Origin of the sequence: Caballeronia sp. LjRoot34 (assembly GCF_964253815.1) — a bacterium.
Classification (GTDB): domain Bacteria; phylum Pseudomonadota; class Gammaproteobacteria; order Burkholderiales; family Burkholderiaceae; genus Caballeronia.
In genome coordinates, this window is sequence record NZ_CAXUSB020000003.1 from 57,237 (window position 1) to 170,918 (window position 113,682).

Consider the following 113,682-nt stretch of genomic DNA (forward strand, 5'->3'; position numbering starts at 1 on the left):
ACGGGTCCAATCGGCTCTTTCGTTACCATCTGCCGCACGCCCGGGGCGCGTGCCGGAATGATCCGGCCGAACGCACGGCGGGACTCCTCCGCGAACCAGTCGAGATAGTCCGCCGCGGAAGTCACCTCCATCGTGGCCTCCTGCAAGGTTTTGCCGTTTTCCCGGGTGATCGATTCCGCGATGCTCGCGGCGCGCTCACGCATGAGTTGCGCAGACTTGCGCAACACTGCGCCGCGAGCGAGTGCCGAAACCCGGCGCCATTTTTCAAATCCCGCTACCGCTACCTCGGCCGCTTCATCGAGGTCCTGATCCTGAGCGACGTGGAACTCGCCTTCAACCTGTTCGGTTGCCGGGTTGACGATCCTGGCCGTCTCCCCATTGCTCGAGTTTCGCCATTTGCCATTGATCAAGAGTTGCAAGGTGAACATGTTCATCATCCTGGAAGTGAGCGGTGCGACCGTTGAATAAGACGAGAGATAACTGACTGCGCCAACTATAGCTTGCAGTCGCGCAGCGATTGCGCCGGGTGAAATCCGAACAGAGATGACACCTGTTCATTAATATCTTGAGATCCTCTCTTCACCTGCATTCCGACATCAGGAGGCCTGTCCGATCGGAATGCCTCCACGTATTACCCTTCCGAAATCCGAACAGTCATGCCTGCGAGTCAGCAATGACGAAGGCCACGGGTTCGCTCCCTTGGCCCGGACGGCTGGCATCTCCTTAGCCGGCATGCCTTTGCAAAAAATCGCCGCGACCGCAGCGGCCGGAAATCCCGCTGAAAGGCGGACTTATTGGCACCGGCAAAAGTGCCGTACCTGCTGTTTTCACAAATTGACATGCCTTGAACCCGCACGTAAAGTCGGCTGCAATTCCACCAGCAAAAAAAGCTGTGCATTGCTGCGGCTAGCGAAGCGATCGCCGCAGCTTCCATAGTGTTATAACGCGGGTCAAATGCGCGCACCGAGTGCGGCCAATGAATGTGGCCAATGAGTGCGACCACATCAATACAAAGGATATCTAATTGGAAAATTCATGCTTTCTCTGGCATACGCATTCCGACGCGAATGCCTCGCTCATGCAGCGGGCCACGACCTTGCCTGACCGGACAATGACGATGCGGCATGGATCACGAATTACACGGTCCCCATACAATGTCCATATCGCCTACGGGCTTCGACAAGGCCATCCTCGCCAAAGCGTTAACGCTCGGACGCTTCGTCACTTGCCCCTTCCGGCGGCAACAATTTCGCCGTCAACCAACTGGAAATCATGATGTCGTTTCGTCGGGGTTGGATCGCTGTATTCTTGTTTACGCTCGCGATGATCAACTACATGGATCGCGTTGCTCTGTCGATGGCCGCCACTCCGTTGGCCAAGGAATTCCATCTGTCTTCAATTGCCATGGGGTACCTCTTTTCTTCCTTCATCTGGAGCTACGCCCTGTTGCTCCTGCCGATGGGAATCATGATCGACCGTTTCGGTGCGAAGCGGATGGCGGCTTGGGGGGTATTTGTCTGGTCTCTCGCGACTGCGTTGACAGGCCTGTCCACCAGCATTGTCACCCTCTTCGCTTCACGGCTGATCATGGGAGCGGGAGAATCGACGAGCAACCCGATCGGGGCGAAGGTGATACGTCAGTGGATCCCGGTGAAGGAGCGCGGCATCATGACATCGCTCTTCACCGGCGGCTCGTATTCCGGGCCGGCCTTCTGCTCGATCATGCTCGGCTCATTGATCGCTCTGTATGGATGGCGGGCCTCGTTCATCGTCGCCAGCGGCATCGGTTTCGTATGGCTTGCGGCATGGCTCGTGTTCTTCGATTTGCCCGAAAAGGTACGATGGCTCAAGGCGGACGAACGTGCAAAGATACTGGATGAGCAGCGCCCGAGAACTGTCGTAACCGGCGAAACGGAAATGGCGAGTTTCCGGTCGCTACTGCGTACCCGAACGCTCTGGGGACTGGCGATTGCGCAAGGATGCAATGCGTACACGCAATATCTGCTCTTGACCTGGCTGCCGAGCTATCTTCAGGCAACCCGTCACATGAGTATCCTAAAGACAGGTGCGTTCTCGGCTGTGCCTTACGGTACGGCGGTGGTTGGCTGCATCCTGATCGGCACCCTGAGCGATCGTTATCTCAAGAAAAGCGGGGTAAATTCCGGTCGCCGCAGAAATGCCGTCGCCTTGGCGTTAATCGCCGGCATGGCGATTTTTGCTGTGCCATTCACATCGAGCATCAGCGCACTGCTGCTGATCTTCTGCGTTACGCTGACCGGCAACGCGTCTACTTCCGCCCTGAACTACGCGTTGTTGAACGACCTTCTTCCCAACCCGGGCGATGTTGGGAAAGCCACGGCATTCATAGTACTGGGAGGCAATGTCTTCGGTCTGGTGGCACCCATTGCCACGGGCTATGTCATTGCAATGACGGGCAGCTATGACTGGGCGTTCGGAATAGCCGGATTTCTCCTCCTGGTTGGCGCGGTCGTTACATTGACCATGACCCGTCAGCCAATGACGGCGAGTGCAGGACGGGTTTGTACGCCACATGTTGCTTGATTTTCGCGAGCAGCCCGTTCGTTCAACGCAAGACGAGCACCAATAATGACGCTCCCGTAGAGTGAACGGGCTTCGAGAGTCGACCCATAACATTGCATCTCGCCAAAATGCCGTGAGAACCCATGACAACATACGTCGATAGAAGCCGATACCTTACCCTTGATGAAGGATTCAACCTGGGGCGCCCGCAGGTGCCTGCTCATATCTTCAGCCGGGAGCGCGACGAGGCACTCCTCGAGCATGACGATTCGGTACGTATTCCTTGCGATATGAAGTCGGTCATCGGCGGTGACGTAGAAGCAACGGCCCCGCTTTTGCTTGCTTCCTACGTCAGGTTGAAACCGGGAACACCGCTCGTGCTGACGAGCGGCGCGACATCCGAGATCTTTTACGTCATCCAGGGCGCAGGCGTAACGACCTGGGGTGATGAGCAGATACGCTGGCAAAGCGGCGACGTTTTTCTACTGCCTGGCGGGGGCGAGGAGACGCATTGGGCGGAGGGCAAAGCGAATGCCGTCTTATGGCAATGCACTAACGAACCGCAACTCGCCTACGAAGGCGCCCTTCCGCCGCCGATCGACAAATCCCATATCCGGCCTACGCATTACCCCCAAGCGGCCATGCATCGGGCGTTGGCCGACGCAAAAAAGCTTGAAATGAAAAATGGCATGAAATCGATGGCGATCATGCTTGCGTCGGAGTCGTCGAAGTATGGAACTATCACGCCAAGTTTGACGTTGGCGTTGAATTCGGTCGCTGCCGGGACCTCCCAGATTCCACATAGACACAACTCAGTTGCGATCTCGCTCGTATTGGAAGGAGAGTCCTGTTATTCGATTGTCAACGGTAATACGGTGCATTGGTCCAGGTTTGCCACCTTCGTCACGCCAGGCGGTGCATCGCACTCTCACCACAACGAATCTCCCGGGAATGCTTTACTGCTTATCGTGCAGGACGGGGGGTTTTATTACCATTGCCGTACGATGGGATTCGCCATAGTCGACACACCAACGCCTTCATGAGTTGTCGGCGTCCTTGGAACCCGAACGGAAATGTGTATGGGCCAATTCCCTAGTTGACGACCATCTCCACATGCAGGCGTTGACGTATTTCGAGAATACGTCGGGGATCATCAAGCATTTTTCCGACAGCGAGATAGAAGCAATATAGCTCGGCACTGGGTGCCTGCCGAAGCGAGTCGAGAATGTCCATGCTTAGAGGTGTTTTAACGGGCGAGCGGCAAGAGCTCATGCACGCGATTGACGGAATAAGACGGCAATTGCTCAAGCGTTCGCTTGAGCCACGCGTAGGGCTCGATCCACGCAACGCCGCATTCCGACAAGTTCCGAAACCCGTAATCCTGCGGCGAAACGAACCGTGAGGTTCGACTCGCCCGAAGCGTGGGTTGACCCGCCGCTTCAAGCCAGGCTTCCCAGTCGCGTGGACGGTTTTCGCTCGTTAGCCAGGTCTCAGTAACAAACTGCTCAGTGGTCCTCATGCCCGAACGGCGGAGTAGGGACGGACTCGCAATCACGATATTTGATTCTCGAAACAACGGTCACGACTGAAATTGGCCGCCGTTCGGTACATCCCGCCGTATTGCAACATCGAAGCTTCCACTGAATGCAGGCTCCGATGCGTTTAAGCCGAGTATGACGGGTATTTTATATTTTACTAAGGAGGCTATCATCCAGAGAAAGGCCGCCGTCACGGACTAGGCAGACGGTCAGATGTTCGGGAACGGCGCAGGTGAGTGACAGGCAAAAGCCGGCCTGAAGGAGGCGTGGAACTGACGCGCTCAAATCGACGACAATCGCACCTCCGCAGACTCGCCCGCTCTAACAACATCTCAACCGGCATACGCCAGGGGCCGCCTTTAAATCCACTGGTCGTTCTCGACAGTACGCTCGCCCTTCGCGCCATCGCCCGTGTTCACCACGCCTCTCGGCTCAATCAGCAGCATCTTCACTTCTGCGTTGGCACGGGGCCTATGCTCGATGCCCTTCGGCACCACGGCCATCTGACCGGCGCGCAGGACGATCGTATCGTCGCCCGAAGGCCCCCCGCGAACGTCGATACGCAACTCGCCTTCGAGCACAACAAACGTTTCGTCGGTATCGGCATGCCGGTGCCACGGGAACTCGCCCTCGACCTTCACGACCTTGAACTGATAGTCGTTCATTTCAGCGACGACGCGCGGTTGCCAGTGCTCATTGATCTGCGCGATCTTGCCCGCCAGGTCGATGGTCTGACACTGGCCGCGCTCGGCGGGCGTGGTGGTGGGGTTCGAGGATTGGGACATTGTTCTCTCCGTTAAAGGGCCAATAAAGGGCCAATAAAGGGCCAATGCGTCGAGGATACGCATGCTCCTTGCGGCCGTATTGAACGATCGTGGGTGTTTTAGCCGCGCTGGACGCCACCGGCGACACGGAGCCAGCGCCCCGGCGTCAGTCCGAATGTGGTCGAGAAGTGTCGCGTCATGTGGCTCTGGTCCGCGAAACCCGCAGCCGCCGCGGCCTGAGCGAGCGAGGTGCCAGCGAGCAGCATGCGGCGCACCGCATCGAGGCGCCGCATCGTCAGATAACGGTAGGGGCTCGTGCCATAGAACGTGCGAAAGTCGTGCGAGAGGCTCCAGCGATCACGGCCCGTCGCCGCTTCGAGTTCGTCAAGCGTAACGACGCGCGCGCAGTTCGCGTGCAGATAGTCGCGTGCGCGCCGCGCCGCGAGGAAGTCGCCTTTCGAGCGTCGTACGGGCGTGCCGGCAACGGCGGCAAGCGCATGCGCCAGTTCGGCGAGCGCGTCGCTCTGTTCGAGCGGTTCGAGCGTATAACCCATGTGCAGCAGCAATCTCGCAGTGGCCACCGCAAGGCGCGGATCGGTCGTCACGCCACCCTCCAGGAACGGTAGCGCGCGTCCGCCGAGGACTTCCTGAAAGAGCGCCGGTTCAATGTAGATCATCCGGTACCGGAACCCTTCGTCGGTGCCCGCCTGACCGTCGTGAGCCTCATCGGGGTGCAGCACGATCGTGTTGCCGGGCAGGCTGTTTCGCTGGCTGCGCCGATAGCTGAAACTCTGGACGCCGGCGAGCGTGCGGCCAATCGCATAGGTATCGTGGCGATGCATGGCATACGCCTTGCCGTGAAACCACGCTTCGATGCGCTCGACACCTTCTATCGGCTCGGCACGCCGCACCCAGTCGGGACATGAGACGTGTGCTTGTCGGTTCATGATGTAAGGCCCTGGATGGCCTGAGGCTGCCTGAGGTGTCGCGCTGCGGCACGGGCGCTCAGGCGCGGTACGGTGCGCAGCCGCTACCCGAACTGGTTTAAGGTCGGACGCGCACAGCCCATACGCAGCAAGGGTCTGAGCGATGCCCTACTTGCTCAGACCTTCCATGAACTGGACGGTCTCATAGCCCTGCACGAGTTTTTCGAAGCCGCGCACGACATCTGCTTCCATCTCTATCACTCCCCTGTCACCCTGAAAATTTGAGCGAACGGCCGAATTGAACCGGTTGTTGAAGTAGTCGCTCACCTCCTTGATGCGCTCAGATGTTGCCGCATTGGTGTAGAGAACTGATTTCGGCGACGCAGCATCGTAGAACAGGTTGTGCTTCCACTTCGGGACAAACGTATCAGGTTTCGTCTCGGTGATAAGAAATGAACCCACCACCTGAAGCTTGCCCTTCATGCCTTTGGGGGTCACGAAAGTCCAAACTTTTCGAGGGAGCCGCTGCTTCAATTCTTCCAGCTTGTCACCCTCTGAACCCAGCGTTCCTACGCGCCCTTCTTTCATATCCGACGCGTAGTTCTTCCAATAATAAAAAATATCCACAACTACCCTACCTGTAGGTTGACGAGAGCTATCTTTTCTTCAAGTTCACGCGAGTTCACGCGAGTCCACGCGCTCGCCCGAAGTAATCCAAGGCCAAGGCGCAGATATGTCCACACCTGGCCGATGCCGCCAATCGTCGCGTTTTGCGTACGCCACCGCCTCGTGCGTCGCGGTCGAGTTCCGTGAGGAGGCATTTTCAGCCGTAGGGAAAATACGGCACGCCCTGACCGTTCGCAAAGCTGCCTTTTTGCGTGCTTGCCCTTCGATCGTTCATCACAAATCTTCACGGCACACTAGCCTGGAGCATGCGGCGCAAAGACGGGCTCAATCGTCGCCGGGTTTCGTCATACGCCTTCGACGAGAACAGCGCGATAGCGCGCCCCCTTGAAGCGATGCTGCGCGACGTCCTGATAAGCCGGACTGTCATACCACGCCCGGGCGGCGGCCGTGGACGGAAATTCCACGATCACGACGCCCTCCGGCGCGTCACCCTCGAGCACCTGCTGAGGTCCGTAGGCGGCAAGAACCTTGATCGGGTGACCTTTGAAGGTCTCCCCGACCTTGCTTTGATAGATGTCGAGTTCGCCCTGATCCTGCGTGCTTTCTCGTGTGAAGACAATATAAGTCGCCATGGCGTGCGCTCCTGCAGCGGTGAGAAGGTGCGCACGATGATGCCACGAAACCGCAGGCGCATCCGGTACGCTGTCCGCGCAGGTGTCGGGTCATCACGTGAACGGAGAACCACCCGATCCTCGTACGCGGGCATTTGCGGGGCGATGGTACCCGTAAAATCAGGTTTTTGCAGGGCGATGTACCGCCCGGGAAAGTGTCCGAACCATCCCGGTATCGAAGCGAAATGCGAAGGCCGACCATAACCTCGCCGCTGCGGAGGCGCCCGGATTATGAGTCACCGGCTGAAGCGATCGAACCGCTCTGCCGGTATCAGCAATGTCACCGATCACGGAATTCGGAACTGCTCACGCTGCTGACGCGTACTGTCCGTTTCCTGGGTTTTCCCACTCTATTTCAGTCCGAACCCGAGCGTCCGCAAGGCGCTCACGAGCCGATCACGCCCGGATAGCGCCTCTGGACCCCGCATGCGGCTTGAGGCCTGCGCGGTCCAGTCCAGTTCAGGCAACTGCTGCAGGCGCTGGAACGCGTTCATCGATGCATCATAGTCCGCCAGCGCTTCAACGGATTCCTGCTGATAGCGCTCCAGATGCATGATCACGCGCTGAGGCAAGCGCGGCTTGATGTCCGTCTTGACCGCGGGGTCCGGATAGCCGATGGTCAGCCCGAACACCGCAAACGCTTCGGGCGGCAACCCCAATTCCGCTGCAACGTCCTCCGGCTTGTTGCGCATGCCCCCGATATAGCAGCAGCCCAGGCCCAGCGATTCGAGCGCCACGACCGCATTTTGCGCCGCGAAAGCCGCATCGGCCACCGCGACAAGGAAAGCTTCGAGATAGTCGAGACCACCAGCATTCGTCCCGCCAGCATCGGAGATACGGCGCAGACGCGACAGGTCCGCGATAAAGACCAGCAGCAGGGGCGCCGCCGCCACGTGCTTCTGATTGCCCGCGCAAACGGAAAGGCGCTGCTTGCGGGCGGCGTCGCGCACGGCCACCACGCTCCACGCCTGCAGGTTCGACGAACTGGCCGCGGACTGTGCCGCAGCCAGGACCGTCTGAAGAACATCGGCCGGCAGTGGCTGGTCCGAATAGGCACGCACCGACCGGTGGCTCAGCAAGGTTTCGATCACATCGCTAACGGGCGTATCCGTCGTATTGGGCGTCGGCAACCACGAAGCGCCGTAGCGGTCGCGTAGCAGCGCATGCAGAGTTCCGGCGTCCGGTACGTCATCGCTCGTCGTAATGGGCTCAGTAATCGGCTCACTCATGTTCAGCCTTTTCTCGTCAAAAGTTCGGTGGTGGGAACAATCACAGCAGGCGACGATATCACCATCGCGCCACCGCAGCAGACGCAGCGCGCAGGTCTGCCCTCTTATGAATCAGGCTCGCGCTTGCGGGAACCGCTGCTAACAGCCCTTGGCGCTCGTCAGCCCGACGGGACAACCCAATGCCACCACAAGGGGCGGCTATTTCTGCGCGGTCAGCTTGTCCTGCGTGTTGGTTTCGAAGTCGGCGGCGTCATGGCGCTCATGCAATTGACTTGAAAGCTCCCCAAATACGCGGTTAACCATCCGTCCACGCCGCGCGGCCGGGCGTTCCCCGATCGCATCGGCCCAGCGCTGAACATGCTTGTAGTCCTGCACCGCCAGAAATTCGGCCGCCCCGTAGAGCCAGCCCTTTGCCAAGCCACCATACCAGGGCCAGACGGCCATGTCGGCGATGGTGTACTCACTGCCCGCCAGGTATTCGTTGACCGCGAGCTGCTTGTCGAGCACGTCGAGCTGACGCTTCGTTTCCATCGCGAACCGGTCGATCGCATATTCGATCTTCGTCGGGGCGTAGGCATAGAAATGGCCGAAGCCTCCACCCAGATAGGGTGCGCTTCCCATCTGCCAGAACAGCCATGACAGGCACTCGGCGCGCGCGCCGGCCTCGGTCGGCAGAAAAGCCCCGAATTTTTCGGCAAGGTATAGCAGAATCGCGCCGGACTCGAAGACCCGGATCGGCTTCGGGCCGCTGCGATCCAGCAGCGCGGGAATCTTGGAATTCGGATTCACCGCCACGAAGCCGCTACCGAACTGTTCACCCTCGCCGATCTTGATCAACCAGGCGTCGTACTCCGCGCCGCTGTGCCCGAGTGCCAACAGTTCCTCAAGCATCACCGTGACCTTCACGCCGTTCGGTGTTGCCAGCGAGTAGAGCTGGAGAGGATGGCGGCCAACGGGCAGGTCCTTGTCGTGCGTCGGCCCCGCGATCGGGCGGTTGATGTTCGCGAAGCGGCCGCCGCTATCCTTGTTCCAGGTCCAAACCTTCGGCGGCACGTAATCGGACGAATTGCTCATGCTCAATGCTCCTAGCGTCATGGGGATAGGTATCTCGATGCGAGATTAACAAATTGACGGGAAATGTGCCCGCCACGCCCTGCCGCCAGGGACATACGATCGCCAAAGGACCGATGAATTGCGCTCCCGGAACCCATCGGCCAACCACTGGCCGATTCTGCTCATCGGCAGCATAACTAGTGCCAGACATATCGATCTCGTTGGCGCTTGGGTCCTTACTGCGACAAAACCTCCTTTCCGCCCATGCGCCTTTTACCAGCGTTATTCAACGTGAGGAGGTGTTTCAAAAGAATGAAACGGCACGGGGCTAGGCAATGTCCACTCCAGACCTTCGGCACCGTCCCACGGCTTCGCGTCGGCCCGTACCTGCCCGGTCCCTCGGTAGGTAGGCAACGCTACCCAGAACAGGAAGTAGACCTGCAAAAGACCGAAACCGAACGCACCGATCGTCGCGATCTGGTTGAAGTCCGTGAACTGCGCGGGGTAGTCGGCATAGCGTCGCGGCATGCCGGCCAGTCCCAGAAAATGCATCGGAAAGAACGTGACGTTGAAGAAGATCATCGATCCCCAGAAATGAATCTTCCCGCGCAGTTCGTTATACATGTAGCCGGTCCATTTCGGCACCCAGTAGTACCAGCCGGCAAAGATACTAAAGAGCGAACCCGCCACCATCACATAGTGAAAGTGCGCAATGATGTAGTAGGTGCCATGCAAGGCCACATTCAACGGCGCCATGGCGAGCGTCACGCCGGTCAGTCCCCCTACGACAAACACAAAGATAAACCCCATCGCAAAGAGCATGGGCGTTTCGAAGGTGAGCGAACCGCGCCACATCGTTGCGATCCAGTTGAACACCTTCACGCCCGTCGGCACGGCGATGGTCATGGTTGCGTACATGAAGAACAGTTGGCCGGTCACGGGCATGCCGGTCACGAACATGTGATGCGCCCAGACCATGAAGGAGAGAATGCCGATGGATGATGTGGCATACACCATCGAGGCATAGCCGAACAACGGCTTGCGGGAGAACGCCGGAATCACTTGAGACACCATCCCGAAACCCGGCAGGATCATGACGTAGACCTCGGGGTGACCGAAGAACCAGAAAATGTGCTGGTACAGGACCGGATCGCCGCCGCCCGCCGCGTTGAAAAACGACGTGCCGAAGTGCCGGTCAAACAGCAGCATGGTCACCGCGCCAGCCAGCACGGGCATGATTGCGATCAGCAAAAATGCGGTAATGAGCCATGTCCACGCGAACATCGGCATCTTCATCAAGGTCATGCCGGGCGCGCGCATGTTGAGGATCGTTACGATGATATTGATCGCACCCATGATCGAGGACGCGCCGGCCAGATGAATTGCGAAGATGGACAGGTCCATCCCGGGTCCCATCTGCGTGGAAAGCGGCGCATACATGGTCCATCCTGCGGCTGGTGCGCCGCCGGGTACCCAGAACGAGCCGATCAACAACACGCTGGACACAGGCAGAAGCCAGAAGCTCAAATTGTTCATCCGGGCAAACGCCATGTCGGATGCCCCGATCTGCAGCGGAATCATCCAGTTGGCAAGACCGACGAAAGCGGGCATGACCGCCCCGAAGATCATGATGAGCCCATGCTCGGTCGACAACTGGTTGAAGAACTCCGGCCGCATGATCTGGAGGCCGGGCTCGAATAATTCCGCGCGAATCATCAGCGCCATCACGCCGCCGATCATCAGGTTGATGATCGAGAGCAGGAGATATAGCGTGCCAATGTCCTTGTGATTGGTCGCGAATAACCATCGACGCCAACCGACGGGAATATCGTGAGCGTCGTGGTGTTCAACAACGATATCGGAGGTCATATCACTCATTTTTATTCATGATCCAGAGTTGGCGAAACAATCGGGAGTGCTTTGAAAATAGACGCTGAACCCGACTATTCGTGTTGATTTGAATGTTGGCGCTAGTGACCAAGCAACGCTGCACAAGCGGCGAGCGTATCGCTGCCGGAAAGACGGCGAGAGAGTTCCAGGGGAATGACAAGGGACAAGCGCAACGTCGCATTCATCCATCCGATCCGGTGCGCGAGCCACTTCGCCGGGAGAGGATTCGTGTCGGCTTTGAACGTGAGCGTTGGCCCTTCCCCTGTTGTCGACGCAACCACGATCGCGCTCGTGCCCGCGTCCACATGCAGATCGATGAGCCGTTCGAGTGCGGGAAATCGATTTTCTCATCGGCGGTCATCGGCGTGAGCAACGCCACGATTGATCCCCGCAACAATGACGAGTCTGTCATGGCAATTGCTCCGCCCGCGTCATCTGATTCGATGCCTCGACGCGCTCCCACCGGATACAGCGTGCGAGACGCCGGATACCCTCGCCAATCTGCTCGACCGATGCACTGGCAAACGACAACCGCAAACGCGTGCGCTCGGGATGCCCGGCGTAAAACGGTGCGCCGGGCACGTAAGCCACGCCGTGCTCATCGATCGCGTTGCGCAGCATCGCCGTTGTGTCCACGAACGGAAGATCGGCCCAATAGAACATGCCGCCCTCGGGATGCATCGCGTTGAATGGCGTACCGCTCAGTTCCGCCTTGATCGCGCGCTGCATCGCGCGGGCCTGATTTTCATAGAAGCGCCGCATGCGGCTGAGCGAAGGCTCGAGCGACCCCGCATTCAGGTAGTGGAAGGCAACAAGTTGCGACAGAGTCGAGGCGTGGGTGTCGCCCAGTTGCTTCGCGACGACCACATGGCGCAAGAGTTCCGCTGGCGCTGAGAGCCATGCGAGCCGAAGCCCGGGCGCAAGTATTTTCGAAAAGCTCGCCAGATGAATCACCCACTGGCGCTCTTCTTCATTGGCCAACGCAAATAGCGACGGCGGAGGTGGTTCGTGGAAATAGAGCTCCCCGTATGCATCGTCTTCGACAATGAAAAAACGGTGAGTCTTCGCCAGCGCCAGCACTTGCTTGCGGCGCCGTAAAGACATCACGTAGCCCGTCGGATTGGCAAAGTTCGGAATCAGATACAGCAACTTCGGCCGATGCCGCACGAGCATCGCTTCCAATTCGTCCACCCTCACCCCTTCGTGATCGGTCAGCACGGGCAGCACGTCAGCGCCTTGAAACTGGAAGGTTTGCAGCGCACCGAGATAGGTCGGTGCCTCGACCACTACCCGGTCGCCGGGATCAACCAGCACGCGTGTAATCAGATCGATCGCCTGTTGAGACCCCGTCGTAATGAGAAGATCCGATGCGTCGAGCTTCATGCCCTTCGTCTTCGCCCGCTGGGCGATCAATTCCCTGAGCGGCTCATGACCTTCGCTTTTGCCATACTGAAACGCAGTCGCAAGCGATGAGATGAGTGCACGCTCGGTGGCGCCGCGCAGCCCGTTCAGATCGAGTGCAGCCGGGCTTGGGAAACCGCCGGCGAGCGAAATGACATCGGGTCTGGACAACAGCGAAAACAACTCGCGAATAGCCGATGGTCGAACGCGACGGGTCGCACTCGCATACGATGAAGTTTCGATAGTCAATTCGAGCTAGCTTCCAAGAACCGCGTACAAAATGATTGGGACCGCGGACAATCAGCCACAATGGCATCACGCGACGACGCTTTCCTTCTGATACGAAGCATAAGAAAATGGCAGGCATTGCCATAGCAGCAGATGACGATTTTTTAACGAAGCAGTTGGGTGGTGCAGGGACAAACGTAGGAACAAGCGCAGGAACAAACGCAGGGACATTGAGAGCCGATGAACAGATACGAAATACTGGCCAACGCAATGGCGGCTGAAATTCGCTCGGGCAGCATCGCGGTCGGCTCGCGCATGCCCTCGCTGCGCCAGATCATCGCGCAACACGGCGTGAGTCAATCCACGGTGTTTCGTGCGTACTACCTGCTTGAAGAATGGGGCCTGGTGCGCGCGCAGGAACGCTCCGGTTATTACGTGGCCCCCGGCGCGAGTGTCACCGCCGCACGAACGCCTCGTACGGCGGCCCTTGCCGAATCGCGCAAGGTCGACATCAGTGACCTGGTGTTTTCCGTGCTGGACGCGGCAAAAACGCCGGGCATCGTGCCGCTGGGTTCCGCCTTCCCTTCCCCTCTTCTTTTCCCGCTACCGCGTCTTGCGAAGTCGCTCGCACAAGCCTCGCGGCTGCTCAGCCCGTGGAGCACCGTGGTCGATTTGCCACCGGGCAATGAACACCTGCGCCGCCAGATCGCCATGCGTTACATGGGCATGGGTATATCGCAGCCCATCGAGGAGATCGTCATTACCAACGGTGCGCTGGAGGCATTGAACCTGTGCCTGATGGCGGTCACCCGGCCTGGCGACGTGGTCGCCGTCGAGTCTCCCGGTTTCTACGCCGCACTTCAGGCTATTGAACGGCTGGACTTGCGGGCCGTCGAAATCCCGGTCGATCCGGTGACCGGCCTCGATCTCGACGCACTCGCCGACGCCTTGAAGAAACATCCAATCCGCGCGTGCTGGTTCATGACGAACTTTCAAAACCCGACCGGGGTGACGCTCTCGCTTGAGAAGAAAAAGGCCCTCGTCGAATTGCTCGCGCAGCACGAAGTACCGTTGATCGAAGACGACGTCTACGGCGAGTTGCACTTTCAGCCCGAGTATCCGTTGCCGGCATTGGCGTTCGATAAACACGGACTCGTGATGCACTGCAGTTCGTTTTCGAAGACGCTCGCGCCGGGGTACAGAATCGGGTGGACATCGGCAGGACGATTCACCGACAAAGTGCAGCGGCTGAAATTGATGACGACGCTGTCGGCCAGCATTCCGGTACAGGCCGGTATGGCCGACTATCTTCAGCATGGGGGCTACGACAAGCACCTTCGAAAATTGCGCGCAGCATTGAGCCAGCAACTCGGTGAAATGGATAACGCTATCCGGCGCTGGCTACCCCACGGGGTACGCCGCACGCATCCGAGCGGCGGATATTTTCTCTGGCTCGAACTTCCCGAAGCGATCGACGCAATGGAGCTGCATCGCCTTGCAATCGAACAAGGCATCAGCCTTGCCCCGGGCCCGATCTTTTCTGCCACGCACGCATTCGAGCATTATGTGCGGCTTAACTTTGGTCATCCGTGGAGTCCCAGGATCGACGACGCTATTCGCGTACTGGGCGAGTTACTTGCGCGGCCGTCGGTGCGTGCCAAATTGTGAGGCTGCTCTAGCCGGCGGAAACCAGAAGTGGTCTGTTGTGGTCAAAAAAACTCAGTGCGCCACGGCTGTCGCAAGCCGTGCGAGACAGAACAGAATCGCACCAAAACCCCCAGCCAATCCGATTGCGACCACCGGTAGCAATGGCAGTTTTATCGCCGCTATATCGGCTTGATGCGACGCGCCTTTGCGGACGCCAAAAAAACTCCACAGTACGATTCTCAGCATTCTCAGAAAAGTCATGACTCACCTCCCGCGGTTGATCAACGGCAAAACATTTTCATTGATTCCATCATAGAGGGGTCGAGGCGCGTGAAACAGCAGCAGTTGGGCGAAGTTTTACGGCAGCAGTCAAATTAAGCCGATCTTTGAAATTCATTCCCGACGCGATCTGCTGCCCTGTATCCGGCGCCATCTGCTTCTTGTACCGGGCGCGTGACTCCCTTACCTTGAGGCACGGCCCTGGGTCCGGGCGATTTACGTAAAGGCCGGCTCATGAGCACCCCTGTTGCTCCTCGCGCGCTGCCATTTAAAAGCACTGAAAACAACAACGCGGCCCCATCGGCTTCAATCGACAGGGTCGCAAGATCGTCCTGACAATGTACCAATACACCGAATTCGACAGAACCTTCGTGCGCGGTCGAGCTGCGCAATTCCGCGACCAGATCGAGCGGTGGCAGACCGGCAAGCTGAGTGAAGATGATTTCCGTCCCCTGCGCCTGCAGAACGGTTGGTATGTGCAGCGCCATGCGCCGATGTTGCGCGTGGCCGTGCCGTACGGCGAATTATCAAGCGTCCAGCTTCGCGTGCTCGCCCGGGTAGCCCGTGAGTACGATGAACCCGAAGCGGAGGTATATCGGCTCGCATCAGAGGCGCAACGAAAGCTCGGCACCGTTCGTCTGCCCACCCACTACGCTCATTTCACCACGCGCACGAATGTCCAGTTCAACTGGATCCCGCTGTCAAAGGCGGCCGACGTGATGGACCTCCTGGCAAGCGTGGACATGCACGGCATCCAGACCAGCGGCAATTGCATCCGCAATATCTCTTGCGATGAACGGGCAGGCGTTGCACCCGATGAGGTCGCCGATCCCCGGCCCTTTGCGGAAATCATGCGCCAATGGACGACGCTGCACCCTGAATTCGCATTCCTGCCGCGCAAGTTCAAGATCGCCATTACCGGCGCGATCGAAGACCGTGCTGCCACGGACTGGCACGACGTAGGCCTCCATTTACTCCGCAACGATGCAGGGGAATTGGGCTTTCGTATTTCTGTCGGAGGCGGGATGGGCCGCACGCCTGTCATTGGAACCGTGCTGCGTGAGTTCCTGCCGTGGAACCAGATCATGAATTACATCGAGGCGGTCGTGCGCGTCTACAACCGGTATGGCCGCCGCGACAACAAATACAAGGCACGCATCAAGATTCTGGTGAAGGCCGAGGGCCAGCGTTATATCGATGATGTGGAGGAGGAATTTCGCCAGATCGTGGAACACGATGGCGGTCCGCATACCATCCCGCAAAGCGAATTAGACCGCGTAAGCGCGTCCTTTCTCCCACCGACACTGCCGGAGCAGTTCGTGGAACGTGGGCATGCCACATCCGGGGACGTCATTGATACGCTAAAGGAAAAAGCCGCGCAGCACCCGCTGTTTGAACGCTGGCTGCAGCGTAACGTCGCCCTGCATAAAGACCCGTCGATGCGCATCGTCACGCTCTCGTTCAAGCGGCTCCTTCAGGCGCCAGGCGACGCCTCGGCCGATCAGCTCGAACTGGTAGCGGGACTCTGCGATCGCTTTTCCGCAGGCGAAGCGCGGGTCACGCATACGCAGAACCTCGTGCTCCCGTGGGTCCATGTCGACGACCTGTTCGCGCTTTGGGAAGCAGCACGCAACGCGGGACTGGCAAGCGCGAATGTGCATCTGCTCACCGACATGATCGCCTGTCCCGGGGGCGACTTTTGCGCCTTGGCGAACGCACGCTCAATCCCGGTCGCCGAAGCAATCACCGAGCGTTATCAGGATCTCGACGAACTCAATGACATCGGCCCAATCGATCTTCATATCAGTGGCTGCATCAACTCGTGCGGTCATCATCATAGCGGCCATATCGGCATTCTCGGCGTCGATAAGGACGGCAAGGAATGGTATCAGGTCACGCTCGGCGGATCGGACGGCTCAGCCACGAGCGGTGCCGCGCAACCGGGCAAAGTGATCGGGCCGTCTTTTTCAGCGCCGGAAGTGCCCGAAGTCATCGAGTCGGTCCTGACGACCTACCTGGCCATCAGGCAAAGCGCCGGCATAAGGCAAGAGCACTTCATCGAGACGGTAAGGCGCGTTGGACTCGATCCCTTCAAGGCGGCCGCAAACAATGTGCGCACGAGCGGGGAGCGAGTCGCATGACGGATACCGCGCACATCGGGCTTCTTACAACGCTAGAGCATTCGCTGGACTCAGGCCAACGGGTTGTATTGCTCGCCAATGACGAAGATCCCCTGACGTTGAAGGACCAGCTTGACGGGGTTGGTCGTATCGAACTGCACTTCCCTCACTTCACCGACGGGCGTGCTTATAGCCAGGCGTATCTGCTTCGCCGCCGGCTCGGTTTCAAAGGTGATGTGAGAGCGACCGGTGATGTCCTGATCGACCAGCTCATTCAGATGGAACGCACGGGGTTCTCCAGCGCGGTATTGAAAGAAGGCGTGGATCCCGCCGACGCCCAGCGTCAATTCGAGCGGTTCCCTGCGTTCTACCAAAGTGATGTCTTGAATGAAACGACGGCGCTTCGTCGTAATGCTCAGGAAAACTAAAGCAAGCGAGGCGGCGCGATCAAACTGCAGTCGCGTTTCCTGCGTGATGCGCGCGGGCCGACCGTTTGCACGGACACGCCCGGTTCCTGCGCAATCTTCGTATTGGATTGGCTCTCATGAGCCAATCACGCAATGCTCGCCCGCATCACGTCTCGCTGTGCGGCTGTCTTCCGTCCTGTCAGTCATGGCAGTTCTTGTCTTTCCCTGGAAGTCGAGATGTCTGAGCATTCTGGCCACGGCAAGAGCCGGCATCGAATTGCCGGAGGGTGTTAGAGCCATTGCTTGAGGAGCGCCAAATCGACATTGCCGCCGGAGACAATGCATACGATCGGCCCGGGCAGCGTTACCTTGCCGGCATGTGCGAGCAACCCGGCAACCGCGGCGGCGCCCGCCGGTTCCGGCATTAGCTTGCAGCGTTGCATCAGTAACTTCATCGCATCGATGATCTGATCGTCCTCCACTAGCACGACGTCAGTAAAGCGCCGGCGCACCAGCTCGAAACAGGCTACGCCGGCACTCGGAGCCGCGAGGCCATCGGCTATCGTGCGCACCGTCGGCAGTCGGACCGCGCTGTCAGTCTTCAGGCTTTCGTACATCGCCGGCGCGCCCGTGGGTTCGACACCAACGAGGGCCGCATTGTGCTCAAGCGCCAGCGCCGCCTTCGCGAGACCGCCCGCCATCCCCCCGCCACCAATGCCAACGAAGATCCCGGCAACATCTGGAACAGCTTCGAAAATCTCGCAGCCGAGGGACGCGTGCCCGGTCATCAGCACGTCGTCATCATAAGACGAGATATAGCTCAACCCGCGCGCAGCGGCGACGTCAAGACAATGCTGGGCAGCTTCCTGCGGGGTGCCGTGCAGGATAACCTCTGCTCCGTATTCCCTGGTTGCATGCACCTTGGTCGGATTCGCCATCGCGGCCATCACGACAACCGTCCGGATGCCGAGGATCGACCCGGCATAAGCCAACCCTTGCGCCGCGTTGCCGGCGGAAAACGTAATGACACCCGCGGCGCGCTGCTCGTCCGACAGCGACATGAGCGCCCACAGCATGCCGCGCGGCTTGTACGATCCGGTCTTCTGGAAGAGTTCGGCCTTGAGGTAGATGTCGCGTCCCGCTAGCCGGGAAAGGGCCTGGGAACGCCATAGCGGCGTCTGGTGTATGTACGGGGCAATGGCCGTCCTTGCCTTCATAATCTCGTCAATCGAAAGCATGAAATGGTTCTCCTTGGTTAAGGTCAAGTTGCATCAAAATTCCATACGGACGCCGAGATTTCGTCTCCCCGCTTCCAGATACAAATGCCGCGCGCAGACCAGGTCCTGAACCGGGATGCCGAGCGACTTGTAGAGGGTGATCTCGTGATCCGCAAGCCTGCCTGATTTTCGGCCCAGCAGAACCTCGCCAATCTCGCCGGCGATGTGCTCGTGCGTGACGCGGCCGTCCTCTTGCGCCGCCAGAAATTCCCCGCCTTGCAGAATCGTGGAAGGCTTGTAGTCGACGAAAAAACGCGACATCGCGACCGCGTCGCTATCGATTTCCCGAGCCGCAGCGACACTGGAGCCGACCACGTTCAGATGCGCGCCCGGCGTGATCCACCGCCCTTCGAGAATGGGCTCGAGCGCGGCCGTCACGGTGCAGATCAGACTGGCGCCGTCTACTGCGGCCTTGACCGTGGAAACGACTTCGAACGATGCATCGACGAATTGCATTGCCTCACGCACGAACATCTCGGCCCGTTCACGCGAGCGACCCCAGACGCGTACCCGTCTGAGCGGCCTGACGATCGACATCGCCCGCAGATGCTGCAGCGCCTGCTCTCCGTAGCCGAGGATTGCAAGATCGTCCGCATCCGGCCGGGCCAGGAGACGGGTGGCAAGTCCACTCGCCGCCGCGGTACGGATCGCGGTCACTTCGCCCCCGTGCACGATCGCGACCGGCGCGCCGCTCTCGGTGTCGAACAGCAAAATCGCGCCCTGATGCGACTGCATTCCACGCGCTCCGTTCTCGGGATAGACAGCAGTCACTTTCGCCCCGAAGCAGTCCGGGTCCGATACGGCTCCCGGCATGAAGCCAAGGCAGCGCCCCCGGTCACCGGGCAGCGCAACGATCCAGCGCGGGGGCTGAATCGTCTGGCCCGCCGACGTCGCGCGCATCGCCTCCTCCATGAGGGCGATACAAGCGGACATCGGCAGCAGTTCTCGGACAAGTGCCCGGCCGATCACACACAACTCCATTTCGATATTCCTTCTCTCAAGAAAACAAGACCGCTTATTGGGAGACAAGACGAGCTTTCGAACCCGAGGACGATGCCGTGCTTAATCGTCCCTGCTTGAATCGGTCCGCCGCATACCGGAAAAATTCCAGCGTGCGTCCTGTCAAATGCTTCAACGCTCGGGGATCGAGGGCATCGGAATCATCGATCAACGACCCTGCGGCTTGAGGAAATACAGCAAGCGGCTTTCAAGTCTCCGGAACGCCCATACGAGCGCGAACGCAATGACCGCGTAGAGCAGCGCAGCAATGCCAAACGCCTGGAAAGGTTCATAGGTTGCGGAATTAACATCGCGCGCCACTTTCAGGATGTCCGGTATCGTCGCGGTGAAGGCGAGCGTGGTGGCGTGCAGCATCAGGATCACTTCATTGCCGTAGGCTGGCAACGCGCGCCGTAGCGCGGATGGCAGCACGATGCGCGAATAGAGCGTGAAGCGCGACATGCCGAAGGCTTTGGCTGCCTCCACTTCTCCATGTGCAGTGGCCTTGATCGCGCCGGCAAAAATGGCCGTGGTATAGGCGCATTCGTTGAGCATGAAGGCCAACAGCGTACAGTTCATCGCATCGCGGAAGAATGCGTTGAACAACACGTGCGAACGCACGGCCTGCAGGCTGTAGAGTCCGGTATAGCACAGCAGCAATTGCACATAGAGCGGCGTGCCCCGGAACACATAGGTGTAAAGCCGGACAGGCATCGAAACGAACTTGTTGCGCGACGTGCTGGCGACCGCGAGCGGCACCGCAAGGCAAAAGCTCAGAAAGATCGATGCGACGAGCAGCCAGAGCGTGACCACGAATCCCGTGAGCCGGTAACCATCGGTGTACAGATAATTTTTCCAATACTCGTGTACCAGTTCAATCACGGCGCCACTCTCCTCACGCCCGCCGAATAGTGTTTTTCCAGCCACACAAGGACGATGTTCGATACGGTCGTAATCGCGAGATAGATCGCACCCGCTGTCACCGCGAAGAAGAAAAAGTCCAGGGTATTCTTCGCGGCGTCCTGCGAAACCTTTACAACGTCGACCAGTCCGATGATGGAGACTAGCGCGGTGGCCTTCACTATCACTTGCCAGTTGTTGCCAATACCTGGCAGTGCGAAGCGAATCATCTGGGGAAACATCACGCGGCTGAATACCTGCCACGGCGACATGCCGCACGCATACCCCGCTTCGATCTGCCCACGAGGAACCGACATGAATGCGCCGCGAAACGTTTCGGTAAAGTACGCGCCGTAGATGAAGCCCAAGGTCATGACACCCGAAACGAACGGATCGACACTGATCGATTCGATCCCCAGCGCGTCCGTCATCCGGTTCAGCTGTATCTGAATGCTGTAGAAAAGCAGCAGCATGAGCACAAGGTCGGGAACAGCGCGAATCAGCGTCGTGTAGGTCATGCCGGCGACGTTACAAGCGCGGTTGCGCGATAGCTTCGCTGCTGCCCCCAGCAATCCGAGAGCGAACGAAACTGCCAGCGCCAGCAACGCGAGCGCAAGCGTTTCGTACGTTCCGGCGAGTAGCTGCGAACCATAACCTTCGAACAGCATGACCGTCTTCCTTCATTGTTTGTTGTTGCGTGCGCCCGATTCGCGCATCGCAAACTGAACCTCGGCTCGCGCCGCCCTCGACTGCATCGATTCACACCATCCGTCATCACGCGCCGGATTTCTCGCTCAATGCAGCGAGCGCGCGCTCCCACGTATTGCGGGTTCGTTGCCACGCAACGGCGCCCCAATCCGGGTCCGCCGGCACGAACGCCTCGAACAGTGAGCGGCTGATCTGTTTGCCGAGCGGGTCGCGAGGATCGCCATACAGATGCAGCCAGTGATCGTTGCGCAACGCCGTATGCACGCGCTCCTCGGGATACGTGCCGCATTCGATCACGAGCTGCATCAGGCGCGTATCTGGAAGCGCTTCGAGTAACGCTTGAGACGTATAGCCGACCGCACGCGCGACCACGCCGGTCTGGTTCGTAGCCGCGTCGGGATCGGTGAACACTTCGTATAGCCACGGGCCGTACAGCGCCTCCGCGTCAGCCAGCGCCGGATAGCGCGACCTCGCGATCGCCAGTAGCATCGGATGGCCGAATGCGCCTGCGCCGGTATGCAGGTCGAATGCGATGGCCGCTTCGGCTGGCCGCAGAAAGCGTTCCACGATTTCACGCAGCGTCCGGTTCGACCACGCGGGTCTCTGACCACCGTAGTAGAGGCCGTCGGCGTGCGCGTACTGGCCCGCGCCGGCGATCGCCTGATACTCGGCCCATCCGAGTGACTGCAGATGAGCGGCGAGCAATTCGTCGCTACGGCGCCGCCCCGGGCCGTCGAAGTCCCGGCACGTATAGACTTCATGGATCGTTTCGTAGCGCGAATTACGGGGCAACGGGTTGTCGAAGTCCAGGTAATTGCGATTCAGGTCGATGTTGTCCTCGTTGACACGCCTCACCCAGGCCGTGCCCCACGGGTTGATCAAGTGAATCATCAGCACGGCGACGTCTTCCGGAAGCTCGCGCGTCGCTAGCTCATGCAGCCACTCTGTCTGGCAGACAGAGCCGTAATACCCCTCGACCCCGTGGGTGCCCGAAATCGTCACCAAGACACGGCGCGCGGTTGGCGCACCCAGCCACGCGACATCCGTCGCCAATGTCTCGTCAGCCGGCCCCTTGAGGGGATGGACATACGAAGTCAGCGTCGCACCCGCTGCGTTCGCCGCTTCCAGAAACTGCATTCGCTGCGCTTCGAAACGCGCTTGAACAGGAAATCCGTGCCTCATGTGCTCCTCTTGTCGAGATAAATAACCTTCAATACCGTGGATCGACTCCTTACGTCCCGTGTCCGTTGCGCTTGCGGCCATACCGGCCGGCAAGCAGCTCAGGGAGTCGTCATTCGTGTGGCAAACCCGGTTGGCGCCCAGAAGTCGGGCGGCGATGCTACAGGGCGATCCATCGCACCTGTTTGAGCGACTCACGCGGAATCGCTTGGCGCATGCAGCGTTCGTCAGCGCCGAATACTTGGGCCGAGGCGCGTTCGCCAAGACCGCCAAATGCTCGCCGGCAACCTTCCGGCTCCCTTCTTGACAGAGCCAGCGATCGATCGACATTGTGTCTTTGCGAGCCGCATGCGTAGACCTATGTAGCCTTATCTCTTGCCATGCGGAAAAGCCCAACCGGATGATCGAAAATAGCTACCTGCAAGCCGTGCGGCATCACATACGCTGCCAGCAAAAAAAGAGGTCAGCTGGAGCATTCATCAAGAACAATGACTTGCTCCTTCTTTGTTTTTGGCTTATTTAACAGCAGTACATGCAATGTTTTCCTTTAAAAAAGCATAATGAAATTGCTGGGAAAATAATAGATGTCGAGTCCTGTTCGTTCGTTTAGACTATCTAAACTAACTGTGGTGTATGTTGTTCGTCATTTTGTAGAAGAGGTAAAAGAATGAGTACGCTTCCGCCATTGCGCGCGCTGCAAATCTTCGAAATAGTCGGCAGGAGCGGTGGAGTAGTGGAAGCGGCGAAGCGGCTTGGCATCTCGGCAGGCGCAGTCAGCCAGCAGATGAAGTTGCTTGAGGACGCGCTTGGCTTGCATTTGATGCAGAAAGAAGGCAAGCGGCTACGTCTTACCCCAGCGGGGCGCCAGTTCCATGAAAGCTGCTCGGCCGCGTTCGAAGGTCTACGCGCCGCGCATGCGCAGGTCGAACGATCGAGGAACATGCTCAACCTGAGCATCAGTGCGCTGCCGTCCATGTTGTCGAAATGGCTTTCAAAGCGCGTGCTGGAATGGCAAGCGAAGCACCCCGAACTGAGCGTTTATCTCGACGGCTCGCATTCAGAACCTGTGCCGGAGGGACATGAATTTGATTTCCGCATCAGTTACGGTGATCGGGTCGCCAGTATGGACAACGCTGTCGAATTGTTCCGCGACAGCGTGGTGCCCGCATGCAGTCCGCAACTGCTGGAAGGCCGGGATCCAATCAGGAAGCCGGCCGATATTCTCGAGTACCCGCTGATTTCAGTGGACTGGGGCCCGAAGTTTGTCTCGCCGCCAATGTGGCGAGACTGGTTTGACGCCAATCATGTTGATAGCGGAGAACTCGATGACAAAAGGCGAGTCTTCACACTAGCGAGCGTTGCGATCCAAGCGGCTATTGATGGCCAGGGTTTTGTGCTTGCGCAATATTCGCTAATCCGCGATGACCTTGCCGGCGGCCGCCTGGTCGTACCGCTGCCGACCGGATTGTCGCTACCTTGGCCTTACTTCCTGACCTGGAAGTCGAACACCTTCGACAGACAGCATTGCCGCAGCTTTCATCGGTGGATTCTGACCCATAGCAAGGAGCAGCAGCAGATCAACGACTGCATGCTGCGCACGCCGGACTAGACGGCGAACGCAGCGCTCAGCCAGGCCCGCTTGCCAATCAATCAGAAGCTGTGACGCATGCCGACTCTGGCAACGAACTGCTTGTCGCCCGATGAAGGCGACGCCGTGTCGGGATTAGCGGCAACGTCCAGTCCGGTGCCGGCCAGATTCGAACCGCTAATCAACTTGAGATAGGCGCCCTGAATATACACATCCGTGCGCTTCGAGATATTGAGGTCGGCCATCAAGCCGGCCTGATGATATTTCGCTTTCGCGCTATTACCCGATGTACCGTCGTAGGTGGCCTGCGTGTAGGTATACATGCCGCCGACAAATAGCGAGGGCGTCAACTGATACTTGGCATTGAACTCGAAGTTATTGAATTTGATCGACGACGCCGCACCGATCGTTGGACTTGGCGAAAGTGTCGCGTACTGCGTCGCGGTTGGTTGCGACAAATCGGTGTTCGTGAATACAAATCCCAATGTTACTGGCGCAATCGTATAGTTGATGCCTACACCATAAATTCGTTGGCGGTTGGCAGTCCAGCTACCGTCTGGATTGCCGTTGGGGCCAATCGCTACGGCTCCGTTAGTTCCGTCGTTAGGGTTGTCGACATTCAGGTATGCAGCAGCGACGCTCAACGGACCGTTGGTGTAATGTGCGCCAATACTTTCGGCACGGTTCATGGCGAAGCCGGTGGAGTTGCTGAATGCATAAGCGCCCCCAAACGAGAAACCACGATAGTCGAGGCTCGTGTACTTGATCGCGTTGTTGAGACGGAACGTATTGTTCGTGTTGTCGTTATCATAGGGATGGGCGAATAGCGTGCTGCCCCAGCTGCCGTTGACAGTGAGCGGACTCAGAAAGTCGACGAGCGAGTCATATTGCCGCCCGAACGTCAACTCCCCCAGTTTCGAACTAGACAGTCCGACAAAGGCTTGGCGGCCAAATGCTTGTCCCTCTTGCCCAAACTTTCCGTTGTCTACGTTGAAACCCGATTCAAGGTCGAAAATCGCGCGCACACCACCACCCAGATCCTCTGTTCCCTTCAAGCCCCAGCGCGAACCGACTTCGTCTCCACTGGATAATGCGTAGAGGCTATGCCCTCCTGCATTGCTCGTATAATCAAGCCCTTCGTCGATCAAACCGTACAGCGTGACGCTGCTTTGCGCATGAGCAGCACTGGTAATTGCGCTCACCGCGCACATAGCCAATAACGATTTCTTCACTTTCATCTCCGATTGGAAAGTCATCCGATTAACAAGATCTGATTAACAAGGTCAGTTCAACGACAGGCAAAATGGCGGACATGCAAACGCGCTCGGCGTCTCGACTAACCGACGTCAGAAGCCATCAGTTGCATCCGGGCGATATTCTTTCGACAGGTGACGGACAAAATGAGGCCCGTCGCGGTAAAGCGTTGAATGTTTGGCCGTTGGTCGATCGGCCTGGCCCACGGAAGGACGCCCGAAGCAGCGCAGGGGCGCCGGAACGGTCTGGGTACAAATCAATCCAGAATTATTTCCAGATTAAAATCGCGATACTAAAAATTACCGGCATGTCCCATTTCAATGATTCAAAATATCGAAATCAAAATATCGGCGCTCGATTTTCTGATATGTTCCATCCTTGATTATTCCGGCAATTGCCTGATTGATTTTTTCGCGTAGCGCGGGTTCATCTTTACGCAGCCCGATACCAACACCGTTGCCGAGCGTCTTCGGATCGGTAATCGGATCGCCCAGGAACGCGAGTTCCTTGCCCTGTGGCGTCTTCAAAAACTGGCTGCCGGAAATCATATCGGTCAATGTCGCGTCGATACGCCCGGACCGAAGATCGACATAAACCTCCTGCTGATCGGCATAGGAGACAACATTTACGCCTGCAGGCGCCCAATACGCCTTTGCATAGGCTTCCTGTGTCCCGCCCTGGTTGACGCCAATACTCTTTCCCTTCAGCGACTGGATAGTGGGGCGGATGGTGCTTCCTTGTTTGCCTATCAGGCCGCTCGGCGTGCTGTATACCGATGTCGAGAACGCAATCTGTTCTTCGCGCTTCGGCGTGATCGACATGGCAGAAAGTATTGCATCGAATTTGCGTCCCTGTAACGCGGGGATGATTCCGTCGAACGCCGTTTCGATCCAGATACATTTGACATTAAGACGCTGGCATATTTCGTTGCCTAAATCGATATCGAAACCTGCCAGTTGCCCCGACGACGCCTTTGATTCGAATGGGGGGTAAGTTGGATCCACGCCAAATCGAAGCTCACCGGCATTATTGGCGTGCGCACAAAATGCGGTCATCCAGATCACCAGACCAGCAAATACCCTTTTCATTTTTGCATCCTCTTGATCGAGCCAGTAGTCATATTTATCAATTGAGCCAATCACTACCGCGCCAGGAATATCGACCGAAATCCGGCCGGGTGCTGGCTCATTGATACAGCGCTAGCTTAGGAATTCAAAAAAAGAATGAATAGGGGATCTATTCTGAGCGGTAGTTAAGATTTTCTAAAACAATCTGCCTGATGGCGTGAGGCTCCCTCGGACCGCTTTGTACGGCAAAAGCGCAGCGCCAACGAGATCACTATGCCTAGCACTACTTATATTTACAAAGCGTAAAATTTGTCAGTGATTGGACAGCGTCTAGAAGGGGCAATTGAAAGACAGGCGGAGCGGGCAGACTTTCGCCGAGCTGTTTTATTCGTTGAAAAAATAAGTTATCCATATCATCTAGAATTTTCTCGCCTGGACATTCTTATTGCATGTGATAGCCGAAGCAGACCATGAATTCAGCTGTGGCGCGCGTGCTCGGCAGCGCAGACCTCGACGAAAATTTATGTGCTAGATTCGCCGGTGCAACAAGCAAGCCGCTCCGTCGAAATGGAACTATGCGAATCCCAAACGTCGTGTCCGCGTCCGGTGCGATTCATCCGGTTCAGTGGACCAGGATCGAGATGCAAGATGGAATACTCCATCATTACTGGGTGACGCTTTGTGTCCAATATCGCCGGAAAGAACTTCTATCAGCCCGTTGAAGGATCGCCGATGCGAAAATCAATCCAAACGTCTCCTGCTGAGGCGCCCGCTTTCACAGGGCGCCAGGGCTTGAGATATTCGGCCGTGGCGATTGCCCTCATAACCGATATCCAGTCGGGGCGCTACTCGATCGGCGACACGCTCCCGAGCGAGGCCACCCTGCAGCAGATGTTTGCCGTCAGCCGCCAAACCGTGCGGCAGGCATTGCGCCACCTCAACGAACAGGGCTTCACGAGCACGCAGCAAGGCATTGGAACCACGGTGCGCGCGCAGCGCACCACGTTTCGCTTCGTGCACACGGGAGCGACCATGGACGACCTGGTGCAGTTCTCCAAAGCAACCCGCACGCGCCTTATCGGCCAGCGCCATTTCATTGCCGACGAAATGGCCGCGCAGTCGCTGCACTGCCCGCCTGGACAGGCATGGCTCGAATTGTCACTGCTGCGCTACGCTGCGAGCGGCGCCGATCCCATCGGTCACCTGTGGGTCTACTTGCGCCCTGAATTCGCCTCGATCGTCTCGGAGATAGAGAGCAGCCGGCATCCTCACTTCTCCCTGATCGAAAAGACCTATGGGATACGGTTGGTTGAAATGGAACAGGACATTGCCTCAGTCCTGCTTCCCCAGGACATCTGCGAACGGCTGAACACGCCGGCCGGGTCGCACGGCCTGCAGATCACGCGCCGCTTCGTCGACCAGCAACACCGGCTGACGCAGGTCAGCGTGGGCATCTATCCGTCGGATCGACTCGTGCACACGACCAAGGTGCGTATCGGGCGAGATTCCGGACAGCAGCCTTAACCGCAAACGCATCCGTCTTTCCGATCAACGTTGCGTGGTCGTCCCATTGGATTCAGCCGATTGCGGAATGCGAATGCCGATCAGCGGTTCGTGCTGCTGCGCGCCGTACACGTCGCGGTCGCCCGGCGCGCCCGAGGTTGGCCCCGTGCGTGGAATCGTGATCTTGATGGCGTTGGCGGCGTCGAACGAGACGATGCTCACGAACGTCTCCCCCACGTCGTAAAGCGCGCTCACCAGTTCGGCCGTCAGCACGCCGCTGTCGAGCACCCGACGATAGACGCGTGAATCAGGAAAGATCAGGTCGAAGGTTAAGTACAGCGGTCCGGCATTCTTGCTGCGCATCACTTCGGCGAGATCGTAGATCCTGTCGCCGCGGGCGGGGTCGAAGGCTTGGGCAAAATCCATGGCGCTCATCCGATCTGGGTGGTGGTAATGGGAAACAGCGAGGCCGCGTCGTCGACCTGCATGACGTGGTAGATCGTGAATTCATACACGGGACCGCCGATGAGGTCCGACGGCGAGAACGGAAACGCCAGGTTGCCGGCGGTGGCCTTGCGGCCCTTGAAATAGCCGTGCAGGAACGAACTGCGCGCAAGCGAGAGCGCCATGCTCGCCAGCTCCTGCGTCGGCGCGATAGCCTCGATGACCATCCCCACTTCATGAGCGAGTCGCGGCACGCGCTGCTGCACGCGCACGCCGTTGCGGCCGTAGTAGATGAAGTTCAGTTCGTACTCGCCGGGCTTCATGTCATGCGCGACAAGGCGCGCCACGTCGTCGCGCACGCGGGCTTCCACTTCGTCGAGGCTCGCGAGCAGGCGCGGGTCCGTCATGCCCGCCACGGTGATGGTGCGGTAGCCGCGCAACCTGACGCCTTCCAGCTTGATGCTCGGTGGCATGTCCACCAGCTTGCTGCCGCGCACCTTCACGCGGCGCGCATCGATCGGGTCGATCGTGGTGTGTTCGAGATCGACCATGCCCTCGGGCTCGAAGAAGTGATGCGGGTCCGGCTGCTCGTACATCATGTGCGCCGCCACCGACACCGGCGTCACGCCGCGCTCCGGGTTCATCGGCTCAAGTTCGAAGTGATCGCGCCGCAGCGTGCCGAGCAGACAATCGTTGGCCGCAAGCGGCACCGCGCATTGAGCTCCGCACTCGAGCAGCTTCGCCATGTGGAAAGCTAGACCCATGTCGAAGCCCCTGAATGCCGCGAGGCTCGCGTAGATAGCGGTATCGCAGGCACGCCCGGCCACGATGACATCCGCCCCCGCCTCAAGACTCGCGACGAACGGGTCCGTGCCCATCTGCCCGACAATACGCACGGCTTCATCGACCGTTTGCTCCGTCAGTTCCGGCAAGACGCCCATCGACTTGACCCGGCCCTCGCGAATGGCGCGTTTGATCACGGCCTTGTCGATCTCCGCCGGAATGGTCGCCAGCCGGTAACGATGGCCGTCGCGGCGAGAGACTTCGTCGAGGATATCGAGGAAGCCTTCCAGGTGCGGCTGTCCGCCCGCGGTCCCTGCCGTGCCGATCACATACGGCACGCCGGCCGAGCGCGCGGCCGCGAGCGACAACCCCAGGTCGCGGCGCAATTGCTCGTCCTTGATCAGGGACTTGCCGCTGCCCAGGTAATAAGGGCCCGGGTCCGACGAGCCGTTGTCGGCGCCGATCAGGTGCGGCTTGCGTGCAAGCCCCACCTTCAACGAACTCTCCGGGAAGCCGTAGCCCAGGTTTCCCGCCACGGCCATGATGCGCAATTCGCTTTCATCTCCGACAATCATCTGATGTCTCTCTTCGTTGAGGTCAATGCTTTTCAAATAGCTTGTACGTACAACCGTACATGAAGGATGACGGCCGTGGGCGCGATGTCAAGCCGCCGTGCCACGGTCATCCGGAAGCCAACCTTTCAGCCGTTCGACGGCGCCACGTCGAGACGCGCCACGATCCCCTGCAGTTCGGGCGTGGGAGCCGGATAGCGGTCGAGCACGAGCGGGTCGTGCCCCGGGATCACATGCTGCCGTGAACTGGCGGCGGCGTAGACCGTGCCATAAGCCTCCAGCATTTCCTCGACGTGATACACATTCGAAAACGGCTTGCCCTTCTCGATGTTGTCGTAGAAATGCGAGGCGTCGGACGCCAGCACCACCCATCCCCGCGCCGTATGAACCCGCACGATCTGAAGGCCCGGCGTATGGCCGCCCACCGGAATCAGTTCGATGCCCGGCGCAAGCGTGGCCGGTCCGTTGTGCATCTCCACGCGCTGCGCGAAATTCATTTTCACCATGGCCGCGACATCGTCAGGCTCGTAGTGATGGGCGAAATGCGCGTGTTTCATGTGGCGCCCGGCCGCGAAGTGCATCTCCGGTTCCTGGATATGGAAGCGCGCCGAGGGCAGCAAGGTGAAATTGCCCACATGGTCGTAATGCAGGTGCGTGATCACCGCGTCCGTCACGGCGTCCGGATCGATATCGACCAACCTCAGGGAATCGATCGGACAACGTAATATCTTGCGGCCTCGCCGGGCGGCCACTTCGGCGTTGAAGCCGGAGTCGATGACCACCGAGCGCTCGCTGTTGCGCGCCGCCCAGATGTAGTAGTCGAGCGGCATCGCGCTGCTGTGGTCGTCATCGCCGCCGATGAAGTTGTCGGCCCGCCAGCCGTCGCGCCGCGCATACTTGATGGCGAAGAGTTCATATGTTTGTAGCCCGTCTTTCATTACATGCCTCCTATATGAAGTTTGGTTTGCGCCGCCATGTCATCGGCGGGCTCGACTGGCGCCTGCACTTCCTCGAGCGTGCGCTGCCTCGTCTCCACGCCAAGCGCGAGCAACACGGCGACCAGCACCAGGAACAGCACGCCGATGAACGAGACAACCCCGAGCAGGCCCGCGAAGGCATATACCGCCGCCACCGCATACGGCACGCCGACGTTGACGAAGCGTCCCGCGGCGTTGCACAGGCCCACGCCGCGCAGGCGCAGCCGGGTCGGGAACAGCTCCGTCACATAGCAGGCCACGCCAAGCGCCGATGTCACGTAGATGCAGGTGGTCACGCCGAAACCCACCAGCGCGATCGTCACCGGGGTCTTCACGAACGGATACGCCATGCCGATCACTGCGCCCGCCAGCGAGAAGATCACGAGGCCCCACTTGCGGCCGATCCGGTCGGCAATCGCCATGCTGATGAGCGAGCCCGCCGGGCCCCCGGCGAACATGGCCGCCGTGATCAGCAGCGAGTTGGAAATACCAAAGCCCTGCTTCACGAGGAAGGTCGGCGCCCAGGCGATGAACGCGTACATCGCCGTGAACGAGATGCAGATCACCGCGATGCCCACCACGGTGCGGGCCAGTTGCCGGGGGGCGAACAGGTCGCGCAGTCGCCCCGGCTCCTCGCTGTGGTGCACGACGGGTGGCGGGTTGGCGAGCCGCACGCTCTCACCTTCTATGCGCTGCATGATTTCCTGCGCCTCGGCGTCGCGGCCGACCGCGGCCAGCCAGCGCGGCGATTCGGGCATCGACTTGCGCAGGTACCAGATCACGAGCGCGCCGATGCCGGGAATCGCGAACATCCAGCGCCAGCCGAAATGCGGAATGATCAGGTAGCTGGCCGCGGCGGACACCAGTACCGAAGAATTGGTAATCAGGTTCAGCAGCGACGAGAAGCGTCCGCGCGCGTGCGCCGGCATGAACTCGCTCAAGGTGCTGTAGCCCACCACGATCTCCGCGCCCAGCCCGATGCCCATGATGAAGCGCAGCACGATCAGCCAGGTCATCGAGGGCGCGAGCGACGCCGCGAGCGACGTCACGCCGAACACCAGCAGGTTGAACTGATACGAGAAGCGGCGGCCGAACCGGTCGCCCGCGATGCCGGCCCACCACGCGCCGAGCGTGAGCCCGGCGAACCCCATCGATATGAAAAGGGCGTTCATGTGGATGTCGGACAGCCCCTGGTGCACCAGCGCGCCGAGCACGCTGCCCGAGAGGAAGTTGTCGAAGGCATCGAAAAACATGCCCCCGCCGATGAGCCCGAGAAGGCGCCAGTGAAACGGGCCGATCTCCAGCGAATCGAGCCGTTGTGCCACGTTTGCTGCGCGAGCCGACATGGTTGTCTCCTGTATCGTTATGTGCTGCCGGCCAGGCAGCGCATCATGCGAACGCCATCTGTGCCGCAAGGAAGATCGCCTCGATCAGCGGTTCCTCCCGGCGGCGGGCCTGGGTGATGAACGACAGCGGAATCTCGATCGGCAACTCCCGCGAGATCGCGACTCCGTATTTCTGCGCTTCGTCGATAGCCACCGACTCGCGCGCGAGCGACAAGCCCACGCCGGCGCGCACGAGCTCGACCATCGACGCTTCGAGATCGACTTCGGCCGCGACTTGAGGCCGGACCCCGGCGGCATCGAACGCGTGCGAGAGCATGCGGTGATGCGTCGAGGTAGGCGGCGTCCAGATCCACGGCAGCGCGGCCAGCTCCGTCCAGCCGCGCCCATTGATGCGGTCCTGCCAGCCCTTGGGCGCGATGACGTAATAGGTGATCGGCATGAGCGCGATGGCATGGAACTCGATCCCATCGATATCCCCCGGCATGCCCAGGTAAAAGCCCGCGTCGAGCGTACCGCTGCGGATCTGGTCGAGCACCTGGCCGGTCATGGCGTGGCGCAGGCGCGTGCGCACTTCCGGGTAGTGGCTCGCCATGTGCTGCAGGATTGCGCCCAGGCGGATGGTCTGCGGATTCAGGATCGTGCCGATCGATACGGTGCCGCTCAGGACCGTCAGCATGTTGCCCGCCGCCGCCTCGAAATCGCCGATCGCGTGCAGGATATTCTCCGCATACGGCAGCAGCTTGAGACCGTCGGTGGTGAGCGTGAGACCGCGCGGCGAGCGCGCGAGCAGGCGCAGGTTCAACTGGTCCTGGAAGCTCTTCAATTGCAGGCTGACGGCGGGTTGGGTGAGATGCAGCAGTTGCGCGGCGCGCGTCAGGCTACCTTCGCGCGCCACCGCGACGAACGCGCGGATGTGCTGAAGGTCGTTGACATTACGGCATGACAGCACGCCGGGCATCGGCTTCTTCAAAAGGGTCATCGGGAAAGGCGCGGGCGCGCGCACTCGTAGCAAGCGTTGCGCGCCTTCTTTCATGACGACCTCAGCCACGGCCGGCGGACGCCACGATGCGGCGTGCCTGCGCCAGCACCGGTGCATCCACGAGCCGTCCGTCCACCGCGACCGCGGCGCCGTTCGACACGACCTCGCACACGCGCAGCGCCCACGCCAGCTCCTGCGGCGTGGGACCGAGCCCATGATTGACCGGCTCGATCTGGAGCGGATGCACGCACAGCTTGGCGCCAAAGCCAAAAGCCCGCGCGCGCCGCACTTCATCCTCGAGGACCGCCGGGTTGTCAAGGGTGGTGCACACGCCGTCGACAGCCGGAATCAATCCCGCCAGGCGCGAATAAAGCAGGATCTGGCTCCGATAGTAATTCAACGGCTCGCCAGTTTCATTCGCCGCGAGGTCGAACATGAGGTCGACCGAGCCAAACATCATGCGCCGCACGCCCGGCGCCTTCGCCAGCGCGCCAATATGCTCGAAGCCCACGGCCGTTTCCATCAGGAGGTGCAAGGCCCAGAACGGATGGCGCTGCGCCACGCTGGCGATCGCATCGGGGTCCTCGGCCTTCGGTATCACGATGCCATCCAGTTCGAACGAGGCGCAGGCGGCGAGATCGTCGTGATACCAGTCGCTGCCGCGGCTGTTGATGCGCACGAGCACTTCCACGTCGCGCGCGCGGGCTTCACGAATCAGGCCCGGCATGGTCTTGGCGAGCGAGACGCGCGCCGCTTCCTTGCGCGCCGGCTCGACGGCGTCTTCCAGGTCGACGATCACCGCGCCGGCGCCGGACTGCGCGGCTTTCGCAAAGCGCTCAGGACGCGTGGCGGGCGCGAACAGATAGGAACGGATTGATTCAGACATGCGGGTCTCCGGTTTTGTCATGCAGCGGCTCAAATAACGCCCGACACGCGCAGCGCTTCGATCTGCGCTACGCTCAGGCCGAGCACGTCGCGGAAGATTTCATCGTTGTGGCCGCCGAGTTCCTCGCCGAGCCACTCCAGGGCTCCCGGCGTCTCCGAGAGTTTGGGGATCACATTGGGCACGGCCACCTCGCCCGCGCGCGAGTCCATCACGCGGATGTTTTCCCGCGCCTGGTACTGCTCGTCCTCGAAGATGTCGGCGACGCTGTACAGGAGGCTGGCGGGCACTTCGCCCTGGTCGCACAGCGCGAGGACTTCGTCGTGGTTGCGCATGCCGACCCATTCCTGCACGACCTGGTTGACTTCGTCAACGGCGGCCACGCGCGGCCCCACCCGGCCCCAGCTGTCATCGGAAGCGAGTTCCGGCTGGTTCATCACGCTCGCGAAGCGCTTGAAGATCTTGTCATTGGTACAGGCAATGGCGATCCAGCGGCCGTCGCGGCTCCGGTAGTGACTGTGCGGCGCGACGTTGACCGCGTTGGCGCCCATGCGCTCGCGCACCTTGCCGAGCTTGTGATACACGGGGACCATTTCGTCGAGCACGCGGAACATCGATTCATACAAGGCGAGATCGACGCATTGCCCGCGTCCTGTCTTCTCACGCGCCTGCAACGCGATCAGGGCGCCGATCGCGCCGTACATACCCGACCCATAGTCGGCGAGCGACGTCGAGCCGGGCGTCACGGGGATCCGCCCGGGTTCGCCGGCGAGGTAGGAAAGCCCCGAGAACGCATGCGCGACGCGCGCAAAACCGGGCTTCAGCCGGCTCGGCCCGTTCTGCCCATACGCCGAGATGCGGACGAGGATAGTGCGCGGATTGAGCGCGTGAAGCGTATCGAAATCGAGCCCCCATTTTTCGATGACGCCCGGCCGGAAATTCTCCACCACGATGTCACAGCTCGCCGCGAGCTGGCGCAGCATCTCCTGCCCTTTCGGATCCTTGAGATTGAGGCTGACGCATTTCTTGTTGCGGCTTTCAGTCAGCCACATCAGCGTGTCGCCACAGTCCGTTTCGGTACCGAAGCGGCGCAGCGAATCACCCACGCCCGGCGGTTCCACCTTGATCACCTCGGCGCCGAATTCCGCGAGTATCGTGGCGCAGAAAGGACCGGCGACAAAGGTTCCAAGATCCAGCACCCGAAGGCCTTCCAAAGCTTTCATGCCACTCCCGTTGAATGGTTCGATTGAATGCGATGGTCGACCCCGACCCGGCGAGCGTCTATTGAAATAATCAAAACTGCGTCATAAGGAACGCAAAATAATGCACCGCGTCACGACCTGCCAGTCTGCCTCCGATCCTTTCCTGAAAAGGCCCTGAGGCGTGCCGGTGAAAACCGGGACGCTGCTGCGCAACATTCGCCGCCTGCTGACAATCCATTTGCACAGCCCGCGCTGCGCTCATATGATTCACCTGTCCGTACAAGTGGGAAGCTGGCCAGCCGGCGGATTCACCGGCCACGCAAGTCAATGCCTTGTCACCCATGCCTCATCAACAGAATAAAGGATTACTGAATGATATCGTTACGCGAACAGGTCGAAACGTTTGTCCGCCATGGCGGTTACTGGCCCGACACGCTCGCGTCCCTGATAGACAGCAGCCCGGAATTCGTACGCGCCTATCTGGACTTTGCGGGCTCGCCGCATCGCTCGGGGCCGCTCGACCCCAAGACAAAGGCTCTCGTCAGTCTCGCGCTCGACGCCTCGGTCACCCACCTCTACGCGCCGGGCGTACGGAGGCACTGCCGCGACGCACTGCGTCTGGGCGCCAGCAAGGAAGAACTGCTCGAAGTATTGCAACTGGTGAGCGTGATCGGCGTGCACGCCTGCGTGATCGGCATGCCGGCCCTCGCCGAGAAGGTCGCACACGATCCCGCACGCGCGCTCGACCTGAGCCACCCCGACGCGAGGCGCCAGGCCATCAAGGCCGATTTCGAGGCCAAGCGCGGCTACTGGAGCCCGATCTGGGACGGGCTGCTCGCGCTCGATCCCGACTACTTCGAAGCGTTCACCACGTTTTCGGCTGTTCCGTGGGTCAGCGGAACGCTCGACCCGAAGGTGAAGGAGTTCATGTACATCGCGGTGGATGTTTCCGTCACCCATCAATACCTGCCCGGCACCCTGGTGCATATCGAGAATGCGCTCGCGTATGGTGCGACCCCGGCGGAAGTGCTGGAGGTCATGCAGTTGGCCAGCATCATGGGCATACACAGTTTCGAAGTCACCCTGCCGATTCTCGCTGAAGAACTGGCGTCGTTCGAAAACGAAACATCGCGCTAAGGAAGCGCTGGAAGTGTTGAATGCCCGCACTGAAAACAAAGACATTTGCTAACCGCAAAATTCAGGAGACAAAGATGCAGATTCGGGACGACGGAGCGAAAATCGGGAAAACGAGGTGGAAGCGCATCGGCTTGCTGGTGTTCATCAGCTATCTGATCGCCTTTGCCGACCGCTCGAACATCGGCGTGGCGGCGCCGCAGATGGCGCATGACCTGCAACTGGGCACCACGATCACCGGCGCGCTGCTGTCGGCGTTCTTCTGGGGATACCTGGTCACGCAGATTCCCGGCGGATGGCTCGCGAGCAGGATCGGCCCCAGCCGCGTAATCGCGGTGGCCATGACGATCACCGGCGCGACCGCCTGCCTCACGGGCCTGGTTCACAGCCTTCCGGCCTTGCTGGCGGTACGGGTGGTGATGGGACTGGCGGAGGGCGTGATCTGGCCATCGTTCGCGGTCATTTTCGTGCGCTGGTTCCCGGCTCGCGAGCGCGCGCGCGGGATTGCCTTCGCGCAATACGCACTGCCGTTGTCGTCGGTTGTAATGGCGCCGCTTGCCGGCTGGATGATCGATGTCTTTCACTGGAAGACCATGTTCATCCTGCAAGGCATCCCCGCCGTTGCGATGGCCCTGCTGATCTGGTTCTTCGTTTCGGACGATCCGGCGAAGGACCGCTGGATCAGCCCTGCCGAGCGGGATTTCATCGTGCAGCGGCGTCTCGCCGGCGTGGGCGCGGACGGTACGTTCTCAGGCGTATTGCTGCGCCCGACCGTATGGCTGCTGTCCTTTGCGGCGCTCTGCTGGATCATGGTGATCTTCAGCTTCGGCCTCTGGATGCCGAGCCTCATCAAGCAGCATTTCGTCAGTGGCTTCCAGGCCGTGGGCTGGCTGACCGCCCTGCCGCCGTTATTCGGCGCCATCTCGATGTTTCTCAACTCATGGCTCTCGGATCGGCCGTCGACCATCTCGCGCGGCTGGTTTGTCGCGTTGCCGTTGATCGTCTCGGGTGTCGCGCTGCTCACCCAGCACTATGTGGATGGCGGCCTGCCGTTCTCGATGGTGATGTTCTGCATTGCGGGCGCCGGACTGTATTCGCCCGGCGGGACGTGGTGGGCCTGGGTGCTGAGCAAGGTGCCACGCAACCAGGCCGCGCCGTCGGTCGCGCTGATCAACGTGTTCGCGAGCTGCGGCGGCGTGGTCGGTCCTCTCGTGGTCGGCTTCTTTGCCCGGGGCGGCAACCTCTCCAATAGCTTCTACATTCTCGGCTACGCCCTGTTCGCAGCGGCGGCGATGGTGGTCTACATCATCGCCAAGCCGAATTATCAGGAGTACGAGGCTTCGGCGGACACTGTCGTGACGCACTAGAACTCGTTGTCCACGGCGCAAGGTCCAGGGTAACGGACCTTACGCCGCGATTGCTTTCCCCTTCGTCCATGCGATGCCGCGTTTTCTCGACGGCCGGCATCCGGCTGCCCATACGATTCCAACCCAAAGGAGTGAAGAGTGAAAACTGTTGCCTGTCTGGCCGCCATTCTCGGCCTGTGCGCGCAGACGTCTCATGCGCAAAGCAGCGTGACGCTGTATGGCCTGCTCGATGCCGGCCTGACCTACACCACCAATCAGAACGGCCACCGCAACATCCAGGAAACGACCAGTCAGATCCAGGGCGACCGGTGGGGACTGCGCGGAGTCGAAGACCTCGGCGGCGGCTTGAGCGCCATCCTGACCCTGGAAAGCGGCTTCACCTTGCCGACCGGCACGCTTGCGCAAGGCGGCCGCGAATTCGGCAGGCAGGCATTCGTGGGCCTCGCGAGCAACCAATATGGTTCAGCCACATTCGGCAGGCAGTACACCAGCATCTTCGACTATCTCGGGCCGCTTTCGCTGACCGGAACCATTGCGGGCGGCACGCAGTTCGCCCATCCGTTCGACAACGACAACCTCAATGGATCGCTGCGGGTGGACAATTCCGTCAAATACACGAGCCCGCGCTTCCACGGCTTGCTCGTGAGCGGCATGTACGGCTTCTCCAACGCGGCCGGGGACTTTGCCAACAACCGCGCCTACAGTTTCGCCACGTCGTATATCTACGGCGGCCTGAATCTCGTGGCGTCCTACCTGCAATTCAACAATACCGTCGCGCTCACCGGCGGCGTGCAGCAGATCAGCAACAGCAACGGCGCGATTGTTTCGGACAATACCTTTACCGCCTCGCGCCAGCGCACCTGGGGCGCCGGCGCCAACTATACGCTCGGCCAGCTTACGCTCGGCCTGGTGTTCACGCAGACCTTGCTCGACAATCCGTTCGCAATCCTTTCCAGTTCATCCGGGGTGAGCGGCGGACTCAGCCTGAACGGGGACAACGCACGCTTTAACAACTACGAAGCCAATGTCCGATACATGTTCACGCCGGCCTGGTCGGTTTCCGGTGCTTATACCTACACGGACGGCAAGCTCAACGGGCGCAATCCGAAGTGGAATCAGCTCAGCCTCCAGACCTCCTACCTGCTGTCCAAGCGTACCGACGTCTATATCCAGACCGAGGTACAGCAGGTGAGCGAAGACGGGCTGAAGATCGGCGCCGATATCTTCGGCATGTCCACGGCGTCGAACAACAACCGGCAGTTGGGCGTCACCGTGGGCATGCGGCACAGGTTCTAGGCCAGCCGTCCGCCTGGTTGCGACCGTACGCGCCTTTGCCAGTGGGCCGGAGCCAGGCCCGGCACCGGGCTTTCGAAGGCGCGTATGCAATCATCGAGCAGGCAACCGAGATAGGCGGTGCGCAGTTGCGGACCGCCGAACGCAAGGCTGGAAATATTCCCGAGGCGGGACTGTCCCGCGGTCTTCATGTCTTCCTGCGCAAGCGTGCCCTCGCGCAACTTGCGCGCCAGCCCTTCTGCATAGGCGGTATCCGTATCCGACAGCACCGCCTGCATGTTCCCATCCGGGCGCAGGACCACGAGCCGGTTACTGCCAATACACGTGATCCACGCGCCGCCGTGGGCGTCGAAGGTCAGGCCATCGGGCAGATCCGCGCCATCGAACTCGGCCATGACTTCCTTGGCGCCCAGTACGGCGCCGGGTTGCAGTGAAAACCGGCTGACGCGCTGGTTATAGGTTTCGTTGACGTAGAGCCAGTGCCCATCGGGAGAGAAGGCAATTTCGTTTGTATAGCCGATGCCGTCCGCGACGATGCGGGCCCCGCGCGCGTCCACGACACCGATGAAGCCATCAGCCACACGATGATTCCATGCGTCGGTACGCGGCCGTTTGCGGGTGCTGACGGTGAACCAGAGTCGGCCTTCGCCATCGACCAGAACGAAGTTGCTCGGCGGCAGGGGCTGCCCGTCAAGCGCGTCGAGGATCGATTCGACATTGCCGGCGGCATCGATTGCGAAGATACCGCCAACATCCTTGCCGAGATCGGCGAAGAGGACCCGGCCGTCCGGCGCCACCGCGATACCGTTGGGCAGATAGGCGCGCGGGCCGGGTTGCCGTATCAGCGTGTGCTCGACGCGGCCGTGCGCGTCAATCAGCGAATAGCCGGCGGCTCCATGCGCCGCGACGAGCGTGCCATCGGACAGCGCCAGCACGCATTCGGGGCGTGTCAGGCCCCGCGCGACAATCCGCAAATCCGTAAAGTCGAGGGAGAAACCCGGATCCAGTGGATAAGACATCGTTTATTTTCCCGTGTTCGATAGCGGCCGTTATATTTCCCACTCCGAAATGATTTCCTGCGTGTGCTCGCCGTGCCTTGGCGCCGGATAGCGCACGGTGCAGGGGGTATCGGAGAGTTTGACCGGAAACCCGAGCATGCGAACCGGGCCGTGTCCCGGGTGATCGACTTCGATCACCATCTCGCGATGCAGCGTCTGCGGATCGTGGAACGCTTCCGGCAGGCTCTGCACGAGACCGCAGGGCACGCCCGCCGCGTTCAGCCGATGAACCCAGTTCGCCTGGGTATCCGAACCAATGCGTTCGTTGACAATAGCGTTGAGCTGATCGCGGTTGTGCATGCGCAGGGTATTCGTGCGAAAGCGCGGGTCGGCGCGCAGGTCGCTGAGACCCACGACTTCAAGGAAACGGTCGAGCACCGCTTCCGTGCTCAAGGCCACGGCGATATCACCGTCGCGGCCGTTGAACATGCCATACGGCGCGGTGATGGGATGATCGTTGCCCGTTCTGCGCGGCGTTTCGCCGGTCGCAAGATGATCGGAGGCATACCAGGCGAAGAGGCTCATGATCGAGTCCATCATCGCCGCTTCGACGCGTTGCCCGCGGCCGGTCTGGTCCCGCGCGCGCAAGGCGTTGACGATGCCGAACGCCGCGTAGAGCCCGGCGACGAGGTCCGTCACCGGAATGCCTGCCCGAAACTGCTTGCCGCCTTCGTCGCCGTTCAGGCTCATGAAGCCGCTCATGGCTTGCGTGACAAAGTCGAAAGCCGGACGTTGTGCATAAGGTCCGCTCGAACCGTAGCCGTTGATGCTGGCCACGATCAGCCGCGGGTTGATCTCGTCCAGCCGCTCGGCGGAAAATCCCATTGCCGCGAGCACGCCGGGCCGGAAGTTTTCGACGAGCACATCCGCGCGCGCCAGCAGCGCGGCCATCCGCAGCTTGCCTTCTTCAGTGCGCAGATCGACGGTCATCGACCGCTTGTTGCGATTGAATGCCGCGAAGTACGTGCTCAGTCCGTTGACGATCGTGCCCTGGGCGCGAATCGGATCCGGGTTGCGCGGCGCCTCGATCTTCACCACGTCGGCGCCCATGTCGCCAAGCAGCATCGTGCAGAAGGGGCCCGACAGGATGCGCGTCAGGTCGATAACCCGGATGCCGGACAAGGGTCGCGTCATCACTCAGCCCGCGGCCGTGGCGACAGTGCCTGCGTCATGCAGGCGCAGGCGTGGACCGGCGCGCATGACTTGCCCCACCAGGCGCTTGCCGAGCAGCTTCTCCATCTTGTGCGCCACGGCAATGGCCGCTTCCAGGTCCACCCCGGTCTCGTAGCCGCTGCCTTCCAGGAGGAACAGCAGGTCCTCGGTGCAGATGTTGCCGGTCGCGCCCGCCGCGAACGGACAGCCACCCAGACCGCCGACCGATGAATCGAAGCGGCGGATGCCCTCTTCCAGTCCGACGAGCACGTTCGCCAGCCCCACGCCCCGCGTATTGTGCAGATGCAGCGCGAGCGGCGTGCCGGGCAACGCGGCGCGCACCGCGCGCACCAGCGTGCGGATGTTGGCCGGCGTCGCCATCCCCGTCGTGTCGCTGAGCGTCACCTGGCTGGCGCCCGCCTCGACATACGCCCGGGCTATCTTCAGCACGTCGTCCACCGCGATGTCGCCTTCGAACGGGCAGCCAAACGCCGTCGCGACCGCGCCGATCACGTCGATGCGACGCTCGCGGCGGTTGCCTTCGGCGAGCCGGGCGACGACCGAAGGAACGCCGGCGAGCGTCTCGTCCACACTGCGGTTGAGGTTCTTGCGGTTGTGCGTGTTTGATGCCGAACACACGAGTACCGCCGCGTCGAGCGAGGTTTCGACGGCGCGTTCGGCCGCCCGCAGGTTCGGCACCAGCGCCAGCAGGCGCGTATGGGGAGCGCGCGTGATGCCGTCGATCACCTCCTCCGCGTCGGCCAACTGCGGCACGGCCTTGGGCGAAACGAACGACGTCACCTCGATGCTGCCGATGCCTGCGGCGATCATGTCGTTGATCAAGCCGATCTTGCGGGCGGCCGGGATCATGACCGGTTCGATCTGCAAGCCGTCGCGCGTGCCGACTTCGGTGACTTCGACGAATCGATCGTCGTGATGGGGTTGCGGTTCGGCGTTGGACGGGTTCATCGTGTGGATCTCCAGGCTGTCGTAATGACGGGGCGTTGGTGAGGGCGTTGGTGAGGGCGTTGGTGAGACAATCGAGTGCCTGCTTCGGCAGCCCCGGGCCGACACATATGATCGCCGCGACGCGCGCCAACCGCCAAGCGACGATTGAAGGCTCCCCCCCTCTCCGAATGAGATGGCTCGCCTATGCGCAGACTGGATACCACCTCCGCCCGGCTCTTCGTGGCGATCGCCGAGGAAGGCAGTATCGCGAAGGCCGCCGCCCGCGAACATATCGTCGCCTCGGCGGTGAGCAAACGGCTTTCGCAACTGGAGTCGATGACGGGCGTGGCGCTCGTCGAGCGGGGCCAGCATGGCATCCGGCTCACGCCTGCCGGGGAAGCGATGGCACACCACGCCCGCATGGTCGTCCAGGCGCTCGACCATATGCAGACAGAGATGTCCGAGTACGCCCAGGGCGTGCGCGGCCACATTCGCGTGCGTATCAGCGCGTCGGCGCTCGCGGCCGGCCTGCCCTCGCAGATACAGCGGTTCGTCAAGCAGCATGCGGGCGTCAAGATCGACCTCGAAGAGCACGAGACGCCGTTCATCGTGCGCGACGTGGCCGAGGGTCGCGCCGATATTGGCCTCGGTCCCGATTTCTTCGGTCATGAAGGCTTGCGCCTGATCCCGTACAAGCGCTATGACCTCGCGGTTGCCGTGCCCGCGAAACACCCGCTCGCAAGACGCAGGGATGTCCGCTACGCCGAGACGCTGAAATACGAGCAAGTCGAACAAAACCAGGCCAGCGCCTTGTCGCAACTGCTGGACTACGCGGCCCGGCAAAGTTCAGCGGCCAAGAAGACGCGCATCCGGGTGCGGGGATTCGACAGCGTCTGCAACATGATCGGACTGGGATTGGGCATCGGCGTCGTACCGTCGTTCCTGGAAGCGACCTACGGCAGGATGCACAACCTGCGGTTCATTCCGCTTACCGACGCGTGGGCGCATCCGATGATCTGCATCATGATCAGGGACCTGGACAGCCTGCCGTCCGCCGCCCGCGCGCTGGTCGAGCACCTCGGGCGTCTCGCCTCGGCGCCGGATGCTCAGACATAGCAGGGGCCGTCGATCAGCGGATGTTCCTTCACGAACGCTTCGTTTATCACGATACCCACGCTCACGTCGTCATAGGCGCTGACGCATCCCTGCGCGTCGAGTTCGTAAGGCGGCCGGTTCGTCAGATGGTCGCGGAACGGATTGAGCACGGTGACATCGGCTTCGAAATAACCCGGCTGTTCGATCGCGCACAGAAAGTGGATCGATGTCGCCATGTTCGGCGCGGTGGTGGACGTATGCGGGTTGACCGAGATTTTTTGCGCGCTGGCCATCGCCGCGATACGCATGCCTTCGGTCACGCCGCCGGTCTTCGATAAGTCCGGTTGAACGAAACGCACCACGCCGTCATCGAGCAGCGTGTTGAAGTCGAACCGCGTGAAATGATTTTCGCCGGCAGCAAACGGTACCCGGCCGAGCGCCGCGCCTTGCGCATACGAGCGGCGGTCGTGGGGCGGAAACGGTTCTTCGAGCCAGCCAATGGCCGCTTCCTCGAAGGCCGGCATGACCTTCCTCACGTCCTCGACCGTGTACGCGGTATTGGCGTCCACCAGGATATCGACGTCCGGCCCCACCGCGCGACGCACCGCCTGGACCCGTTCTATGTCCCGCGCCGGCGTGTCGCCCATGCGCAGCTTGAGCGCACGATAGCCGATCCCGACAAGCCCGAGCGCTTCGTCCGCGAGCATGTCCGCAGGTTGCCAGCCCAGCGAAATGCCGCCCGCGTAAGCCTTGATCGGCTTGTTGGCGCCGCCGAGCAGGCGGTACAACGGCCATCCGGCTGCCTGCGCGCGGATGTCCCACAGCGCGCAATCCAGGCCGCTCAACGCCATGCTCGCGGCAGCGCCCACACCGTGACTGGCCAACTGCATCTTGTAGACGTAGGCCCAGATGCCGACCACGTCGAACGCATCCTTGCCGAGCACCAGATCGCGCAAGGTCGTATCGACGACACGGCTTACCGCCCCCGGACATCGGCCGTGATGCGCTTCACCCCAGCCCACGATCCCTTCATCGGTCTCCACGCGCACCAGCACGGCATCGCGCTTGACGGTGCGGCCGAGACTCAGCGTCACGGATTTGTCGGCAGGAACAGGAAAGGAAATGGGAAACGAACGAACCTCGACGATCTTCATGATGGCAGCCCCGATGAAAGCATGATGGACCGGCGCCCGGCATGCACGACAGGTGCAAGGCCGGGCGGCCGGGAAAGCCGTTCATTGCGTTGCGCGCTTGCGAAGCAGGTGGCCGATGCGTTCATTCATCATCTCGGTCGACCCGTCGGTGTAGCACAGCAGCTTCGCCGCGGCGAGATGCCGTGAAAGCGGAATCCCGGCGAGCAAGCCGTTCGCGCCCATCGCCTGGACGCACGCGGCAATGCCGCGCGACGCACAGTCATTGCCGAATTTCTTGGCCATCGCGGCGGCTTCCTGCGCGTCGGCGCCCGCATCGATCAGCCGGGCACCGCGATACGTCAGCAAGCGCAGGGCTTCAAGGTCCGTCGCCACATCGACGAGGGACCAGCGCAAGCCCTGGAAATCCAGCAAGGGCTGCCGGAACGCCTGGTGTTCGGCGCCATAGCGCAACGCGGCGGCAAGCGACGCGTCGAGCATGCCTGCGTTCATCGCCGCGACATGCACGCGCGCGCGATTCACTGCCTGCATTGCCGCCTTGAATCCCTGGCCGGGCGGATAGAGCAGCATGTCGTCCGGAACGAAGCAGTCTTCAAGCGTAAAGCCGCCCACGCCAATGGCGTGGCAGCCGTGCAACTCATAAGCGGGCAGCCGCGTGAAGCCGTCACGGCCGGCTTCCACGACAAAGCACGCAATCCCGTCCTTGCCGAGAGAGGCGTCCGTCTGCGCATAAGTCAGGCAGACATCCGCCACCGATGCATTCGATATCCACGCTTTCTCGCCATCGAGCCGCCAGCCGCCCGCAACCTTGCGCGCGCGGGTCGCAATGGCGGCGAAGTCGCTGCCCGCGCCCGGTTCGGTCATGGCCGTGCAACCGATCAGTTCTCCTTCGAGCATCGGCGCAACGAGCCGTTGCGCGACCTCCGGTGCGGCCGATTCCGCCAGCCTGACGATCACGTTGTGCTGCTGCATCAACGCAAAGGTGAAGGCGAGATCGTGCTTGCTGAACTCCTCCGCCATGCGCATCTTCGCCGAATACAGCAGGCCCAGGCCGCCTGATTCCCGTTCCAGTTCGACGCCGGCGAAGCCTTCGACGCAGGCAGCCCGCAAGGCATCGCGCGGCGAGGAACGCGCGTATTCCCATTGCCGGGCATGCGGCCCGATCGATATTTCGGCGAAGCGGCGGCATCGTTCGATGAACTCCCGCTCGGCCGCGGGCAGCGCGGAATCGAACTCTTCGGTCAGTGTCATCTTCAGGTGTCCGGATTGACTATGACGCGCCCCTCGACCTTTCCGTCGAGCAAGGCGCTCGCGGTCGGGATGGCTTCGGCAAGCGTAATCTCGGTGGCAATCGCCGCGATCATCTTCGGGTCGATCGCCCTGGACAGCCGCTCCCACGCGGACAGACGTTTCTCCAGCGGCGCCTTGACACTGTCGATCCCCGCCAGCGTGACGCCGCGCAGGATGAACGGCGCGACCGTCGACGGGAAGTCCATTCCTTGCGCGAGACCGCAGGCCGCCACGGCGCCGCCGTATCGGGTACCCGCGCACACATTGGCGAGCGTATGGCTGCCGACACTGTCGATCGCGCCGATCCAGCGCTCCTTCTGCAAAGGCTTGCCGGCCTCCGAAAGCGTGTGCCGGTCGATGATCTCCGCCGCGCCGAGCGCCCGCAAGCGCTCGGCATGTTCCGCGCGGCCCGTCGATGCGATCACGCGATAGCCCAGCCCCGCGAGTATTGCCACCGCAAAACTGCCGACACCGCCGTTGGCGCCGGTGACCAGCACCTCGCCCTGATCCGGCGCGGTCCCGGCGCGCTCAAGCGCTTGCACGCACAGCATTGCGGTGTAGCCGGCGGTGCCGATCGCCATGGCGTCGCGCGCACTCATGGACGCTGGCAACGCGATCAGGAAATCGCCCGGGACGCGCGCCTTTTGCGCGAGACCGCCCCAATGATTTTCCCCGACGCCCCAGCCGTTCAACAAGACTTTATCGCCCGCATGAAAACGCGGATGCTCGCTCGACTCGACCACGCCGGCGAAATCGATACCCGGGATCATGGGCCAACGCCTGACGACCGGACCGCGCCCCGTGATGGCCAGCGCGTCCTTGTAGTTGAGCGTGGAATATTCCACGGCGACCGTCACGTCACCCGGCATCAACTGCGCTTCATCCACGAAGGCCACGCGTGCCCGGGTCTCCGTGCCGTCCTGCTCAAGCAGCAGTGCTTTAAACATCGTGCTTCCTCGCTAGCGTCATGAAGAACATATTGGCGAACAACCGCATCGGTCCGGCATCGCGCGTCAGCTTCGCACGCAAGATCGCGCCTTCCCAGCCGATCCAGAAGAATTGCGCCAATGCTTCGGAATCCTGATCAGGGGACAGTTCGTTGCATGCGATTGCCTCGCGGAAACAGTCGGCGGTGCGATGCTGCCAGGCAAGCAGAACGGCTTCCAATTGATGCCTGAAACTGTCATTCAAACCGCCGAGTTCCTGTCCGAGATTGCCCACCAGGCAGCCGCGCTGAAAGCCGAAGCGCTCCATGCCGCGCACGGCCTCGTCGACGAAATCGCCCATTCGCTGCAAGGGCGAACGGGACGAATCGCTCAGCAGGCGATCCAGCTTGCGCTGGAAATACGCCGCATAGTTCTCTATGACGGCTTCGCCGAACTCATGCTTGTTGCGAAAGAAGTGATAGAACGACCCTTTCGGAACGCCGACCAGCCGCAGCAGTTCGTCGATGCTCGTCACCTGGAAGCCGCGTTCCGTGCACATCTGCGTGCCGCATCGGATCAGCGCCATGCGCGTGTCGGTACGCGCCGACGCACGGGCCTTTCGGTCGATTCGCGCAGGCGGCGCGGTGGCTTCGGTGGCTTCGGTGGGTTTGTGTCGAGTACTCATCAGATGGGCAGGCGGGTCCGTTGGGTCGTTGCGTTGGGTCGTCGGTTAACATTATTGTATTTTTGAACAGACTGGTCTATTCTTTTTTTGAATCGCGAGGCCGAGGTCTATTTCATCGAGCTTTGCAGCGAATTGCCGCCTGGATGACGCAGTGACGCAGGCGGCGCCGGGTCAGTACATCGTCGATCAGATTGGCGTCGGGTCACCCATGACACAAAGCGTTGCGCCGTTTTCCCTTCCTCTTCACGGGTTGCCCACGCCTTTGCACGAGCAAGTGCGAGAGCACGCGCGGCGCGCACCCGGCAAGGTGGCGCTGGTCTGGTACGGACGCGAAATCACGTACGCTGAGCTCGATCAATCGAGCGACGCATGCGCGGCGGTTCTGGCCCGCGAAGGGGTGAAGCAAGGCGAGCCCGTCGTCCTGTTCATGCAGAACTGCCCGCAATTCGTGATCGCATTCCTCGGCATCCAGAAACTGGGCGCGATCGTCAGCCCGTGCAGTCCGCTGTTCAAGCGTCACGAACTGGCGTATCAGCTTGGCGATCTGGGTGCGCGCGTCATCATCGCCGCGGATACGCTTTATCCGGTCGTCGAGCAGGTCCGGCACGAAACGGCCTTGCGAAGCGTACTGCTGGTCCACTATCAGGACATGTTGCCGGCGCATCCCACCTACGCCGTGCCGCAGGAGATCCGCCATTCCCGCGTGATCGCGCCGGGGACCACCGACCTGCTCGCGGAGATGGCGCGCTGCACGGACCCGCCACCGCGCCCTCGGCTTCACATGGATGACATTGCCTTGCTCATCTACACCTCGGGCACGTCGGGCCGGCCCAAGGGGGCGATGCTGAGTTACGGCAACGCCTGGTTCAAGACCAGCGGCATCACGAAACTGAGTGGTCTCGACGCGAACGGCGTGCACCTGGCCATCCCTCCCTTTTATCACATCTCGGGGATGCTCTATGGCCTGGACATCCCGCTCTTCAGCGGCGCGACCTCGGTCCTTCACTACCGCTTCGACGCGGTCTCGACCCTCGAGTCCATCGCGCGGCACAAGGTGACCTACTGGAAAGCAATCGCGCCGATGCTCGTGGCGCTCATGGATGCGCCCGACGCCGGGCGCTTCGACCTTTCGTCGCTGCAAACGACGAGCGCGTCGAGTTTCGGTATCCGCATGACGCAGGCGCTCTCGCTGCGCTGGCAAGCCTTCACGGGCTGCATGGCAACCGAAGCGGGCTACGGTCTCTCCGAAACCCATACGGGCGATGTCATCACGCTGCCCGGCACGGTGCGCTGGGGAACCAACGGCCGCCCGCTTCCCGGCGTGGAATGCAGGATCGTCGACGCGTTTGACGGACGCGATCTTCCCGTGGGCGAGCACGGTGAAATCGTCCTGCGCAGCCCGGGCAACTTTCACGGCTACTGGAAGCAGCCGGAGAAAACCGCTGAAACCTTGCGCGACGGCTGGCTGCATACCGGCGACATCGGCAAGCTGGACGAGGACGGTTACCTTACCTTGCTTGGCAGAACGAAGGAAATGATCAAGGTTTCAGGCTACAGCGTCTTTCCCGAAGACGTGGAAGCCATCCTGGTCCGGCATCCAATGGTGCGCCAAGCGGCGGTCGTCGGCATGCCGGATGCGAACCGCGGCGAAGTGGTGAGGGCTGTGGTGGTCCTGAAGGGCGAGGCGTCCGGCTCGGTCAGCGAGAGTGAGCTGATTGCCTGGAGCCGCGAGAACATGTCGGCCTACAAGGTGCCCCGTCAGGTTGAATTCCGCAGCGAGCTTCCCACCACTGCTTCCGGCAAGGTCATGCGCAGGATGCTTCTGGAATAGTGGTCCGTGTGTTTTCACGCCGCCGATCGTCTGCAGTCAGCAGTCAGCCGTCGATCAAGGCACCCGACAATCGCGCCGGCGAGCGCGACCCGACAATATCAATGGAGACGTTCATGACAGTTTCGCGATTTCCTGTCGGCATGGCGGGCATGGCGGGCACGCCGCCCCGCTGCTGTAGTGGTCCCTGCACGGTATCGCAACAGATCCGGCAAGGAGGACGATGATGCCCGATCACGCCTTCCATACGCTCGGCTGGGTACGCTGGCGCCGCCTGATGCCCGTCATCTTCCTGCTCTACACCATTGCCTACTTCGATCGCGTCAATATCGGCATGGCGCTGCCGAGCATGTCGCATGACCTCGATCTGTCGTCCTCGCAAGCGGGCTTTGTCGCCGGGGTATTCTTCTGGGGCTATCTGATCAGCTTCATTGCCGGAGGCTGGCTTGCGCCGCGCTTCGGGGCGAAGCGCACGATCCTCGGCGCACTGCTGCTCTGGGGTTTCTTTTCGATGTCCACCGGCCTCGTGCGCAATGTCTATGAGCTGTCCCTTGCGCGCTTTTTGCTCGGTCTGGCCGAGGGACCCGTATGGGCGTCGATGTCGCTGCTGCTATCGCAGTGGTTCGTCAAGTCCGAGCGAGGCCGGGCCTTCGGCTTCTGGAACCTGGCCATCCCGTTCGGCGCGCTGCTCTCCGGTCCGATCTCGGGCTTCGTGCTCACCCACGCGAACTGGCACACCATGTTCGTACTCGAAGGCCTGCCGGCGTGGCTCTGGGCGATCGTCTGGTGGAAAGCCATTCCAAGCGGCATCGAGACCGCTCATTGGTTGCCCGATCACGAGCGCACGGGCCTTGAAAAAGGGCTTGCCGAAGAAAAGGCCGCCTTCGCCGGCGCGGGCTTGTCCAAACGCTGGCGCGATGTCCTTCGCCAGCCCGCGGTCTGGCTCTTCATGGCAACGTACTCGATGGCCAACATGGTCGCCTATGGATTCGGCCTGTGGCTGCCTTCGGCCATCAAGGCGGCCAGCGCGCTGAATGTGAGCCCGCAGATGATCGGCTGGCTCAATGCGCTGCCCTATCTCGCGAGCGTGCTCGGCCTGCTTTTCATTACCCATAGCTCGGATCGCTTCCAGGAGCGCCGGCTGCACGTGGCCATCCCGCTCGTCCTGATCGGCGTGCTGCTCTATGCCGGTTCCCGTCTGGGCGCCCATCTGATTCTCTTGCAAATGGTGGTCTTCACGCTGATCGGCTTCTTTCTGTTCATGAATGTGCCACTCGTCTCGGCTCTGATCACGGACATCTTTCCCCGCGAACTCGCGATTCCGACCATTGCCGTCACGGGTGGGATCGGCAATCTGGCGGGAGGGTTCATCGGGCCACTGCTGGTGGGAGGCCTCAAGCAGATGACCGGCAACTTTTCGCTGGCCTTTGGCGTGCTCGGTGCGGTCGGCATTCTCGGTGGCGTCTTTGTCTCCGCTGTGCGCCCTTTGCGTCTGCATCAGTCCGATACACAGAGCAGTCTTGCCACAGACGGACGAGCCAAGCAGAGTTAATCGCGTGCGTGGCGCGCCCGTCTTGCCCTTCTTCCGGGTAATGACCAGAACCATCCTGGCATAAGCCGCCGTGGGCCCGTCGTTAGATCGACTGTGCCGGCTTCACGCCACGCAGCGGGAAACGCCGGGCCTCAGTCTTGGCATGCCGGTGCTGGCCGAATTGCCCGCGCACGCTTGCAAGCTGATCGCAGCGCGCACGCTTCATTGAGCCCGCTTCCCCGATGCCGACACCAGATAGAGGCGAACGAGTTCACGGATTTCGGCCATCAGCATGGCGCGTGCGGCGGCCTCTTCGTTGGCAATACTGACCACTCCCTTAAGCAGGTGGAGCAGGACCACCGCCATGACCTTCGCCCTCGCCGGGCTCAGGTCGGGAAGCGCCTGGCGCAGGATGTTCGCCGCGCCCCCGCGCATCGCCTGGCGAAACCGCTTGCGTTCGTCGACGCTGCCCCCGCGTGCATCCACCAGCGCGACCGCGAAGCTGCGCCGCGACTGAAGCACGAGCATGAAGTCGACGAATGCATCGGCCACGCTTTCAAGCGTCATGTCCGGTACCTGCTGCTCCAGTTCAGCGAGCCCCATCTTTACTTGCTGCGCGTAACGAAGCAGCAACGCGTCGGCGAGCGATTCCTTGGACGGAAAGAATCGATAAAGCGAGCCGATCGCGGTCCCCGAGCGGGCGGCGATCTCGGTCATGGTGGCCGAGTCATAGCCTTTTTCCGTGAACACTTCGACCCCGGCCTCCATGATCGCGGCGACGCGCAGGCGCCCCCTTTCCCTTTTCGGTTCGCAAGCGCGCGGGGAGTCCTGAGTGGGCGTAGACGAAGTCATGCTGCTCTTCCGATATGCGAGTATTTGATAGGTATTCCTCGCATATTAGCATGCCGCGTGATTCGGACTGTCTCTACTCGCCGACTGCTCTATCGTGCTTCAGTCGTTCCTGGGTTCATGCATTCTCGTTGACTTATGCGAGGATGCCCTCTAACATTGTTTGCGAAGATGCCCTCGCAAAAGTGCCGCACTTTCCACGCAGACCGGCTGGCCGCTCGCCTTCGCTGACTGTCGGCACGTACGACACTTTTCCCCGACGCCCTGAACGGACCGTCGCATACATCGCATAAGTTACAACGGCACAACCCACGTCTCGTTCGCTCATGACTCAACAAACGCTTCAACGGCCCTCGGGGTGGATTGAAAGATCGAGGCCAGCCGTCCAATGGACTGCGCTCATTGGCCTCTCGCTCGGGTTCGGCGCCGTCCTCTTCTGGCTCGGCGTGCCCGCTGCCATGCTGATCGGTCCGCTGCTGGCGGGAATCGTTATCAGCGGCAATGGCGGAAAACTGCGGCTTTCCCGGCATGCATTTGTGCCGGTGCAGGGGATCATCGGCTGCATGATTGCCAGGATGCTGCCGTCATCAACCGGGGGCGAGCTTGGCGTCCATTGGCCGGTCTTTGCAGCAGGCGTTTTATCCGTGATCGTGGCAAGCGGCATCCTCGGGTGGGTTCTGGTCCGCATGCGTGTCCTGCCGGGTACGACCGCCCTGTGGGGCGTCAGCCCGGGGGCGGCAACCGTGATGACCTTGATGGCCGAGGCCTTCGGCGCAGACGCGCAGTTGGTTGCGGTCATGCAATACTTGCGAGTCCTCATGGTTGCGGCAATCGCTTCCGTCCTGGCGAAAGTAGTCGGTGCAAACCCGCATCACGCCGTGGCGGCCGTCACCTGGTTTCCTGCAATCGCGTGGCTGCCGTTCGCCAAGACGCTTGCCCTCGCGGTGCTGGGTCCTCTCCTCGGACAACGGCTGCGAATCCCCATGGGCCCGATGCTCGTGACCCTCGTGGCGGGCGTCGTCATGGTTCACCATGGCTGGCTGAGCATCGAACTGCCGCGCTGGTTGCTGGCCATTGCCTATGCATTCGTGGGCTGGCGAATCGGCCTGAGATTCACACGCCCTCTTCTCGCTCATGCCGCTCGGGCGTTGCCCCGCATCATTGCATGCTCGCTGGCCTTGATCGTGGTGTGCGGCGCGATAGGCGCAGTGCTTGTGGCGGTAGCCGGTGTCGATCCCCTCACGGCCTATCTGGCGACGAGTCCTGGAGGCGCAGATTCTGTCGCGATCATCGCGGCGTCGAGCAACGTCGATGTCCGCTTCGTGATGGCCATGCAGATGGCGCGCTTTGTCGCCGTGCTGGCCATTGGACCCGCCACCGCCAGATTCCTCGCGCGGCGCGCCACGGCGAACGCGAACGTCGCCGCCGCCGCTTCATCAACAGATAACAGATAGCAGATAACTGAGGCGGCGGCACGGCGCGTCAGCCCCATTCAATTTCCTACTACCATCGAGGTAATCACATGCAGCACGTTTGGGTGTTTCTCGCCGGAGCGCTTCTGTGCAATTGCGTCCCGCACCTTGCTTCCGGCTTGCAGGGGTTTTCATTTCCTACGCCGTTTGCCCGGCCAAGAGGCGTGGGAAATTCTCCGCCGATCGTCAACGTCCTGTGGGGATTCGCCAACCTGGCCCTGTGCCTTCTGATCGCCGCGCGCCACGCGAGCATGCCGGATATCGGGCTGGATGCCGTAGCGGGACTTGCAGGCGGCCTTGTGATGGGGATCTACCTGTCGCTTCATTTCGGCAAGGTTCAACGCGACAAGCAACTGAGCTGACAGCGACCGGCATTGCAGGGAGATTAAGAGGACACTGTTCCTCAGCGGGGAATTTTGAATGCTGACTTGTTCCCCTATATTCCTGCTCGTCGCGCGCCCATAATCCAGGCAGCCCACCTCACCTGTCGAAGGTCCCATGCGCCTGCTTCACGTCATCGCGTCACCACGCGCCGAGCGTTCCGCTTCGCTCGATGTCGCCCACGGTCTCATCACGCACTGGCGTGCCCGCTATCCACAAGGCGAGGTGGATACCCTCGATGTCTGGCACACCGAATTGCCGCCGTTCGATGGCCCGGCGCTCGGCGCGAAATACGCCGGTCTCGAGGGCACGCCGCTGAGCGCCGAACAGGACCAGGCGTGGCAGCAGATCGGGCAACTCGCCGGGCGCTTTACACGCGCCGACGGCATTGTCATCAGCACGCCAATGTGGAATTTCGGCATTCCGTACAGGCTCAAACATCTGATTGATGCGGTGTCGCAGAAGGACCTGCTGTTCACGTTCGACGGACAGAGCCTCAACGGTTTGTACGGTGCATCAAGACTCCCTGCGTGACCCGACGCCGCCCACAACTTCACGCGTCCACATGCGATAGCGTGTGGTACCGGCGCCCGAAGTACACGAGTCCTGCCTGCTTTCCCTCGCTGTCGCCGATGGCTTGAACCTGGCAGAACAACACGTCATGGGTTCGCTGCTGGACGACTTCCATCACTCGACAGTCGAACGCCACCAATGCATCGCGGAGCACAGGCGCACCGGTCTCAAGCGTCCCCCAGGTTCCAGCAGAAAACCGCTCCTTTGCGGTCGTCTTGCCACCGAAGAGGCGCGACAATTCCTCGTGCTGGTCGCTCAGCGTGTTCACGCACAGCACGCCGTTGTTCAGTACGCGTGCATGCAAAGATGAAGTGCGATTCACGCACACCAGCAATATGGGCGTACTGTCGGTCACGCTGCATACGGCCGATGCTGTGAAGCCTGCGCGACCCGCAGGGCCATCGGTTGTGACGACATTCACCGCGGCACCGAGTCGAGCCATTGCCTCGCGATAGATTGTCTGCGCGATGGTCTGTGTGGCTTGCCGTGTCGATGCCCGCCCGCTCGACTCGCGAACGCCTAATACATCGCGTAGATGAAGTTCGACACCTTTTGCGTTTGCACGTCAGTCGCCCGGAGTGCGTTCGCGAGCTTGCGGAAATCCGGTTCCAGCGCGGCAAGCGGTTCGAGTCCAAGCCGATGCCAGATATCCACCAGCGACGTGATCGTATCGGCCTGGCTGATGATGGGTTCAGGCTCGAACACATCTTCGAAGTAGGACTCGCAACTCGGGTCCGCCTTCACCGGAATGAACGGCGAAACGACTGCCTGAAGCGGCGCAAGCTTCGAAGCGAAGAATTGATTCAGGTCGGCGTCAGTCAAGTTCATACTCCAGTTTCCAGGAATCGTCGGTTTCAGTCACCGTCTGTTCAGCGCGATGCAATGCATAGTCACCCAGGACAAGCACGTCGATTTCCGTTCTCATGAAGCAGCGATACGCGTCCTCCGGCGTGCACACGATCGGCTCGCCGCGAACATTGAACGAGGTGTTCACGAGGAGCGGACATCCGGTCAACGATTCGAACGCTTTCAACACGGAGAACATGCGCGGATTGACGTCCTCCGTCACGGTCTGAATACGGGCGCTGTAATCAACATGCGTAATGGCAGGAACATCGCTTCGCACCGCGTTGACGATCTGAAGCATGTCGTCGGGATCGGAGGCGGCATCCGGAGTCAAACGATGAGCCTCTTTGACTGGCGCCACCAGCAACATATAAGGGCTGTCCGAATCGAGTTCGAAATACTCGGACGCGCGCTCCCGCAGAACGATCGGCGCAAAAGGCCTGAACGATTCGCGAAACTTGATTTTCAGATTCATGCGTGACTGCGTCGACGCGCCGCGCGGATCTCCGAGTATGGAGCGGCCGCCAAGCGACCGGGGACCGAACTCCATGCGCCCGGAAAACATCCCGACGATCTTCTCCTCGGCGAGCAATGCCGCAATCTCTGCCGCGCCACCGTCTGCACTGTCGAGTGGGTGATACACCGCACCCGAACGCTGCAGGAAAGCAAGGATTTCGTCGTTCTTGTATTCAGGCCCGATGAAACTGCCACCCTGAGAGTCCGAGTCCGCCGATATGGCCGGCCTATGCCCCCCTGACATCTCGAAGTCCGCGAGATACGCGGCGCCAATGGCGCCGCCGGCGTCGCCCGCCGCGGGCTGTATCCATATTTCATCGAAAATGCCTGCGCGCAGGATCTTGCCGTTGGCTACACAGTTCAGCGCGACACCGCCCGCGAGGCACAATTTCGAAGCGCCGGTGAGCGCTCGCAAGAACCTGCAGATCTTGAGCATGACTTCTTCTGTCACGCTCTGGATCGATGCCGCCAGATCCATTTCGCGGCGGCTGATTCTGGACTCCGGCTGGCGAGGTCCTGCACCGAAGAGTTCGTGAAAGCGATCGTTGGTCAGCGTCAAACCCCGGTGATAATCGAAGAAATCGAGGTTCAGCCTGAATGAGCCATCAGCTTTGATATCGATCAGGTGGTCCTTGATCTTGTCGGCGTAAATGGGCTGGCCATAGGGTGCAAGTCCCATCAACTTGTACTCACCACTGTTCACCTTGAAGCCGCAGTAGTACGTAAAGGCGCTGTAGAGCAGCCCGAGAGAATGCGGATAGCGGATTTCCTTGAGGATATCGAGCTTGCTGCCCCGGCCTACTCCAAGGCTCGTGGTAGCCCATTCTCCGACGCCATCGACGCAGAGCACCGCAGCCTCTTCAAAAGGGGACGGAAAAAAAGCCGACGCGGCGTGTGAATAGTGGTGGCGCGCAAAGTAAATGGGCACGTCGCAGTTGAGCATTTCCTCAACCTGCTCCTTGAAATAAGGTTTTACTCCGAAAAACGATTTGACGGCCTTCGTGAAGAATTTTTCCGACTCGGGTGCAAATGCAATCGAGGATCTGATGATCCGGTCGGCGGTCAATGCAGGATCGTCGTAGAAAGCGATTGCGGCCAGGTCGCTGCCGTCCATCTCCGCCTCTTCGAGGCAATAATTGATTGCCCCACGCGGGAAACCCGGATCGTGTTTGCGCCGGGTGAATCGCTCTTCCTGCGCTGCCGCAATGATCTTTCCGTCTTTCAGGATCGCCGCGGCTGAGTCGTGATAAAACGCCGAGATACCCAGTACGTATCGTGTCATTATTTTTCCCCGAGCAACGGTGCGAGATATCTGGCTATCGATTCACCGATCGTTTTATGCGCCAGTGGCGTCAAGTGAACGTCCGATTGAAATCGGAACGATCTCCGGACGTCGGCGGGGTAGGGCCAAAGATCATCTATCACGTGATGGACGGGTGCCCCGGTCGCATTCGCAAACTCATTGAAGCGTTTGCGGACGTCCGCATAACTTGCGGTCTTTTCCACGTACTGGTAGACGGGAATCACCGCGATCATGACCGGCACGTTCAACTCGCTCAACTCGGATACCCACTTGGTGAGAATGGCTTGCATAAGCCGCCAGCCATAGTTATCCGCCGAGTCGTAATCCGGAAGGGGCTGGAATCGCGTGAGTTTCTGGACCTTGTCCTTGAAGCCGGGTCCCAACTTGTTCACCATTTTTCGGGCTGTCGCGAGGACGTCCACCCCACCCTGGTCCGCCACTTGTTCCGATCCTTTCTTCTGCGGCACCGGGACTGGCACCCCCTTCAGGCTCAACTCGCCGGACGAAGATAATTCGAACCACGGCTTGGATACGTATAGCGATTCTCCCGAGCGGTCCGTCCATTCCCGCGATTTTGCGACGTTGCGCTCAATGTTCTCCACGAGGACGCTGATCACCACGGCGTCATATTCGATCTCTTCCGCATATTTCTGGAAGATCAGATATTGCTGGTCGGTACCGCTGCCGCTCAATCCGAAGTTCAGGACTTCCGCATCTTCAAGCGTTTGCTCCAGAACGTCTGAATACCGTTTGCCGTTGCTGACGCCATCCCCCGCCGTGTAAGAGTCGCCGAACACAAGGACCCGGCGTGCCTGGGGCTTTTTAGACGTCACTTCGTTATCGCAACGGAAGCCCTCTTTATTGGTCTTGACAAGGTAACCACCGCCCTCATGGGGGATTCTCACTTTCAGACCCGGTGCGAATTTGTACCCGAGGATATCGTCGTGCTGCATCAGTTGCCGGTGCAGCGGTGGAATATCTGCGCGCGCATTCATTGATTGTCTCCGTCTTAATTATGTAGCGCGGTCTTGTCGGTTTTGTCGGATCCCAAAACTTATCGTCCTGGTGCCGCCAAGGATTCGACTAGCGCGCTAATCTTGTGTACGAGATTGTGTGGCGCACGACTAGCTGTCGATGTGCGGAGCCACACACTCTTGATCAGGTGCCATGACACGTCTCGTCCGGCGTGTCGGCAAGCCAGTTTGCTGCGCATTGCGTATCGATGAATCAAACATGAGCGGCTTCTCCAACAAACACGCCATTGACCACTACGGGCAAGCCATCAATCAATACGTGGCGTGGTCTTCCGCTAAGCAGCAGTTTGACGAAGTGAAGACTGTCGTAGCCGCCGTAGAGATCGGACGGTCGATCGAAAAGGCAAAGATCGGCTTTCATATTCGCCGCTATTGCGCCGATGTCGTTGAGTCCAAGTGCCGATGCAGCCGAGTGCGTGAGCGCGTCGACGAGTGCGTTGCAGGTTTGCGTGTTGTTCTCGGACGCGTGCATCAGCGTTGCCGACGACATGAGCATCGATGCATGCAGATTCAGATCCGCGATTGAATCCTTGCCAAGGGAAAGACCTATCGCGCGATCTCTGAACGATGGTGTCGTGCAACCCTGCCCAGTCGACGGTTCGCTCATGGCCTTGGGTGCGCACACGAGACTCGCTGAAGAGTCGCGCAGCATAATGACGTCTCGACGAGAAAGCTGAGAAAGCTCGAAAATCGTCACATGGGCTGTCAGAATGTGCAGATACGAAAGAAGGCCGACTTCCGAAAAAAATCGCGTTTCCACATAATTTTGGGCGTCGGCTTTTGTCCCGGAAAGCCGCACACAAAGCCGCCGCCCCACTCGCTCGGCAAGTGACGTGACTGTTATCAACGACGACGCCGACCATATTTCTCGAGGAACCACGGCAGGCAATAAGGTGCATCTGTCGAATGCCCTTGAATTGGCGGCCCGCTCGAATCTCTCCAATGATTGCCTGTCGATTCCTGCGGGTCCGGACTGGCTCTCCGCTAACTCAACGTAAATCAGCCGTCTTACGCTGCTCTCGCCTTCGAATCCGTCGCAATCGGGTAAGTCGCGATTGAACGAACCGGCAGTCGTGATTCCGCAGCGCGCGAGTTCGTGCGAGTATTCAGGCCAGTCTTCTTGATCCAGGCCAGTATCGGCATTAATGAATCCCGGCACGCAGACAATCTCATGGCCAGGAAGAACCTCCGTGCGCCGCGATGTTTTCGGCGGGAGGATACGTTCTATTTTCGCCCCGTCTATTTCGATGTCGCCGCGCATAAAGCTATGCGTGGTGGAATCGAAATACGACGTATCGACTATCACCCATTGAGTCGTACGGCCGGCAAGGTTCTCTAAAACGCTCATGTTGCACCTGTACAGTAGGAGAACGAAGCTGCCGTGGTGCGCTGCCGCAATGGCCTTTGTCTTTGTGTTCTCGAACATTGCGCAGCGACGTTGAGAATCGGCCGAGTCACCATCGGCCGCGTCAGCAGATACCAGCTTTGTTCATTTCCATTTTCTGATTCAGATGCGGAGCGTTGCCGTTGACACGCCGACCGTTTATGGGACCGCGTTGCAACGCAATAAGTTGCTCTTGAACGAGATGATCTCCGGACATCAACGGGGAAGTCCCGTGCCTGGCCATCGGGTGATAAACCCCACCATGTAGCGGCCTCGGCATGCACCATGGGCCGCCCAGGCAAAGGCGGACGCGCTGCGTGCGCAGTCATAGATCGTCTCCAGTTCATTCGGGCATGGCGGCTTCGCACTTGCGTACATGCATACGACCGCCGCGCCCATATTTTGTTGAAAGTGTCTATGGCTGAGGAGAAAGGCGATGTGCGGAGCCACACAATCTATTGCGAGTATCCACGGTGCGTATATGTATTGGTCTCTCTAAAAGCCATGACTCGTCCGTTGTCACAGAGAAGGCATTTGGTTTAAGGAAGGTCTGCAAACCTGCTGGATTTACCTGCAACAGGCATTACCTTGATGACTAGAAGATATTGCAATGACGCAACTACATCTCGCTGAGCCAAGCGCGTGCATTCGCTTGTGCAACGCAGCGCGGTGACCGACGCCCTCACCGTAGACCGCGTTAATTCCGTTACTTCGCAATCTCGGCGCCGTAGGAAAAATCGACTTTAATTCTAAGATTTTATTTGTAGTGCAAACTAAATTAAGTCATCAATTCGCATAAGTTTGCATGGCTTCGTCAACTTATCGCGAGCGAGGCGTAGTAGCAGAAGGGACGCGCGTCCCTCAGAAAGCGTGGGGTAGATTTTGGAAGTGTTGCCGGATCGACCCAAAGATCGAGAGGAATGCCTGCGTGCCTTTCAGGTCGAAAAAGGGTTCGCGAAAGCCGCACCCGCTCCGAAGAAAGTCCCGCTGGGGCATGCGGCGTTCGCGTATCGGCTGATGAGTGTTTTCAGCCCTATTGTTCAGCCCGGCCGCTGCTTTGACGAACGCGTGCGTTACGTTCGTCGGCTCCGGGTTGTCGGCTCTTGCCGCCCGATAGCCAACCATCCCGCAAACATGAATGAATAACGGCCCATCCTGCTTAAAGGCCAACAGGCTGGACCGATACTGTATCGAGCATTCGCTGCTTGCCGGTCAGCACGTGGAACTCGAACGCCTCTGCGGCCTGAGTGGCCTGGCCGTTACGCAGTGCATCGAAAATATTGCGATGCTCGTTTGCCGAGCGGCGCATCTGCACGGGCGAGTAAACGCCTTTGTGAAGGTACAGCGTCAATTCTTCTTCGACTGCCCGGTTCACTTTTATCAGTCGCGGGTTCTTGGTTGCCAGCATCAGATGATGATGAAACTCGATGTTGAGGCTTTGATAAAGGTGCGCGTCATGAGCCTCGCTCGCGAGGTCCATCCGCGCGAGCAAGTCGCACAGCGCACGCTCCTCGTCGCCCGTCATGCGCAATGCCGCCAGCCGGCCCGCCGTACGCGCCAGGCCTGCGCGAACTTCGTACAAGTCCATGGCCTCCTCGAGAGAAAGACGCCTTACATGCGCGCCGCGATTGGGCACGATCTGCACGAGACCGGCTTGCTCGAGCGCGCGGAGCACCTCGCGCGCCGAGTTGCGCCCCACGCCGATATGGTTGGCCAAGGCCTGCTCGTTGACGCGTTCACCGGGTCGCAGTTCCCCTCGTTGAATCATTCCACGAACCTGTTCGCGTATTCCATCGAGCTTCGAGGTTATCGTCTCGGGCGCACGTGCATTCGTTTTGACTTCTATGACGGGTCCATCTCCCGACATGGTTTTTGTTTGCGGCATGTTCAATCCATTCGTACGCGGTCGGCAATCGGCTCAATCGGCTCAATCGGCTTCATGATGTCACCGTCTGGCCGGCGGCATGCAGCGGGATCGAGCGAAGCATGACCGAGCGAGCCTGCGCACCCGCCATGAGGAAGGCCAGATCGGATCCGCTGAGAATGAAGCGCGCGCCCTTCTGGATATAAGCCGTCATCAGCGCCTCGATATAGACACCCCCCACGCCCGCCACCTTCCCGTGTTTCGCGCAGGCGGCGCACACGGCGTCGATCGCTGCGTCTACCTGCGGATGGCCCAGTTGTCCCGTCACACCCAACTCGGCCGCGAGATCCGTCGCACCGACAAGCAGCACATCGATACCCGGCACCGCCGCGATTGCATCGACATTTTCCAGACCCTCTCGTGTCTCGATCATTGCAACGACCAGGACTTCGTCGTTCACGGCCCGCACGACATCCGCGATGGGATGCGCCTCGAAGCCCATTTGCGGCAACAGGCCTGGAATGGAACGGCTGCCGGCCGGCGGGAAACGGCACATGTCGGCAATGCACGCGGCCTGCGCGGCGGTGCTGACATGCGGCACGACAATGCCCATCGCACCGTTGTCGAGGAGCCGCGTTGCGTGAAAGGATTCATGACCCGGCACACGGATGATGGGTGTCACGCCGGACGTGAGCGCGGCCTGGCAAATTTGCGCCGCGGCATCGACATCCATCGAGTTGTGCTCCATGTCGATGAAGAGCCAGTCGAAACCGCTGGTGTGCGCGATCTGCGCGATATCGACGGTGCGCGCCTGCCGCAACCCCATGCCCAACGCCAGTTCTCCGGCAGCGAGACGCGCTTTCGCGTGATTCCTGATGCTCTGCATGGATGATGCCCCTTCGCGGGTGCGCCTCGCCTGCCCAGCCGTCGGCAACCATTAGGCAACCATCCGGCAACAGGAACGCGACGATAAACAAACCGTTGAAAACCGATATCACGCTTGGGCAATCCGCCTCGCCCCAAGCGCCGCTTAATACTAGGGATCGTAGATACTTGACATCCATGTGTCAACACTTCTACAGTGAGTGAGAGCAATAGCTTATTTATTGCCGACAACCGCATCCCCCATCGACCCTGATGGCGGCAGTTCCGCGTTCACATTTCCTTTCGCCTCGAAAGCGTACTCCGGACATGTCCAACACAACGATCAGCCAGCAATTTGCTCAGTTCATCACCACGCTCTCGTTCGAGACCCTGCCACCGGCGCTGATCGAACAAGCGAAAATCCGCATCCTGGATTCGCTTGCCACGGCGATTGCCGCGCGGGACCTTCCCGTGCCTGCCATTGCTGCGGCCCTTGTCGGCGACAATCGCGGCCGCGCAACGATCATCGGGCAGGCCCGGACCGTACCCGCCATCGACGCCGCGCTGGTCAACGCAACGCTCGTGAACGGCCGCTCGCAGGACGACTTTCTTTGCAAGTCACACCCCGGCGCGGTCACGCTTCCCGCCGCACTCGCGCTGGCCGAGCAGGAAGACACCAGCGGCGCCGAACTGATCGCGGCGGTGATCCTGGGCTACGAGATCGTGGGCAGGGTGTATCTGGGCGGACCGGGCATGGTGTCGAAATTCAGGGCGACGGGCGTGGCGGGAACGATCGCAGCCGCGGCAGCCGCGGCCCGCGTGCTCAAGCTGGACGCGGAGCAGACCAGTCACGCGCTCGGCTGCGCGGCGGTGTTCGCGTCCGGCTTCGGCGCAGGCTTCCTGACCGGCACGGCGGAGGTCAAGCTCAACGTTGGCATGGCCTGCCGTAATGGCGTAAGCGCGGCGCTCCTCGCGCGGGGCGGCGCGACCGCCAGTCCTCTGGCATTCGAAGGCGAGGCGGGGTTTTATAGCGCGATGGCCGGAACGCTCGACGATATTCAATACGCGACGCAAGGCCTCGGCGAACGCTATCTGCTGGAAGAAACCGTCTATAAGGAATTCCCGGTCTGCATTTTCGTGCAGACGCCGATGACCCTTGCCCGGGAACTGATCAGCCAACGCCCCCTGCCGGCCGACACCACCTCCCGGATCACGGTCACGGTGTCCCCATCGACGTACGCCTTCCCCGGCTTTACCAACGTCGCCCCTTTCAAGAGTTCACTGCATGCCAAAGTCAGCGCACGCTTTTGCGTGGCGGCTGCACTGCTGGACAAGCCCATTGACGATTACGCGTTCTACGAGCATTTCGACGCCGCCGACGTGCTCGCGTTGGCCGAACGCATCGACCTCGTCATCGACCCGGCCAGCAAGGACCGGGTCACGGTATCGATCACTGACGGTAACGGGAGCCGCGCTCTGGAAGGTATCGAAGGAGAGACGCTGCTTTCTTCGTCCGACAAGGTCATTGCCAAATTCCGTCGGCTGACATCGCCCATTCTGGGTCCGAAGACGGAGACCGTGCTGCGGGATGTTCTGCGGCTGGAACACTTGCCGAACCTGCATGACCTGACGGCGCTACTGCGAGACTGAGCCGGCAACGCCTGGCGCAGGGTACGATTTTCCCCGCCTCGAACACATAACAAGGCGGGCAGCAGCCGGAACAACCCGTATCCGGCTGCGCGCCCGTCAATCAGGAGACACCTGACATGGAACGCAGCAACCTGGCTGGTTTCCCGGGCCACATCCACCGGGACTATTACGGCGGCGTGCTGATGCTGCTGATCGGGCTCGGCGCGGCATGGATGGGCTTCCAGTACCGCATGGGCGATCTGCGCAGCATGGGTCCGGGATTCTTTCCCGTCTCCGTGGGCGCCATCCTGGCGCTGCTCGGCATGCTGATCGCGATGAGTGCGGGCGCCCGGCAAAAAGCCGAAGCCGACGATGCCCCTCTTCGACCCGAATGGCGCGGCTGGTTTTGCATCATGCTCAGCATTGCCGCCTTCGTCGTGATCGGCCGGTTCGGCGGCCTGTTGCCCGCCACGTTCGCGATCGTCTTCATTGCCGCGCTCGGCGACCGGCAGAACACGCTCAGGAGTGCGGCGATCCTCGCGCTGGCAATGTGCGCCATCTGCGTCGTGGTGTTCTGGTGGGCGCTGAAGCTGCAGTTTCCCCTGTTCGCCTGGGGAGCCTGAGCGATGCTGTCGCAAACCTTGACGGACCTGATGCAGGGGTCTGGCGTTGCCCTGGAACCGCACAACCTGATGTGGTCGTTTTTCGGCGTACTCATGGGCAACCTGATCGGCGTATTGCCGGGGATGGGCGCGTTGTCCGCCATCTCCATGCTGCTGCCGCTTACCTACACGCTGCATCCGGTGCCGGCCATCCTGATGCTGGCCGGCATCTTCTACGGTTCGCAATACGGCGGCGCGATCGGCGCGATTCTGCTGAATCTGCCCTGCCATCCGCCGCACGCGGTCACCTGTCTCGACGGCTATCCGATGACCCGGATGGGCAAAGGCGGAACGGCGCTCGGTATCGCCATGATGGCGTCGTTCTTCGCGGCATCGTTCGGAATCCTTGTGATGATCTTTCTGTCACGGCCGCTGGTCGCCATTGCGTTCAAGTTCGGGCCGGCGGAACTCTTCTCGATCATGCTGCTCGGCTTGCTGGCGGGCGGAACGCTGGCGAAGGGTTCCGCGTTGAAGGGCATGGCGATGACCGCGCTCGGGCTGCTGATCGGCATTGTCGGCACCGACGTCAACAGCGGCACGATGCGCTTCACCTTCGGCTTCATCGAGCTTTCCGACAAGGTCGAGCTGGTGGCGCTGGCGTTGGGACTGTTCGGCGTGGCGGACTTCCTGTGCAACGTCAACCGCATGCAGATGGTCGGCAGCGGCATGAAGCTGCGTCTGAAGGACATGCGCCCGAGCAAGGCGGAAATGAAGCAGGCGTTCCTGCCGATGGTGCGCGGGACGCTGGTCGGCACGCTCTTCGGCGCGATGCCGGGCACCGGACCCACGATCACGACGTTCATCGCCTACGCGCTGGAAAAAAAGATCTCCAGGACGCCGGGACGTTTCGGCAACGGGGCGCTCGAGGGCGTGGCGGCACCGGAGGCGGCGTCGCATTCGAAGACCCAGGTGGACTTCATTCCCACCATGAGTCTCGGCATTCCCGGAGACGCGGTGATGGCGCTGATACTCGGCGCCTTGCTGATCCAGGGGATCCAGCCCGGGCCGCAATTGATCACCGAACATGCGGACATCTTCTGGGGCTTGATCGCCAGCTTCTGGATCGGCAACGTCCTGTTAGTCATGCTGAATGTTCCGATGATCGGCATCTGGGTGAAGCTGTTGCAGGTGCCCTATCGTTTCATGTTTCCATCCGCGCTCTTTTTTATCGCTGTGGGCGTGTACAGCACCAACAATGCGCTGTTCGAGATAGGCGAAACCCTGGTATTCGGCGTGCTGGGGGCACTGTTGATCGCGCTCAGGTTTTCAGTGGCGCCCATCCTTCTCGGCTACGTACTCGGACCGTTGATGGAGGAGAATTTCCGGCGCACCATGCTGCTTTCACGCGGCGACCTGAGCGTTTTCCTGCAACGGCCTATCAGCGCCACGTTCATCGCGGCCGGTGCGTTGCTGATCCTGGCCCAGGTGTTCTTCGCGCTGCGTGCCTCGCGGCGTCGACGCCACAATCTCGATGTGGCGCGCATGCAGCGCAGCGAAACATGAATGACACCGCGCGCGTGGCGAACGCCGTCAGGCGCGCATGCGCGCGGCGATCGCCAGGATGCGCTCGGCGCGCTCCACCACGGGCACGTCCAGCATCCGGCCGTCCAGGCCGATGGAACCACGGCCGCTGCGCAACGCTTCGTCGTAGGTATCGACGATCCGCTGCGCGGCGGCGATCTCGTCAGCGCCGGGGCTGAAGCCTTCGTTCAGGATGGGCACCTGCGCGGGATGAATACAGGTGCTGCCTTCCACGCCAAAGCGACGCGCCTGCGCGACAGCGGCGCGAAAGCCGTCGAGGTCCCGGTAGTTCGCGCTGGAACTGAAAATGCCGAGCGGCAGCACGCCTGCCGCACGCGCCGCCAACACACCTTGTTGCTTCGGATAAAGCAGCACGTCGGGGTCCGGCTGTGCGCCGCAGGACGCGGTGAAATCCTCCGCTCCGCACGCAAAAGCAACGATGCGAGGATGCGCGGCGGCAATCTCGAAGATCTGCGCAAACGCGGTGACCGACTCGACCACCGCGTAAAACCGCGTGTGACCCACGGCCATGCCCTTTCGCCGCTCGATGCTTTCCACCAGTTCGGCAAGCAGCCTCACGTGCCCCGCACTGTCTACCTTCGGCAGCATCAGCGCGCTGACCTGCGGAGCGACGACCGTCTCGATGTCCCGCACAGCGAGTTCGAGCGGACGATTCACACGCACCAGGATGTCCGCTCCCGCGGCAGCGCATCGCTCGGCCGCCGCGGCGACCTGTGCCCGCGCGGCTTCCTTGTCGGCGGGGGCCACGCTGTCCTCGAGGTCGAGGATGATCGCATCGGCGCCGCACGCGGACGCCTTCTGCACGTACTTCTCCACGTTGACCGGTACGAACAGCAGCGAGCGCCAGAACGGCAGGCCGGATCTTTGTTGCAAGCCCATGGCGTTCGCCCTCCTAGTCGATCTGCAGACGCTGTAAGTGGCGCTTATATTTCGGGTCGAAGGTTTCTCGCGCGTGCTGTAGCGCGAGGTTGTCCCACACGACCAGGTCGCGCTTTGCCCAAACATGGCGGTACATGATCTCCTTGTTTTCGATCATGCGAATGAAGCGCTGGAACAACGCCTGACTTTCCTCCACCGACAAGCCCAGGATCTGCCGCGCGTGCAGCTTGCTGAAGAAGAGAACCCGTTCGCCCGTGCGTGGATGCGGATACATGATCGGGTGATCGGCTTGCGGAAAACCCGCACGGGTGTCCGATTTATGCCGGATGATCCTGTCGTCGATACGTTCGCGGATATCTTCGGGCAAATGACGGGTGACGAGACGCATGTCGGAAAAAAGTGTATCGCCACCCGTTGGAGGAATCTCGACGCCGTACAGCAGGATCGCCTTCAGGACGTTTTCCTGGAAACAGTGGTCGAAGTGGAATTGCAGTTCGCCGTCGCCCGCGGCCAGGATCATCTCGCCCGCGGCGTTCAAGCCGCGCGGATGCAGGTTCGACACATAGTTGAAGCCGCCGGGCGCCTCGCCCTGCTCGGAGACTTTTCCAAAGATATCGGCAACGCGCAGCAGGTCGGCTTTGTCGAGATCCTGATCGCGAAACAGCAGCAGCGCATGCTCGCTGAACGCTTCGCGCAGGACCTGGCGTTCAGCTTCGGACACGGGCTGATGCATGTCCAGGCCCACGACCTGAGCGCCGAACGGCGCTAACGGCTTGATGTCGAATGGCTTCGATTCCATGATGATTTCCTGGTCGATTGAACGATGATTGAGCGATGATTGAGCGATAAGCGCCGGTCTCACGCCGGTGTAGCTTCGCGAGCCACATACCTCAAGAAGTTGGCGCCGGTGATTGCCTCGCGCTCGGCCACGCTCATGAAGTCGCACCCGGTACGGATGAAATCGAGTGCTTGCCGATAAGTGCATGCCCGCCGAACGTTTGGAAAGTTGGAACCCCATATGAGTCGCCCCGCGCCGGCACGCTCGTACAACTCGCGCATGTAATCCCGCGCGAGAGGAAACGGATAGTCTTCGAGGTCTTTCGCCGCTTCAGGGAAGTAGCTGCATTTGATCCACACGTTGGGTTCCTGTGCGAGATCGAGCAATGCATCCCATTGGCGAAATGCCTGGCGATTGTCCTTGCCTGCGTAGTAACGCAGGCCCATGTGGTCGATCAGCCAGCGCACGCCGGGGAAGCGTTTGACGGTGTCGTGCATCTGCGCCACATGGAACGGCGCGAACAGTTCCATCGGTACCTGCAGCCGTTCGGCCAGCCGGAAAAAATCATCCACGGTGCCGTCGGCCAGCCAGTGTTCGTTGTCCTCTATCAGTGTCAGGCGCAGTGCCAGCATCTTTGGATGCTCGAGCAACACGCGAAGGTGTTGCTGGACGTCCGGATGCAGCGGATCGATCCGCGCAATCACGCCGAGGACGTCGGCCGGATGACGCTCGGCGACGGCGAAACCGTGGCGGTTGTCATAACCGACGGCGAACGGCGTGACCTGCACGATCTGGCCGACGCCGATCTCGCGCGCCTCTGCAATGACGCGCTCGAACGGCAAGTGATCGTGATGAACATCGCCGGGGGGCTCGGCAAGCATGTCGTAGAAATGCAGGTGGGAGTCGATGATCATGGAGGGTTGCGGCCAAGGTTAAATCTATATAGTATTTGATACTATTATCTAGTATTGGTAACGTCAACTACTGATATTTACCTAGGATCACGCAAGGCTCGCGCAAGCGGCACGCGAGACGCCGGCGCCAAGCCACGGAGGAGACTTCCATGACAGACAAGCAAACCGCCGCAGGCCGGCCGCGACCGCTGGAAGGCGTGCGCGTGCTCGATTGCTCGACCATCATCGCCGCTCCGTTCGGAGCGATGCTGCTTGCCGACTATGGCGCGGAAGTGATCAAGGTCGAACATCCGCGCGGCGATGGCCTGCGCCTGAGCGGTCCGCAAAAAAATGGCGTGGGACTGAACTACGCTTTCTACGGGCGCAACAAGCGCAACATCGTGCTGGACCTGTCGAGCGCCGACGGACAGCAGATCCTGCGTGACCTCGCGGCCAAAAGCGACGTGCTCCTGGAAAATTTCCGGCCCGGCGTGATGGAGAAATGGCATCTGGGCTGGGAGCAGCTGCACGAGGTGAACCGGCGCCTGGTCATGCTGCGCATGACTGGCTTCGGCCAGTCCGGGCCTTATTCGGCGCGTCCGGGTTTTGGCACCCTGGCCGAATCCATGAGCGGTTTCGCCCATATCAACGGTCATCCCGACGGGCCGCCCACCTTGCCGCCGTTCGGTCTCGCGGACGGCATCGCGGGCTTGTCGGCGGCTTATGCTGTCATGCTCGCGCTCTATCACCGCGACCTGCACGATGGCGAGGGACAGATGATCGACATCGCCATCATCGAGCCGATCCTGCATCTGATGGGAGCACAGGCATCCGTCTTCGACCAGCTCGGCCAGATCCAGCAACGCACCGGCAACCGCACGCACAACAACGCGCCGCGCAATACCTACAAGACGAAGGAAGGCAGGTGGGTCGCGATATCCACCAGCTCGCAGGCAATCGCCGAACGGGTATTGCGTCTGACCGGACGGCCTGATCTGGTGGACGAGCCGTGGTTTGCAAGCGGGGGCGAACGTGCGCAGCACGCGGACCTTCTGGATGCGGTGGTCGGCGGGTGGATCGGGGAACGCGGCATCGACGAAGTCATGCGCGCTTTCGCGGAGGCCGGCGCGGCGGTCGCGCCGGTCTATGACATTTCGCAGGTCATGGAGGATCCGCAGTACCGTTCGCTCGGCACGATCACCGATGTGCCGGATGCCGTCCTCGGGCCGGTCAAGATGCAAAATCTGTTGTTCCGGATGAGCGGCACGCCGGGCGAAGTCCGTCACACGGCGCCGGCGTTGGGGCAGGATACCGACGAAGTGCTGGGTGAGATCCTTGGCCTGACGCCCGCCCGGCTGCGTGAGTTGCACGAAGCGGGCGTGATCGAACCGATGGTGGCGAAACGTCCGGGCGGGACGGGTCGTTGAAAGCGGGGTGAATACTCTATAGTATTCGCCGAGCCGCCGTTGACATCGCGTCATGATGTATTCGAAAAGTTCAGCGTAATCGGGGAGCTTCATACCGGGCATTCACGTCCCCGAGATAACGCGGTTTGCGCTTTGCCATCGCTGCATCATCGCGGAAGTCGCGGCCTGCCCACCGGTCCCATTGAACGCATTACCTGGAACGTTACTTGGCAGCAGACATGGACACTGAACTCATTGACCGGGATTCATCGGTACCGCGCTGGATGCAGATTGCCGCGATCCTGCGTCAGCGTATCGCCGAGCACGGTACTGACCTGACCGGTCTCACCGACCAGGAACTCACCCGCGAATTCGGCGTGAGTCCACTGACCGTGCGTCAGGCCCTGCAAGACCTGGTGCGCAGCGGCCTGCTCACGCGGCAGCGTGGCAAGGGCACCTTCGTCGTCCAGAAGCCGGCACAAGGCTCCGTCGATCACTTCGAGGCCACGCTCAGCGAATGGCGCGTGCAGGGCCGCGATGTGCGCATCAGCCTGCTCGAGCGCAGCGTCACCGCGGCAAACATGCTGGTCGCAGCCTCGCTGAACATAAAACCGGGCCAGCCGGTCGGCTATATGAGGCGCCTGCGCCATGCGGACGGTCATCCGGTCAGCATCGACTATCGCTATATCGTGGTGGAAATCTTCGAGCGGCTCGACGATGCCGACCTCGTGCACGAAACCGTATGGGAGACGATCGAGCGCACGCTCAAGTTGCCGACCCTGCTTTCGAACACGGCCATCCGCGCGACGGCGGCCTCCGAGGAGGAAGCGCAATTGCTGAACATCCCACCGAATTCGCCAGTGCTGCTGCGCGAAAGCCAGTTGATCGGCGCCGACGGCATGCCGATGGTCGCCGGGCGCTCGATCTACCATCCCGAGCGCTTCATCTACGCCACGACAATCCGCCGCTGAGTCCGCTGAGTCCGCCGCCGGCGAAACCCGCTGGCCGAAGAGGCGCGCCGCCATCACCCTAGCGTTCTCAGCAACGGCCGTCCCTCCAGCCACGCCGACAGACATTCCACGACGCCGCGAGCAAACGTCTCCAGTACCGGACGGATCACGAAACCCAGATGCGGCGTCAGCACGACATCCGCCCGTTGACGCAGCGGATGGTCATGCGCGAGCGGCTCCGTATCGAATACGTCGAGCGCCGCCGCACCGGGACGGCCAGCGTCCAGCGCGTCGATCAGCGCGGCGGTATCGATAAGTTCCGCGCGCGCCGTATTCACGAGGATTGCTTCGGGCCGCATCAGCGCCAGCCGTTTGGCATTGAGGAGCCGGTAAGTTGATTCGCTTGGCACGATATGCAAGCTGACGACTATCGAGCTTGACAGCAATTCGTCGAGCGGCACCGCGGTGCAACCGCACTCGCGGGCGCGTTCGGGCGTCATGTGCGGGCTCCACGCGACAACCTCCATGCCGAATGCCTGCGCGATCCGGGCCATCTGCCGGCCGATATCACCCAACCCGACGATTCCAAAACGTTCGCCCGCGAGCGAGCCGGGCAATCGGCCGGTCTCGCGCCAGTCGCCGGCACGCATCAGGGCAAAATTGGTTTCCAGCCGTTTCACCGCGGCGAAAATGAGCGCCCAGGCGATTTCGCAGGTACCGTCGCGGGTCGCCGCGCGGCCGCTGAAACTCACGGGGATGCCGCGCTGGTTCAGCGCGTCGAGATCGAGCATGGTATTGCGCGAACCGGTAAAAACCAGGTATTCCAGCTTCGGCAGTTGGCCGATGAGTTCGCTGGGGAACGGCGTGCGGTCTCGCTGCAACACGATCGCGGAGGCATCCACGAGCGCCGCCAGCAATGCGTTGGCATATAGCGGAGCATGTTCGACCCGCACGCTTGCCACCCGGTCGATGCCGGACCAGTCCGCCAGCGCGCGAAACGAGCGCTCGTAGTCGTCGAGCATGACGATAATCGGCCGTGCGTCCGGCGCGTCGGTCATGGCTGCAGCATTGCCGACAGTTGCCGGATATCGGCAAGCTCTTCCAGTGCAGCGACGATTCCTGCTACCTCGGTGGTCCGCTCAGTTCCAAGCACCGGCGTCGCGCAATCGGTGAATTTGCGCAGCAGGGCTGCGGACGACAGCGTCCTGTGCGGATGACCACGCGGCAGCTCGACTTGGGCCGCGAGCGTAGTGCCGTCGCGCCGCCTGAGCGTCAGCTCCACGCCAAAACGGCCCGCACCCGAGGCAAGATGAGGCGCGACACGCACGTTCACGCGTTTCATCAGCGCCTGTACGTCCTCGCGCTGCACGCGTGCATCGTCGAACTGGGCGAGGCCGCCCGCGCCGTCCAGGTAGGCCACGGCGGCGCAATACGCGATGCAATACTTGCCCTCGAGTCCGTTGGCCGCCTGTTGCAGCGGCATGATGCGCGTTGCCATGCTGGTCACCGCGCAGTCGATATCGAGCAGGTCTTCCACCGGCGGCAAGCCGCCTTCATGCAGGTCGAGCATGACGTCGATCACGGAGATGCCCGCCCCGCAGCACGCATAGGGCTTGATTCCGATCCCAGAAGCATCGATCTCCAGGGCCTCATCCAAAGGGGCTTCCTTCGGTACCGGGTTGGCGCCGTAGGTGGCGAACAGGCCGTCCGGCGCATCGAACAAACCGACATTCGCGGTGAAGCCGCGAGCAGCCAGCATGGCCGCGCGCACACCGCCCTCGGCCGCCTGGCCCGCATGGAGCGATTTGGTTTCGGAACCGAAATTGGCCCGCAGGCCGGCAACATTGGACGCCGCGATGGCAAGCGCGTTGAGCATGCCGCGCGCATCGAGCCCGAGCACGCGCGAACAGGCCGCCGCCGCGCCAAAGATGCCGATGCTCGAGGTGGTATGCCAGCCCGCGTCATAGTGGCGAGGCACCATCGTCCGGGCGAAATGGGCGGCTATTTCGAAGCCAAGCACGTAGGCGTCGAGGAAAGCAGATCCGCTCATCGCCCTCGCTTCGCCAAGCGCCATGATCGCCGGAACGAGCACCACGCTCGGATGTCCGATGAGGGTGGCGTTCATGTCATCGTAATCGAGCACATGGCCCGCCACGCCGTTGACCAGGGCCGCAAGCGGCACCGACAGGCGCACGCCCGTACCGAACACCGCCGCCTGTTGCGCACTGCCCTGCTCGATGGCCAGCTCACGCACGGTCGCGGCCGTGTGCGTTTGCGAACCCGCGACGATGCATCCGAGAATATCTAGTATCCCCATCCGCGCACTGGCCCGGCTCGACGGCGTGAGCGAACTGCCGCTCCACGAGTCGTAAAGCTGCGTCAGTTGCGTTGCGTGCGATGCACTCATGTCGACGCTCCCCTGATGATCGGCGCTGGCCGGTTCGATGCGTCGTTCGGTATACACATTCGTCCTCCTGGATCGGGCTTCGACGGTCAATGCACCACACGCTGCTAGCCTAGGTAAATTTCGTCCCAACGTCAATGAAACGTTTCATACAAAATGCCGATGCACGCATGAAACCGCGCGATCAATCAAGATATGCCGCCCTCTTGCCCCTATAATCCGGTCACTTCCGTGCCATCTCAAGTGCCATCTCAACCAGAACCGACGCATGCCACCTCGCCGCAAATCCTCCCCACCGCCAAGCGAATCCGCCAGCAAGCAGGCAAAGCGCGTGACGATCGTCGATGTGGCGGTCCGCGCCGGCGTCGCGCTGGGAACCGTTTCACGCGTCATCAACAACAAGGAGTCGGTGGCGCCCGCGCTGCGCGAACGCGTCAACGAGGCCGCCCGTGCGTTGGGTTACGTGCCGAACTCGGTCGCCCAGAGCATGCGGACCCAGTCGACGCAGGTCGTGGGCTGCATGGTCTCCGACATCTCCAACCCCCTGTTCTCCGCCACAGTCAGCGCCGCCGAAGAGGTGTTGCACCAGCACGGCTACAGCATGATGCTGTCCAACAGCCGCGACCGTCTGGACACGGAAGCCGAGATCCTGACGCTGTTCCAGCGCCGCCGTTTCGATGGCCTGATCATCACCCTGAGCAGGGAAGAAGATCCCGCCACCCTCAAGCTGCTGGCGGACTGCACCATCCCGACCATCCTGCTTGAGCGCGAATCGAGCCTGCCGATCGACGCCGTCTCGGTCGACCACTTCGGCGGCACGCTCCAGGCGATGAACTACCTGATCAAGCTCGGGCACCGGCGCATCGGTCTGGTAACGGTGACGCAAGCCGCGCTGCCCGGCCGGCAGCGCCGGCTGGCCTACCGCAGCGCACACCACGAGGCGGGTATTCCCGTCGACGAGTCGTTGCTGTCGCCGGACGTCTTCCTGCCCGACGCGGGCTACCAGGCAGCCTACCGGATGCTGGTCTCGTCGAAGCCGCCCACCGCGATCGTCGCAGGCGCCAATCAGATGCCGCAGGTCCTCAAGGTCGTGCGGATGCTGAAGCTGGCGGTGCCGGGCCAGTTATCCCTCATTACGCTCGGAGATACCGACGTCGCAAGCCTCTTCGAACCCGCGCTGACCGCCGTGCGCTGGGAGCTTGCCAAGGTCGGGACGGCCGCGGCCGAACTGCTGCTCGCGCGGATGAACTCGACTGCCTCCGCGCGCGATCCTCAGCGCATCACCATCCCGACCGAGCTCGTCTTGCGCGATTCCTGCGCTCAGCGCTGAGCCAGTGGTGTGCCGGCGCCGCGCAATGAGCCCATCAGATCGTGCAGATGAGGCAAGTGCTCAAGGTCCAGGATCTGGCGCAGCACCGTTTCCGTCTTCGGACCCAATATTTCCGACGTCAGCCGCCGGTACTTTGCAATCACTTTCTCACGTGAAGGACGCAGCGTTTCCCCTTCTATGCCGGTAAGCGCCAGCGTATGGCCACCGTGTTCCACCGCCACCCTGACCGTATCCACGCTTTGCGGGTCCAGCACGAGGTCGATGCGCGCAGCCAGCGCGAGTACATCGGGATCGTCGACGCATGCGTAGAAATCGTGCTCGTCGATCGGCTTGCCGAGCAACGCGGCGGCCACGCAAAAACGCGCGCTGACGCGGGCGCGCAGCGCGCTCGTGAACGGCGCGACATTGGTGAAGCCAGGATTGGTGTAAGTCAGCTCGCACACCTGCACCGTCACGCGCTCGATCCTGTCGACGTGCAGCGGGTACAGGTGCGCAATTTCACGAGCAAGCGTCATCGGTGTCTGCACAAAAATGCAGACCGGATATTCCTTGTAGACGGTGTCCCCGAGCAAATAGCGCTCGCCGAGGTCCTGCGTCGCAGCGCTGGCGTGATCGGTCGTGCCGGCCATGGCCAGATAGAAGCCGGCCTCGCCCTCGAACGCGAGATCGCTCGCGGTCGCACCGGCCTGTGCGAGCAATGCCGCGCTCACACCGTTGCGGCACGCCATGCCCACGTTCAGCTTGACCTCCATCGTGCCGCTCAGGAAACCCGCGCCGAAGCCCGATGCAAATACCGCCGCGCAGCCGAGCGCGTGCCGCGTGCGCTCGGCATCGAGCGCGAGCATGCGCGCGGCCGCGGCAGCCGCGCCTATTGTTCCGGCCACACCGGTCGCCCGGAATTTCGGCAGCATGCCCGGACCACCCAGGTAGACCCGGCCGGTGATTTCATAGCCGGCCACCACGGCGGCGATGAAGTCCGCGCCGCTGCCACCCTCCTGCTCGGCAATGGCCAGCGCGGCCGGAACCGCGATCGCACCCGGGTGCGACTTGCACAGGAAGTCGTCCTGCGAGCGCCCGTTGACGAGCGTTGCATTGACCCATGCCGCATCGATCGCGGGCACCCTCTGCTGCTGGCCGATGATCGTTGACTTGCCGTGGTTCTCGCCGACGAGGGCCGCGGCAACCCCTGGCACCGCCAGGCCGTGGGCGGCGACCGCCGTGGTCAGCGAGTCGAGAATGCGCAGCTTCGCCTTCTCGACCACATCGGCCGGCAGCGTGTTCGTCGACATCGCGACGATGGCCTGCGCAAACTGCCCGCTGATCGAATTACTGGACATCGGTCATCTCCTCAGCATTCCTCTATAAACTCGGCTGCCATGATCGCGCACGCATCGGGATGAGTCGCGGCGATATGGTACGAATCGGCCGGAATCTCGCGCAGCGTGGAGCCCCGCACCCGGGATTGCAGGCGCAGCAGGTCGGCCGGCGCGGGACGCTGATTGTAGGTCCCGCCGGTTTCATGGGCGCCCGGCACGATGAACAACGTGGGGCAGGCGATCCCTTCCGGGTTCGGCGGTTCGTCGATACCGGGCAGCAAGCGCATGCACGCGAGCACCGTGGCCGCCGAGGTCGTGCCCATCAATCGCGCCCACCACTCCAGCGCCTCGGGCGGCAGCGTCGTGCCCATGCGTCCGGGCATGGTCAGGCGCGCCCAGCTTTCAACGCCCTCCCGCTCGATAACCCCGACCCATTCGTCAAGCCAGGGGCCCAGTGCCTTGCTCGGCGACGGCAGCATGCCGGCGAGCGTCATGGACGCAATCCAAGGACGGCGGCGCTGCGCCAGTTCGAATGCGACCAGCGCGCCGAGCTTGGTCCCGATCAGATGCACGCGGGGAGGCGCGTCGTCCGGCCCCCGCCCTGACCCGATCGAATCGATCATGCGTTCGATGTCGTCGGCCCAGTCGGCGAGCGTGAACGCGTCCCCTGCCGGAAGCGCGCTGGACCGGCCAAAGCCGCGGAGATCGGGCCGCAGGACGCGATAGCGGCGCGCGAGATGAGGCACCCACGGCCGCCATATGCCGCCGTGCTCCGCGATGCCATGCAGCAGCACGACCGTGTCGGCGGGACGCCACGCGTCGGTGTAATCGTCGAGCGCGCAGTACAGATGGGCGTCGCCGCCAAGCTGAACCCGCCACGCGGCTTCCGGCACATTCCTTGGTGGAACCATCACAGTCGATCTCCCCGGTCTCAGGTCATACGCCCGGATTCGCCACAAGCCCGGTGACGCGCTCGAGCGGCCGGTGCACGAGCAGGATCATCGCCAGCACGCCGACGGCGTCGATTGCCGTGCACAGTTTGAACGCCACCTCGAAGCCGCCGAAATGCTGCACTGCCATCCCCGTGATGGCCGGCCCCACGATGCCCGAGATATTGCCCATCAAGTGGATGAACCCACCCACCCCGCCCACGTGGCGACGCGGATAAAGTTCATGGTTGATCACCCAGTGAGCCTGCCCCGCCGCCGAGATGAAGGTGATCGCCGCGGTCACGAGCAGGACCGCCGTCACGAGCGAAGAAGCCGTGCTGAACAGCAGCGCCGCCAGGCCCGAGAGCGCCAGCGGCACCCACGCGCAGAGCTTGCGCGCGCTGACGGGATTGCTCATGCGCCGGTAGACGAGATCCGATACCAGCCCCCCGCCCGACGACCCGATCATCCCCGCGATCCACGGAATCGCCATGAGCAGGCTCATCTGCTGGACCCCGGCATGCTGCGCCGAGACGAAATACGTGGGCAGCCAGAACAGCAGGTTATTGATCGTGTAGTTCGCCGCGAACAGGCCGATGCACACCCCGAGCGTATTACGGCTGATGAGGCACTGCCGCAGCGTGCGGTTGTCGTTGGCCTGCAGTTCGTGTTCTTCGCGGCCGGCTTCGATGCTTTGCAGTTCGTCGCTCGTCACGCGCGGATTATCGGCGGGCCGGTTGGTCGCCATGCGGCGAAAAACCGCCAGCCAGACCAGCCCGAGCACCGCGATGACAACGAACGAGACACGCCATCCCAGCCGCAGCGCGAGCAGCCCGACAATCGGCCCGGCAATGGCCGCCCCGAACATCTGCCCCGAGAAGATCGTTCCCACCATGGTGCTGACTTCGCGGCGCGAGAACCAGTTCGCCGCGGTGCGGTTGATGGTAGTGAGTGTCGGGCCTTCACCCATGCCGAAGAACACCCGCAGGATGAAGAATGAGCTGAAGCTGAAGACCACCGCCGTCAGTCCGCACAGCACGGACCAGATACCCATGGACCACGACATCACGCGCACCGGGCCGAAGCGGTCGGCGAGCGATCCGCCGATGAACGCAAACGCCGTATAGCCGCAGAAAAAGCCGCTGAAGATCACGCCCATCTGCGACGGCGACAGGTGCAGCTCCGGGGTCAGCAAGGGCGCCACGATACCGATTGCGGATCGGTCGATATAGCCGATCGCCGTCGCGAGAAACAACATGGCGGCAATCGCGAAACGGTATCTTCCCTTGAACATTGCTGTCTCCTGACACGTTATCTTGTGATCGCTTTACACGTTGTTATTGTTATCTTCCGCCCTGCATGTTCACGTGCCTCAACCAGCCGCCAGCACCGGTCGATAATGCTTCGGCAACCCGGCTTTCGCGATGCCGCCGTAGAACGACTCCCGCTCAAGCCGCTCCTGCACGAACGCCCGCAGTTCGATCAGCGCGGCCAGATCGACCGAGGTGGAGTACCCCATCGATTCGAGCAGGAACACAAGGTCTTCCATCACGATGTTGCCGGTCGCGCCCGGTGCATACGGGCATCCGCCGAGGCCGCCGAGCGAGGCGTCAAAACGCGTGACGCCGACGTCGAGCGCGGCCACCACGTTCGCGAGCCCGAGTCCGCGCGTGTCGTGGAAATGCGCCGCCAGCGGCAGGTCGCCCAGTTCGCGGCGCACCGCGCCGAACAGCCTGCGCACCGCGGCGGGATTGCCGTAGCCGACGGTGTCGGCCAGCACGATCTCCTGCGCGCCCAGTTCCGCGAGTTCCACGGCCAGCCGCAGCACGCGGGACTCGTCCACCTCGCCCTCGATCGTGCAGCCGAAAGAGGTTGCAAGGCCGCCGCTCACCACCGGCCGTTCGCTGCGGTCGATCTGGCGGCACAGCGCGACGATCTGCCCAAAGTCGGCGACGGAATCAGCAACCGTGCGGCGTACGTTCGACCAGTTGTGTCCTTCGCTGACCGACATCGCGTAATTGAGCTTCATCGCGTTCGCGGCCACGGCGCGTTCGGCGCCCTTGAGGTTCGGCACCAGGACGGACACGGTCAGTCCCGGGAGCTTGCGTGCGCCCGCCACGATCTCGGCCGTATCGGCCATTTGCGGCAGCAGCTTCGGCGGCACGAACGACCCGACTTCGATATCACTCACGCCCGCTGCAAATTCGCGCCCGCACCAGTCGAGCTTGACCGAGCTTGGCATGATCGTGGCGATGCTCTGCAAGCCATCGCGCAGACCCACTTCGCGTACGCTGATCCTGTTTCCGGCAATGGCTTCCATGTCCCGCGCTCCACAGATCCTGTAACGGCCCCGCGTCTGCTGGCCTGACTACCTATCGGCCGACGAACTTCGGCGGACGCTTTTCGTTGAATGCCGCTATGCCTTCCCGGCGATCCTCCGTCGGGATCATGCGTTCGTAAGCCTGCACTTCCAGCACCAGCCCGCTGCGCAAGTCGCCTTGCAGGCCGTAGTGAATCGCCTTCTTCGCCTGTTGCACCGATATTGGCGCATTCGATGCAATCGTCGCGGCGGTGGCAAGCGCGGCGGGCAGCACCGCGTGGGGGGCGTGCACCGCGTTCACCATGCCCCAGTCAAACGCCTGCTGCGCACTGAACGGCGTGCCGGAAAGGATGATCTCCTTCGCGCGGCGTTCACCCACGGCGCGCGGCAGATTCTGCGTGCCGCCGGCGCCAGGCATGATGCCAAGCGTGACTTCCGTGAGCGCGAACCGTGCTTCGGACGAGGCGTAGATGAAATCGCACGCCAATGCCAGTTCGCAGCCACCGGCATAGGCCGCTCCGTTCACGGCCGCGATCACCGGAACCGTGCAGTCCATGATCGCGTAATACGCTTCCTCGAAGATCGCGTGTTGCAAGCGCCAGTCGTGATCGCTCATGCCGCGCCGCTCTTTGAGGTCCCCGCCGGAACAGAACGCCTGTACGCCGGACCCGGTGACCACGATGCCGCGCCAGTCGCCCGGCGTGAACTTCAACGGCAGGAACAGCTCGCGCAGTTCCCTGCCCATCTGCGTGTTGAGAGCGTTGCGCACATGCGGGCGGTTCAGCGTGACCTGCATGACGCCCGGGGAGACTTCATCGACCAGCAAGGTTTCGTAGCGGCTGCTCATTACGAAGGCTCCGGTTGCGTCAGCTCGAAGAAGGTACCGTTGTCCGCGCCGAGAGCCGGCGGCGTGGAGCGGAACGGCAGGCGTTCGCCATCGAAGCGCAGCGGCAGGCTCATCAGCGACATGGAACCGTCGGGCAGCGGCCGGACCATGTCCAGCGCCCGTGTCTGCGGATGCGCCAGGACTTCGCTGACCGACTGCAGCACCGTTGCCGGCACGCCGGCCGCATCGAGCCGCGTCACCCATTCATCGGCGCTACGCGTCAGCACGATTGCGTCGATCAATGCATTAAGCACCTCGCGATGTTCGACACGTGCCGCGTTGGTCGCAAAGCGCGGATCGGTGGCCCAGTCGAGCCGGTCGAGCACGCCGCACAGCCGCCGGAACAGCGCGTCATTGCCTGCGGCGATGATCAGATAGCAGTCCGCCGCCAGATACGCTTTATACGGAACGATCATCGCCGCCTCGGAACCCGTGCGCTGCGGGTCTTTTCCCGACGCGAGCGCGAGTGCGACCGGCACGGTCATCCACGAGAGCGCGGTCTCCAGCAGCGAGGTATCGACCGTGCAGCCCTCGCCGGTACGATGGCGCCGTTCCAGCGCCGCCATCACGCCGATCACCGTCCACAGTCCCGCGCCCATGTCCACAATGGAAGGCCCCACCCGAACCGGCGCGCGGCCCGCCTCGCCGGTCACGCTCATGATGCCGCCGAACGCCTGCATCAGCGGGTCATAGCCGGGCTTGTCGGCCATCGGGCTACCTGCGCCGTACGCGCCAAGATTGCAGTAGACAAGACGCGGATTGAGTTGGCGCAACGTGTCGTCGAGTCCAAGCCGTTTGACCAGCCCCGGGCGCATGTTCTGGATCACCACGTCGGCTTCATCCACGATGAAAGCGCGCAGCCGTTCACATTCGGCCGGGTCCTTGAGGTCGAGCGCCACGGAGAGCTTGTTGCGGTTGAGGCTTTGGAATGTCGCCGATGCGCCATGCCAGAACGGCGGTCCCCACGAACGGGCGTCGTCTCCGCCAGCCGGGTTCTCGACCTTGACGACGCGCGCTCCCAGATCTCCGAATATCTGACCGGCAAAGGGCGCCGCGACGCTATGGCCCATTTCGACCAGGGTGATGCCTGCGAGAGGGAGATCCATGAGCAGTCCCGGAAGTCGAGGTTTCAAAAAGTCTATGCAAGAAGGATAGCACTGTCAATGAAACGTTTCACGCCAAAAAAGACAGATGAAATCCGGCAAGGATGACCACGCAGTCAAGCGACGAAACCCGAGCCGGTCAGGAAGTTCTCGACCACCGCATTGAACGCATCGGTTTGGTCAATATTCGACAGATGCCCGGCGCGCGGAATATCGACGAAATGACTGCCCGCGATCAAGCGCTGCATCGCAACGCTTTCGGCTGAGGGAATCAGGATGTCCTCGGTCCCGCTCACGATGAGCGTCGGGGTGCGGATCGACGCGAGCGTCGGCGTCCGGTCCGGACGCTGTGCCATGCCCCGGATGAACGAGGTGAGTCCCGGGATGCTTTGCCGCAGGGTGATCGAGCGCGCGAACGTCTTCGCGTCTGCGGAGCAATCGGGGCCGAAAGGCCGCTCCCCGAAACTGTCGACGACGGCTTGCGGGCCGCGCCGCTCGACTTCGAGCGCCAGCGCCTCGCGTTGCGCGCGCCCTTGCTCCGAGTCGGCGCCGGCGCGCGTGTTGGCGAGAATCAGTCCGGATACCCGGTCCGGATAACGTAAAACCAGCGAAAGCGCGACGTAGCCGCCAAGCGAAATGCCGCCGATAACCGCCTTTTGCACGCCGAGATGGTCCATCAGGTCCACGATGTCGTCGGCGTGGGTATCCATTGTCACCACGGCGGCGTGCGTGCCATCCACGCGCCCCGAGCCGCCCGCGCCCCGCAAATCGGGCGCGATGACCCGGCGTTGCGTACTGAGCGCGCGAATCTGCGGCGACCAGAGCGTGCCGTCCTCCGCGAACGCATGCAGCAACACCAGCGCCGGTCCCGTTCCTTCGTCGATGTATCGAACGGTCCGCTCGTCTGAGCGATGATCCCGCGCGCCGAGCGCGCCTTGCGCGATCATGATGCCAACGCGGCGCGCGCGGCGACGCGGCCGAAGATCGCCGCCTTGCCGTTGGCCGTGCCCGTCATGTAGGCCTTGCCATGAAATCCGCCCATTACCCCTCCCGCTGCAAACAAGCGTTCTATCGGTGCGCCGAATATGTCCTGTACCCGGGCCGACGCGTCGACGCTCAGGCCGCAATACGTGGCGAGTACCACGCTCGTACTGACGAATGCGTAGAACGGCGCGGTTTCGATGCGCACGAGCGCGCCGTAGTGGTTGCATAAGCCGTCGCGGCCGAATGCCGGATCGCGCCCGCTCGCGACGAAGCCGTTGTACTCGGCGACAGTCGCGGCAAGCCGCGGCGGATCCAGGCCGAGCCGTTGCGCCAGTTCGTCGAGCGTCGGCGCCGCGATGACGCGTCCGGCGGCAAGATCCGCCGCAAAATCCATCGACGGAATGCCGGGGCGGCCCCGTTCAAAAATCGTCTGGTCGAAGATCTGGTAGCCGCGGCAATCCGTCTGGCGCAGGCAGGCATCGCCTATCAGCTTGTAGGAGAGCGATTCATCGACGAAGCGCCGGGCCTCAGCGTTGACCACAATGCCGCCCGCATACATGGGAAACAGCAGGAAATGATCTTCCGCTCCGGCGCTGACATGACTCCCGAAGGTGCCCTTGATATAGGCCATGTCGCGAAACGCGGCGCCTTCCCGCCACGCCATCAGGAGGCCGTCGCCCGTGTTGCCGGGGCCGCCCATGCGCTGCGCGCCGGCCTGCCCGGGCGCGAACAGCGTCAGAAGCATGTCATTGCGCGAAAATCCGCCCGTCGTCAACACAACGCCGTGACGCGCCCTGACCTGCTCCACGCCGCTCGCCGTTCGCACGCTCACGCCTTCGATCTCGCCATCGGCACCGGATCTGATCAATCGCAGCGCGCGGGCGGATAAGCGGGTCTGGACGCGGCCGGTTTCGTGCGCACGCGCCGCGATCATCGACAACACCTGGAGCGGATTGCGCGAATGGCCGCGCGGCACTGACTGCCCCGATGCCACGAACACCTGTTCGAAGCGCACGCCGCGCTCGGCCAGCCACGCGTAGGTATCGAGTTGCAGGTCGACATAGACCTGCACCAGCGCCTCGTCGTTCTCATAGCCGCCGACGCGGCGAAGGTCATCGAACAGCAACTGCGGCGAGTCCTCAATGCCCAGGCGGCGCTGCAATTCCGTGCCAGCGAAAGCGAACGATCCGCCGCTGAGAATAGTCGCGCCGCCGATCTTGTGTTCCCGTTCGAGCAGCAGCACCGAGGCGCCTGTTTCAGCCGCTTCGAGCGCGGCGCAATAGCCCGCGAGCCCGCCGCCCACCACGATGAGGTCGGTCTCCCGGGGAAGCGCAGCATCGCTCATGCCGACGCTCCTGCGCGCTCCCGAGCGACACCCAGTGCGCCGCGCGCCGCGAGCCGGCCGAAGATCGCCGCCTTGCCAAGCGACGAGCCCGTCATGTAGGCGTTACCGTGCAAGCCGCCCACGACTTCCCCCGCTGCATAAAGTCCGGGGATGGGTGTGTCGTAGACATCGCAAACCCGCATGCCGGGATCGACCGCGACGCCGCAATACGTCGCCACGATCACGCTCTTCGACGGATACCCGTAGAACGGCGGTGCGTCGATCCGTTCCAGCTTTCCATAGCCATTGCTGAGGGCGGAACGCCCGAACGTGCGATCGCTGCCCGCTTCCACGTAGGCGTTATAGGCGTCGACCGTTTTTGTCAGGCCGGCTTCGTCGATGCCGAGCCGCGCGGCCAGTTCGCGCAGCGTCGGCGCGCTCACCACCTGGCCGAGCGCAAGCTTCGCCTGGAACGCCATGGTCGGAATGTCGGGCTGGCCGCGCTCGAAGATGCGCTGGTCGAATATCTGGAAGCCGGTCCCGTCGGGCTGTTGCAGCACCGCGTCGCCGATGAGCTTGTATGACTTCGATTCGTCGATGAATCGCTCTCCCTGTGCGTTCACCGCAATCGCACCGACGTAGATCGGCAGCATCAGCGCATGTTCACCGGGCTTCGCCCCGGGATAACCCCCGAAGGTTCCCTTGATGTAGCCCATGTCACGCATGCCGGCGCCGAGGCGCCAGGCCATGCGCAAGCCATCGCCGACGTTGCCCGGACCGCCCGCTCGCATGGCGCCGGCCTGGGTCGGCGCGAACAGCTTCAGCAGGTCGTCATTCCGGGAAAAGCCGCCGCTTGCGAGGATTACGCCGCGCAGCGCGCGGATCGCGCGTTGCCGGCCCTCCACGTCCACCACGACGCCCTCGACGGGCCCGTCGCTACTCGTGCGCACCAGCCGCCGCACGGCGGCGCCAGTGCGCGTCGAGACCCGTCCAGAGGCTTGCGCCGCTGCGGCGAGCGTATCGAGCACGACACGCGGATTGCGGGAATGGGCGCGCGGCACCGAATGACCCGCCGCGAGAAACACCTTTTCGAACACGACGCCGTGCTCGGCCAGCCAGTGATAAGTGTCCAGCTGATTGTCGACGTACACGCGCACCAGGCGCTCTTCATTGCCGAAACCGCCCACCCGGCGCAGGTCGTCGAACAGCAGCGCAACCGAATCCTCGATGCCGTTGCTGCGCTGCAGTTCAGTGCCGGCGAAGGCGAACGAACCGCCGCTCAGGACCGTCGAGCCGCCTATCTCGGGCTGCTTTTCGAGCAGCAGCGCCTCGACACCCCGCGCCGCCAGCTCCAGGGCGGCACAGTGTCCAGCCAAACCGCCGCCGATCACGACCACCTCCGCTTCCTCGTCCCATGACGGCTCCGCGTTCTGCCCGAGTGTGTCTGTCATCATTGCGCCTGTAAGTTGATTGATCGAATCACCGTGCGCCACTTGGCAATCTCGGCGGCAATGAACACGGCGAACTGCTGGGGCGAACCGCCCAGCATCTCGGTGCCGGGAAGCTTGGCTTGCACATCCGGCATCGCGAGTATCTGGTTCACGTCCGCGTTGATCTTCGCGACGATATCCGGCGGCGTATTGGCCGGCGCCGCAATGCCGAACCAGGCGCCGAACTCGAACCCGGGGATGCCTAGCTCGGTCATGGTCGGCACGTCCGGCAACAGCGGCGAACGCTTCTTGCTTGTCACCGCCAGCGCGCGGACCTTGCCCGCCTTGATCTGCGGATACTCGAACGGGATGTTGTCGAACATCACCTGCACGGTGCCGCCGATCAGGTCGATGACCGCCTGCGAGCTTCCCCGGTAGGGAACATGGGTCATCTGGATGCCCTCGACCGACTTGAACAACTCACCCTGCAAGTGCGTTGACGTGCCAATGCCGGTCGATCCGTAGCTGAGTTGTCCAGGTTTCGACTTCGCCAGCGCGACCAGTTCGGCCACGCTCTTGACCGGCAGCGACGGCGTGACGAGCAACAGGTTGGGAGTCGATACCATCAGGATCACGGGCGTGAAATCCTTCACCGCGTCGAAGGGAATGTCCTTGTAGAGGGTCGGATTGATGCCATGCGTGGCGTTGGTCGCGAGAAACAGCGTGTAGCCGTCGGGCGCTGATTTCGCTACCACCTCGGCGCCGATGTTGCCGCCCGCGCCGGCACGGTTATCCACGATCACCGCCTGTCCAAGCTTCTGGCCTAGCTTCTGCGCGACGACGCGTGCCAGCGTATCGGTGAAACCGCCTGCGGCGAACGGGACGACCAGACGGATGGCGTGGTCGGGATAAGCTGCAAAACTTGTCTCGCAAAGCATCGCGAGACCTATGCCTAGCCCTATTCCCAGCAGCCATCTCGTCAGTCTGAATCCGGACCTCGACATGGTGTCTCCCCCGTCAAGTCTTGCTTGTGTTCCACTTGTTTTTAGTACGAACGTGGCATGCCGAGTACGTGTTCCCCGAGATACGAGAGGATGAGATTGGTCGAGATCGGCGCGATCTGAAAAAGCCTCGTATCACGCCACTTGCGCTCGATATCGTATTCGCGCGCAAAGCCGAAACCGCCGTGGGTCTGCATCGCCGTGTCCCCTGCATGCCACGTGGCTTCCGAGGCAAGCAGCTTGGCCAGGTTCGCCTCCTCGCCGCACTCACGCCCGGCGCTGAACAACGCGGCGGCACTGCGGTTGACGAGATCGGCGGCCCGGGTTTCGGCATAGGCGCGCGCGATGGGAAATTGCACGCCCTGGTTTTGCCCGATCGGACGGCCAAATACCACGCGCTCGCTCGCATAGGCGGCCGCCTTACGGATGAAGAAACGCGCGTCTCCAATCGCCTCCGATGCCACGAGTATGCGTTCCGCGTTCATGCCGTCGAGAATGTAGCGAAACCCGCGATTCTCCTCACCAATCAGGTTGTCGCTCGGGATCCGCAAGCCATCGAAAAAGAGTTCCGTGGTCTGGTGGTTGATCATTGCGTCGAGCATGCGGATCTCGAGCCCGTGGCCGACAGCTTCGCGCATGTCGATCAGGAATACCGACAGGCCGTCGGACCGCTTCGTTACCTCTTCCGATGGCTTGGTTCGGGCCAGCAACAAGAGCAGATCGGACTGACGGGCGCGCGATATCCACACTTTCTGCCCAGTGATGACGTAATGGTCACCATCGCGCACGGCGCGAGTCCGGAGTTGCGTGGTGTCTGAGCCCGTGTTCGGCTCGGTCACGCCGAACGCTTGCAGGCGCAAGCGTCCAGCGGCAATCTCGGGCAGATACTTCTGTTTTTGCGCGGCGCTACCGTGCCGCAGCAGCGTCCCCATGATGTACATCTGCGCGTGGCATGCTCCCGCACTGCACCCGCTCGCATGAATTTCTTCGAGAATCACCGCTGCCGCGCGCAGTGGCAACCCGGCGCCGCCGTATTCCTCAGGAATCAGGGCCGCCAGATAGCCGGCCTTGGTCAACGCCCCGACAAATTCGTCCGGATAAGCAGCCTTGTCTTCCAGAGCGCGCCAATAGTCACCAGGGAATCGCTTGCAGATTGCCTGGATAGCTGTACGGATCTCGGGAAAATCGTCCCCAAGCTCCACCACCGTAGGATCTCGTTCGCTCATGAGAAAGCCCTTTCGCCGGGTTATGGCACCGCCGCGGATCAGATCCTCGAAACCCCGAATCACAGCACGCCCCGCAGCACGCCCTAATCTAGACAATGTCCCTGGCGTTGTCAATGAAACGTTTCATTGAAAGTTCCTTGCCAGGTGCCGGCAGGGTTTGCGATCGGTCTCGCGTGCAACCGTGGGCTGGCGCGTCGCGACGCGTTAGAGCTGCACCGTTGCAATGTTCTTTGCTGCCAGATTCGTGCGCCGTCGAAAGCGCTGTTGCGCGGTATTGCTGCGCGCGCCGCACTTGGCGCTGGCCAACGTGAGTCGCGAAGCAATTAGCTGCTGACCTGCGTGCGCCATCGCCACGGCCGTCGCATCGTGGGGTCACGTCGCTTTCGTGGAATGCAAATGTCAATTCGATGGTTAGCCAAAAAACGCAACCATGCCATCCTAGCGATCCTGCCTTGTCGCTCGCGCACTGCCCAACGCTGCAAGGCAATCGCTCCTCTTTCATTTCATTCGTCCGTCACATGGCCCGCCATGAGCCAGAACATCCCTCTGAGTGCTTTCATCGTGCATTTCTTCAGCCGTGACGGCTTCGACATCGACGTGAATCGGACCTGCGAAACGCCTTATCTGCTTAAGCGACGATTTTCGACAATCGAGCATCTCATCAATGAAAGAACCAGAGGGAACATGGTGATCGGCTATCCCGGCAGCGTGGCGCAACTGCCAGAACAACACACGGGCGCACTGTCGAGATGAACCCGACAACTCCACTGCTCGAACTGAACAAACTGGCCGTGTCGTTCGGCGGACGTCCGGCGGTTCACCCCATCGACCTCTCCATTCAACATGGCGAAATGCTGGCGCTGGTCGGGGAATCGGGCAGCGGCAAATCGACCATCGCATTGGCTGCAATGGGACTTCTGCCCGTGCAAGCGCATGTAGAAGGATCGATACGCTTCGAAGGGCAGGCATTGCTCACGCTGCGAGAACGCGAATGGAGCGCGTTGCGGGGCAATCGCATCGGCATGATTTTCCAGGAGCCGATGACGTCGCTCAACCCGCTTCAGCCGATCGGGCGGCAGGTCGCCGAAGCGCTGACGCTGCATCGGCCGCTGTCGTTTTCAGCGGCGCGCAAGCAGGCGCTTGAGCTTCTGGATCTCGTGCGTCTGCCCGAGCCGGCACTGCGCTTCGATCAGTATCCGCACCAGCTTTCCGGCGGCCAGCGACAACGCGTGATGATCGCGATCGCGGTAGCGTGCCGCCCGAGCCTGCTGATCGCTGACGAGCCCACGACGGCGCTCGACGTCACCATCCAGGCGCAAATTCTCGAACTCATCGATCAGTTGCGACGCGAGTTGTCGATGGCGGTATTGCTGATCACGCACGACCTCGGTGTCGTCGCGCGCTGGGCAGACCGCGTGATCGTGATGAAGGACGGCACGAAGGTGGAGGAAGCCGACACTGCGACGTTGTTCGCGCATCCTGCGCAGCCGTACACGCGCGCGCTCCTTGGCGCGTCGCTGCACTTCGGCGCGGGACTGCATTATCGTGACGGCCGCCTGACGGAGACCATCAGCGAGCGGCTGACAGCCACAGAAGCCACAAACGCAATAGCGAGTACCGCCCCGCGCATCCTGCTTGAGGTAACCGGCTTGCAGGTCGACTATCCCAGCACGGGACACAATGTGCGCGCAGTCGACGGTGTTTCGTTCAACATTCGAGAAGGCGAGACCGTGGGCCTCGTCGGAGAATCGGGCTGCGGAAAGTCATCGCTTTCCCGCGCGTTGACGCGACTCCTGGAACCGTCCGCGGGCAGCATCGTATTCGATGGTGACGACGTCACGCATCGCCGGCGCCGCGCATTGCGTCCGTATCGCCGGCGCGTGCAGATGATCTTTCAGGACCCGTACGGCTCGCTCAATCCGCGTCACACCGTCGAACGAACGCTTGGCCTTGCCCTGGCGATTCATGGCGTGTCGCAACGACGCGAACGCGAAACAAAAATTCGCCGCATAGTCGATGCGGTTGGCCTGCCCGCTTCGGCACTGCAGCGCTATCCGCACGAATTTTCCGGCGGCCAGCGACAACGCATAGGCATTGCGCGAGCGCTTGTGCTTGAACCTGAATTAGTGATCTGCGATGAGCCGGTGTCGGCCCTCGATGTATCCATCCAGGCTCAAATTCTCGATCTCCTCGCCGACCTCAAGGCCGAACTCGGGCTCGCGCTGCTCTTCATTTCGCATGACCTTTCTGTCGTCCGCTATATCGCCGATCGCGTGCTCGTGATGCAAGCGGGACGTCTGGTCGAAACCGGCGATCACCGCTCCATCTGGACCTCGCCGCAGCATCCCTACACCCGCGCCCTGATCGACGCCGTACCGTCGTCGCATGTGCCGTTGCCGTTCACCACAAGGAAAATCCATCGTGACATCCAAGCGCCCCAAGCCACTCCCGCCTTCGACCTCGACACTCCTGTTTCGCGATGATCCGCTAGGGGCGGCCGTGGCCGACCTCAAGCGGCGGCGCTTGCTCAAAGGCGCCGGCGCATTGCTCGCGGGCGCAGCAACACCGTTCATGTTCACCGGCGAAGCATGGGCGTTGACCGAACCGCTGCCGAACACCTTGCAGGGCGCCAAACGAGGCGGCACGTTGACCGCCGTCATTCATCCGGAACCGCCGACCCTCGCGTTCTTTGTGAATTCCGCCACCATGATTGGAGCGGTCGCGAGCAAGATCTTCGATGGTCTTGTTGAATACGGCCCCGACCTGAAGCCGCGTCCGCAGTTGGCGGAAAGCTGGACCGTCTCGCCCGACAGTCTCACGTGGACCTTCAAGCTGCGTCAGAACGCGACCTGGCACGACGGCCAGCCGTTCACCGCCGCCGACGTGAAATTTTCCGCCGAAGAAGTCTGGCTCAAGATCAGCCCGGCATCACGGCGTGTGCTGCAATACCTGACACGAATCGACACGCCGGATGCGCATACGGTCGTTCTGCATTTATCGAAATCGACGCCTGCCACCTTCGGTATTCTCGATTCGCTCGGCACGCCGATCCTGCCGAAGCACCTCTACGAAAATACGGACATCCGCAACAATCCGTACAACAACAAACCGGTGGGGACCGGGCCGTTCGTGTTCAAGGAGTGGCTGCGGGGCGACCGTATCGTGCTGGATCGCAACGACAAGTACTGGGCGCCTGGTCAGCCGTATCTCGATCGCCTGACGTGGAAGATCACGCCCGACGTGTCGGGGCGCGCGACAGCGCTCGAAACAGGCGCCGCGCAATATGGCGAGCGCAACCCGGTGACGTTCGCGGACGCGGACCGGCTCGCCAAACTGCCCAACCTCGTGGTTTCGCAGGAAGGTTACAACGGCTACGCGGCGTGGCTGTGGCTCGAACCGAACCTGCGCGACCCCATTCTTGCCAAGCTCGAAGTTCGTCAGGCCATCGCGCACGCGATCAACCGGGACGTCCTGGTGAAGACTGTGTGGGGTGGCTACGCCGTGCCCGCTACGGGCCCGGAATCGTCGCTGGTGAAGGCGTTCTACACGCCCGACACGCAGCAGTACCCGTACGACCCCAAACTCGCCGAAACCCTGCTCGACAAAGCGGGCTTCCCGAAGCAAGCAGACGGCTGGCGTTTCAAGCTCAACCACGATTTCATTCCGTATGGCGACGACTATCGTCGCACCGGTGAATTCGTGCGTCAGGCGCTGCGCCGGGTTGGCATCGACGTGACCTTGCGGGGACAGGATCTGCCGACCTGGATCAAGAACGTCTTCACGGACTACAACTTCCAGCTCATCAGCAGTTGGGGCACAGACGGACTGGATCCGCAGATCGGCATAGAACAGCATTACTGGTCGAAGGCGGAAGCCAAAGGTACGCCCTGGTTCAACGCGTCCGGCTATGCAAGTCCCGAGATGGATCATGTGATCGAAGCGGCACAAACGGAAACCGATCCGGCCAAACGACGCGACCTGTACTTCCAGTTGCAAAAGATCGCTCAACGCGACCTGTCGCTCATCAACCTGTTCGAGTTCCGCTGGTTCGGCGTGTGGGCTAAAAACCTGCGCAATGTCACCGATACCGCCAGCCATTCGCGTGCCAACTTCGCGCAAGTCTGGTTCGACAAGGCGTAACAACCATGCTGCAACTGACATCTGGCATTAACGGAGACAGGATCAGACGGCGCCTGATTCAACTGGTGCTGGTCCTGCTCGGCACCACGGTGCTCAACTTCGTGCTGCTCAAGCTGATGCCGGGTGATCTCGTCGATGTCATCGCGAGCGAAAGCGGCAACGTCTCGCCGGAGTACGTGGCCCAGCTTCGTGAGGCTTACGGGCTCAACCATAGTGTCGTGTGGCAGTTGCTGCATTACGTCGGGCATGCGCTACGGTTCGATCTCGGCTTTTCGTTTCGCTTCGGTGAACCGGTCTCGACGCTGATCTTTGAACGCTTGCCCGCCACGCTGGTATTGATCGGCACGTCGCTGGTCATCTCGGTGCTGCTGGGCGTATTGCTGGGCGTGCTCGCCGCGCGCCGGCCGCATGGTTTCGTCGACACCTTCTTGTCAACGCTTGCAACCCTCGGCTATTCCGCGCCAATGTTCTGGACAGCGCTGATGCTCATCGTGGTGTTTGGCGTGCATCTCGAATGGTTCCCGATCGGCGGTATCGTCGATACCAACATCGCTCATCACGGCTTCGGGCTGCTGCTCGACCGGCTGCGTCATCTGGTGCTGCCTGCCGCCACGCTCGTGCTTTATTACGTCGCCGTCTTCGCACGACTGGCGCGCGCATCAATGATCGAGACGCTGCAGGAAGATTTTATTCGCACCGCCCGCGCCAAGGGTGGACGACCTTGGTACGTGGTGACGCACCACGCATTGCGTCATGCCATCCTGCCCGTTCTCACAATGCTGGGCCTGCAAAGCAGCGCGTTGCTCGGCGGCTCGATCATCGTGGAAACGGTGTTCGGCTGGCCGGGACTTGGGCAACTCTCGTTCGAAGCGATCAAGAGCCGGGACGTCAATCTGCTGGTCGGCGTGTTGCTGCTGTCGGCGGTTCTGGTGGTCGTGTTGAATCTGGTTGTCGATCTGCTTTATGGCTTGATCGATCCGCGTACGAGGCACCGGCAATGAAAAAATTCCTGCATTTTTTTAGTCAGCCGTCGGCGTTCTTCGGCGCACTTCTGCTCGTGCTGGCCTTGGGCGCGGCGCTTTCGGCGAACTGGCTTTTTCCGGGCGATCCGCTGGATATGGTCGCCGCGCCCTACCAGTGGCCCGGCGCCGATAGTGCGTATCCGCTCGGCACGGACCTGATGGGACGTGACCTGCTGGCAGGGCTCTTTCATGGGGCACGTGTCTCGCTGTACGTGGGCGGATCGGTCGCAGTCATCGCACTTGTTTTAGGCATCCTGATTGGTGGCATCGCAGGTTTTTTCGGCGGCCTGATCGATCAGGTGCTCATGGCGTTCACCGAGTTCTTCCAGACCGTACCGCCCTTCCTGCTTGCCATCATTCTTGTCGCCATCTTGACGCCTTCACTGACTACCATCGTTTTTGCGCTCGGCGTGACGGCATGGCCCAGCATCGCGCGCCTGACGCGTGGTGAGTTTATTGTGTTGCGAGAGCGCGAGTTTGTCAGTGCGAGCGTCGCGATAGGCGCTAGCGATGCGCACCTGATTTTCATCGAAATCCTGCCCAACGCGATGACGCCCATTCTCGTCTCCACCGCGCTGCTGGTCGCCAATGCAATCCTGTCGGAAGCCGCGTTGTCGTTCCTCGGGCTCGGCGACCCGAATGTGGTGAGCTGGGGTTCGATGGTCGGCACGGGGCGCGAAGCGTTGCGCACTGCCTGGTACATGATCGCGGTGCCGGGCTCGGCGATTGCATTGACCGTGCTCGGACTCAACCTGCTGAGCGACGCACTGCATACCGCGTTCAATCCCCGGCTGCGAAGAAAACGCAGTGCCGAAGTGGTGCCGGAGGTGCAGGCGGGCGTTTCATGACGTGGGGAATAAGGCACGAAATTGCCGCTTGGTCCGTGTCCCGATTCAGCAACATCCTCGTGCCCCGGCATTCACTCGCCCACCCAACCATCAAAGCGCTCCATGCCGGGGCGGAAGCTTGTCGTTGAGATAGAAGTTACCCACGGCGTGATACTTCCAGCGCACCGGGTCATGCAGCGTGTGGGTGCGCGCATTGCGCCAGAAGCGGTCTAGACCAAGGCCGTCCAGCGTAGCGGCCGTACCCGCGAGTTCGAACAGGCGCGAGCCGGCGTCGAGTGACGCGGTGGTCGTGAGCGCACGCGCCTCGGCCACCGCGACGGAGGCTTCTGCCACCGAGCGCTCGGTGGGATCGGCTTGCGCCGTGTCGACTGCCCGTCCTGCTCTTCGCACCAGGGCCTCCGCTGCCCGAAGGCGCACCGCGAGATCGCCGACCTGGGCGATCGTCAGCGGGTCGTCACTGGCACGCGCGACCTTCGCATCGATCCACGGCCGCGAACGCTCGCGGACGAACGGTAACATCGCATTGAATGCGCCACGGGCCTGACCCAGATCGATGGCCGCGTGGATGATCTGCGCCAGCGGACCAATGGTGGTGGGGCGATCAAACGAGGTTTGGAACGGTATGACCCATTCCGGCTGCACCGCTACATGTTCGAAGCGGACCGACCCGCTGCCGGTCACCCGCTGGCCGAAGCCGTCCCAGTCGTCGGTGACGGTTACTCCCGGCGCTCCACGCGGCACGAACACCAGGTACGTCACGTCACGGCCGTCATCGTCCGCCACGACCAGCGTGGGAATCCAGTGCGCATAGAGGGCGCCAGTGCAATAAAACTTCTGGCCGTCTATATGCCAGTCGCCCAGCGCGCGCGTGAGCCGAGTGCGGCGCTTGAAGTCCTTGTTGCCGATCTCGGCGAGCGCATTGCCAAAGCGTTCGCCCGCCAGGACACGCTCGTAAAAGAAGCGTCTTTGGGCGTGACTACCGCCCACGCGCAAGACTTCGAGCGCGTAATAATGGTTTTGCGGAATCTGGCCGAGCGACCCGTCGGCTGCCGAGATGATCGCTGTCACCTCTGCCAGCACACCGTTGGTGACGCCTGCGCCGCCGTATGCGCGCGGTACGGTGATACCCCACAGGCCGCTCAGGACGAAGGCATCCAGCTCGGCCCATGGCAAGTGACGCTCGCGGTCACGCAGCGCCGCATTCGGCGCGAATTCAGCGGCGAGCCGTTGCGCGACCGCTAGCGCCTGCGCGTCGTCTTTTATCAAATCGGGTATGCGAGCCGGACGCGGGCTGGGGATCGGTCCTGCGAGCGCGGCGGCCGTGCTCCCCTCGGATACAGAAAAAGTCATGGCTTAGTTCCAGGAGTGCCGCGCGGGCAGCACATCGTTGAGATAGTAGTTGCCGATCAGGTGCGACTTCCAGCGCACCGGGTCATGAAGCGTGTGAGTACGCGCGTTGCGCCAATGACGATCCAGGTTATGGGCCGCGCGCGTGGCCGAGGAGCCGGCCAGCTCGAACAGTTTTTCACTGGCCTCGAGCGCAATGCGCGTGGTTAATACCTTGGCTTCGGCAACCGCCACCGAAGCGCGTGCGCTGAGCTCGGCGTCAAGCGTTCCTGAGGAGGCGATCGCATCCAGGGTACGGCCGGTCTCAAGCAGGACTTCGTGGGCGGCATGGAGGTCGATTTGCAGGCGGCCGACATCAGCGATGATGTACGGATCATCCACAGCATGCTCCAGCCCCGAATCGATCCACGGCCGGGCGCGTTCACGCACGAAAGTCATGGCATCAGCCACTGCCGCTTCGGCGATGCCCTGGTCGATCGCGGCCTGAATCAGTTGCGAAGTCGGACCGTATAGTCCGGGACGATCGGCGAGTTGCCAGATTGGAAGCACGTCTTGCGGGTCGATTGCGACCTGATCGAACACCACGCTGCCGCTGGCCGTGGTGCGTTGACCGAACGAACTCCAGTCGTCGATCACGCTGAGTCCCGGCGCGTCGCGAGGTACCCAGACCTGGACCGCGCGGCCCTCGTCGTCTGTCGCTCGAGTCGGCACGCGGTGCGCGAACAATGCACCCGTGGAGTAAAACCGGCGGCCGTCGAGGCGCAATCCATCGGGGGTCGTGCGCAGACGCGTGGTGCCCTGGAGGATGGTCGAGGACTCGGCTGAGCGGCGCTCCGGTCCGGCATTGCCCAGCCGTCGTCCAGCCAAGACCTCGTTGTACAGGCGCAGCTTCTGAGCGGGCGTGCCGATCTCGCGCAATACGCCCAGCACACCGAAATGATTCTGCGGAATCTGTCCCAACGCCGGATCGGCCGCGCACAGTATGACAAATACCTCGGCGAGGGTCGCAAGCGACACGTCGGCACCACCGTATTCGCGCGGTACCGTGATGGTGCCGAGGCCGCTTTCGGACCAGAGATCGAGTTCGGCCCAGGGTAGCAAACGTTCCCGATCCCGGCTCGCGGCCCCGGGCGCGAATTCATCGGCCAGACGGCGAGCCGCGTCCAGCGCCTGTGGGTCGTTGGAAATACCTTGGACGCGGTCCGGATCGGGAAGTTTGGGCAAGCGCAATTCAGCGCCTGCGATAGTACTGGTCGACATGATTGTTCCAGAGGGAAAGGTTGCTCGCAGGCTTTCGATATTTTGGAAATCGCAAAGCGCTACTGCCGAACACCGAAGCGGTGCGACCACCGCGAAGGGTAGCCACCGAAACGGATCCTTATCCTCAATTGGAACAGTGCCAATCTCACGGGCCTACTATCAAAATGGAAGTTGCTTATCAGCAATCGAGATTAGCCCGGCACGAGCACCAAGATGGCGTTTTCACGAAGCGTGACGCGCTGACGTAGATTTCCTGTGGGGACGTCGAAAGCGTGCGAGCGTCACGATCGACGCGGTGACCTCGCTGCGTTGGATAGAGGATAGACAGGCTTTCCCGGTGACGTGACGGACAAGCGTCACGGCTCATCCCGCCAGTCGCTCAAGGGAATTTCGGGGATAAAAACGAACAGATCCGCGACGTAGCCCATGTCAAAATAGCCCGCACGTGCGTACGCAGCGATGCACTCCAGCCGCTCCGAAGCGTGCAGTGCCGGCCCAACCTCCTGCTGTCCCGCCTTACTCGCACAGGCCGCTGCAGCAGGCCTTGACGGCCCGCGTCGCAGGATATTTCCGAGCCTTGCCCAAAGCCCAGTCTTTACGGCAAATTCCTTGTCCGGTGCCATGTGCTGCCCTCCGCTCATCCTGTAATCGCCGACCGGCTACCACACGGCGCGCTCGGCACCGCCGTCGATTCGCGCGCGACACGGGAGAGGGTGACGAGTAAGACGATTTAATCGTAGAACGCATGTCATGCGTCGCCAACGAACAATGCCTGCTTTGCTTATGGCTGCGCCACGATTGAGGCCTACCGGGCGGTTCAAGATGCGGGTTGCATAACGAACCAGGCCACTAAAGACACAGGGACTTGAAAACTCTTCGATGGGCATTGCCCCCACTGATCAGACCATCGGGCAATCGCAGCACGGACGAAAACACACCCGATTCTTAGCAAAGCAGAATTGCTTGCTTTGCGCCAGAATTCGATTCGCTTATCTTCGCGTCGGCTTCCTGAAAGAGTGGACGTCAAAAGACTACAAAGGCTCGTGGCGCTGCTGCGACTAAAGAAAATTACGTGGAGATTGAGATGAATTGGGTGCGTGGCATTTGTGCTTTCCTGCTTGTGCCGGTCGTGGCGGCGTCGGCATACGCGGCAGATCCCGCGAAAAATGAGATCCGCTTTGGCGCGACAGCGGGTCCTTATGCCGACCAGATTCGCTATGGCATAAAACCGGTGCTGGAGAAGGAAGGCTATAAGGTCACGATCATCGAATTCACCGACTATGTACAGCCCAATCTCGCCCTGGCGGACGGAGCGCTCGACGCCAATGCGTTTCAGCATGAGATTTACCTGAAGAAATTCTCCGATGATCATAATCTCAAGCTCTCCGAACTGATCAAGGTCCCGACCGCACCGATCGGCGCCTACAGCCACAGATTCAAAAGTCTTGCGGACGTGAAGGACGGCGCGACCGTATCGTTGCCCAATGATGTCACTAACCAGGCGCGTGCAATCGTGCTGCTTGAACAGATCGGCTGGGTCACGCTCAAACCGGGGACCAATCCGGTCACGTCATCCGAGCGAGACATAGCCACCAACCCGCATAAGCTCAAGCTGCTGCCACTTGACGCCGCGCAATTGCCCCGCTCCCTCGACGACGTAGATTACGCGTTCATCAATGGAAATTTCGCGCTGGCCGCCGGGCTGAAGCTTACCGACGCGTTGTTGCTCGAAAAGATTCCGCCTCACTACCTCAACCTCGTCGCCGTGCGTAGTAGCGACCTCGAAAAGCCGTACGTTCAGGACATCGCCAACGCTTACAAGTCTCCCGAGTTCAGGCGCGTGGTCGACGAGCGATTCAAGGGATTCACGCGCCCCGACTACCTGCGCTAAGCGCTCGCATGAGGATTTAAAAATCTGGTTCGTCAGTAAAAAGTGTGGGTGGATGGAGGCTCGGGAAGCTTGCCAAGTGCATGATAGAGCGCGATTTCTGTGGCTCGGAAGGTTCGGAAGCCGTACGCTTTTCTCATAGTGACTTTGGCCTTATTGTTCAGCCCCTCGATAACGCCGCTGGAGAACTGCTTTCTGGCACGGAAGTAGTTGAGGATCAGATCCCGGTGCGAGCGCACGGTCCGGGCAAACTTCTTCATCGGCTCGATGCGTGAGCGCATCACCTGCTTGCACCACTGGTCGAGGAACTTGCCCGCCCAGACAGGAGAGATGTAGTCCCAGAGTTGCTGGAATTCTTCTTTGAGCAGATAGGCACGTACGCTACGTAAGTTGTACTGGAGTAGGTCACGCAGGCGAACGCGTTGTTTGCCAGTAAGGTTCTCGCGTCGCGCAAGCAGGCACCAGCGGGATTTTTTGAGAACAGGCTCATAGCCATCACGCGACATGCGCCTGGCCTCATCGGCTCGCACCTCATCGATCGCTTTGTTCATCTTGGCAACGATGTGGAAACGGTCGAGGATATTCAGGGCGTTCGGGCAATGACGCGCTATCATTTCGAGATAGGGCTTCCACATGTCGGAACACACGAATTCGACCTTCTCGCACAGCGGCTTGCCGATCATCGCAAAGAACTTCGCGAAGCTCTCCTTAGTACGTTCCTGTCCGACCCAGAGCAGTCGCGTGCGGCCGGCCTCGATCTGGTAGACGAGCGTGAGGTACTGGTGCCCTCGGCCATACTGGATCTCGTCAACGCCGAAAGCGCGAATCGTCCCGAGCTCACGATGATTCAGCCCCCAGTCGACTACCCATTCCACGGCATTGAAGACCTTCTCCCAGCTGGTGCGGAAACTCAGCGCGGTTTCTTTCCACGACAGCTTACGAGCCCACTGGGCCAGAAAAAGCATGTATGCCTTGGTCAACGTATGCTTGCCGATAGCCCACGGTACCGTCTCAACCTTTACGCCACACCGACGGCAATCGACACGACGCATCGAATACAGCAGAATGACGGCAAAACCCCAGATTGGGATGAACTCGAAGCGACGTTCTCCGAGCGTATCGTAGCCGCTTGCGCGCTCGTTGCAGCACGAACAAACTGGTTTGGATCCCTTACGTGGGCGCACGTCAATCTCAATGGTCTGCGTCCTGTCGCACAGCCGCGCCCCTTCATAAACGAAACCGGGGAAATGATGACAGGAATTGAGCAAGCGGGTCAAAAGCATGGCTAGCAAGCGAAAAATCGTCGGTAATACCGCCATTGTCACACCCGAATCAAGCGCTCTTGAACGACTCGTTCCCGACCTGCAAAACTGGCCCAAGTCTTGGAGCTTTGAGCAACAGGACATTCCGTTCGGACAGGATCTCGTCAAGATATTCACACCGTATCTCCTGCATCTTCTGGACAGCGGTTACAGCCGAAAAACCCTGCACCAGCATCGGGACTTCATCTGGATGCTCGGTGGTCGTCTCGTTGAAGAGCGGCAGCTTTACCGCGAACTCAGGAGGCTGGACGCCCGCTCAATACTGTTACGGTATATCGACGAGCAAGACGGTGGCCCACTCCTGGATGACCGCTCTGAGCGCGAGCAAGGCCTCTTCGATGCCACCTGCCGAAAGCTATGTTGTTTCCTCAACGCCGCCTGAATCCATCGATTTCACCCACAGATTCCCCCGACGATCCAAAAATCTTAAATCGCCCGGCAGTCGTACTTTTTTCGGTACTTGGCAACGCGCTCAAAATGATGAATATCTGCCGATAGCTCGTCGAGTATCTGCTTGGCATTCAATATTTTCAAATAAGCCGCCCTTGCGCAGCTTTCCTCAAATACTTACACCTCCTCGCGATAACGACATTCCGATTTGTTGGTTCACCTTCGCCTTTTCCGCTGATAGTGTATGCGGCCTCCAGGGAAGCACTCCTCAAGCGAATCATTCGAACACGCAGTCACACAGAGGGAATAACGGTGTCCATACAGTTGAAAACGTCCGCATGGGGCATGCTCGGGCGTAGCGTGATGATCGTCGCCCTGCTAAGTCAGGGAATATTGGCTCATGCACAAACTCCCAAACGCGGAGGCACGCTGACCGTCATCGCGCAGCCCGAGCCTGTCATCCTGACGGCAGCGCTAAGCACATCGTCACCCACCGGAACCTTTAGCACCAATGTATTCGATGGCTTGATCGAATACGACAACGACTTTCACCTGAAACCCGGCCTCGCGGAAAAATGGGACCTGTCGAAAGACGGCAAGACCCTGACGCTCAATCTGCGTCACGGAGTGAAGTGGCATGACGGCCAGCCATTCACATCCGCTGACGTCAAATGGACCCTTGAGAACGTCTGGAAAAAATACCATCCGCGTAACCAGGCTCTGTTTGCGAACGCAAATCAGGTCGATACCCCCGACGACTACACCGTCGTCATCCACTTCTCCAAACCTTCGCTCGCGGTACTGAGTTCGCTCAACAGCAATGGCGCACAAGTGCTTCCAAAGCACTTGTATGAAGGCACGGACATTCTCAACAATCCCTACAACAACAAGCCGGTTGGTACGGGTCCGTTCATCTTCAAGCAATGGGTGAAGGGCAACTACATCCTGCTCGAACGTAATCCGGACTACTGGGACAAGGGCAAGCCCTATCTGGATAAAGTGATCTATCGCGTGATTCCGGACGGCGGCGCGCGCACCGCCGCGCTTGAAAAGGGAGACGTGCAATATGCGTCGTTGAGCCCGGTGCCGGCCCGTGATGCGCAACGTCTGGCGAAGCTGCCCACCCTGCGCATCCAGACCAAGGGCTACGAATGGCTCTCACCCTGGCTGTTCCTCGATACCAATGTCGAGCGTCCCTACCTGAAGGACGTGCGGGTACGCGAAGCACTCTACCGTGCGATCGATCGCGATGCGTACATCCGCGTGGTCTGGTCCGGATTCGGCAAAGCGGCAGTCAGCCCAGTGGTCTCCACGTTGACGGAGTTCTTCGAACCAAACGTGCCGAAGTATCCGTATGACGTGAAGCAGGCTAACGCGTTGCTCGATGCAGCGGGTTACAAGGCCGGTCCGGACGGTACGCGCTTCAAGATCGTTATCGACTATCTGCCTTATGGCGACGAGTTTCGACGCAGCGCCGAGTTCATCAAGCAGGCGTTCAAGAAAGTCGGCGTGGATGCGGAGATTCGTAACCAGGACGTTCCCACCTACACGCACCGCATTTACGGCGACCGCGATTTCGATGTGACTATCCAGTGGTATGCGGGCTTTTCAGACCCGCAAGTCGGGGTAACGCGTAATTACCAGTCGGACAGCATCGGCAAGAATATTCCTTTCAGCAACGGTCCGGGCTATCGCAACGCGAAGGTCGACCAGCTGATTCGCGATGCCCAGGGTTCCGGCGACCAAGCTGAACGCGTGAAACTGTTCAAGGAGTTCCAGCGTCAGGTTCAAACCGATCTGCCTTCGTTGCCACTGCTCGAAATGCACTTCTTCACGCTCGAAGCATCCGATCTCCACGATACAGTGAGCGGTGTCGACCAGGTGTACGGCTCGTTCAAGAACTTCTGGTACACCGATCCTTCAAAACATGAGTGACTCTGACGCGACTCGCCCATCGCGGTTTCATTCCTCGATTGTGTCGAGATGGCTCAGGAAGCTGTGGCAGCTCGCCGGTATCGTTCTCGGTGTGGCGATCGTCAACTTCTTTTTGTTACGCCTCGCGCCGGGTGACGCGGTTCAGGTCATCGCCGGTGAGGCCGGATCGGCATCGCCTGAATACATTGCCGCCTTGAGGCAGCAATTCGGCCTCGACCAGCCGCTCTATGTTCAGTTCGCCAAGTACCTCGGCCACCTGGCGCACTTCGACCTGGGCTATTCGTATCGACAAGGTATGTCGGTCGCGCATCTGATAGGCACCCGGCTGCCGGCCACGTTGCTGCTGATGGGCAGCGCCGTGCTGCTGGCCGCCGTGATCGGCGTCACGCTGGGCGCTCTGGCCGCTTACCACGCGGGTCGCTTCGTCGATATATTGGTGTCCACGCTCGCATTGCTGTGCTTCGCGACACCTCTGTTCTGGGTCGGCATGATGCTGGTCGTTGTATTTTCCGTCTGGCTCGACTGGCTGCCGGTCGACGGCATGGCAACGGTCTCGTCGGGGTTGACCGGCCTCGCCTACCTGGTCGACGTTCTCCGTCATCTGATTCTTCCGAGCGTCACGCTTGCACTCTTCTACGTGGCGATTTATACCCGGCTGATTCGGGCAAGCGTGATCGACGTGAGACGGCAGGCTTACGTGAGGACAGCGGTTGCACGCGGTGTACGGCCGGCGCGGCTGTTTCGCGTGCATGTACTGAGAAACGCGCTGATTCCATTCGTCACAATGCTCGGCATGCAGATCGGCTCGATCATCGGCGGCGCGGTGGTCGTTGAGACCGTGTTCTCATGGCCGGGGCTTGGAAGGCTCGCTTTTGACACGCTGGTACAGCGCGACTTGAACGTGCTCCTCGGCATTCTCCTGTGCAGTTCCATCCTGGTCGTCCTGATCAACTGGGCCACTGATTTCGTCAATCGTCGACTTGACCCCCGGATCGCGAAAGACTGACATGTCCAGCTCAATCGAACCAATCACCCCTCGCCCTGCCGCGGTTTCATACGAACGGCGTTCGTGGTTGATGCGCCTGCTGCGCTCGCCGTCCTGCGTGATCGGTGGTGGCCTGCTGCTGGCCATTCTTGTCATGGCGGCGACAGCAGGTTGGCTTTGCCCTGGCGATCCGCTCGAACTCGTGGCCGAGCCCTTTTTGCGTCCCGGGCAGGATCCCGCGTACCTGCTCGGCACCGATATGCTCGGGCGCAATATTCTTGCGGGCATTGTCCACGGCTCACGGGCTTCGCTCTTGATCGCGAGTGTCGCGACCCTGATCGCAGCGGCGCTCGGCATCGCGGGGGGACTAGCGGGCGGTTATTTTGGCGGGCGCGTCGACCGCGAGATCAGCCGCATCACCGTGTTTTTCCAGACCATGCCCCCTTTCCTGTTCGCGCTCGCCATCGTGGCTATCGTGCGGCCCTCCGTGGCGACCATTGCGATCGCGATCGGTATCACGTCATGGCCGAATCTCGCGCGCCTCGTCAGGTCCGAGGCGCAGAAGCTGCGTCATAGCGAGATGGTTCAGGCGAGCATTGCGCTCGGCGCGAGCGACTGGCGCATCATTATCCGCGATATCCTTCCGAATACGCTCACGCCAATATTGGTGTCGACATCGCTGCTGGTCGCAACCGCGATCCTCACCGAATCCGCCCTGGCGTTCCTGGGACTCGGCGATCCGAACGTGGCGAGTTGGGGCAATATGGTGGGCTCGGGGCGCGAAGTGTTGCGCACGGACTGGTATATCGCCACGCTTCCCGGACTGGCTATCGTGGTAACAGTGCTGGCGCTCAATCTTCTTAGCGACGGGCTGGCGAAAGTACTCGACCCGCGCGGAAACGACTAATGGCAACGACCGATTTTCTGAGGATACTGACATGAGCCGCATCGACAACATCGGCAAACAAGGACTTGAAGGACGCGCGCTCGAAGTGTTCGAGATTGTCGAGCGTGACTACGGTGCATTCGGCAACATGCTTGGCGTGCTCGCCCATCGTCCGGCGTCCATCGAGCATATTTATGGACTGCTGCTGCAGTCGGCCAAAGACGCGCTGATTACGCGACGGCACCTGGAAATCGTGCTCGTGACGGCGTCGCGCGAAAATCAGTGCCAATACTGCGTCTCGCATCACGCGCCGAAACTGGGCGCTCTGGGTATCGACACCCATACTGTCGAGAACATTCTCGACCCCGACGTACCCGGGCTCGATCCGGTGGAACGGCTGGTTCGCGACTATGCGTCAGCAGTCACGCGGCAGCGCGTGACGGACCGGCTGGTCGAACGCCTGCGCGAGCACTTTTCTCAAGAACAGGTCGTCGAGCTAACCTTGCGGGCTTCACTCTGCGCATTCTTCGCACGATTCAATGAAGCGCTGGAAATTGAAGTGGAAGAAGATGTGGCAGGCGCTCCTGCTCACTGAGTTGATCAAACAATGACGCCGTCCCGCGCGCGCTCCAATGCGCGCCGATGCCCGGGCGCCGAGGCGATCAGGGAACGCGTGTAGGCGTGCGCGGGGCGGGACCAGATAGCATCGTGATCGCCGCTTTCTACAATGCGGCCAGCTTGCATGACCAGCACCCGGTCCGCTATATACCGAACCACGGCAAGATCATGCGAGATGAACAACATCGACAGATTGAACTCGGCTTTCAGGTCGACCAGCAGGTTCAGTATTTGCGCCTGAATCGATACATCGAGTGCCGACACGGGTTCGTCACAAATAAGCATGGCCGGCTTTAGCACCAGCGCTCTTGCAATGCCAATGCGCTGCCGCTGGCCACCCGAAAACTCGTGCGGATAGCGGTGCCGCGCGTCGGCCGGCAATCCAACGGCATCGAGTATGTGGTTTATTCTTGCCCGTCTTTCACTCCTGGACAGGCCGCCCTGCACGGTCAACGCAAACTGCAAGATCTGATCTACCGTTTGCCGAGGATTCAGCGATGCAAACGGATCCTGGAAGATCATCTGCAGGTGCCGCCTGTGGGGCAGCAACGCTTTGCGCGACAGGCTCGAGATATCCTGTCCGTTCAACAGAATGCGACCGGATGCGGAATCGACGAGCCGCATGATCGTGCGCGACAGCGAGGTTTTTCCGCAACCTGATTCGCCCACGAGCCCCACCGTCTCCGCGCGGTTGACCGTGAGGCTGACATCACGGACAGCGTGCCGCGGACCCTCGGCAGTCTGGTAGATTGTGTTCACGTGGTCGATGACAAGCATGGGCGTTGCATCGGCGGAACTCACCTGGTTTTCAGGCTTTGCAGGTGGCGTTTCGAGTGAGAATGCCAGTTCGCCTTTCGGCGTCTCTTTCACCCGCACCTCCGCGAGCCGCGACGTCCGGTAATGGCGATCCGCCCCAAGGTGCAGCGACGCGCCCAGCAAGCCGCGCGAGTAGGCATGCCTCGGCTTCGCTGTAAACGCCCGCGTGGTTTGCTGCTCCATCTCGCGGCCGCGGTACATCACGACCACGCGATCCGCCCAGTCCGCGACCACACCAAGATCATGAGTGATCAGCAGCAAGCCCATCGACAAATCGCGTCGCAGCCTGTCCAGCAGCGCCAGGATGTCGGCCTGGATAGTGACATCCAGCGCCGTGGTGGGTTCATCGGCAACGAGCAACTTAGGCTCGCATGCGATTGCGGCGGCGATCATCACGCGTTGACGCTGACCGCCGGAAAACTGATGAGGGTAGTCGTCTATGCGCCTCGCGGGCTCGGCAATCTGCACGAGATCGAGAAGTTCGAGCGTCCGCGCGCGAGCGGCCCGCCTGGACATTCCGAGGTGCAGCCGCAATGCCTCGCCAATCTGATCGCCAATCTTCAGGACCGGGTTGAGGGACGTCGTCGGCTCCTGGAAGATCATCGATATCCGATGACCTCGTATGGCGCTCAAGCGCGACTCCGATAGGGCCAGCAGGTCGACGCCATCGAAATGCACTTCACCGTGGACGCGGGCTGCGGGAGGAAGCAGGCGCAGTAACGCCATTGCCGTCGTGGATTTTCCACAGCCAGACTCGCCGACCAATGCGAGGACCTCCCCGGCTTCAATGTGCAAGTCGAGAGCGGTGACCGCGCGATGCGTGCCGTAGGACACGTTGAGGTTACGAACGTCCAGAAGACGCGGTGTGACAGCAGGAGGCATTGATGAAGGGCGGCGGGTAAGAAGGTGCGAAGGTGTGATCCGGCTTTCGCGGACGTTCGAAAATAGCAGAACCGTACCGTCCAGCAAACCAACAATGTCAGCTATCAATTGGCATTTTCCTGTGCTTGGCACAAGTGCGTTTCGTATGCAGCGCCTCCCATAACACGTGCAGATATAAGCAAATCGTCCATCACGATTTGCGATCGGATTGACGAGCCCTAAACTTCATCCTTTCACTTTTCGCGAAACCATCCTGTGACCAGACCGATCCGGCTCAATGCCTTCCTGATGAACTGCGTCGGACATCTTGCGCCGGGGCAATGGACCGCCGCGGGAGATCGCGCCGTCGATTATCTAAGCCCGGTGTACTGGACCGACCTCGCGCGTCTGTTGGAGCAAGGACTTTTCGAAGGGGTATTCCTGGGCGATGTCCTCGGCGCCTACGACGTTTACGGCTCGAGCGCCGATGCAGCACTGCGTCACGCGGCGCAGGTTCCGATGAACGATCCACTGGCCGTCATTCCGCTCATGTCCCAGGTAACGGAGCATCTGTGCTTCGGGGTGACGTGTTCGCTTTCTTATGAGCATCCGTACACTTTTGCCCGCCGCATGAGCACGCTGGATCACTTGACGAACGGGCGCATCGGCTGGAACATCGTCACAGGTTATCTGGACAGCGCCGCCCGCAATATCGGCCTCGACCAGCAGTTGTCCCATGACGAACGATACGATCTCGCCGACGAATACATGGAGGTCTGCTACAAACTGTGGGAAGGGAGCTGGGAAGACGGGGCGGTGGTGCGCGACCGCGAGCGCGGCATCTATACCGATCCATCGAAGGTACATGGAATCGCTCACGAGGGCCGTTACTTCAAGGTTCCCGGCTTCCATATGTGCGAGCCCTCAGTGCAACGCACGCCGGTGCTGTTTCAGGCAGGCAGCTCTGGTCGCGGCAAGCAATTCGCCGCGCAACACGCCGAATGCGTATTCGTCGCAGCACCAACGCGTGGCATCGTAAAGCGCAACGTGGCGGATATCCGCGCGGCAGCGAGCGCAAATGGTCGCGACGCCAACAAGCAAGTGCTGATCTTCGCGATGTTCACGGTTGTGCTTGGCCGCACGCAGGAAGAGGCGCTTGCCAAGTTTCAGGAATACCAGCGGCACGCGAGCACCGAAGGCGCGGCTGCGCTGCTGTCAGGATGGACCGGAATCGACCTATCGACTTATCAACCGGAAGACGAGCTAACTTACGTTGACACCAACGCCGGCCGTTCCGCACTCGCTTCGTTTTCATCGGCGGATCCGTCGCGGGTATGGACCGTCGCTGAAGCCGTTGAGTACGTGTCCATAGGCGGACGTGGACCTGTCATTACTGGAACGCCGCAACAGGTCGCCGACGAGATGCAGGCCTGGATGGACGAGACTGATCTTGACGGTTTTAACCTAACCTATGTCTCGGCGCACCGCACCTTTCAGGACGTAGTGGAGTTACTCGTGCCTGAGTTGCAACGGCGCGGTGTTTATCGGGAGCACTACGAGCAAGGGTCCTATCGGGAAAAACTGTTCGAGACTGAAGCGCGCTTGCCTACGAATCATCCTGGCGCTCAGCATAGAAAAGTCACTACGACCCAGTCTTGATTACCGGCCCTATCCGGAATTTCCGAGCACCATCGCTAGCGCGTGCTTCAGCGAATCCGGGACTGTACATTGCTGACGAATTCCCGTTGTCCCGTCGCCGTCTCACCCGCATTTTTCGTGGGTCAACAGGCGAAAGAATCGGCGACTATCAAACGCGGCAGCATGTTGCACGTGCAGCAGAACTTCCAGGCGTGTCAGGCACCCCGGGCGCTGGCTGCATCGATGGCGGTCGGCGTCGTGTCCGCCTCCTGTCTGGCCCGGCTTTTTATCAAGCGCGGCCAGCCGCTTCCAAAAAGTTTCAAGCCTTGGCGCCCACCGCCCTTTACGCTTGGTGCACCAGTGGGGTAAATCGCAGCAAAACTGTTGTGGTGTGCAGTCGTCGGGCTCGGCTGTGAACCCGACGTACTCGTGCAAGATGCAAAAGCAGCGCGGTAAGGCAGCCGCCGGATGCATCATCAAGCACGTGCCCCAGCACCCTGCCTCCAGGCCTTGATCAGTTCTGAAGCAGGCTCAGGTAACTGCCGCTCGGATACGCGGTGTTCAGCCACGTCGCCAGGCGATTTACCTGGGTTTTATCAATTCCCTCTCCTTGCATCAGGGGGATCTGATTCCACGTCCAGGTGGGAAAATTCTCGACCGTGCCACCGGACATTGTCCCGTGAACATAGTCGATCGCGCATAAGCTCCTCATGCTCCAATAGCAGGTCGTCTCGCCAGGCACAGCATTCGTCTGCCCTTCGCGCTGCCACGCGTTAATGTTGAAGCTGGTTGTGGTATCCATCCAGTTCGACAGGAACGCGCCGACAACCGCCTGCTCCGTCGCCAGGCTCGTGCCTTTCCAAACACCGGTCTGGCCGCCATTCCATACATCGAGAGGGCTGGAATCGCGAATCGTCCAGCCACGGTCGACGTTGGTGACCCCCACGCCGTTATCCATTTCCTGGGCGCCCTTCAAGACATACAGGAAGTTCCTGATCGGCTCGGCCCTGCCGCTGCTCTGATACAGGTTGTTGAGCAGGCCATACGCGTATTGCCAGTCCGTCGGCAAATGCACGTTGTGCGCGCCCGATCCAGGGTTCAGCAGGATCTGCAGGTAATACCATTGATTGGCCTTCACATAGTGGCCAACGGCACTACCGAACATGCTGTTATTGGGCGGAAAATTTTGTATATGCGGGGAGACATTGAATATGAATCGCCAATATCCGCACCAGCCCCGTGCTTCGGCTTTCGGCGCCTGCTCTTCATTAACCCATGCGACCGGGCAATTTGTCTCCAGCGAGTAGTCCTGGGCGAGTTCCCAGGACTTCAAAAGCTGCCATTGCACCGTCCCGTAGAGATTCTCTTGTTGAGGAATCGTATAACTTCCGGACACGCCCGCATTCGGCGGTGCGAAATCTTCGCCAAGTGCGACGCCCCAGTAATAAAGGTCGTTAAATATATCGCCCGTCTTGCCTTGAGCGTAGGGCGTCCCGCCCGTGGCAAGCTGGGTCTTCATATTGTATGTTCCGTTCCCGGTGCCCTCTCCCGCGTATAACTTGTTTAGATTGCTGTTGGTGAAATAGTCGCCCCACGCATCTTTCGGATGGATATGCGGGACCCAGTGATTCCAATCGGGCAACTGAAAACCAATGGGTATTTCCCTGATATTGATTTGCCCTTTGGTCGCTATGGCGGCTTTATTTACGCCGCTGGGGAAGATCGCGGCGAGCGTGTCCAGGTCGTTCTCGGACACCGCATCTACGCCGGCCCCGCACGTCCAGTCGCTGACCGGAGCACTGTCCAGGCCAGGGCCCGGTTGATAAGGCGGGTTCCACGGCCTGCAATTGACGCCCGGTGTTGGGTATCGGCTAGCCAGGCTGCGAATGTAGCTGGCAATTTGCACGCCCTGGTTTTGAGTCAAACCGTGGTATTCACTCCGAACAACAATGGAGTTATTCGAATAGTTGAATTTGAACAAGTCGCTTCCGCTGGCGGCGTGACAGTCCATGCAATGAGCCTTGAGTTGCTGGCCGGCGTTGATGGGCGACTCTATCAGCGTAGCGCTTTGCCACAATGCCTGGCCGGCGCTGATATCACTCGCTCCCGGAAGCGGCGCGGTCCATTGGGTTGGATCGTCTTGAGTAAAGTTGGTGCTCGGGATTAAATTTTGCCCCGACACATCCTGCAAATTAAACGATAAAACCCGATAACCGGAACTGACGCCATCGGTTGTGTTGAATCGAAAATTAATAACGTTGCTGCCATTGACGGCGCCGGAGACGGGCACATTCAAGCTAATGGTGTCGTAGCCGCCTCCTATGCCGCCATACAATTTAGCATTACCAAGTACCGTGACGTTTGCGTTGGTTAAATCGATCCAGGTTCCGCCATTGATCTGAACGGAACCTTTAGCATCGTACGATAAATTGTTGACCTTCATGGTCAGGACTTTAGCCGACGCACCGGCTGGAATAGTAAGCGTCGTGCTAACGATCTTGCCGCTGGCGGCGCTCATCACTTCGAGAGGCATGATGATGGCGCCTGACGTTGATGTGCCGGCATTGGTGGGAGAGGTCTGCCCAAGGTTGGATCCGCCCGAAGATATTGGAGACGAAGCAGGGTTACTTGAGTTGGCTGAACCCGGCGAAGCGCCCGCCGGTGCGCTGGCAGAAGATGGGCTACTTGCCGAGCCGGAAACGCCGTTGGGTTGACCCGACGTACCGGTGTCACCGCTCCCTCCGCCGCCGCCGCACGCGCTCAGGATGACGCTGCTGATCACAAGAAACATCGAAACTTTATCGAGTTTTATCATCGTTTATTTCGGTGTGGGAAGATAAAAACCCCCGGCCTGAAAAGGCGGGAGTCCAGCATTTTTAGCTACAGCGCTATTTCTGCAGAAGGCAGCGCTTTGCATGAAATGACAGTGGTGTTGCCGGCATAAACCTGGACGGGGACGCGCCCGCTACTTGGCGCAAGCTCGTCGGGCGGGTAATGTTTTTCGCTCGAGACGGCCCCATACCGGCGCGCTGTGCGGGTTTCATCAGAACGGGCAATGTCGCTAAGCCGACTGCGAATCCAATTAAGCTCGTATCGAGGAGCTTATGAAAATTGCTGGATATATTGTCTGAAGAATTAATCGGGTGACGCCTGAATTTGAATTGTGACTTCGGCTCACCGAGCTTGAGCATTCGTTTTCGTCTCCGCGCCACGCATTGTTTGGGTTCAATTCACCACTGCAGCATGCTTACGCATTAACGTGTGAAACATGTGAAAACGCGGATCTTAAAAGTCGCGTTTGTGCCATCGCCATGCGCTCGGTATGGGCGATGTCGACGATCAGCACTAGCTGACTGCTTCTACTCCAGAATGGTTTTTCAGTGCACCGCAGGAACGCGATGCTAGATGACGGGATGATAAATGGTATTAGCGGTTTATCAAACAATTCATAATATTTTATCGAAAAATATAAAGGCGCTAATCGCTCTAGCTTAGCGCCGCGACGCACGCATGCCGAAGGCAAACCCTCCCCCGAGTTTGTGTCCCCCGATCGACTCGGAATCAATCGCGCGTCTTGACCACCTGCGCGGGCCATACGATCTCCAGTTCCAGCGCAATTGAACGCGCCAGTCCTTCGAGGTCCGGGAAAAGCGATGCGTTCGTGATGTTCATTCTGTACAACGAACGCATGGCTTCGTCCCGTAAAGTCGACGGCAACACGATCTTGCGCAGCAGTTCGTCGCTGCAGGTGTATTGATCAAGGATCATGTCGAGCGGTTGATGCAGCAGGCCGGGCAACACGAACGTGCCCGCTTGCGCGATCAGCCGCTGATCCATTTCGGCGGGTTCGCCAAACCACATCACCGGGTTTTCGTCGCTAAGATAAAACCTTTCGAAATTTCCGGGCAAGCGTGGGTCGATCATCTCTCGTATAAGATGCGGTGCCGAAACCGGGACTGCGCGATCCGTCCACAACGCGGGGGTATTTACCGCGAAAACAGCTGCGTCAGTCACAGCGCGCTCGAGCGCAAAAAACGCGGCAACAAATGGCGACTTGGTGAAATCGAGCAGTCTGGTCGGCGCACCGTGGTGTTGCATCAGCCCGAGGCAACGCAGGTCGTCGGACAGCGCGCGGACATCGGAAAGATAGTTATGCGCCTTTCGCCTGAAGATGCGAATGGCGCGCTGCTCCTGAATCCGCCACGCCGAGCGGTCAGGCACGAATGCGGACAGGTAGCGCGATAACGAACTTTGCAACGGCCATCGCGCGTCTTGCTGACCGCGAAACGCCCAGCCATCGAGTTCTATGGTGAGACTCATGAACTCCTGCCAGTTCGACACAATAATGGTTTGCATTGTCACTTATCCAGAGTAGCACTCGCTGCTTACTGCCCGATCACAGGTCCGGGCGCGGTAGAAGCAGCCGACACAGCATCCCATAGGAGGAGATGCGGAAGAGACGCGCCGCAGGGTTCATGATCCAACTTTTGAGCGGGGCGCGCTGCCCAGACCTCCCAAAGCTGCAATCAAACCCAGCTCGAAAACCTTTAACCGCGATGTCATATCATGTTTGCTTCGCGACCATCAATACCCCACAGGCAGATCGACATGACCGACAACGGCAACCCGCTGCTACAAGACTGGCAAACGCCCTACCAATTGCCGCCCTTCAAGCAGATCCAGTCCGAGCACTTCGCACCCGCATTCGCGGTGCTCTTCGAGCAGCATCTGGCGGAAATTGATGCACTTGCTGAAAATCAGGCCGCGCCCACATTCGACAACACCGTGGCCGCGTTCGATGCCGCCGGCGCCACGCTTGATCGTGTGCGGCTGACTTTCGAAAATCTATGCGCCTCCGAGTCACCGGCTGCGTTGCAGGCCGTGGAGCGCGAGATGGCGCCGCTGCTGGCCATGCACGACAGCAAGGTGTCCATGCACGCTGGTTTCTTCGCGAGGCTCGACGCTGTCCACCGGCAAGCTGCCGTGCTGGATCTTAACGAAGAGCAGCAGCGTCTGCTGCAACGCATGCATACCGATTTCGTCCGTACGGGGGCCACGCTGCAAGGCCTCGACCGCGAGCGTTTCGCGGCCATCGCCACGCGGCTCGCTGATCTGCAGACGCAATTCGCGCAGAACATACTCGCGGATGAATCCGGCTACCAGTTGCCGTTGACATCGGAAGCGGAACTGGCCGGGTTGCCTGATTTTCTGCGCCAGTCGGCACGTAGCGCCGCAAAAGAACGCGGTATAGAGGGCTACGTGATCACGTTATCTCGTTCGCTGGTGCAGCCCTTTCTTACATGGTCTACCCGCCGCGATCTGCGCGAGACGGCATGGCGCGCCTGGACCAGCCGCGGAGAAAACCCGGCACGCGACAACCGGCCGATTGCTCGAGAAATACTGATGCTGCGGCAAGAACAAGCACGTTTGCTCGGCTATGAAAACTTCGCTGATTACGCGCTTGCCGATCGCATGGCGGGCAAGGCGTCTGCGGTCCACGCGCTGCTTAGCCAGGTATGGGAGCCGGCGAAGGCCAGCGTTGAACAGGAGCGGCAGGCATTGGCCGCGCAGGCTGCCGCGCTGGGCGAACCTACCGACATTGAACCGTGGGACTGGTATTACCTCACGGAGAAGGTACGGGTTACCCGCTACGCACTCGACGATGCGCAAGTGAAACCGTACTTCAGTCTGGACGCTATGCTCGCCGCCATGTTCGATTGCGCGGAACGCCTGTTCGGCGTGCAGTTTGTCGAACAGACCGGCGTGCCGCTGTATCACCCGGACGTGCGCCTGTGGGAGGTGCGCCGCGGAGCTGAACAGGTGGGACTCTTCCTTGGCGACAACTATGCCCGGCCTAATAAGCAGGGCGGTGCGTGGATGCATGTTTATCGCAAGCAAAGGCGTCATGGCGGCAAGGTGACGCCGATCGTAGTGAACAACAATAACTTCGCCCGCACCGACGATGGTCCGACGCTGCTGAGTTTCGATGACGTACGCACGCTGTTTCACGAGTTCGGCCACGGCCTGCATGGCTTGCTGTCCAATGTGAACTACGGTCGCCTGTCGGGTACCAATGTCCCGCAAGACTATGTGGAACTTCCTTCCCAGTTGATGGAAAACTGGGCCACGGTGCCGGAAGTGCTTGCGAAGCACGCGCGTCATGTAACGACTGGCGAGCCTATCCCGGCTGCGTTGATCGAGCGTATCCGGGCTTCCCAGACTTTCAACCAGGGGTTTCAGACAGTCGCCTATACATCGTCAGCTTTGATCGATATGGCGCTGCATCTGCGGAACGATCTTGATGGCATCGACATCGCCCGGTTCGAGATAGCTGAGCGGGAGCGTCTCGGCGTACCGCGCGAGGTAGGCATGCGCCATCGGCTGCCCCACTTTGGACATATTTTCAGTGGCGGATATTACGCCGCCGGGTATTACGTCTATATGTGGGCGGAGGTCCTGGAAGCCGACGCGTTCGATGCATTCGAAGAAGCCGGCAACGCATTCGATCCCGCGCTGGCGGACAAGCTGCATCGATACGTGTACAGCGCTGGCGACAGCCGCGAACAGGGCTCGGCGTTCCGCGCTTTTCGTGGCCGCGATCCACGCGCCGAACCCATGTTGCGCAAACGCGGATTGCTTCGGACTGAGTGAAGCGGCCTTATTGGCGGGCCATGAGCGCATCGAATCAAAGTGACTGGCCCGATCCATCCTCGCCTATCTGTATAGGGCGCCCTGGCGGTCCGTGAAGCAATAATAACGGCTCGTCATTGGTCAGCACTATCAAGCCAGGGGGCACTCATGGACCGTCGCTATGTCACAGCCGATGTATTCACGGACGAAAAATTCAAAGGCAATCCGGTCGCTGTCGTGTTGGACGCTGAAGGTTTGTCGGCAAACCAGATGCAGGCGATCACAGCAGAATTTGGGTATAGCGAAACCACATTTGTATTGCCGCCCCGCGATCCTGCCAACACGGCCTGGGTGAGAATCTTTACACCAAGCCGCGAAATTCCTTTCGCCGGACATCCGAACATCGGTACGGCGTTTGTGCTGGCTGCGAGAGCCGCATCGGCTCAGACGCCTCTGCGAGATCAACTCGTGTTTGAGGAGGCCGCGGGGCTGGTTCCGGTTACTCAACTGAAAGAAGGCGGGAAGCTGGTCGGGGCTGAACTCATTGCGCCAGAGCCGCTAGCCCGGCTGTCGCACGT

99 protein-coding genes and 3 pseudogenes (2 of these 102 running past the window's edge) are annotated in these 113,682 nt (G+C 60.9%); 37 read left to right on the forward strand and 65 right to left on the reverse strand.

Features of this window, described 5'->3' with window-relative positions:
* Positions 1-428: the beginning of an NAD-dependent succinate-semialdehyde dehydrogenase gene (locus ACSQ36_RS31285; RefSeq protein WP_436185029.1), read on the reverse strand. It extends 1,003 nt beyond the left edge of the window; the window shows 428 of its 1,431 coding nt (coding positions 1-428); the start codon lies at positions 426-428; the stop codon falls past the left edge of the window.
* Between the two features lie 844 nt (positions 429-1,272).
* Here ACSQ36_RS31285 and ACSQ36_RS31290 point away from each other — a divergent pair.
* Both ACSQ36_RS31290 and ACSQ36_RS31295 read left to right on the forward strand, forming a co-directional pair.
* Positions 1,273-2,562: an MFS transporter gene (locus tag ACSQ36_RS31290; protein ID WP_436185030.1), complete on the forward strand. Its 1,290-nt coding sequence runs from the start codon at positions 1,273-1,275 to the stop codon at positions 2,560-2,562.
* 122 nt (positions 2,563-2,684) lie between these two features.
* Positions 2,685-3,584, forward strand: coding sequence for a cupin domain-containing protein (locus ACSQ36_RS31295; protein ID WP_436185031.1), 900 nt, complete (start codon positions 2,685-2,687; stop codon positions 3,582-3,584).
* 203 nt (positions 3,585-3,787) lie between these two features.
* Here the strand turns inward: ACSQ36_RS31295 and ACSQ36_RS31300 are convergent, their stop codons facing one another.
* The 10 genes and pseudogenes from ACSQ36_RS31300 to ACSQ36_RS31345 all read right to left on the reverse strand — a co-directional run bounded on the left by ACSQ36_RS31300 (position 3,788) and on the right by ACSQ36_RS31345 (position 12,889).
* Positions 3,788-4,060: a transposase domain-containing protein gene (locus ACSQ36_RS31300; RefSeq protein ID WP_213763628.1), complete on the reverse strand. Its 273-nt coding sequence runs from the start codon at positions 4,058-4,060 to the stop codon at positions 3,788-3,790.
* 378 nt (positions 4,061-4,438) lie between these two features.
* Positions 4,439-4,864, reverse strand: a complete 426-nt coding sequence (locus ACSQ36_RS31305; protein ID WP_436185032.1) for a cupin domain-containing protein — start codon at positions 4,862-4,864, stop codon at positions 4,439-4,441.
* Between the two features lie 98 nt (positions 4,865-4,962).
* A complete protein-coding gene (locus tag ACSQ36_RS31310; protein ID WP_436185033.1) occupies positions 4,963-5,790 on the reverse strand; it encodes an AraC family transcriptional regulator in 828 nt (275 codons plus the stop codon).
* Between the two features lie 147 nt (positions 5,791-5,937).
* Positions 5,938-6,396, reverse strand: a complete 459-nt coding sequence (locus tag ACSQ36_RS31315) for a hypothetical protein (protein WP_213763631.1) — start codon at positions 6,394-6,396, stop codon at positions 5,938-5,940.
* Between the two features lie 344 nt (positions 6,397-6,740).
* The gene (locus ACSQ36_RS31320) at positions 6,741-7,028 is read right to left on the reverse strand and encodes a DUF1330 domain-containing protein (RefSeq protein WP_436185034.1); all 288 of its coding nucleotides are present in this window, start codon (positions 7,026-7,028) and stop codon (positions 6,741-6,743) included.
* Between the two features lie 389 nt (positions 7,029-7,417).
* A complete protein-coding gene (locus tag ACSQ36_RS31325; RefSeq protein ID WP_436185035.1) occupies positions 7,418-8,296 on the reverse strand; it encodes an NADPH-dependent oxidoreductase in 879 nt (292 codons plus the stop codon).
* A gap of 198 nt (positions 8,297-8,494) precedes the next feature.
* Complete coding sequence (yghU, locus tag ACSQ36_RS31330; RefSeq protein ID WP_436185036.1) at positions 8,495-9,370, reverse strand: glutathione-dependent disulfide-bond oxidoreductase; 876 nt, start codon at positions 9,368-9,370, stop codon at positions 8,495-8,497.
* A 261-nt stretch (positions 9,371-9,631) separates the two neighbouring features.
* Positions 9,632-11,227, reverse strand: a complete 1,596-nt coding sequence (gene ctaD, locus ACSQ36_RS31335) for a cytochrome c oxidase subunit I (RefSeq protein WP_436185037.1) — start codon at positions 11,225-11,227, stop codon at positions 9,632-9,634.
* 92 nt (positions 11,228-11,319) lie between these two features.
* Positions 11,320-11,562, reverse strand: a pseudogene (locus ACSQ36_RS31340) (hypothetical protein); the annotation flags it as partial.
* A gap of 85 nt (positions 11,563-11,647) precedes the next feature.
* Positions 11,648-12,889: a PLP-dependent aminotransferase family protein gene (locus tag ACSQ36_RS31345; RefSeq protein ID WP_436185038.1), complete on the reverse strand. Its 1,242-nt coding sequence runs from the start codon at positions 12,887-12,889 to the stop codon at positions 11,648-11,650.
* Between the two features lie 219 nt (positions 12,890-13,108).
* Between ACSQ36_RS31345 and ACSQ36_RS31350 the strand changes: the two genes are divergently transcribed.
* On the forward strand, positions 13,109-14,536 hold the full coding sequence (locus ACSQ36_RS31350; RefSeq protein ID WP_436185039.1) for a PLP-dependent aminotransferase family protein: 1,428 nt from the start codon (positions 13,109-13,111) through the stop codon (positions 14,534-14,536).
* Positions 14,537-14,587: 51 nt separating this feature from the next.
* Here the strand turns inward: ACSQ36_RS31350 and ACSQ36_RS31355 are convergent, their stop codons facing one another.
* Positions 14,588-14,776 (reverse strand): DUF2970 domain-containing protein, encoded by a 189-nt coding sequence (locus ACSQ36_RS31355; RefSeq protein WP_213763638.1) that lies wholly within the window; start codon positions 14,774-14,776, stop codon positions 14,588-14,590.
* A gap of 356 nt (positions 14,777-15,132) precedes the next feature.
* Between ACSQ36_RS31355 and ACSQ36_RS31360 the strand changes: the two genes are divergently transcribed.
* Both ACSQ36_RS31360 and ACSQ36_RS31365 read left to right on the forward strand, forming a co-directional pair.
* On the forward strand, positions 15,133-16,935 hold the full coding sequence (locus ACSQ36_RS31360) for a nitrite/sulfite reductase (protein WP_436185040.1): 1,803 nt from the start codon (positions 15,133-15,135) through the stop codon (positions 16,933-16,935).
* On the forward strand, positions 16,932-17,342 hold the full coding sequence (locus ACSQ36_RS31365) for a DUF934 domain-containing protein (RefSeq protein ID WP_436185041.1): 411 nt from the start codon (positions 16,932-16,934) through the stop codon (positions 17,340-17,342). The genes ACSQ36_RS31360 and ACSQ36_RS31365 overlap by 4 nt, the downstream gene beginning before the upstream one ends.
* Before the next feature lie 269 nt (positions 17,343-17,611).
* On the opposite strand, the gene ACSQ36_RS31370 is transcribed toward ACSQ36_RS31365, so the two are convergent.
* The 5 genes from ACSQ36_RS31370 to ACSQ36_RS31390 all read right to left on the reverse strand — a co-directional run bounded on the left by ACSQ36_RS31370 (position 17,612) and on the right by ACSQ36_RS31390 (position 22,387).
* A complete protein-coding gene (locus ACSQ36_RS31370; protein ID WP_436185042.1) occupies positions 17,612-18,559 on the reverse strand; it encodes a threonine ammonia-lyase in 948 nt (315 codons plus the stop codon).
* A gap of 33 nt (positions 18,560-18,592) precedes the next feature.
* Complete coding sequence (locus ACSQ36_RS31375; RefSeq protein ID WP_436185043.1) at positions 18,593-19,579, reverse strand: ornithine cyclodeaminase family protein; 987 nt, start codon at positions 19,577-19,579, stop codon at positions 18,593-18,595.
* Between the two features lie 186 nt (positions 19,580-19,765).
* Positions 19,766-20,479, reverse strand: a complete 714-nt coding sequence (locus ACSQ36_RS31380) for an ABC transporter permease (RefSeq protein WP_436185044.1) — start codon at positions 20,477-20,479, stop codon at positions 19,766-19,768.
* A complete protein-coding gene (locus ACSQ36_RS31385; protein WP_436185045.1) occupies positions 20,476-21,165 on the reverse strand; it encodes an ABC transporter permease in 690 nt (229 codons plus the stop codon). Before ACSQ36_RS31385 ends, ACSQ36_RS31380 begins: the two co-directional genes overlap by 4 nt.
* Positions 21,166-21,271: 106 nt before the next feature.
* Positions 21,272-22,387, reverse strand: coding sequence for a DUF2817 domain-containing protein (locus ACSQ36_RS31390; protein WP_436185046.1), 1,116 nt, complete (start codon positions 22,385-22,387; stop codon positions 21,272-21,274).
* A gap of 664 nt (positions 22,388-23,051) precedes the next feature.
* On the opposite strand from ACSQ36_RS31390, the gene ACSQ36_RS31395 reads away from it, so the two are divergent.
* A complete protein-coding gene (locus ACSQ36_RS31395) occupies positions 23,052-23,993 on the forward strand; it encodes a LysR substrate-binding domain-containing protein (protein ID WP_436185047.1) in 942 nt (313 codons plus the stop codon).
* A gap of 41 nt (positions 23,994-24,034) precedes the next feature.
* Here ACSQ36_RS31395 and ACSQ36_RS31400 read toward each other — a convergent pair whose 3' ends face one another.
* Positions 24,035-25,204, reverse strand: coding sequence for a porin (locus ACSQ36_RS31400; RefSeq protein ID WP_436185048.1), 1,170 nt, complete (start codon positions 25,202-25,204; stop codon positions 24,035-24,037).
* Between the two features lie 339 nt (positions 25,205-25,543).
* Positions 25,544-26,314, reverse strand: a complete 771-nt coding sequence (locus ACSQ36_RS31405) for an ABC transporter substrate-binding protein (protein ID WP_436186425.1) — start codon at positions 26,312-26,314, stop codon at positions 25,544-25,546.
* Positions 26,315-27,100: 786 nt separating this feature from the next.
* Between ACSQ36_RS31405 and ACSQ36_RS31410 the strand changes: the two genes are divergently transcribed.
* Complete coding sequence (locus ACSQ36_RS31410) at positions 27,101-27,817, forward strand: GntR family transcriptional regulator (RefSeq protein ID WP_436185049.1); 717 nt, start codon at positions 27,101-27,103, stop codon at positions 27,815-27,817.
* Between the two features lie 24 nt (positions 27,818-27,841).
* Here ACSQ36_RS31410 and ACSQ36_RS31415 read toward each other — a convergent pair whose 3' ends face one another.
* From ACSQ36_RS31415 to ACSQ36_RS31445, 7 genes are all read right to left on the reverse strand, one after another.
* Entirely contained in the window at positions 27,842-28,222 is a 381-nt protein-coding gene (locus ACSQ36_RS31415; protein WP_436185050.1) for a DUF4387 domain-containing protein, read from the reverse strand.
* 5 nt (positions 28,223-28,227) lie between these two features.
* Positions 28,228-29,598 (reverse strand): acyclic terpene utilization AtuA family protein, encoded by a 1,371-nt coding sequence (locus ACSQ36_RS31420; RefSeq protein ID WP_436185051.1) that lies wholly within the window; start codon positions 29,596-29,598, stop codon positions 28,228-28,230.
* 125 nt (positions 29,599-29,723) lie between these two features.
* On the reverse strand, positions 29,724-30,533 hold the full coding sequence (locus ACSQ36_RS31425) for an N-acyl homoserine lactonase family protein (RefSeq protein WP_436185052.1): 810 nt from the start codon (positions 30,531-30,533) through the stop codon (positions 29,724-29,726).
* Positions 30,533-31,918, reverse strand: a complete 1,386-nt coding sequence (locus ACSQ36_RS31430) for an MFS transporter (RefSeq protein WP_436185053.1) — start codon at positions 31,916-31,918, stop codon at positions 30,533-30,535. The genes ACSQ36_RS31425 and ACSQ36_RS31430 overlap by 1 nt, the downstream gene beginning before the upstream one ends.
* A gap of 43 nt (positions 31,919-31,961) precedes the next feature.
* Positions 31,962-32,951 (reverse strand): LysR family transcriptional regulator, encoded by a 990-nt coding sequence (locus ACSQ36_RS31435; RefSeq protein ID WP_436185054.1) that lies wholly within the window; start codon positions 32,949-32,951, stop codon positions 31,962-31,964.
* A gap of 7 nt (positions 32,952-32,958) precedes the next feature.
* Complete coding sequence (locus ACSQ36_RS31440; protein ID WP_436185055.1) at positions 32,959-33,783, reverse strand: HpcH/HpaI aldolase/citrate lyase family protein; 825 nt, start codon at positions 33,781-33,783, stop codon at positions 32,959-32,961.
* A 29-nt stretch (positions 33,784-33,812) separates the two neighbouring features.
* Entirely contained in the window at positions 33,813-35,003 is a 1,191-nt protein-coding gene (locus ACSQ36_RS31445) for a CaiB/BaiF CoA transferase family protein (protein WP_436185056.1), read from the reverse strand.
* A 351-nt stretch (positions 35,004-35,354) separates the two neighbouring features.
* Between ACSQ36_RS31445 and ACSQ36_RS31450 the strand changes: the two genes are divergently transcribed.
* The 3 genes from ACSQ36_RS31450 (at position 35,355) to ACSQ36_RS31460 (ending at position 38,779) form a co-directional block, all read left to right on the forward strand.
* Positions 35,355-36,119 carry a carboxymuconolactone decarboxylase family protein gene (locus ACSQ36_RS31450; RefSeq protein ID WP_213763655.1) on the forward strand — a complete coding sequence of 255 codons (765 nt, stop codon included), beginning with the start codon at positions 35,355-35,357 and terminating at the stop codon, positions 36,117-36,119.
* Between the two features lie 74 nt (positions 36,120-36,193).
* On the forward strand, positions 36,194-37,483 hold the full coding sequence (locus ACSQ36_RS31455) for an MFS transporter (protein ID WP_436185057.1): 1,290 nt from the start codon (positions 36,194-36,196) through the stop codon (positions 37,481-37,483).
* Positions 37,484-37,621: 138 nt separating this feature from the next.
* Positions 37,622-38,779, forward strand: coding sequence for a porin (locus ACSQ36_RS31460; protein WP_436185058.1), 1,158 nt, complete (start codon positions 37,622-37,624; stop codon positions 38,777-38,779).
* Here the strand turns inward: ACSQ36_RS31460 and ACSQ36_RS31465 are convergent.
* The 3 genes from ACSQ36_RS31465 to ACSQ36_RS31475 are packed head-to-tail and all read right to left on the reverse strand — an operon-like array spanning position 38,776 to position 41,955.
* Positions 38,776-39,795 carry an SMP-30/gluconolactonase/LRE family protein gene (locus ACSQ36_RS31465; protein ID WP_436185059.1) on the reverse strand — a complete coding sequence of 340 codons (1,020 nt, stop codon included), beginning with the start codon at positions 39,793-39,795 and terminating at the stop codon, positions 38,776-38,778. The two genes, ACSQ36_RS31460 and ACSQ36_RS31465, sit on opposite strands and share 4 nt — an antisense overlap.
* 30 nt (positions 39,796-39,825) lie before the next feature.
* The gene (locus ACSQ36_RS31470; RefSeq protein ID WP_436185060.1) at positions 39,826-40,968 is read right to left on the reverse strand and encodes a CaiB/BaiF CoA transferase family protein; all 1,143 of its coding nucleotides are present in this window, start codon (positions 40,966-40,968) and stop codon (positions 39,826-39,828) included.
* A gap of 3 nt (positions 40,969-40,971) precedes the next feature.
* Positions 40,972-41,955, reverse strand: coding sequence for a hydroxymethylglutaryl-CoA lyase (locus tag ACSQ36_RS31475; RefSeq protein WP_436185061.1), 984 nt, complete (start codon positions 41,953-41,955; stop codon positions 40,972-40,974).
* Positions 41,956-42,138: 183 nt separating this feature from the next.
* Here ACSQ36_RS31475 and ACSQ36_RS31480 point away from each other — a divergent pair, with 183 nt between their 5' ends.
* Positions 42,139-43,050, forward strand: a complete 912-nt coding sequence (locus ACSQ36_RS31480; protein WP_436185062.1) for a LysR family transcriptional regulator — start codon at positions 42,139-42,141, stop codon at positions 43,048-43,050.
* Here ACSQ36_RS31480 and ACSQ36_RS31485 read toward each other — a convergent pair.
* From ACSQ36_RS31485 to acuR, 4 genes are all read right to left on the reverse strand, one after another.
* Positions 43,041-44,183 (reverse strand): mandelate racemase/muconate lactonizing enzyme family protein, encoded by a 1,143-nt coding sequence (locus ACSQ36_RS31485; protein WP_436185063.1) that lies wholly within the window; start codon positions 44,181-44,183, stop codon positions 43,041-43,043. The two genes, ACSQ36_RS31480 and ACSQ36_RS31485, sit on opposite strands and share 10 nt — an antisense overlap.
* Before the next feature lie 81 nt (positions 44,184-44,264).
* Entirely contained in the window at positions 44,265-45,431 is a 1,167-nt protein-coding gene (locus ACSQ36_RS31490; RefSeq protein ID WP_436185064.1) for an acyl-CoA dehydrogenase family protein, read from the reverse strand.
* A gap of 2 nt (positions 45,432-45,433) precedes the next feature.
* Positions 45,434-46,417 (reverse strand): acrylyl-CoA reductase (NADPH), encoded by a 984-nt coding sequence (gene acuI, locus ACSQ36_RS31495; RefSeq protein WP_436185065.1) that lies wholly within the window; start codon positions 46,415-46,417, stop codon positions 45,434-45,436.
* A complete protein-coding gene (gene acuR, locus ACSQ36_RS31500; RefSeq protein WP_436185066.1) occupies positions 46,410-47,081 on the reverse strand; it encodes an acrylate utilization transcriptional regulator AcuR in 672 nt (223 codons plus the stop codon). Before acuR ends, acuI begins: the two co-directional genes overlap by 8 nt.
* 208 nt (positions 47,082-47,289) lie before the next feature.
* On the opposite strand from acuR, the gene ACSQ36_RS31505 reads away from it, so the two are divergent.
* The 3 genes and pseudogenes from ACSQ36_RS31505 to ACSQ36_RS31515 all read left to right on the forward strand — a co-directional run.
* Positions 47,290-48,912, forward strand: coding sequence for an AMP-binding protein (locus ACSQ36_RS31505; protein ID WP_436186426.1), 1,623 nt, complete (start codon positions 47,290-47,292; stop codon positions 48,910-48,912).
* Positions 48,913-49,132: 220 nt separating this feature from the next.
* Positions 49,133-50,461: an MFS transporter gene (locus ACSQ36_RS31510; protein WP_436185067.1), complete on the forward strand. Its 1,329-nt coding sequence runs from the start codon at positions 49,133-49,135 to the stop codon at positions 50,459-50,461.
* A gap of 86 nt (positions 50,462-50,547) precedes the next feature.
* A pseudogene (locus tag ACSQ36_RS31515) lies at positions 50,548-50,669 on the forward strand (polyamine ABC transporter ATP-binding protein); the annotation flags it as partial.
* Here the strand turns inward: ACSQ36_RS31515 and ACSQ36_RS31520 are convergent.
* A complete protein-coding gene (locus ACSQ36_RS31520) occupies positions 50,663-51,292 on the reverse strand; it encodes a TetR/AcrR family transcriptional regulator (RefSeq protein ID WP_436185068.1) in 630 nt (209 codons plus the stop codon). The pseudogene ACSQ36_RS31515 and the gene ACSQ36_RS31520 overlap by 7 nt on opposite strands.
* 323 nt (positions 51,293-51,615) lie before the next feature.
* Between ACSQ36_RS31520 and ACSQ36_RS31525 the strand changes: the two genes are divergently transcribed.
* From ACSQ36_RS31525 to ACSQ36_RS31535, 3 genes are all read left to right on the forward strand, one after another.
* Positions 51,616-52,743 carry an AbrB family transcriptional regulator gene (locus ACSQ36_RS31525; RefSeq protein WP_436185069.1) on the forward strand — a complete coding sequence of 376 codons (1,128 nt, stop codon included), beginning with the start codon at positions 51,616-51,618 and terminating at the stop codon, positions 52,741-52,743.
* A 68-nt stretch (positions 52,744-52,811) separates the two neighbouring features.
* Positions 52,812-53,123, forward strand: coding sequence for a hypothetical protein (locus ACSQ36_RS31530; RefSeq protein WP_436185070.1), 312 nt, complete (start codon positions 52,812-52,814; stop codon positions 53,121-53,123).
* Positions 53,124-53,259: 136 nt separating this feature from the next.
* Positions 53,260-53,676 carry an FMN-dependent NADH-azoreductase gene (locus tag ACSQ36_RS31535; protein WP_436185071.1) on the forward strand — a complete coding sequence of 139 codons (417 nt, stop codon included), beginning with the start codon at positions 53,260-53,262 and terminating at the stop codon, positions 53,674-53,676.
* Between the two features lie 19 nt (positions 53,677-53,695).
* Here the strand turns inward: ACSQ36_RS31535 and ACSQ36_RS31540 are convergent, their stop codons facing one another.
* The 8 genes and pseudogenes from ACSQ36_RS31540 to ACSQ36_RS31575 form a co-directional block, all read right to left on the reverse strand.
* Positions 53,696-54,157 (reverse strand): flavin reductase, encoded by a 462-nt coding sequence (locus ACSQ36_RS31540; protein WP_436185072.1) that lies wholly within the window; start codon positions 54,155-54,157, stop codon positions 53,696-53,698.
* Positions 54,158-54,234: 77 nt separating this feature from the next.
* Entirely contained in the window at positions 54,235-54,543 is a 309-nt protein-coding gene (locus ACSQ36_RS31545; protein ID WP_213763673.1) for a hypothetical protein, read from the reverse strand.
* Complete coding sequence (locus ACSQ36_RS31550) at positions 54,530-56,359, reverse strand: carbamoyltransferase family protein (protein ID WP_436185073.1); 1,830 nt, start codon at positions 56,357-56,359, stop codon at positions 54,530-54,532. Before ACSQ36_RS31550 ends, ACSQ36_RS31545 begins: the two co-directional genes overlap by 14 nt.
* A complete protein-coding gene (locus ACSQ36_RS31555) occupies positions 56,359-57,375 on the reverse strand; it encodes an SGNH/GDSL hydrolase family protein (RefSeq protein ID WP_436185074.1) in 1,017 nt (338 codons plus the stop codon). Before ACSQ36_RS31555 ends, ACSQ36_RS31550 begins: the two co-directional genes overlap by 1 nt.
* Positions 57,376-57,607: 232 nt before the next feature.
* On the reverse strand, positions 57,608-58,762 hold the full coding sequence (locus ACSQ36_RS31560; protein WP_436185075.1) for an amidohydrolase family protein: 1,155 nt from the start codon (positions 58,760-58,762) through the stop codon (positions 57,608-57,610).
* 921 nt (positions 58,763-59,683) lie between these two features.
* Positions 59,684-59,914 (reverse strand): annotated as a pseudogene (locus ACSQ36_RS31565) (hypothetical protein); the annotation flags it as partial.
* A gap of 43 nt (positions 59,915-59,957) precedes the next feature.
* Complete coding sequence (locus ACSQ36_RS31570) at positions 59,958-60,683, reverse strand: GntR family transcriptional regulator (RefSeq protein ID WP_436185076.1); 726 nt, start codon at positions 60,681-60,683, stop codon at positions 59,958-59,960.
* A 52-nt stretch (positions 60,684-60,735) separates the two neighbouring features.
* Entirely contained in the window at positions 60,736-61,548 is an 813-nt protein-coding gene (locus tag ACSQ36_RS31575; protein WP_436185077.1) for an HpcH/HpaI aldolase family protein, read from the reverse strand.
* A gap of 305 nt (positions 61,549-61,853) precedes the next feature.
* Between ACSQ36_RS31575 and ACSQ36_RS31580 the strand changes: the two genes are divergently transcribed.
* From ACSQ36_RS31580 to ACSQ36_RS31590, 3 genes are all read left to right on the forward strand, one after another.
* Positions 61,854-63,176 (forward strand): MmgE/PrpD family protein, encoded by a 1,323-nt coding sequence (locus tag ACSQ36_RS31580; protein ID WP_436185078.1) that lies wholly within the window; start codon positions 61,854-61,856, stop codon positions 63,174-63,176.
* Between the two features lie 116 nt (positions 63,177-63,292).
* Positions 63,293-63,778, forward strand: coding sequence for a tripartite tricarboxylate transporter TctB family protein (locus ACSQ36_RS31585; protein WP_436185079.1), 486 nt, complete (start codon positions 63,293-63,295; stop codon positions 63,776-63,778).
* A gap of 3 nt (positions 63,779-63,781) precedes the next feature.
* Positions 63,782-65,320 carry a tripartite tricarboxylate transporter permease gene (locus ACSQ36_RS31590; RefSeq protein ID WP_436185080.1) on the forward strand — a complete coding sequence of 513 codons (1,539 nt, stop codon included), beginning with the start codon at positions 63,782-63,784 and terminating at the stop codon, positions 65,318-65,320.
* Between the two features lie 27 nt (positions 65,321-65,347).
* Here ACSQ36_RS31590 and ACSQ36_RS31595 read toward each other — a convergent pair whose 3' ends face one another.
* From ACSQ36_RS31595 to ACSQ36_RS31605, 3 genes are read right to left on the reverse strand one after another with little or no spacing between them, the layout of a single operon-like run.
* Positions 65,348-66,238, reverse strand: coding sequence for an HpcH/HpaI aldolase/citrate lyase family protein (locus tag ACSQ36_RS31595; protein ID WP_436185081.1), 891 nt, complete (start codon positions 66,236-66,238; stop codon positions 65,348-65,350).
* 13 nt (positions 66,239-66,251) lie between these two features.
* On the reverse strand, positions 66,252-67,037 hold the full coding sequence (locus ACSQ36_RS31600) for a TauD/TfdA dioxygenase family protein (RefSeq protein ID WP_436185082.1): 786 nt from the start codon (positions 67,035-67,037) through the stop codon (positions 66,252-66,254).
* Positions 67,038-67,096: 59 nt separating this feature from the next.
* On the reverse strand, positions 67,097-67,930 hold the full coding sequence (locus tag ACSQ36_RS31605; RefSeq protein ID WP_436185083.1) for an amidohydrolase family protein: 834 nt from the start codon (positions 67,928-67,930) through the stop codon (positions 67,097-67,099).
* A gap of 149 nt (positions 67,931-68,079) precedes the next feature.
* On the opposite strand from ACSQ36_RS31605, the gene ACSQ36_RS31610 reads away from it, so the two are divergent.
* Complete coding sequence (locus tag ACSQ36_RS31610; RefSeq protein WP_436185084.1) at positions 68,080-69,336, forward strand: CaiB/BaiF CoA transferase family protein; 1,257 nt, start codon at positions 68,080-68,082, stop codon at positions 69,334-69,336.
* Positions 69,337-69,599: 263 nt separating this feature from the next.
* On the forward strand, positions 69,600-70,286 hold the full coding sequence (locus ACSQ36_RS31615; protein ID WP_436185085.1) for a GntR family transcriptional regulator: 687 nt from the start codon (positions 69,600-69,602) through the stop codon (positions 70,284-70,286).
* 53 nt (positions 70,287-70,339) lie between these two features.
* On the opposite strand, the gene ACSQ36_RS31620 is transcribed toward ACSQ36_RS31615, so the two are convergent.
* On the reverse strand, positions 70,340-71,323 hold the full coding sequence (locus tag ACSQ36_RS31620; RefSeq protein WP_436185086.1) for a D-2-hydroxyacid dehydrogenase family protein: 984 nt from the start codon (positions 71,321-71,323) through the stop codon (positions 70,340-70,342).
* Positions 71,320-72,729, reverse strand: coding sequence for an MmgE/PrpD family protein (locus ACSQ36_RS31625; RefSeq protein ID WP_436185087.1), 1,410 nt, complete (start codon positions 72,727-72,729; stop codon positions 71,320-71,322). The genes ACSQ36_RS31620 and ACSQ36_RS31625 overlap by 4 nt, the downstream gene beginning before the upstream one ends.
* A 271-nt stretch (positions 72,730-73,000) precedes the next feature.
* Between ACSQ36_RS31625 and ACSQ36_RS31630 the strand changes: the two genes are divergently transcribed.
* Positions 73,001-73,999, forward strand: a complete 999-nt coding sequence (locus ACSQ36_RS31630; RefSeq protein ID WP_436185088.1) for a LacI family DNA-binding transcriptional regulator — start codon at positions 73,001-73,003, stop codon at positions 73,997-73,999.
* Here ACSQ36_RS31630 and ACSQ36_RS31635 read toward each other — a convergent pair.
* The 11 genes from ACSQ36_RS31635 to ACSQ36_RS31685 form a co-directional block, all read right to left on the reverse strand.
* Complete coding sequence (locus tag ACSQ36_RS31635; protein WP_436185089.1) at positions 73,990-75,336, reverse strand: MmgE/PrpD family protein; 1,347 nt, start codon at positions 75,334-75,336, stop codon at positions 73,990-73,992. The genes ACSQ36_RS31630 and ACSQ36_RS31635 overlap by 10 nt on opposite strands.
* 11 nt (positions 75,337-75,347) lie before the next feature.
* Entirely contained in the window at positions 75,348-76,226 is an 879-nt protein-coding gene (locus ACSQ36_RS31640) for an alpha/beta fold hydrolase (protein ID WP_436185090.1), read from the reverse strand.
* 25 nt (positions 76,227-76,251) lie between these two features.
* A complete protein-coding gene (locus ACSQ36_RS31645; RefSeq protein WP_436185091.1) occupies positions 76,252-77,502 on the reverse strand; it encodes an MFS transporter in 1,251 nt (416 codons plus the stop codon).
* A gap of 114 nt (positions 77,503-77,616) precedes the next feature.
* Positions 77,617-78,564, reverse strand: coding sequence for a hydroxymethylglutaryl-CoA lyase (locus ACSQ36_RS31650; RefSeq protein ID WP_436185092.1), 948 nt, complete (start codon positions 78,562-78,564; stop codon positions 77,617-77,619).
* A gap of 52 nt (positions 78,565-78,616) precedes the next feature.
* Positions 78,617-79,411 carry an enoyl-CoA hydratase-related protein gene (locus ACSQ36_RS31655; protein WP_436185093.1) on the reverse strand — a complete coding sequence of 265 codons (795 nt, stop codon included), beginning with the start codon at positions 79,409-79,411 and terminating at the stop codon, positions 78,617-78,619.
* Complete coding sequence (locus ACSQ36_RS31660; RefSeq protein WP_436185094.1) at positions 79,411-80,556, reverse strand: CaiB/BaiF CoA transferase family protein; 1,146 nt, start codon at positions 80,554-80,556, stop codon at positions 79,411-79,413. Before ACSQ36_RS31660 ends, ACSQ36_RS31655 begins: the two co-directional genes overlap by 1 nt.
* Before the next feature lie 113 nt (positions 80,557-80,669).
* The gene (locus ACSQ36_RS31665) at positions 80,670-81,500 is read right to left on the reverse strand and encodes an alpha/beta fold hydrolase (protein ID WP_436185095.1); all 831 of its coding nucleotides are present in this window, start codon (positions 81,498-81,500) and stop codon (positions 80,670-80,672) included.
* Entirely contained in the window at positions 81,497-82,882 is a 1,386-nt protein-coding gene (locus tag ACSQ36_RS31670; RefSeq protein WP_436185096.1) for an FAD-dependent oxidoreductase, read from the reverse strand. The genes ACSQ36_RS31665 and ACSQ36_RS31670 overlap by 4 nt, the downstream gene beginning before the upstream one ends.
* Positions 82,879-84,312 carry an FAD-dependent oxidoreductase gene (locus ACSQ36_RS31675; RefSeq protein WP_436185097.1) on the reverse strand — a complete coding sequence of 478 codons (1,434 nt, stop codon included), beginning with the start codon at positions 84,310-84,312 and terminating at the stop codon, positions 82,879-82,881. Before ACSQ36_RS31675 ends, ACSQ36_RS31670 begins: the two co-directional genes overlap by 4 nt.
* A complete protein-coding gene (locus tag ACSQ36_RS31680; protein ID WP_436185098.1) occupies positions 84,312-85,295 on the reverse strand; it encodes a tripartite tricarboxylate transporter substrate binding protein in 984 nt (327 codons plus the stop codon). Before ACSQ36_RS31680 ends, ACSQ36_RS31675 begins: the two co-directional genes overlap by 1 nt.
* A gap of 41 nt (positions 85,296-85,336) precedes the next feature.
* A complete protein-coding gene (locus tag ACSQ36_RS31685; RefSeq protein WP_436185099.1) occupies positions 85,337-86,518 on the reverse strand; it encodes an acyl-CoA dehydrogenase family protein in 1,182 nt (393 codons plus the stop codon).
* 396 nt (positions 86,519-86,914) lie between these two features.
* Here ACSQ36_RS31685 and ACSQ36_RS31690 point away from each other — a divergent pair, with 396 nt between their 5' ends.
* From ACSQ36_RS31690 to ACSQ36_RS31710, 5 genes are read left to right on the forward strand one after another with little or no spacing between them, the layout of a single operon-like run.
* Complete coding sequence (locus ACSQ36_RS31690) at positions 86,915-87,271, forward strand: hypothetical protein (RefSeq protein ID WP_436185100.1); 357 nt, start codon at positions 86,915-86,917, stop codon at positions 87,269-87,271.
* Positions 87,268-89,001, forward strand: a complete 1,734-nt coding sequence (locus tag ACSQ36_RS31695) for an ABC transporter ATP-binding protein (RefSeq protein ID WP_436185101.1) — start codon at positions 87,268-87,270, stop codon at positions 88,999-89,001. Before ACSQ36_RS31690 ends, ACSQ36_RS31695 begins: the two co-directional genes overlap by 4 nt.
* Positions 88,940-90,658, forward strand: coding sequence for an ABC transporter substrate-binding protein (locus ACSQ36_RS31700; protein ID WP_436185102.1), 1,719 nt, complete (start codon positions 88,940-88,942; stop codon positions 90,656-90,658). The genes ACSQ36_RS31695 and ACSQ36_RS31700 overlap by 62 nt, the downstream gene beginning before the upstream one ends.
* A 5-nt stretch (positions 90,659-90,663) precedes the next feature.
* A complete protein-coding gene (locus ACSQ36_RS31705) occupies positions 90,664-91,659 on the forward strand; it encodes an ABC transporter permease (protein WP_436185103.1) in 996 nt (331 codons plus the stop codon).
* Entirely contained in the window at positions 91,656-92,528 is an 873-nt protein-coding gene (locus ACSQ36_RS31710; RefSeq protein WP_436185104.1) for an ABC transporter permease, read from the forward strand. Before ACSQ36_RS31705 ends, ACSQ36_RS31710 begins: the two co-directional genes overlap by 4 nt.
* A 90-nt stretch (positions 92,529-92,618) precedes the next feature.
* Here the strand turns inward: ACSQ36_RS31710 and ACSQ36_RS31715 are convergent, their stop codons facing one another.
* The 3 genes from ACSQ36_RS31715 to ACSQ36_RS31725 all read right to left on the reverse strand — a co-directional run bounded on the left by ACSQ36_RS31715 (position 92,619) and on the right by ACSQ36_RS31725 (position 95,758).
* Positions 92,619-93,878, reverse strand: coding sequence for an SfnB family sulfur acquisition oxidoreductase (locus ACSQ36_RS31715; protein ID WP_436185105.1), 1,260 nt, complete (start codon positions 93,876-93,878; stop codon positions 92,619-92,621).
* 3 nt (positions 93,879-93,881) lie between these two features.
* Complete coding sequence (locus tag ACSQ36_RS31720) at positions 93,882-95,135, reverse strand: SfnB family sulfur acquisition oxidoreductase (protein WP_436185106.1); 1,254 nt, start codon at positions 95,133-95,135, stop codon at positions 93,882-93,884.
* Positions 95,136-95,491: 356 nt separating this feature from the next.
* Positions 95,492-95,758: a hypothetical protein gene (locus ACSQ36_RS31725; protein WP_436185107.1), complete on the reverse strand. Its 267-nt coding sequence runs from the start codon at positions 95,756-95,758 to the stop codon at positions 95,492-95,494.
* A 461-nt stretch (positions 95,759-96,219) separates the two neighbouring features.
* Between ACSQ36_RS31725 and ACSQ36_RS31730 the strand changes: the two genes are divergently transcribed.
* On the forward strand, positions 96,220-97,026 hold the full coding sequence (locus ACSQ36_RS31730; RefSeq protein ID WP_436185108.1) for a MetQ/NlpA family ABC transporter substrate-binding protein: 807 nt from the start codon (positions 96,220-96,222) through the stop codon (positions 97,024-97,026).
* Positions 97,027-97,058: 32 nt separating this feature from the next.
* Here the strand turns inward: ACSQ36_RS31730 and ACSQ36_RS31735 are convergent, their stop codons facing one another.
* A complete protein-coding gene (locus ACSQ36_RS31735; protein WP_436181453.1) occupies positions 97,059-98,306 on the reverse strand; it encodes an ISL3 family transposase in 1,248 nt (415 codons plus the stop codon).
* Between ACSQ36_RS31735 and ACSQ36_RS31740 the strand changes: the two genes are divergently transcribed.
* The 5 genes from ACSQ36_RS31740 to ACSQ36_RS31760 all read left to right on the forward strand — a co-directional run bounded on the left by ACSQ36_RS31740 (position 98,305) and on the right by ACSQ36_RS31760 (position 103,136).
* Positions 98,305-98,727 carry a hypothetical protein gene (locus ACSQ36_RS31740; RefSeq protein ID WP_436181452.1) on the forward strand — a complete coding sequence of 141 codons (423 nt, stop codon included), beginning with the start codon at positions 98,305-98,307 and terminating at the stop codon, positions 98,725-98,727. The genes ACSQ36_RS31735 and ACSQ36_RS31740 overlap by 2 nt on opposite strands.
* A 332-nt stretch (positions 98,728-99,059) precedes the next feature.
* Complete coding sequence (locus tag ACSQ36_RS31745) at positions 99,060-100,670, forward strand: ABC transporter substrate-binding protein (protein WP_346730476.1); 1,611 nt, start codon at positions 99,060-99,062, stop codon at positions 100,668-100,670.
* Positions 100,663-101,676: an ABC transporter permease gene (locus ACSQ36_RS31750; protein ID WP_436185109.1), complete on the forward strand. Its 1,014-nt coding sequence runs from the start codon at positions 100,663-100,665 to the stop codon at positions 101,674-101,676. Before ACSQ36_RS31745 ends, ACSQ36_RS31750 begins: the two co-directional genes overlap by 8 nt.
* Position 101,677: 1 nt before the next feature.
* On the forward strand, positions 101,678-102,562 hold the full coding sequence (locus ACSQ36_RS31755) for an ABC transporter permease (protein ID WP_213763708.1): 885 nt from the start codon (positions 101,678-101,680) through the stop codon (positions 102,560-102,562).
* Positions 102,563-102,593: 31 nt separating this feature from the next.
* Positions 102,594-103,136 carry a carboxymuconolactone decarboxylase family protein gene (locus ACSQ36_RS31760; RefSeq protein WP_436185110.1) on the forward strand — a complete coding sequence of 181 codons (543 nt, stop codon included), beginning with the start codon at positions 102,594-102,596 and terminating at the stop codon, positions 103,134-103,136.
* A 5-nt stretch (positions 103,137-103,141) separates the two neighbouring features.
* On the opposite strand, the gene ACSQ36_RS31765 is transcribed toward ACSQ36_RS31760, so the two are convergent.
* Positions 103,142-104,857, reverse strand: coding sequence for an ABC transporter ATP-binding protein (locus tag ACSQ36_RS31765; RefSeq protein ID WP_436186427.1), 1,716 nt, complete (start codon positions 104,855-104,857; stop codon positions 103,142-103,144).
* Positions 104,858-105,112: 255 nt separating this feature from the next.
* Here ACSQ36_RS31765 and ACSQ36_RS31770 point away from each other — a divergent pair, with 255 nt between their 5' ends.
* A complete protein-coding gene (locus ACSQ36_RS31770) occupies positions 105,113-106,495 on the forward strand; it encodes an LLM class flavin-dependent oxidoreductase (protein ID WP_436185111.1) in 1,383 nt (460 codons plus the stop codon).
* 493 nt (positions 106,496-106,988) lie between these two features.
* Here the strand turns inward: ACSQ36_RS31770 and ACSQ36_RS31775 are convergent, their stop codons facing one another.
* Both ACSQ36_RS31775 and ACSQ36_RS31780 read right to left on the reverse strand, forming a co-directional pair.
* On the reverse strand, positions 106,989-109,289 hold the full coding sequence (locus ACSQ36_RS31775) for a hypothetical protein (RefSeq protein ID WP_436185112.1): 2,301 nt from the start codon (positions 109,287-109,289) through the stop codon (positions 106,989-106,991).
* Between the two features lie 746 nt (positions 109,290-110,035).
* Entirely contained in the window at positions 110,036-110,830 is a 795-nt protein-coding gene (locus tag ACSQ36_RS31780) for an FRG domain-containing protein (RefSeq protein ID WP_213763712.1), read from the reverse strand.
* Positions 110,831-111,082: 252 nt separating this feature from the next.
* On the opposite strand from ACSQ36_RS31780, the gene ACSQ36_RS31785 reads away from it, so the two are divergent.
* Positions 111,083-113,125, forward strand: coding sequence for a M3 family metallopeptidase (locus ACSQ36_RS31785; protein WP_436185113.1), 2,043 nt, complete (start codon positions 111,083-111,085; stop codon positions 113,123-113,125).
* Between the two features lie 147 nt (positions 113,126-113,272).
* Positions 113,273-113,682, forward strand: partial view of a PhzF family phenazine biosynthesis protein gene (locus ACSQ36_RS31790; protein WP_436185114.1) — the 5' end (the start) only. Its footprint extends 511 nt past the window's final position; the window shows 410 of its 921 coding nt (coding positions 1-410); its start codon is at positions 113,273-113,275; the stop codon falls past the right edge of the window.

What these genes read in the sequence shown, in the direction of transcription:
- ACSQ36_RS31735 (WP_436181453.1), bottom strand. Translation starts at nt 98,306, where the DNA reads ATGCTTTTGACCCGCTTGCTCAATTCCTGTCATCATTTCCCCGGTTTC.
- ACSQ36_RS31680 (WP_436185098.1), bottom strand. Translation starts at nt 85,295, where the DNA reads ATGTCGAGGTCCGGATTCAGACTGACGAGATGGCTGCTGGGAATAGGG.
- ACSQ36_RS31715 (WP_436185105.1), bottom strand. Translation starts at nt 93,878, where the DNA reads ATGACTTTTTCTGTATCCGAGGGGAGCACGGCCGCCGCGCTCGCAGGA.
- ACSQ36_RS31620 (WP_436185086.1), bottom strand. Translation starts at nt 71,323, where the DNA reads ATGACCGACGCGCCGGACGCACGGCCGATTATCGTCATGCTCGACGAC.
- ACSQ36_RS31415 (WP_436185050.1), bottom strand. Translation starts at nt 28,222, where the DNA reads ATGGATTTTGCCCAAGCCTTCGACCCCGCCCGCGGCGACAGGATCTAC.
- ACSQ36_RS31780 (WP_213763712.1), bottom strand. Translation starts at nt 110,830, where the DNA reads ATGCAAACCATTATTGTGTCGAACTGGCAGGAGTTCATGAGTCTCACC.
- ACSQ36_RS31320 (WP_436185034.1), bottom strand. Translation starts at nt 7,028, where the DNA reads ATGGCGACTTATATTGTCTTCACACGAGAAAGCACGCAGGATCAGGGC.
- acuI (WP_436185065.1), bottom strand. Translation starts at nt 46,417, where the DNA reads ATGTTTAAAGCACTGCTGCTTGAGCAGGACGGCACGGAGACCCGGGCA.
- ACSQ36_RS31395 (WP_436185047.1), top strand. Translation starts at nt 23,052, where the DNA reads ATGAGTACGCTTCCGCCATTGCGCGCGCTGCAAATCTTCGAAATAGTC.
- ACSQ36_RS31505 (WP_436186426.1), top strand. Translation starts at nt 47,290, where the DNA reads ATGACACAAAGCGTTGCGCCGTTTTCCCTTCCTCTTCACGGGTTGCCC.
- ACSQ36_RS31475 (WP_436185061.1), bottom strand. Translation starts at nt 41,955, where the DNA reads ATGAACCCGTCCAACGCCGAACCGCAACCCCATCACGACGATCGATTC.
- ACSQ36_RS31350 (WP_436185039.1), top strand. Translation starts at nt 13,109, where the DNA reads ATGAACAGATACGAAATACTGGCCAACGCAATGGCGGCTGAAATTCGC.
- ACSQ36_RS31580 (WP_436185078.1), top strand. Translation starts at nt 61,854, where the DNA reads ATGTCCAACACAACGATCAGCCAGCAATTTGCTCAGTTCATCACCACG.
- ACSQ36_RS31360 (WP_436185040.1), top strand. Translation starts at nt 15,133, where the DNA reads ATGTACCAATACACCGAATTCGACAGAACCTTCGTGCGCGGTCGAGCT.
- ACSQ36_RS31595 (WP_436185081.1), bottom strand. Translation starts at nt 66,238, where the DNA reads ATGGGCTTGCAACAAAGATCCGGCCTGCCGTTCTGGCGCTCGCTGCTG.
- acuR (WP_436185066.1), bottom strand. Translation starts at nt 47,081, where the DNA reads ATGAGTACTCGACACAAACCCACCGAAGCCACCGAAGCCACCGCGCCG.
- ACSQ36_RS31405 (WP_436186425.1), bottom strand. Translation starts at nt 26,314, where the DNA reads ATGAAAAGGGTATTTGCTGGTCTGGTGATCTGGATGACCGCATTTTGT.
- ACSQ36_RS31310 (WP_436185033.1), bottom strand. Translation starts at nt 5,790, where the DNA reads ATGAACCGACAAGCACACGTCTCATGTCCCGACTGGGTGCGGCGTGCC.
- ACSQ36_RS31455 (WP_436185057.1), top strand. Translation starts at nt 36,194, where the DNA reads ATGCAGATTCGGGACGACGGAGCGAAAATCGGGAAAACGAGGTGGAAG.
- ACSQ36_RS31600 (WP_436185082.1), bottom strand. Translation starts at nt 67,037, where the DNA reads ATGGAATCGAAGCCATTCGACATCAAGCCGTTAGCGCCGTTCGGCGCT.
- ACSQ36_RS31660 (WP_436185094.1), bottom strand. Translation starts at nt 80,556, where the DNA reads ATGGATCTCCCTCTCGCAGGCATCACCCTGGTCGAAATGGGCCATAGC.
- ACSQ36_RS31645 (WP_436185091.1), bottom strand. Translation starts at nt 77,502, where the DNA reads ATGTTGTTTCTCGCGACGGCGATCGGCTATATCGACCGATCCGCAATC.
- ACSQ36_RS31720 (WP_436185106.1), bottom strand. Translation starts at nt 95,135, where the DNA reads ATGTCGACCAGTACTATCGCAGGCGCTGAATTGCGCTTGCCCAAACTT.
- ACSQ36_RS31705 (WP_436185103.1), top strand. Translation starts at nt 90,664, where the DNA reads ATGCTGCAACTGACATCTGGCATTAACGGAGACAGGATCAGACGGCGC.
- ACSQ36_RS31440 (WP_436185055.1), bottom strand. Translation starts at nt 33,783, where the DNA reads ATGTCTGAATCAATCCGTTCCTATCTGTTCGCGCCCGCCACGCGTCCT.
- ACSQ36_RS31605 (WP_436185083.1), bottom strand. Translation starts at nt 67,930, where the DNA reads ATGATCATCGACTCCCACCTGCATTTCTACGACATGCTTGCCGAGCCC.
- ACSQ36_RS31530 (WP_436185070.1), top strand. Translation starts at nt 52,812, where the DNA reads ATGCAGCACGTTTGGGTGTTTCTCGCCGGAGCGCTTCTGTGCAATTGC.
- ACSQ36_RS31560 (WP_436185075.1), bottom strand. Translation starts at nt 58,762, where the DNA reads ATGAGCGTTTTAGAGAACCTTGCCGGCCGTACGACTCAATGGGTGATA.
- ACSQ36_RS31775 (WP_436185112.1), bottom strand. Translation starts at nt 109,289, where the DNA reads ATGATAAAACTCGATAAAGTTTCGATGTTTCTTGTGATCAGCAGCGTC.
- ACSQ36_RS31785 (WP_436185113.1), top strand. Translation starts at nt 111,083, where the DNA reads ATGACCGACAACGGCAACCCGCTGCTACAAGACTGGCAAACGCCCTAC.
- ACSQ36_RS31650 (WP_436185092.1), bottom strand. Translation starts at nt 78,564, where the DNA reads ATGGAAGCCATTGCCGGAAACAGGATCAGCGTACGCGAAGTGGGTCTG.
- ACSQ36_RS31295 (WP_436185031.1), top strand. Translation starts at nt 2,685, where the DNA reads ATGACAACATACGTCGATAGAAGCCGATACCTTACCCTTGATGAAGGA.
- ACSQ36_RS31665 (WP_436185095.1), bottom strand. Translation starts at nt 81,500, where the DNA reads ATGATCGCGCAAGGCGCGCTCGGCGCGCGGGATCATCGCTCAGACGAG.
- ACSQ36_RS31485 (WP_436185063.1), bottom strand. Translation starts at nt 44,183, where the DNA reads ATGAAGATCGTCGAGGTTCGTTCGTTTCCCATTTCCTTTCCTGTTCCT.
- ACSQ36_RS31765 (WP_436186427.1), bottom strand. Translation starts at nt 104,857, where the DNA reads ATGCCTCCTGCTGTCACACCGCGTCTTCTGGACGTTCGTAACCTCAAC.
- ACSQ36_RS31445 (WP_436185056.1), bottom strand. Translation starts at nt 35,003, where the DNA reads ATGAAAGCTTTGGAAGGCCTTCGGGTGCTGGATCTTGGAACCTTTGTC.
- ACSQ36_RS31535 (WP_436185071.1), top strand. Translation starts at nt 53,260, where the DNA reads ATGCGCCTGCTTCACGTCATCGCGTCACCACGCGCCGAGCGTTCCGCT.
- ACSQ36_RS31325 (WP_436185035.1), bottom strand. Translation starts at nt 8,296, where the DNA reads ATGAGTGAGCCGATTACTGAGCCCATTACGACGAGCGATGACGTACCG.
- ACSQ36_RS31590 (WP_436185080.1), top strand. Translation starts at nt 63,782, where the DNA reads ATGCTGTCGCAAACCTTGACGGACCTGATGCAGGGGTCTGGCGTTGCC.
- ACSQ36_RS31640 (WP_436185090.1), bottom strand. Translation starts at nt 76,226, where the DNA reads ATGGTTCCACCAAGGAATGTGCCGGAAGCCGCGTGGCGGGTTCAGCTT.
- ACSQ36_RS31470 (WP_436185060.1), bottom strand. Translation starts at nt 40,968, where the DNA reads ATGACGCGACCCTTGTCCGGCATCCGGGTTATCGACCTGACGCGCATC.
- ACSQ36_RS31695 (WP_436185101.1), top strand. Translation starts at nt 87,268, where the DNA reads ATGAACCCGACAACTCCACTGCTCGAACTGAACAAACTGGCCGTGTCG.
- ACSQ36_RS31615 (WP_436185085.1), top strand. Translation starts at nt 69,600, where the DNA reads ATGCAGATTGCCGCGATCCTGCGTCAGCGTATCGCCGAGCACGGTACT.
- ACSQ36_RS31670 (WP_436185096.1), bottom strand. Translation starts at nt 82,882, where the DNA reads ATGAGCGATGCTGCGCTTCCCCGGGAGACCGACCTCATCGTGGTGGGC.
- ACSQ36_RS31510 (WP_436185067.1), top strand. Translation starts at nt 49,133, where the DNA reads ATGATGCCCGATCACGCCTTCCATACGCTCGGCTGGGTACGCTGGCGC.
- yghU (WP_436185036.1), bottom strand. Translation starts at nt 9,370, where the DNA reads ATGAGCAATTCGTCCGATTACGTGCCGCCGAAGGTTTGGACCTGGAAC.
- ACSQ36_RS31725 (WP_436185107.1), bottom strand. Translation starts at nt 95,758, where the DNA reads ATGGCACCGGACAAGGAATTTGCCGTAAAGACTGGGCTTTGGGCAAGG.
- ACSQ36_RS31685 (WP_436185099.1), bottom strand. Translation starts at nt 86,518, where the DNA reads ATGAGCGAACGAGATCCTACGGTGGTGGAGCTTGGGGACGATTTTCCC.
- ACSQ36_RS31425 (WP_436185052.1), bottom strand. Translation starts at nt 30,533, where the DNA reads ATGAAAGACGGGCTACAAACATATGAACTCTTCGCCATCAAGTATGCG.
- ACSQ36_RS31480 (WP_436185062.1), top strand. Translation starts at nt 42,139, where the DNA reads ATGCGCAGACTGGATACCACCTCCGCCCGGCTCTTCGTGGCGATCGCC.
- ACSQ36_RS31305 (WP_436185032.1), bottom strand. Translation starts at nt 4,864, where the DNA reads ATGTCCCAATCCTCGAACCCCACCACCACGCCCGCCGAGCGCGGCCAG.
- ACSQ36_RS31545 (WP_213763673.1), bottom strand. Translation starts at nt 54,543, where the DNA reads ATGAACTTGACTGACGCCGACCTGAATCAATTCTTCGCTTCGAAGCTT.
- ACSQ36_RS31740 (WP_436181452.1), top strand. Translation starts at nt 98,305, where the DNA reads ATGGCTAGCAAGCGAAAAATCGTCGGTAATACCGCCATTGTCACACCC.
- ACSQ36_RS31690 (WP_436185100.1), top strand. Translation starts at nt 86,915, where the DNA reads ATGTCAATTCGATGGTTAGCCAAAAAACGCAACCATGCCATCCTAGCG.
- ACSQ36_RS31375 (WP_436185043.1), bottom strand. Translation starts at nt 19,579, where the DNA reads ATGGAGTTGTGTGTGATCGGCCGGGCACTTGTCCGAGAACTGCTGCCG.
- ACSQ36_RS31750 (WP_436185109.1), top strand. Translation starts at nt 100,663, where the DNA reads ATGAGTGACTCTGACGCGACTCGCCCATCGCGGTTTCATTCCTCGATT.
- ACSQ36_RS31550 (WP_436185073.1), bottom strand. Translation starts at nt 56,359, where the DNA reads ATGACACGATACGTACTGGGTATCTCGGCGTTTTATCACGACTCAGCC.
- ACSQ36_RS31385 (WP_436185045.1), bottom strand. Translation starts at nt 21,165, where the DNA reads ATGCTGTTCGAAGGTTATGGTTCGCAGCTACTCGCCGGAACGTACGAA.
- ACSQ36_RS31730 (WP_436185108.1), top strand. Translation starts at nt 96,220, where the DNA reads ATGAATTGGGTGCGTGGCATTTGTGCTTTCCTGCTTGTGCCGGTCGTG.
- ACSQ36_RS31760 (WP_436185110.1), top strand. Translation starts at nt 102,594, where the DNA reads ATGAGCCGCATCGACAACATCGGCAAACAAGGACTTGAAGGACGCGCG.
- ACSQ36_RS31450 (WP_213763655.1), top strand. Translation starts at nt 35,355, where the DNA reads ATGATATCGTTACGCGAACAGGTCGAAACGTTTGTCCGCCATGGCGGT.
- ACSQ36_RS31525 (WP_436185069.1), top strand. Translation starts at nt 51,616, where the DNA reads ATGACTCAACAAACGCTTCAACGGCCCTCGGGGTGGATTGAAAGATCG.
- ACSQ36_RS31710 (WP_436185104.1), top strand. Translation starts at nt 91,656, where the DNA reads ATGAAAAAATTCCTGCATTTTTTTAGTCAGCCGTCGGCGTTCTTCGGC.
- ACSQ36_RS31420 (WP_436185051.1), bottom strand. Translation starts at nt 29,598, where the DNA reads ATGATTGTCGGAGATGAAAGCGAATTGCGCATCATGGCCGTGGCGGGA.
- ACSQ36_RS31430 (WP_436185053.1), bottom strand. Translation starts at nt 31,918, where the DNA reads ATGTCGGCTCGCGCAGCAAACGTGGCACAACGGCTCGATTCGCTGGAG.
- ACSQ36_RS31570 (WP_436185076.1), bottom strand. Translation starts at nt 60,683, where the DNA reads ATGCCGCAAACAAAAACCATGTCGGGAGATGGACCCGTCATAGAAGTC.
- ACSQ36_RS31355 (WP_213763638.1), bottom strand. Translation starts at nt 14,776, where the DNA reads ATGACTTTTCTGAGAATGCTGAGAATCGTACTGTGGAGTTTTTTTGGC.
- ACSQ36_RS31585 (WP_436185079.1), top strand. Translation starts at nt 63,293, where the DNA reads ATGGAACGCAGCAACCTGGCTGGTTTCCCGGGCCACATCCACCGGGAC.
- ACSQ36_RS31540 (WP_436185072.1), bottom strand. Translation starts at nt 54,157, where the DNA reads ATGGCTCGACTCGGTGCCGCGGTGAATGTCGTCACAACCGATGGCCCT.
- ACSQ36_RS31465 (WP_436185059.1), bottom strand. Translation starts at nt 39,795, where the DNA reads ATGTCTTATCCACTGGATCCGGGTTTCTCCCTCGACTTTACGGATTTG.
- ctaD (WP_436185037.1), bottom strand. Translation starts at nt 11,227, where the DNA reads ATGAGTGATATGACCTCCGATATCGTTGTTGAACACCACGACGCTCAC.
- ACSQ36_RS31755 (WP_213763708.1), top strand. Translation starts at nt 101,678, where the DNA reads ATGTCCAGCTCAATCGAACCAATCACCCCTCGCCCTGCCGCGGTTTCA.
- ACSQ36_RS31655 (WP_436185093.1), bottom strand. Translation starts at nt 79,411, where the DNA reads ATGAGCAGCCGCTACGAAACCTTGCTGGTCGATGAAGTCTCCCCGGGC.
- ACSQ36_RS31610 (WP_436185084.1), top strand. Translation starts at nt 68,080, where the DNA reads ATGACAGACAAGCAAACCGCCGCAGGCCGGCCGCGACCGCTGGAAGGC.
- ACSQ36_RS31365 (WP_436185041.1), top strand. Translation starts at nt 16,932, where the DNA reads ATGACGGATACCGCGCACATCGGGCTTCTTACAACGCTAGAGCATTCG.
- ACSQ36_RS31575 (WP_436185077.1), bottom strand. Translation starts at nt 61,548, where the DNA reads ATGCAGAGCATCAGGAATCACGCGAAAGCGCGTCTCGCTGCCGGAGAA.
- ACSQ36_RS31490 (WP_436185064.1), bottom strand. Translation starts at nt 45,431, where the DNA reads ATGACACTGACCGAAGAGTTCGATTCCGCGCTGCCCGCGGCCGAGCGG.
- ACSQ36_RS31520 (WP_436185068.1), bottom strand. Translation starts at nt 51,292, where the DNA reads ATGACTTCGTCTACGCCCACTCAGGACTCCCCGCGCGCTTGCGAACCG.
- ACSQ36_RS31435 (WP_436185054.1), bottom strand. Translation starts at nt 32,951, where the DNA reads ATGAAAGAAGGCGCGCAACGCTTGCTACGAGTGCGCGCGCCCGCGCCT.
- ACSQ36_RS31300 (WP_213763628.1), bottom strand. Translation starts at nt 4,060, where the DNA reads ATGAGGACCACTGAGCAGTTTGTTACTGAGACCTGGCTAACGAGCGAA.
- ACSQ36_RS31290 (WP_436185030.1), top strand. Translation starts at nt 1,273, where the DNA reads ATGATGTCGTTTCGTCGGGGTTGGATCGCTGTATTCTTGTTTACGCTC.
- ACSQ36_RS31370 (WP_436185042.1), bottom strand. Translation starts at nt 18,559, where the DNA reads ATGCTTTCGATTGACGAGATTATGAAGGCAAGGACGGCCATTGCCCCG.
- ACSQ36_RS31635 (WP_436185089.1), bottom strand. Translation starts at nt 75,336, where the DNA reads ATGTCCAGTAATTCGATCAGCGGGCAGTTTGCGCAGGCCATCGTCGCG.
- ACSQ36_RS31555 (WP_436185074.1), bottom strand. Translation starts at nt 57,375, where the DNA reads ATGAATGCGCGCGCAGATATTCCACCGCTGCACCGGCAACTGATGCAG.
- ACSQ36_RS31675 (WP_436185097.1), bottom strand. Translation starts at nt 84,312, where the DNA reads ATGACAGACACACTCGGGCAGAACGCGGAGCCGTCATGGGACGAGGAA.
- ACSQ36_RS31390 (WP_436185046.1), bottom strand. Translation starts at nt 22,387, where the DNA reads ATGAGGCACGGATTTCCTGTTCAAGCGCGTTTCGAAGCGCAGCGAATG.